Consider the following 115,343-nt stretch of genomic DNA (forward strand, 5'->3'; position numbering starts at 1 on the left):
CCGGGCGGATTGATCCGCCCGGGCCCCGCCCTTTTCGCGCTCAGAAAGCGGATTGAGCGCGGGAGCGCTTATATGCTATAATTATTATGCATCCGTTCCGGCATTCCTGCCCGGAGGAAGCAGAAAATTTGAGAAAACAGGAGGAAAGAGGATGTACGAATGCCCGAACTGCGGGGGGGATCTCCGCTTTGATATCGCATCTCAGAAGTTGAAATGCAATCATTGTGAGAGCTCCTTTGACCCTTATGAACAGGAAAAGCAGGCGGATGCCGTGGAGAGCACCGACGATGAGTACCAGGTCACGGTCTTTACCTGTCCCGAATGTGGTGCGGAGATCGAGAGCACGAATCTGAGTGCCGCGGGCTTTTGCAGCTATTGCGGCGGGGCAGTCGTGTTTTCGAGCCGGGTACAGAAGGAAAAGCGCCCGGCAAAGATCATTCCCTTCCGTGTCACGAAGGAGGACTGTAGAAAATCCTATCTCAGCATGATAAAGAGAACGCCCTATACGCCGAAGGAGCTGAAGGACCCGAAGTATCTGGAGCGCTTCGTGGGCTTCTACCTTCCCTACTGGAGCTTCCGCTCAAAGACCGAGCGAGAGGTGCATGTGGATGGGGTGAAAAGGACGAGGCGGGGCGATTATATCTATGTGGACCACTACCATCTGAGCGGTAAGCTTGACGCGAGCTACGACGGCGTCTCCTACGATGCCTCCAGTAGCTTCGACGATGGAATCAGCCAGAGGATTGCCCCCTTTTCCACGAAGAATATGGTGGACTTCGCGCCCTCCTTCCTCCTCGGCTTCTACGCGGACACGGCGGATGTCCCGGTGGAAATCTATCAAAACGAAGCCTATACTACCATCGCGAAGGACATTGTGAGACGACTTCTCAGCAGTCAGGGCTTTCAGAAGGGCGGCATCAAGGTCGAATCCTCCGCGACCGCTCAGATTCGAAACGAGATCGCCGGGGATATTTCATCGGAGCGCATGATGTTTCCGATCTGGTTTCTGACCTATCGGAAGGGGGATCGGATCGCCTATTCCGTTGTGAACGGATCGACAGGGACGATCTACTCGGATCTTCCGATCGACAGCGGGAGATTCTTCCGGGCCTCGCTGCTCTTTGCCATTCCGATCTTTCTGCTTCTGAACCTTATCCTCTCCCTTTCCGCGCAGAAGATCCTGATCTTCTCCATGCTGCTTGCGGTCTTTACGATTTTCCTCTATGCCATGGAGATTCGCGCGATTCACAGAAAGGAGAAGAGAAAGGACGACACGGGATATCAGTGGAAGCAGAAGGATGAGGCAAAGAGTGCTGCGGCAGAGGCAGAAGACATGCAGGGGAAAAATATGACAGAGGAGTATCAAAGGCGAAGTCAAGCGAAAAATACGGAGAGAGTGCCCGCAAAAAACACACACTTCACGGAGATGCTGGGCGCTGTCTTTGCCGTGCTGCTCTCCGCCTTGATTCTGTTCTGGAACCCGGTGGAGGACCTCTTCTTTTACCTCGGATCGGTTGTCTCCCTTCTCTCGATCGGAATCACGATCCTGGGAGTGATTAAAAAGTATAATAACTTCGCCACCCGTCCGGTGCCGGATTTCTTTACAAAGAAGGGGGAATAGAATGATGAAAAGACTAAGAAGACGGGCGCTTACGGCCGCCCTTTTCACTATCCTCCTCTCCGTCCAGCTTTTTCTCATCACGGCCTTTTCGGCGGAAAAGCTCTATACGAATCCGGACACCGGCTACTCCGTCTACCTGGAGGACGGAGAAGACCTTCTGACGAGCGAGGAGGAGAAAAAGCTCTCGGAGGAAATGAAGCGAATCACCGCCTACGGAAATGTCGGCTTCGTATCGGGCTATGCCGACGGCTCGGACAGTGCCGCCGAATATGCGAGAAAGAGCTATCAGGCGCTCTTTGGGCGTACGGATGCGTTTCTCTTCCTGATTGATATGAAGAACCGGGAGCTTCGGATCCAAAGCGGCGGATCCGTCTACCGCGTGATTACAGAGGACAATGCCAACACCATCACAGACAATGTCTTTCGGATGGCAAGCCGTGAAAACTACTACGGCGCGGCGCGGGAGACTTATCTCGAGGCCTACCGGCTTCTCTCCGGGCAGCTCATCGCGCGGCCGATGAAATGGATCTGCAACGCGCTTTTTGCGATCCTCGCGGCACTCCTTCTGAACTATGCCTTTGCGTTCAGCTCCCGGATCAGGATGAAAGCCAGTACGGCGGAGATCCTCGGCGCCATGGCGGTCAGCTTCCTGATCTCCGACCGGGTCGCGGACGCCTATAAGCATGAGAAGATCTATGATCCGCCCTCCAAGAGCTCCGGAAGAAGCTCCGGGGGAGGCGGCTTCTCCGGCGGAGGCTCTTCCGGCGGAGGATTTTCGTCCGGAGGCGGAGGACACAGGTTCTAAAGGCATAAGCTTTCTGCCGCTTTTCCGCTGGGCACGGGGCTCTTTCGCTCTGACCGCCGCGCCCTGCGGCGCTGCTCCTTTGCCCCGTCATTTATTCCTTTGACGGGGACTGAATAGGCTCGGACTAATAATGCAGGACATTTCCCGCGGCCTTGATTCGTTCGATCACGGGCTTCGCCTCCTCGGAGCAAAAGTAGGAATAGCCCGATTCCGGAAGCAACCTTTTCAAGGTCTCAAAATCGTCCTTCTGGATCGCGAGGCGGACCGTGGAGGCGGAAATCGGCTTTCCGTTTTCTTCCAGGCGGGGAATGATGCGGCAGCGGATCCCTTCTTTTGGAAGACGCGATGCCATGAGCTCATTGTAGAGCCTTGTGACCCTGGAATTGGGCTCCTCTCCGACGAAGCGGGCTCCGATATCCAGAGCATGTGCGATCTGGCTGAAGACCTGGAGGTCCAGCGCCGCCTGGGATTCAATCGCCGCGGTATCATCCTTTAAAAAATAGGCCGGAAAGGTGGCGGAGCTTATGATATAGGAGCCGCTGTCGTGGACGATGAGATTGGGGATCCCCCTTGTGCCTTCCAGGATCAGTCTTTTTCGGACGGAAAAGGGGATGAGACTTTTTTCCTCTGAAAGGATGAAAAGGTGGAGGAGGCGGGAGAACTCCGCTGCCCTTTGGATGAGGTAGAGATGTCCCCTCGTAAAGGGATTTGCATTCATCACTACGGCGCTGCAGTTCTCTTCCTGTTCTCCCTCCTTTTTCGGAGAGGAAGCCCCGGGGGGATTGAGCTTCTCCCTTGCTTCCTGCGATTCGCTCTCTCTCTTTAAGCGTTCCAGATAGCCGGAAAAGCCATCCCTCTGGTTTTCCATAAAGACGAGCGTCCCTTCCACACGGGCAATCTCTCTGAAGCCGAGGCTTTCGAAGAATTTCGCGGTACTGCACTTGGTATAGAGAAAGATATGAGAGATATTTTGGCTGAATTCGTGCTCCACGAGGTGGCTCACGATCTCATTTAAAAGCCCTTCCCCCTGATGCGCGCTGTCTACCGCGAGGCAGCGGAGCGTGTTTCCGAAGCAGCTTCCGGTCGCGATGACTTTGTAATTTTCATCCAGCATCGCCGCGGTATAGTCCAGATTTCGGTCCCGCTCGATCCCCTCCCTCTTAAGAAGAGAGTCGACCTCGGAAAGAGTCCGGCTGTCTCCGGGATAAAGCTCTGTGATCCTGTAGTCCGACATCTGATCTTCCTCCTTTTTCCTGATCCCTCCGGCTCCTTAACCGTCTATCGGGATTTTACCCGGCTTTTTCGGAAAAGGCAAAGGATTGCCGCGAAAAGATCTGTGGGGATTTAAGGAAAGGAAACGCTGTGCCGATGAATTGGCACAGCGTTTCCTTTCCTAAGACTCTGATGGAACCTAATCCTTTACAACGGCTGTCCTCAATATCTTCACGTCGCTTAAGAGGGTGTTCTCCACGGGGCAGGTCGACTGGACGAAATCCGCGAAGCGCTCACAGCTCTCCTGCGACTCCTCCGTCTTAAAATGCATGGTGAAGCGGATCTCCTGCAGCCCCTTTTTCACATCGGCGCGCCCCAGAAAGCCGTCCGGATCCAGATCTCCCTCCAGCTCCACATGGAATTCCTCATACTTGAAATTCTGCGCCTTCGCGAATGCCGCGACGACGATGGACTGACAGGAACCGAGCGCACAGAGAAGAGCTTCGATCGGATTCATCCCGCTGTCCGTGCCCCCCAGGGCCCTCGGCTCATCCATGATGAGCTTGAAGCCTCTCGATTCGGATTCGACCTGCAGACCTGTCTCGGTTTTCCTTGATCTGGCTTTGAAAATTGTCAGCATTTCAGACCTCCTTTGGTATGCTTTCCCATAGATATCGATAAAATTATAGCATATTTCCCGGGAATTAGATATATGATTTTGTGAAAATATAATATAAAACACTCCGTCGGGCGGGTGAAGCGGCCAAGGTGCGGGAACGGAATTGACGAGGCGGCTCTCCCCGATTACAATGGGCTCAGAGCCGCAGTGCGTTTGCGGCGGAAAAGCGGGGAATCCGCCTTTTGCGTCCGGCGGGTTTAAGGCTTATGGTGGAGAGTTTCGCTTTGCGGTTTGCATGCGGGAAAGGCAGGATGGTATGGGAAAGAAATGGCTCAGAACCGGCGCTTCGCTAGTCGCTTTTGGCGCCGCCGCGGCAGCGGCGCTGCACTGCGGGAAAAGGGCGTTTCGAAGTCTGAAGGGGAGTCCGGACGAGTCTGACTTCAGGAATACGGAGCGGGGAAAGAACGCGAAGAATTTGAAGGGGATCTACTATGCGAAGGGGAACTACGAGGCCTTTGCCCGCCCGGAGAAGCCGGAGGGAGTGGAGCAAAAGTCCGCCTATCTCGTCGGCTCCGGTCTTGCCTCTCTCGCTGCGGCCTGCTTTCTTATCCGGGACGGGCAGATGAAGGGAGAGAGGATTCACATCCTCGAGACCATGGATCTCGCGGGCGGTGCCTGCGACGGGATCAACGATCCGACAAGAGGCTATGTCATGAGGGGCGGGCGGGAAATGGAGGACCATTTCGAGTGCCTCTGGGATCTCTTCCGAAGCATCCCCTCCCTGGAGACGGAGGGAATCTCCGTGCTCGACGAATACTATTGGCTCAATAAGCACGACCCGAACTATTCCCTCTGCCGGGCGACCGAGCGCCGCGGAGAGGATGCGCACACCGACGGGAGATTCGGTCTGAGTCAAAAGGGCTCCATGGAGATCCTGAAGCTCTTCTTCACAAGGGATGAGGACCTCTATGATAAGGCGATCGAGGATGTCTTTGATGACGAGGTTTTCCGCTCGAACTTCTGGCTCTATTGGCGGACGATGTTTGCCTTTGAGAACTGGCACAGTGCTCTGGAGATGAAGCTCTATCTGCAGCGCTTTATCCATCACATCGGAGGCCTTCCGGATTTCTCCGCTCTGAAATTCACAAAATATAATCAATATGAATCTCTCATCCTGCCCATGCAGCGATACTTAGAGAAGGCGGGCGTTCACTTTCAGTTTAATACCAGGGTCAGAAATGTCCGCTTCCGCTTCGAGGGAGGAAGAAAAATCGCGGAGTCAATCGAATATAGGGGAGTGGAGGGAGAGAAGACGATCCCGCTCACAGAGAATGACCTTGTCTTTGTGACGAATGGAAGCTGCACCGAGGGAACGATCTACGGGGATCAGACCCATGCGCCCACGGGGGATGCGGAGATCCGGGAGAGCGGATGCTGGAGCCTTTGGAAAAACATCGCCTCTCAGCATCCCGCCTTCGGGAGACCGGAGAAGTTCTGCGGGGATACGAGCCGTTCGAGCTGGGAATCCGCGACGCTCACGACGAAAAATCCGCGCATCATCGAGCGGATCAAGGAGATTTGTCGGAGAGATCCCCTGAGCGGCCGGGTCGTCACAGGAGGCATCGTAAGCTGCCGGGATTCCGCCTGGCTCATGAGCTGGACCATCAATCGGCAGGGGCAGTTCAAGGAGCAGCCAAAGGATGAGGTCTGCGTCTGGATCTACGGCCTTTTTATCGACAGGGACGGGGACTATGTGAAAAAGCCCATGAAGGAGTGCACGGGAGAGGAGATCTGTGCCGAGTGGCTCTACCATATCGGAATTCCGGCTGCGGAGATCGAGGAGCTCGCGCAAAAGGAGGCCGGCACGGTTCCGACGCTCATGCCCTTTATCACGGCCTTCTTCATGCCAAGACGGAAGGGAGACCGCCCCGATGTGATTCCCGACGGCTCCGTGAATTTCGCCTTTCTCGGACAGTTCGCGGAGACGCCGAGGGACACGATCTTTACGACGGAGTATTCCGTTCGGACGGCGATGGAGGCGGTCTATGGCCTCCTCGGAGTGGACCGCGCCGTCCCGGAGGTCTGGGGCAGCGTCTACGATATCCGGGAGCTTCTGGATGCGAGCGTGAAGCTCATGGATGGGAAGTCCCCTCTGGAGCTGGATCTGGGACCGCTGAATCCTCTGAAACGCCCCCTTCTTCGAAAGCTCCAAAGGACAATTCTCTATAAGCTTCTGAAGGATCACAAGGTCATAAAGGACGGGATGATCTGAGGGAAGACCTGCCTTCGAAAATCCTAAATGATACAGTAAAATTCCGGTGTAAAGGCCTGTCCCCGCGCTGCGTGTCATAAGAGCGGGGACAGGATTTTCCGGCGAATCCTTATAGGCGCAAAGCTTATTTTGTTTTCATTTTATCTTATCGATGGGGGAGGTCTAAAATGCTGAAAAGAAAGAGACTTACAGCCGGGATGCTGGCGCTATGGATGCTGACCTTCGGGCTTTTGTCAGGATGCGCTAAGGAAGAGAAGAAAGAGAGCGCGGCAGCTGGAAGCGAAGCCTCCGCTGTAGCGGAAGCGGGTACGGAAGAGGGAAAGGAGAAGGAGGAAAAGGCGGAGGCCTCCGATACGATCGTATACGGGATTTCCACCTCTCCCTCGGGGATTTTCAATCCCCTTCTCACAGACAGTATCTATGATGATGCGGTCTGCCAGATGGTCTACAGCTCTCTTCTTAAATTGAACAAGGAGCAGGAAACAGAGCCTTATCTTGCGGAGAAATATGAGTTTTCCGAAGACGACAGGACGCTCAGCTTTACGCTCCGCGACGGGCTTCACTGGTCGGACGGGGAGCCGCTCACCGTAGAGGATGTGGTATTTACCTTTACGAGCCTTGCGGACAAGGACTACGCTGGGGAATACGGAAGCTACATATCAAAGGTAGAGGGGGCAGAGGATTATAAGAACGGGAAGGCGGACAGCATCTCGGGGATCAAGGCAGCGGACGATCGCACGGTGAGCATAAGCTTTGAGGCCCCTTATGGGCCGGCCCTCACGAATCTCGGCTGCATCGGAATCATCCCAAAGCATATCTGGTCCAAGCTTTCGCTGGCGAAGTGGAAGGAAGCAAAGGATGTCCTGCAAAATCCCGTGGGGAACGGCCCTTATCGCCTAAGCTCCTTTTCCGAGGGGCAAGAGGTGAGATTTGAGAAGAACAAGGACTTCTTCCTGGGAGAGCCGAAGACGGATAAAATCATCTTCAAGGTGCTGAGCGAGGACACGGTGACAGCGGAGCTTCGGAACAGGGACGTGGACCTGGCCATGGTCAATAATCTGAAGAATGCCGATGTGGAGGAGCTCACGCAGCAGGGCTTTCGCATCTACCGGCATCCCAATAATCTCTTTCAGTATATGGGGCTCAATGACAGGAAGCCGGTATTTCAGGACAAGAGGCTGAGAGAGGCGCTCATAACGGCGATCGACAGGAAGGATATGGTGGAGCAGCTCCTGGAGGGAAACGGACAGGTGACGAATACACCGATGCTCTCCAGCTCCTGGGCTTATCCGAAGGATGTCTCGCTGAAGGACTATCCCTATGATCCCGAGCGGGCGAAGCAGCTGCTCTCCGAGGCGGGCTATAGCATGAAGGATGGTGTGATGAGCGACGCCTCGGGAAATCAGCTTCGCTTCACACTGGATGTGCCCTTGGGGAATACGATCCGGGAGCAGGCCGCGCAGATCATCCAGGAGAATCTGAAGGCGGTCGGGATTGTGGTAGAGCTCAATAAGATGGAGTTTCCCGCATTGATGGACAAGGTGGTCGGGAATCACGACTTTGACCTCTACATGATGGGCAATAATCTCGCATCGGATCCGGATCTCACGGCGTACTGGGGGAAGGCGGCCATCAGCGATGTAAAGGGAGAGATGGGCTGGAATATCTCTGGCTTTTCCACCCCGGAGCTGGAAAAGATTCTTGCGGACGGAGCGGGCAGTACGGACAGCGCGGCCAGGAAGGAGGCCTACAAGCAGTTTGCCGTGTATATGAATGAGGAGCTTCCCTGGATCTATCTCTTTGAGCAGGATATCATGATTGCGGCCGACCAAAATCTGGAGGGCTTTGATCCCTCCGTCTTCCGAGATTTTTCGGATGCGCAGAACTGGGTTCTGTATCGTTCGAACGGCGCATGAAACGCTATCTCTTAAAAAGGCTCACAGCCTCTCTGCTGCTTCTCTTTCTGCTCTCCATTGTGATCTTTGCCCTGGTAAACGGGCAGCCGGGGAATCCGTATTCGGATATGATGAGTCCGAATACTTCTCCGGAGCTCGTGGAGAGCAGGCTGAGACAGCTCGGATACTATGATCCGCTCATCCTTCGATATCTTAAGTGGCTTGGGAGAGCGCTCAGGCTGGATCTCGGCTATTCCATAAAATATTCGCTCCCGGTGAAATCGGTGATTCTGAGGAGGGCGGGGAATACGCTCATTCTCATGCTTCCCTCCCTCCTCATCAGCAGCTTTCTGGGCGTGGGACTTGGCTTTCTCGCGGCTCTTTGGAGGGATTCCGCGCTGGATCATCTGATCACAGTTCTCTCCTTTGTCGGGGTCTCCGTCCCGGTCTTCTTCATCTCCCTGCTTTTGATCCGGAGATTTTCCTATGAGCTTTCGCTTTTCCCGTCCTCCGGAATGTACGATGTGAGACATTCCTACCGGGGGATAAGGAGAGGCCTGGACCTTCTCCGCCATCTGGTCCTTCCTGTCACGGCGCTCAGCATCCTGCAAAGCACGGTTTTCGTCCGCTACACACGCTCCGCCATGATAGAAATCGCGGATCAGGAATATATAAGGGCGGCCATGGCGAAGGGCATGAGCTTTGGGAGAGCGCTCTTTTACCACGGCCTTAGGAATGCCATGCTTCCGATCGCGACAGTGTTCTGCATGCAGCTTCCCGCTCTCTTTTCCGGAGCGCTGATGACGGAAACCGTATTCTCCTGGCCGGGGATCGGGAGCCTCGCCTATGACGCGGCTCAGAACAGGGATTACCCGCTGATCATGGGGATTTTGACGATCTCAGCCATTCTCATCCTGCTCTCCAACCTGCTCGCGGATATTCTCTATCTTCGAATCGACAGGAGAGTGGAGTTTAAGGAATGATATGAGAGAGGAAGAAGGAGGTGAGCGCCGTGAGGCAGAAGAGGAGAAGAGGATATATCTATCTTTTTACGGGGGGCTTTGTCCTCTTGCTTTTCCTTCTTTTGGCGGGCTTTGCGCCCTTCCTTTATGCATATTCCTATTCCGCTGTCGACCTTTTCCATATGAACGCCGCTCCGGACGCGTCCCACATCCTCGGTACGGACGCGCTCGGGAGGGATGTATTTGCGAGGCTTCTTTATGGAGCCAGAGTCTCCCTTTTGATTGGCATTACTACGACGCTGATCCAGCTTTTCCTCGGGACGGCCGCCGGCGTCATGGCGGGCTACCGGGGAGGGGCGGCGGATTTTCTTATTATGCGGCTTGTCGATATGCTGATGTGCTTTCCCTTTATGATCGTCGCGATGGCGATCGCCTCCTTGCTGGGGCCTTCCCTTCGGAATCTGATTTTTATTATCGCGGTCCTGTCCTGGGCGGAGATCGCGCGCATCGTGAGAGCGCAGATTCTCTCCCTGAAAAAGCAGAATTTCATCCTGGCCGCAAGGATGATGGGCTTTTCGGACGGCTTCATCATCTTTCACCATATCCTGCCGAATCTCCTCCCCTCCATCGCCGCCGCCTCGACGATGTCCATGGCCAATGCGATCCTGATGGAGGCGGCTCTTAGCTTTCTCGGCCTGGGAGTGCGGGATCCTCTGCCAAGCTGGGGCAATATCCTCGCAAACGCCCAGAATATGAGGGCACTGCAAAGCTACGGCTGGACATGGCTTCCGGCGGGGATCAGCATCATCACAGCCGTCCTCGCCGTTAATTCTATCGGGGAGGGGATCCGCATCCTATCCGGACCGCTGCGGGAAAAAGAGGACTGTCTTGTGGAGAGCTCCGTCGGTTTTTCCCTGGAGGCAGGGCGCATTCTTGTGATCGCGGGGGAGTCGGGGGGAGGAAAAACGATCACCCTGCGCTCACTTCTCGGTCTGAATCCGGAAAATATCTCGGTGCGGGGAAGGATCCGCTTTCGCGGGGAGAATCTTCTGTCGAGAAGCGCGGCCGCGGTCCGGATGGAGCGCGGAAAGAGGATCGCGATGATTTTTCAGGAGCCGATGAGGTCACTGGACCCGCTTATGGAGCTTGGGAAACAAGTGGATGAGGCGCTGAAAATGCACACGGGACTCTCCTCCTTAAAAAGACGCAGGCGAATCACGGAGCTCTTTCGGGAGGTCAGGCTGGAGAATCCGGAGGAGCTTGTCCATAGGCTTCCGCATGAGCTCAGCGGGGGGATGCGGCAGAGAGTGCAGATTGCGATGGCGATCGCGGCGGATCCCGAAATACTGCTTGCGGATGAGCCGACGGCCTCCGTGGATGAGGCCCTGAAGGAGGAGATTCTCTCTCTTCTTAAGAGGGTCTGCAAGGAGAGAGGGGCGGCTCTTGTCCTGGTCACGCATGATCTTAGGAAAATGGAGAGCTACGCGGATACGGTGGCCGTCATGTATGCGGGGGAGATGCTGGAATCTGCCCCCTCGAAGATCTTTTTCAAAGGACCGCGCCATCCGTACTCGGCCGCGCTTTTGGAGGCGGTCCCGGACAGAAGGACCTTCTCCGGGAGATTTCGGGAGATTCCCGGCAGCATGCCTCCTCCGGGAAGGAGGACGGAGCTTTGCGTCTTTCGCGATCGCTGCAGGAGCTATACGGCGCTCTGCGACCGCTATTTTGAGAGTAGGTATAAGGGGGCGGAGAGAGCGGGGGAATGCTATTGCCTTTGCCGTCTTTCGGAAGAGAGAGGGGGCCTCTCAGAGTGCGGGGGTGCATGAGAAAAAGCATACTTGAAGTCAGAGCTCTCTCAAAATCCTATGAGCTTCCCGGGGAAGCGCTTTGGAGACGGAAAAGGAATCCGGTGCTGAGGGATTTCTCCATGAAGCTTTCAGAGGGGGAGATCCTGGGGATCGCGGGACCCTCCGGGGCGGGAAAGTCCACCCTGCTCAGAGCCCTGGTTCACATGGAGGAGGCGGATTCCGGGAGCATTGTCTTGGATTCCGAGCTGATCTTTGAGAAAAGGCCGGGGCAAAGGCCCTCCGTCAACCGATACAGCGAGGAGCGCGTAAAGAGGAAGATGCAGATGATTTTGCAGGATCCGTCCAGTGCGCTCGACCCGAGGAGAAGGGCGGGGAGCTCTCTCATAGAGGCGGCCATGCTCTGTGAGCGGAGCCTTAAGCGAAGAGAGGCGGAGGAGAGGGCCGCGGAGCTGCTGGAGCTCTGCGGCCTCGGGAAAGAGTATCTGGATCGCTATCCGCGGGAGCTAAGCGGAGGACAGAGCCAGAGACTGTGCATTGCAAGAGCGCTGCTCCTCCGCCCCCGACTGCTCCTCTGCGATGAAATTAGCTCCGCGCTGGACCTTTCGGTGCAGGCAAAGATCTTAAACCTCCTGCTGGATCTCCGGGAAAGATTTTCCCTAAGCTATATATTTGTCTCCCATGATCGGGAGCTCTTGGACTGCTTTTGCGACAGAGAGCTTCTTTTTCCGTAGATATACCCGGCTATAGCAGACGGCGAAGCTATTTGACCTTGCCGCGAATCCGATCTTTTTATTGACGGGGAGGGGGAGGGCGGGTACAATAAAACTGCGTCTGATTTATCGAGTTAAAGCATAAAATCGACAGAGACGGGCGCGAATCAAGGAAGGGGGAATAGAATAATGAGTGAAGACAGCGGCAAATTTAAGCCATTTGTCCCGGCAGATTCGACTCTGCCGGAGATGACGGCGACCTCCATCATCCTGGGCATTTTGATGTCCATCATTTTCGGTGGGGCGAATGCGTACCTGGGGCTCAGGGTCGGGCTCACGGTATCCGCCTCGATCCCGGCGGCCGTGATTTCCATGGGTGTGATCCGAGTGATCATGAGGAAGGACTCCATCCTCGAGAACAATATGGTGCAGACCATCGGTTCTGCCGGTGAGTCCGTGGCGGCGGGAGCGATTTTCACACTGCCCGCCCTTTTTCTCTGGGCGGGAGAGGGGAAGACGGATACGCCTTCTCTTCTCATGATCGCTCTGGTCGCGCTCTTTGGCGGTCTCCTGGGCGTGATGTTTATGATTCCGCTCCGCACGGCTCTGATCGTGCAGGAGCACGGAAAGCTCCCCTATCCGGAGGGCTCCGCCTGTGCGGAGGTGCTGGAAGCCGGGGAGTCCGGCGGGGCGAAGGCGGCGACCGTCTTCTCCGGCCTTGGAGTTTCCGCGCTCTATAAGTTCATCGCGGACGGCCTGAAGCTTTTCCCGAGTGAGGTCCACTATGAGCTCAATGCTTACAAGGGCGCGGGAATCGGGGCGGATGTGCTCCCGGCGCTCCTCGGCGTGGGATATATCTGCGGTCCGCAGGTCTCCTCCTATATGTTTGCGGGAGGAATTCTGGGCTGGCTCGTCATCATGCCCCTCATCCACACCTTTGGCGGGGATATGACGATCTTCCCCGGGGCGAAGCCGATCTCGGAGATGGAATCCTTCGGGATCTGGAGCTCCTATGTGAAGTATATCGGCGCCGGCGCAGTGGCGACAGGCGGAATTCTGAGTCTCATAAAGTCCATGCCGCTCATCATCCGGACCTTCCGCGATGCTGTGCGCGGGATCGGCGCGAAGACCGGGGAAGCGAATCGGCAGAACCGGGATCTTCCGATGCAGTTCGTGCTCGCGATGATCGTGATCTCGGCTGTCGCCATGTGGCTTCTTCCGATGATCCCCGTAAATTTCGCGGGAGCGCTTCTGATCGTGATCTTCGGATTTTTCTTCGCGACGGTTTCCTCTCGTATGGTCGGTGTCATCGGAAGCTCCAACAACCCGGTCTCCGGCATGACCATCGCCACGCTCCTTGCGACGACGGCTGTCCTGAAGGCGACGGGAAATGTGGGCATGCCGGGCATGATCGCCGCGATCACAATCGGCTCTGTGATCTGTGTCGCGACGGCGATCGCGGGGGATACCTCGCAGGATCTGAAGACCGGTTTCCTGGTGGGAGCCTCTCCCTACCGTCAGCAGGCGGGAGAGATCATCGGCGTCGCCGTCTCCGCCATGGCGGTCGGCGGTGTGCTCTATCTTCTGAATGCCGCCTGGGGCTATGGGACGGATCAGCTCCCCGCTCCGCAGGCGACACTCATGAAGATGGTCATAGAGGGCGTCATGAACGGGAATCTTCCCTGGGCTCTCGTCTTTGCCGGAGTCTTTATCGCGCTCGTGGTGGAGCTCTTCTCGATCCCTGTGCTCCCCTTTGCGGTCGGACTTTATCTCCCGATTCACCTGAGCTGCCCGATCATGATCGGCGGACTGGTGCGCCGCTGGATCGATAAGAAGAAGGGCCTCAACGAGACAGAGCGGAAGGAAAAGGTGGAGAATGGAATCCTCTACGCCTCCGGAATGATTGCCGGAGAGGGTGTCGTGGGAATCATTCTCGCGGTCCTCGCGGTTTTGAAGCTGGATCCGGATATCTCGAAGCTCCTGAGCCTTGGAAATATCGGAGGAATCCTCTTCTTCGTGCTTCTCATCGCCACGCTGGTCTACTTCATGAATAGAAAAACTGCGGAAAAGAAGCAGGCGGCGTGAGAGAATTGATGCGAAGAGGAAGAGAAAACTACCTGGACTATGTTCCGCGCCGGAATCGGAATTTCCCGTGGAAGGAGCTTGAGAACGGGCTTGTCGTCGTGCGGATGGAAAACCGCGGCCCCATGAACCGGATCGCTCAGAAATTTTTCGGACGGCCGCCCTTCAGCGAGATTGAGCTCGATGAATTCGGAAGCTTTGTCTGGAAGAGGATCGACGGGAAGAGGACGGTTTTGGAGATCGGCGAAGCGCTGCGGGAGAATTTCGGGGAGAAGGCGGAGCCGCTCTATGAGAGGCTCTCCGCCTTCGTGAAGACGCTTCACCGGCAGCGCTTTGTGGTCTATGCGAACAAAATAAAATGAATGAGGCACGGAAAGTGCTCTCAGAGCGGGGCCTTATCCTAAGTGAAGGAGGGGGGCTTGGCGCAGAGGAAAGCAGGGCTTACCACGCCCTGCTTTCCTTCGGAAAATATCGGAAAAGAAGGGGAGAAATTACATCATGCAGATCAATCTACAGAACCTCAATATGACTTTGGTAGTCACCGTGATCGCGGCGGTCTTTCTTTTATTCCAGTTTCTTTATATCGGCTGGGCGAGGAAGAGCGGGACAGCGATACGGATCCGGCCGTTTCAGATCCTGATCTGGATCATCATCCTGATCGGGGGAATCTATTCCCTGATTACAGGCACACATTTTGTGGGCTGAGCCTGCCCTTTCTTCTGAGCTTTTGGAATCCTTCAAAGTGAAGAAGAGAGCGGAACCAGGGCAGTGAAGAGGCAGTGACAAAGCGGCTTAGTCCGCAAAGGGCCTTGCAATACAGGCCCTTTTGTATTAGAATATCACAGTATTTGCGGGCTGAAACGGGGGAAGAACTCCTTTTGCCCGAGGAGGATAGGAGAGGCTTTACAAAAGTATGCTTGTAATTAGGAGGGGTTATGGTTTCAGCAGGTGATTTCAGAAACGGCGTGACTCTGGAAATCGACGGGCAGGTCGTCCAGATCATAGAATTTCAGCATGTTAAGCCGGGCAAGGGAGCTGCGTTTGTCAGAACAAAGCTGAAGAATGTCATCAACGGCGGTGTCACGGAGCGGACCTTCCGCCCCACGGAGAAGTTCCCGCCGGCGCACATTGACCGTGTGGACATGCAGTACCTCTACGACGATGGAAGCATGTACAACTTCATGAACAATGAGACCTATGAGCAGATCGCGCTCTCCCATGAGCAGATCGCGGATTCGATGAAGTTCGTAAAGGAGAATGAGACCTGCAAGGTGGTTTCCTATCAGGGCAAGGTCTTCTCGGTAGAGCCCCCCCTCAAGGTCACGCTTGAAGTCACGCACACGGAACCGGGACTGAAGGGCAATACGACGACAGGAGCCACGAAGCCGGCCACGGTGGAGACCGGAGCAGAGGTCCAGGTCCCGCTCTTTGTCAATATCGGAGATAAGATCATCATTTCCACCCAGACGGGGGAATATGAGTCCAGAGGCTGAGGCGGATAGGGCCGCTGAGAGAAGGGTTTCCCGAAAGGGAAGCCCTTTTGCTTGAGAGGGCCTTTTTCCCCGTCCTCTGCCTGATAATAGGACCTTCTCCTTCGGGCGGGGCGGGAGACAGTGCATTGTTTTTAGAGCGGGAGGAAAATGTGAAAGGAATTCTTGATAAAACAGAGGAAGCGGTGAAGGCCGCTTTTTCCCTCTGCGGCTATGATCCGGAGCTTGGCAGAGTGACGGTCTCCAACCGCCCGGATCTTTGTGAGTATCAGAGCAACGGGGCGATGGCCGGGGCGAAACGCTATCACAAAAATCCGATGGAGATCGCGGAGGAGCTTGCCGAAAGGCTGCGGGAGCAGGGAGGTACTGAGGGCCCGATCTTTCGCAGGGTGGAGACGGTCAGACCGGGCTTTCTCAATCTGGATCTGGGAGAGGCCTTTCTCTCGGGATATCTCAATGAGATGAATGGCAAAGAGAAGCTCGGACTCGATCCCAAAGAGGGGAAGAGGATCATCGTCGACTACGGCGGCGCGAATGTCGCAAAGCCCCTCCATGTGGGACATCTCCGCTCCGCCGTGATCGGGGAAGCGCTGAAGAGACTCGCCCTTCGGATGGGAAATCACGCGATCGGCGATGTGCATCTCGGGGACTGGGGCCTTCAGATGGGACTGATCATCGCGGAGCTTTCGGACCGGGGGCTTTCCTGTGAGAATCTCACACTCTCTGAGCTGGAGGAAATCTATCCCGCGGCCTCGAAGAAGGCGAAGGAGAAGGATGCAAACGGGGAGCTTTTAAACCCTGACTTTGCGAAAAGAGCGCATGAAGCGACGAAAGAGCTGCAAAGCGGGGACAAGGCCTGCCGGAGGATCTGGGAAAAGATCATGGAGCTCTCGAAGGCCGATCTCAAAAAGAACTATGATGCGCTGGATGTCCATTTTGAACTCTGGAAGGGGGAGTCCGATGCGGATCCCTACATCCCGGGGCTCATCGAGGAGCTTGTGAGGAAGGGACTCGCCTATGAATCCCAGGGGGCGCTTGTTGTGGATATCGCGGAGCCCGGGGACAAGAAGGAGCTCCCGCCCTGTATGATCCGAAAGTCCGACGGGGCCTCTCTATATGCGACCTCGGATCTCGGGACGATTCTGGACAGAGAGAAGAATTTCCATCCGGACCGCTATATCTATATCGCGGACAGCCGGCAGAGCCTGCATTATACCCAGTTTTTCCGCGTCGCGAAGAAGGCCGGCTTTGTCCCGCCGGACACAGAACTCGACTACATCGGCTTTGGCACGATGAACGGAAAGGACGGGCGGCCCTTTAAGACAAGAGAGGGGGGCGTCCTCCGGCTGGAGCTTCTGATCCGGGATACGAGGGAGAGCGTTCTCGCGAGAATCCGGGCGTCCCGGGGCGAGGAAATGAGCGGGCGTGAGGCGGAGGAGACAGCCGATGTGGTCGCGCTTGCCGCTCTGAAATACGGGGACCTTCAGAATCAGGCGACGAGGGACTACGTCTTCGACCTGGAAAAGTTCACGGCCTTTGAGGGAAATACCGGCCCGTACATCCTCTATACCATCGTCCGCATCGCCTCTATCCTCAGGAAATATGCGGAGGCAAAGGGAATGGAATTTCACGGGACGGAGGACTGGATCAGGGAACACGGATCCGAATTTGAAATCCGCATCATGGAGGAAAAAAGCGGCTATGAGCTGCAGCTTAGCCTCGCGAGATTTCAGGATGAAATGAAGGCCGCCTGGAAAGAACTCGCTCCCCACAAAATATGCAGCTATATCTACAAGCTCTCAAATGACTTTAACTCCTTCTACCATGAGGTGAAGATCCTCGCGGAACCCGACGAAGAGAAGAAAAAAAGCCGCCTCGCCACCCTCATCCTGAGCTGGAAAATACTGAACGACTGCATCCACACGCTCGGCTTCTCCGCGCCGGAGAGGATGTAAACCGTGCGGCGTCACTCTCCGCATAGTGCTCTGAGCTTTTGCCTGTCCAAAGCAGGACGCTCTCGCTCCGACTGCCGCAGCCAGCGGCGCATAAGCGATTTTGAGAAACCAAATCGCCAAGCGCCGGGGCGTCAGACGGCCTGCTTTTAGACGGACAAAAGCTCAGAGGCCGTATTGTTGTGAACACTTCATCTATTGAACAGCGAATGTCTTTTAGCGCTGTGAGATTATAGAATGCTATCAGGCAGATTCGGAGCGTGCATGCCCCCATTTGCGGCATGGGATTTACATTAGGGAAGATGCTGGACGCCGCGTTTAAGCGAGCGGATATTTTTCCTCAGAGGTCACAGTACAGCCGAGCCGCCCCTGCCGACCGGTCGATCCATAAACAGGCCGTCTGTCGCCCCGGCGACTCGGCTTCGCCCGGGTGGCTTCAGCCGACCTCCCTGCGGGAGGCACTTCTCTACGAGAAGTGGTCAAGAACGCTCCGAGTCTGCCTGATGGCAGACTTCTACGCTTACGCGCCGCTGGTTGCGGCAGTCGGAGCGGGAGTGTCCTGTGTTGGAACGGCCGGTCGGCAGAAGAGGCGGCGAAAAGAATAAGGAACTTCAAGTCTGACGAGGGACTGAGGCTGATACATAAGATACATAAGAGCAGAGGATGAGAGGAGGAAATATGAAGTATTTTATCGCGAGTGATATCCACGGCTCGGCCTACTGGTGCAGGCAGATGCTGCAAAAGTTCGAGGAGAGCGGAGCAAAGCGGCTGATCCTCCTCGGGGATCTTCTCTATCACGGGCCGAGGAATGATCTCCCCCGGGATTATGCTCCGAAGGAGGTCATCGCCATGCTGAACCCTCTCAGGGACCGAATCTATGCGGTCCGCGGAAACTGCGAGGCGGAGGTCGATCAGATGGTGCTGGACTTCCCGGTCATGGCGGATTACGCGCTTCTTGCACTGAACGGCCTCCATATCTTTGCGACGCACGGACATATTTTCAATGAGGAAAAGCTTCCGCCTCTTATGGATGGTGACTGTCTCCTCCACGGGCACAGCCATCTTCTGAAGGCGGAGAAGCTGTGCGAAAACGGGATCTCCTTTTATCATCTGAATCCCGGCTCCACTTCTCTTCCGAAGGGAGGAAACCCGAACAGCTATGCGATACTGAACGAAAGACGTTTTACCGTCTATGATTTCTCGGGAAAGGAGCTGGCATCCATCGAGATTTCCTGAGGGCCTTCTGGCTTTTGAGAAATGGCGCCGGGATTTCGGAAAGGATGGGAAATTTACCGAAATAGATGGGAAAGATCCGTACTTTGCGGCCGGTATTCAGCGCCTTTTTGCTGCTTTTTCGGAAAGCGATACAAACTCTGAAAAAGAGACGAAAATATGCTGTATATCATGAGGAAAACTGGATTTATTTTCCGAGAGCGGAGCTGTTTATGCTCCGCTTTCTCTCTTTTTTAGGGGGAGAGACTCGCGGAAAAGATTGAAAATTCTGTGAAGCTGTACTATTATGAGGGCGTCATTTTCAGGGATGCAATGCATTCCCCGGGAGGGCGCTGATTCTGCCTTCGTCTTCCCGGAGTTTTCGGAGAATGCGTGCGGATTTTCGGATGGATCCCGCTGCATGGTAAGGAAAGGGTTCAGGCCGCCCAAAAGGATTCCGCATGGTTTCGCCGCTGCTTCCCTGAATGGAGAGGATAGGGAAAGGGAGGGGAATTTATGGCAACCTTTATGATCGGCCTTGTCATTCTGGTCGTCGGTGGTCTGATCTACGGTCGCTTTTGCGAGCGCGTATTCGGACCGGATGACCGCGAGACTCCGGCCTATGCAAAGCAGGACGGCGTGGACTTCGTTCCGATGCCAACCTGGAAGAATGCGCTTATCAACCTTTTGAATATCGCGGGAACCGGGCCCATTCTGGGACCGATTCAGGGCATCCTTTTCGGCCCGATCGCGCTTCTCACGATCCCCATCGGGAATGTGATCGGCGGTGCGGTGCACGATTATTTCGCCGGGATGATCTGCACGAGGGACGGCGGAGCACAGATGCCGGAGATGGTGAAGAAGTATACGAACGGCACGGTTTTCTGGATCTATGATGCCTTTGTCTGCCTCCTTCTCCTCCTGGTCGGCACGGTCTTCATCTACACGCCGGGAGATATCACGGCGACGCAGGTCTTCGGCTTTGACGGGAAGGCGAGCAGCGCCTCCACCTGGATCATCTACTCACTGATTTTTGTCTATTATCTCATTGCGACGGTATTTCCGATCGACAAGATCATCGGCCGCGTCTACCCGATCTTCGGCGCAATTCTCGTTTTCTCCGCCGTGGGAGTATTCGCCGCCATGGCGATCTTCCATTATCCTCTGGTAAATGTCTGGGAGCCGTGGAACACCAGCGCGTTTCAGTACGGAGATTATTTCAAAACACAGCACTTCGTTCCCATTTTCTTTGTGACCGTGGCCTGCGGAATTCTCTCCGGCTTCCACTCCACACAGACGGCCCTCATCGCGAGGACAATCAAGAGCGAGCACGACGGGCGCATGACCTTCTATAATATGATGATCGTCGAGGGCTTCATCGCGATGGTCTGGGCCGCCGGTACGATGGTGCTCATCCAGCTCGGCGTGGACAAGGGCGGCATCGTGATGCAGATGGGAAAAAACGGGGCCTTCGCCTACTTTCAGCAGGTGAACGGCGCTCTGAAACAGATTTCCGCGACCAGCGTCGTCGGCGTGGTATGTATGCGGACTCTCGGTCCGATCGGAGGTGCCATCGCCCTCATCGGAGTCATCGTACTCCCGATCACATCCGGTGACACCGCGCTTCGTGCGCTCCGTTTGACCATAGCGGATACCTTCCACATCAAGCAGGACAACAGTGCCCGCCGTCTGGGACTCGCGGCTCCGATCTTCGGACTGGTATTTCTGATCCTGATCTGGTCCAAGGTGGATAGCAACGGCTTCCAGCTGCTCTGGAGATATTTTGCCTGGTCGAATCAGACGATGGCGCTCTTTGCTCTGGCGGCGGCCACGATCTATCTCCTCATAAATGGAAAGGGGAAGTTCGCCTGGATGACGCTGATCCCGGGCATGTTCTATACCGTCGTCTGCGGAAGCTATATCCTAAACGCAAAGATCGGTTTTCATCTCCCCTGGAACGCGGCCTATGTCGGCGGCATTATACTTGCCTTTCTCTATGCCGGGGCGGTGCTCCTGAGGGGAAGGAAAAAGACTTCCTGAGGACAGGGGAGGAAATGAAGTGTTTTTCGGAATCGAGAGCTTCCGAAGGGAAAGCCGCGCGCCTGGCTCATGCTTTGCGCGCGGTTTTTTGATGGACAGGAGTCTTTCATGAAAAAAAATATTTTGGACTTTCTCCGGGAGGAGGGGGTCTCCGAGAAAATCATATCGGAGATCGAGAGCTTCCGGAGCTTTTATAAGCTCGCGGATGAGGAGCGGGACAGGATTCCGGTCCCCCCGTATTTTTACTATGGAAGAGAGATCTGGGAGCAGGCGGCCACCGCGCTCCTGGGCGGCGAAAATCTCCTTCTGGACGGTCCCAAGGCGACGGGGAAGAATGTACTTGCGGAGGGCCTTTCCGCGGCCTTTGGGAGGCCGGAGTGGGATATCTCTCTCTATATCAACACAGACGCCTCCTCGCTGATCGGCTCCGATACCTTTTATGACGGGGCGGTACACCTGAGAAAGGGGCCGGTCCTCCGCTGCGCGGAGCTCGGGGGCTTCGGCATTCTGGATGAGATCAATATGGCGAAGAATGAGTCTCTCGCCGTCCTCCACGCGGTCCTGGACTTTCGGAGGCTCATTGATCTCCCGGGCTACAGCCGGGTCCCGCTCCATGAGGCATGCCGTTTCATCGGGACCATGAACTATGGCTATGCCGGGACGCGGGAGGTGAATGAGGCGCTTGCCTCCCGCTTCATGGTGATCCACATGCCGGTGATCTCGAAGGAGAGCCTGAAAAGACTCCTGCTCTCGCAGTATCCGGAGCTCAAGGAGGACTACGCTTCGCAGCTTGCGGAGCTCTTTGACGAGATCCGAAAAAAGTGCGAGGGAGGGGAGATCTCCGCGAGGGCGCTGGATCTCCGCGGTCTCCTCGCGGGAGTCGGCATGATGCGCCGCGGTCTGTCCCCCTCTCAGGCGCTCCGGCTCGGCATGATCAACAAATGCTTTGACGACTATGAGAGGCAGCTCTGCGAGGATCTCGTCACCGTTCGCTTCCCGGAGGGGCTCAGTGGAGAGCAGGTCTTTCGATGATTCTGACAGAATTTGAAAAGAGGAGGGCCGCCAATCTGATCTGGAATGCCGCCGGTGATTACACGATCTCCCCGGGCTTTCGCATTTACGATGAGGGCGGGAGGGCGGATCTCTACTGGAACAGCATGATCGGGGCCTCCTACCGACATTATGACTGGAAAAAGCTGAAGGAGTTCTACAACAGCTTCCACGAGACGGTGGATCAGGAGCTCTATGAAAACTTTTTCTGGATCGCCTTGGAAAATGCGTGCTATGGGAAGGAAAAGTCTCTCCGACCGGCATTCCCGGAGCTTCGCAGGGATTATGCCGAGCGGAAGCTGAAGAATTTCATGCCCGGGATCGCGGAGAGCCGGGACGGCTGGATCACGGAGGGACATTTTCGCAGGGTACTCGGAGAGGACAGCGGCCTTCCGGACCTCGTGGACCGAAAGCTTCTCTCTGAGATTGAGCTCGGTCCGGAGCTCGACACGGAGCAGTGGATCGCGGCCCTGTCGAAGACTCTGCAAAAATATTTCACCTATCTTCCCGGAAAGCCCGCCGCGGAGCAAAAGCATCGGAGAAAGCTTTTGATCCCGCAGCTTTTCTCTCTTCTTAGGAGGAAGGGAAGGAGGGAGAGGGGGACGGAGCTTTCACCGGTTCATCAGCTCGCGATCGGCTTTTCCGAAGAGCTTATGGGGAGAGGGGGAGAGGACGGGAGTCCCTTCCGGACGCATGCGGAGAGGTACGCCGCCGTGACGGAGGCCGGTCTTCGGAATTACATCATCTCCTACTTCGGACTGCCTCTCTACGATGAGGCCCGTTCGAGAGAGCTCACAGAGCGCTATTGCCGGGGGAGTCACAGCGGCTGCAGGCTTCACTTCACAAGGGGAAGGATGCAGGGAGAGGAAAAGGGCTTTGTCGGGAGGATGCATCGGGAGATGCGTGCCCAGAGAGAGAGGAATCTCCAGGCCTTCCACAGGGAGGAGGCGAGAAACCGGGCGGCTGTATCGGAGCTCGTGAGGCGGATCCGGAATGCACTTCTCCGGCAGATGGAGGCAGAAACACTGCGCTCCGGCTCGGGAGAGCTCTGCGCTTCCCGAATCTTCCGGGCGCTCTATTGCGGGGACAGCCGTATTTTTGACCGGACGGTCCCCGGTGCGGACGGGAGCCTTTCGGTCGACCTTCTCCTGGATGCCTCGGCCTCCCAGCAAAGGCGGATGGAGGTCGTATCGGCGCAGGGCTATATCATCGCGGAGAGCCTGAGCCGTTGCAGGGTTCCGGTCCGGGTCTGGAGCTATTCCTCCATGGGCGGTTATACGATCCTCACCCTCTTTAGGGATTATAGGGAGAGAGAGCGAAATGAAGAAATCTTTCGCTACTTTACGACAGGGGCGAACCGCGATGGTCTCGCGCTCCGCGCTGTCGCGGGGCAGATGGAGGAGAGCGAGGCGGAGCATCGCATCCTCATCCTCCTTACGGATGAAAAGCCGAATGATATGGTGAAGCTGAAAAGCTGCGGGGAGGAGCAGGCCTATGCGGGTCCTGCCGCTGTCTCGGACTGCGCGGAGGAGGTTCACAAACTCCGCATGCGGGGCATACATGTCCTCTGCGTCTATACCGGATTGGAGGAGGATCTTCCGGATGTCCGGAGAGTCTTCCAGCAAAGCTTCGTCCGGATCCGCAGCCTGGACCGCTTTGCCTCCGCGGTCGGGGGACTTTTGCAGGGGGAGATCCGAAGGCTTTAGCATTCCCGCTCTTCCCCTCTCCTGTTCATCAAAAGGACACAAAAGACTGTTAAAATAACGAAAATGCCGGAGCTGTCTCTTTCGGACCGGACTTTGGCATGGAAAAGATCAGATGAAAAACAGAGCATACAGGGGGAGTAAATATGAAGGATAAGAGATATCATACCGGGGGTGTGGAATACTCTCCCGGAGAGGAGAAGGGGATCCTCCTTTCCTCGGGGGATTCGGGGAGAAACAGCGGGGAGGGGAACGGCTTTCCGGATTTTAATAATTTTTTTCAGCAGTTTAGCGGAGGAGAAAATCAGAATAAAAAGGGGGGGAATTCCTATCCGCCGAGGAATCGGCGCCCTCTCGTATTTTACTATTTTATCGCACTGATTATCATTCTCCTTTTGAATACCTTTGTCTTTCCGAGCCTTTTTTCGAGGGCGGTGAAGGCCACGAGCTATACGGAATTTGTGAATGCGGTGGAGAACAAGGCGGTGACGAAGGTCGATATGCAGAGTGACACCATCGTCTATGAGGCAAAGATCGACGGAAAGACGGTGATCTGCAGCACAGGGAGGCTGAGGAACGAGTTCATGGAGGCCAATGTGCTGAAGGAGCTGCAGGATCAGGGAATAAAATATGATGAGCAGATCCCTGTGAAGACAAGTCCCATCCTCTCCTTCCTCTTCAGCTGGATCTTCCCGATCCTGATCTTCTGGGCGCTTGGGAACTGGCTGTCCCGCCGGATGGCATCCTCCATGGGTGCGATGGGAGGCGGCTTCGGACTCGGCGGCTTCGGAAAGTCCAATGCGCGGGAGTACGAGGCAAAGGAGGGGGAGAGCGTCACCTTCAAAGACGTGGCCGGAGAGGATGAGGCGAAGGAGCTTCTCACGGAGATGGTGGATTATCTGAACCATCCGGATAAGTACTCCAAGATCGGCGCCAGAATCCCGAAGGGCGCGCTCCTCGTGGGCCCTCCCGGAACCGGAAAGACGCTTCTTGCGAAGGCCGTCGCGGGGGAAGCGGGAGTGCCCTTCTTCTCGATCTCCGGCTCGGAGTTTGTGGAGATGTTTGTCGGCATGGGTGCCGCGAAGGTGCGGGATCTCTTTGAGCAGGCGAAGAAGAAGTCCCCCTGCATCATCTTCATCGACGAGATCGATGCCATCGGAAAGAAGCGGGGCGCCGGAGGACTCGGCGGAAACGATGAGAGGGAGCAGACGCTGAATCAGCTTCTGACGGAGATGGACGGCTTCGACAGCTCAAAGGCGATCATCATCCTTGCCGCGACGAACCAGCCGGATCAGCTCGATCCCGCGCTTCTCCGCCCGGGCCGCTTCGACCGGAGAGTTCCGGTGGAGCTGCCGGATTTCAAGGGGCGGGTGGATATCCTGAAGGTTCACGCGAAAAAGATCAAGATGGCGGACAATGTGAACCTGGAGGCGATCGCGAAGGCGGCCCCCGGTGCCTCCGGGGCGGAGCTTGCCAATATCATCAACGAGGCCGCGCTCCGGGCGGTCAGGGCCGGGAGGGAGAGAGTCATTCAGTCGGATCTCGAGGAATCCATCGAGGTCGTGATCGCCGGCTATCAGAAGAAGAACCAGGTCATGACGGACAAGGAGAAGCTCATTGTCTCCTACCATGAGGTCGGACATGCACTTGTTGCGGCGCTTCAGAAGAATTCCGCTCCGGTTCATAAGATCACCATTATACCCAGGACCTCCGGCGCACTCGGCTATACCATGCAGGTCGATGACGAGGGGAATCATTATCTCTACTCGAAGGAGGAGCTTGAGAACAAGATCGCGACTCTGACCGGCGGAAGATGTGCGGAGGAGCTCATCTTCAACACCTGCACGACCGGAGCCTCGAATGATATCGAGCAGGCCACGAAATATGCCCGCGCCATGATCACCCGCTACGGCATGGCGGAGGATATCGGCATGGTCGCCATGGAGCAGATCCATAATCAGTACCTCGGCGGGGATGCCAGCCTGACCTGCTCTCCGGAGACCCAGACGAAGATCGACGAGATGACCGTCGCCCTCGTAAAGAGGGAGCACGACAAGGCCTACGGACTCTTAAAGGACAATATTGCGAAGCTCCATGAGATCACCAAATTCCTCTATGAGAGAGAGACGATCTCCGGCGAGGAATTCATGGAGATTCTGAACAGAAAAGAGATTGACCCCAGCGTCATGAGCTCCGCGCCCGCAGAGGGCGGGGGCGGGAACTGAATATGTGACAAATTTTTATCAGAGTCTTCCCGAAAGGGAGGGCTCTTTTTTTCTTAATTTCAACAAAAACAGCTTTGCATAGGGTATAATGTCCGGGCAAGAGGCTTTATTCCCAAAATTTTTGACACTGGGATCAGGATAGGCATGCAGCGCAGCGGGCTTCCTCATGCGGGAACGGAAAGCAGGGGCAGCATGGGGGAGACGGGAAGCATGCGGAATCACTTTCTGCGGACGGTTCATTCTGTACGGAATTTCTCAGAACAAGGAGGAAGACATGGCAAGAGACCTGGATTATCTTAAGCTGCTTTCGGTGCAGTTCCCCACGGCGACGGCGGCAGCGGCGGAGATCATCAACTTAAGGGCGATCTGCGGGCTGCCCAAGGGCACGGAATACTTTTTCTCGGATCTTCACGGGGAGAGCGAGGCCTTCATCTATCTCATGAGGAGCTCCTCCGGCGTGGTGAGGGCAAAGATCGATGAGACCTTCGGCAATCTCCTCTCGGAGGAGGAGCAGCTGAGACTTGCGAATCTGATCTACTATCCGCGGGAGATCCTGGGGAATCCCCATTGCCGGGAGAAGGAAAACCCGGAGTGGCAGAAGATCACGATCAACCGGCTGGTCGCGATCTGCAAGGTCATAAGCTCCAAGTACACGCGATCCAAGATCCGGAAGAAGATGCCGAAGGACTATGCCTACGCGATCGATGAGCTTCTCCACTATGACGATGAGGATAAGAAGCTCTATCATCAGGAGATCCTCCGCTCCATCATCGATATCCGTATGGGGGAGGACTTCATCATCGCGCTCTCTGAGCTGATCCAGAACATGACGATCGACAGTCTGCATATCATCGGAGACGTCTTCGACCGGGGCCCCCACGCGGAGCTCATCATGGAGGAGCTCATCAACTTCCACGATGTCGATATCCAGTGGGGAAATCACGATGCGGACTGGATGGGGGCGGCCTGCGGAAATCCCGCCTGCATCGCGAATGTCCTTCGGATCGCCACCTCCTATAATTCCTTTGATGTGCTGGAGGACGGATACGGAATCAATATCCGTCCTCTTTCGATGTACGCGCAGGAGGTCTACGGCGACGACCCCTGCCTCTGCTTCCGCACGCATCTTCTCGATGAGAATATCTCCGACTCCGTGAATCCGGATCTCGCCGCGAGGATGTGCAAGGCGATCAGTATTATCATGCTGAAGGAGGAGGGGAAGCTGATCCGGCGCCATCCGGAGTACCATCTGGACCACAGGCTTCTCTTGGATAAGATCGACTTTGAGAGGGGGACGGTGGAGATCGAGGGGGAGGAATACGTGCTCCGGGACCGAAATTTCCCCTCTATCGATCCGAAGGACCCGTATCGGCTCACGGAGAAGGAGGAGGAGCTCATGGAGACCCTCATCTACAGCTTTACGCACTCGCGTCTCCTGAAAAAGCATATTCATTTCTTCTTTACGAACGGATCGATGTATAAGGTCGTGAACAACAATATCCTCTACCACGGCTGCATCCCCATGGAGGAGGACGGGGAGTTCATGGCCTTTGAGACGGAGAGGGGAGCTCTCTCCGGGAAGGCGCTCATGGATTATTTCAATGAAAAGGCGATCGAGGCCTATTTCATGGACGGAGAGATCGATCCGAACGGGAAGCTTTACGCGACAGACTTTTTCTGGTATATGTGGTGCGGTCCCAAGTCTCCTCTCTTCGGAAAGGAGAAGATCACGACCTTTGAGCACTGCTTCATCGAGGACCCGAAGACCCATAAGGAGCCCTTCAATCCCTACTACAGCTTCTCGAAGGAGGAGAAGTGCGCGGACAAGATCTTCGCGGAGTTCGGGGTGAAGCCGGAGCTTGGCCATATCGTGAACGGACATGTGCCGGTGAAGACCGGAAAGGGGGAGAGTCCCATCCGGGCGAATGGAAAGCTTTTTGTGATTGACGGAGGCATCTCAAAGGCGTATCATTCCAAGACGGGGATTGCGGGCTATACGCTGATCTATAACTCCCGGCATCTTGCGCTGGCGGAGCACAAGGATTTCAAAAAGGGAGAGGAAAATACGCCGGAGATCCAGATCGTGGAGCAGATGAAGAGCCGGATCCGAGTAGGAGAGACCGACAACGGAAAACAGCTCCTGCAGCAGGTTTCCGATCTGGAGGAGCTGCTCCAGGCTTATCGGGACGGAGATATCCGGGAGAAGGCATAGGACTTGGGCTGCGCCCTCGGGTGCAGAAGGGGGAAGATGGAAGAGAAGAAGCAGGTCACAAGGGATATGACAAGCGGGAATCCGAGAGAGCTGATCCTCGGCTTTGCGCTTCCCATGCTGCTCGGGACTTTGTTCCAGCAGTTTTACAGTATGGTGGACACCATCATCGTGGGGAGGATGCTCGGAAGGGATGCGCTCGCCGGCGTGGGTTCCACGGGTGCGATCAATTTCATGATCAACGGCTTTGTGATCGGGGTCTGCTCCGGCTTCGCGATCCCGGTGGCGCAGCGCTTCGGCGCGCAGGATTACCATGGCCTTCGCCGCTATAACGGAAATATCATCTGGCTCAGCCTGATTTTTTCCGCTGTGATGACGCTTTGGATTGCTCTTTTAACCCGCCCGATTCTGGGCTGGATGAATACGCCGAAGGATATCTTTCTGTACGCCTATCGCTACATTTTCATTATCTTTCTCGGCATCCCGACGACCTTTCTCTACAATATCACAGCCTCTGTGATCCGTTCCCTGGGAGATTCCAAGACGCCGGTCTACTTCCTGATCTTCGCGGCGCTTCTCAATATCGTCCTGGATTATGTCTCAATCGCCTTTCTCGGCTTTGGTGTGGACGGACCGGCCTATGCGACGGTCCTCTCCCAGGGGCTTTCCGGGCTGCTCTGTCTCCTCTATATGATTCGTCACTTCCCGATCCTCCGATTCGAGGAGGGGGAGCTCAGGATCAGCAGAAAGCGCTGCGGGACGCTGCTTCGGATGGGGATCCCGATGGGACTTCAGTACTCGATCACCGCGATCGGTTCCGTCGTCCTCCAGACGGCGGTGAACGGCCTCGGGGCCGTCGCGGTGGCATCCATCACCGCAGGGCAGAGGATCAGTAATTTCTTCTGCTGCGTCTTCGACACCCTGGGGGCGACGATGGCGACCTATTCCGGTCAGAATGTGGGAGCCCTCAAGTTCGACCGGATCCGGGAGGGGGTGCTGGAGGCCACGAAGCTCGGCTCGATCTATGCGATCTTGATCTGCCTCCTTTCGATCTTCTTCGGAGGACAGCTCCCGAAGATCTTTCTGGATGCGGGGGAGAGAGAGGTCATCGCGAACGCGCATTTTTATCTCGTCGCGAATACGGTATTCTATATCCCGCTGGTCCTTGTCAATGTCTTTCGCTTCTCCCTCCAGGGGATGGGCTTTTCCGGACTCGCGGTCCTCGCCGGTGTCGCCGAGATGGCGGCTCGATCTCTGGTCGCCTTCCTCTTTGTCCCCTTCTTCGGCTATGCGGCGGTATGCTTCGCCTCTCCTCTCGCTTGGATCTGTGCGGATGCCTTTCTGGTTCCCACCTTTTTTAAAAGCCTCCGGAGTTTAAAGATCAGAAGCGGCATGGCCTAGGGATATATATTAAAAAACAGGAAAAGCGGCGTAAAAGCCGCTTTTTTCATGCACATTTTCCTAAATCACCCGGAATCCGGTTTACAAGGAGCTTTCTCTTATATATAATATGGTTTATAGGACTCTGGAAGGGGAGGAAAACAGAGAATTTTTCACAGAAACGGACCCGGATTCACGGCACGTTTTAGTTCTTCTTTTTTAATTTGCTCCTGCGCCCGGGAGCTTTCGCTTGAGATCACCGCATCGCGGGGGTCTTTTGGCAGTTAAGAATTTCTACAGGAGGAAAAGAGTATGGACAATCTGTTTTTGACACCGAAGGAGATCGCGGAGAAAACCGTCGCGGCGGGAAAGATGAAGACCAGCCTTTCCACTGTCAAGATGCTGATTCTGGGAATCCTCTCCGGGATCTTCATCGCGCTTGGCGCAGAGGGCTCGAACCTTGCGGCCTGCCATCTCCTGGCCTCCCCGGACAGCTTCTTCCTCGGGAAGACGATCGCAGGAGCGGTCTTTGGAGCGGGGCTTATGATGGTCGTATTGGCAGGAGCGGAGCTTTTTACCGGGAACAGCCTGATCTTCATGGGCGTGCTGGACGGTGAGGTGAAGGCGAGTGCCATGCTGAAGAACTGGCTCTTTGTCTACATCGGAAACTTTATAGGAGGCATCTTCACAGCGCTCATCGTGGTGAACAGCGGGCAGCTCAAGGCCGGGGGAGCGGAGCTTGGCGGCATGACCATAAAGATCGCCGCGGGCAAGGTGGGGGGGTCCTTCTTCTGCTTCCTGCTCCTCGGAGTTCTCTGCAATTTTCTGGTCTGCCTCGCCGTCTGGATGGCGACTGCCGCAAAGGACATCGGGGGAAAGCTCTGGGCGATCTTTTTTCCGATCATGCTTTTTGTGATCTCGGGCTTTGAGCACAGCGTCACAAATATGTATTATATTCCGGCCGGGATCTTCGCAAAGGCGGTCCCCGCCTATCTGAAGGCTGCCATGGATCTCGGACTCACGGAGGAGCAGATCAGCTCCCTCAACTGGGTGACGCTTTTCACGGGGAATCTGATCCCGGTCACGATCGGGAATGTGCTCGGAGGGACGCTTCTCGTGGCACTGCCGCTCTGGATCGTCTACAGGAGGAAGGAGGCGAAATAGGCTTCGGCTGCCTCTGAGGCATGCCGAAGGGCCCTCGATTCCGAATACTGAATTCTAAGGTTCTAAAGCCCGCCGGGGCCCGGAAGGAGCAGGAAAAGCGCTCTCCGGGGCCCGGCGGGCTTTAGAATTCCGTTGACAGCGTTAAAAAACTATGATAATTTTCTTTTATATACTTTTATAGAGCAATGCGGCATAAATTTAATGCGTAAAAGTAAAGAGGAGGATTCGGATGCTTCGCTACATCGTAAAAAGAATCGGGATGATGATCGTCGCCATGTTTTTTGTGATTCTTCTCACCTTCCTCGTGATGCATGCGATACCCGGAGGACCGTTTACGGGAGATAAGCGCGTCTCCCCGGAGATCGAGGCGGCGATGAACAAAAAGTACCATCTGAGCGATCCCCTTCCGAAGCAGTTTTTTGATTATCTGGGCGGCGTACTGCGGGGAGACTTCGGTCCCTCCTTCAAGTATCCGGGACGCTCGGTCAATGATTTCATCGCCGAGGGCTTTCCGGTCTCGGGAAGGCTCGGACTCGCGACGCTCTTCTTCGTCCTTCTCGCCTCCGTCCCCATGGGCATCCTTGCCGCCGTAAAAAGCGGGCACTGGCAGGATATGCTTCTGATGGGACTCGCCACGATCGGCGTGACAATCCCCTCCTTTGTGATCGCATCTCTCCTCATCTACTGCTTTTCCTTCCGCCTTAAGCTCCTCCCGACCTACGGTCTTGCGAGTCTGTCCGGCTATATCCTCCCCGTCATTGCGCTCGGGGGATATTCCGTGAGCTATATGGCGCGCCTCATGCGCTCCAGCCTTCTTGAAGTTATGGGCCAGGATTACATCCGGACGGCCCGCGCCAAGGGACTTACGGAGGGGGCTGTGGTATTTCGGCACGCGCTTCGAAATGCCCTGATCCCGCTCGTTACCGTGCTCGGACCGACCATCGCGAATCTTCTGACCGGTTCCTTCGTGGTGGAGAAGATCTTCGCGATTCCGGGGCTCGGAGTACACTTTGTGAACAGCGTCTCGCAGCGGGACTATACGACAATCATGGGAGTGACCATATTCTACGCAAGCTTTCTGATGGGGATGACGCTCCTTGTGGATCTTTTCTACTGTCTTATCGATCCCCGCATTCGCTATGATTAGGAGGGACAGAGGATGAAGAGGAACTGGGAAGCTTTGCAGCAGACGAACGAAGAGCGGGAGAGGATATGGCGGAAGACCCGGAGCTTTGCGGGAGATGTCTGGTCCCGCTTTCGAAAAAAACCGACGGCGATCGCGGGCTTTTTGATCATCGTTCTTCTCGTCCTTTTCTCCGTCCTCGGGCCTTTTTTTACGGGGAAAAGCTATTCCGAGCAGGACCTCAATGCGGCAAATATCGCCCCGAGGATAAAGGTCTTTGAGACTCCGGACGGAAACGGCTGGCTTTATATCACGCAGAGCATGAAGCTTTTGAGAGTCTCCGCAGAAGGGGACTTCGGAGAGCAGCTGAACAAGCTCCGGGAGGACAGTGAGAGGCAGATGCTGATCTTTGACTACGAGGGCTCGGAGCTCGGACTCTACTATGGGAAGAAGCCCTATCTCGTCGTGAATCCCGATACCCTGGTGATCGCGAAAAGCCGAAGGATCCGAAACCGGGATTATCTTCTCGGCACGGATTCTCTGGGGCGGGATATTCTGACGCGCCTTATGTACGGAAGCAGGGTATCCCTCGTCGTGGCCTTCGTCGCGGTGATCGTGAACCTTCTGATCGGGATCCTCTACGGCGGTGTCTCCGGCTATCTCGGGGGAAATGTCGATGAGTTCATGATGCGGATCGTGGATATCATTTCGACCATCCCGCTGACTCTCTATGTCATCCTGATCATGGTGCTTCTCGGCTCGGGCCTTAGCAGCATCATCGTAGCCCTGGGCTCTGTCTACTGGGTGGGCATGGCGCGCGTGGTGCGGGGACAGGTCTTAAGCCTAAAGCAGCAGGAATTTGTGCTGGCGGCGCGGACGATCGGATCCTCGACGAGCACGATACTTTTCCGGCACCTCATCCCCAATGCCATGGGAGCGATCCTGGTCACTGCGACCATGCTGATCCCCTCGGCCATCTTTATGGAGGCCTTCCTGGGCTTTCTGGGGATCGGCCTTAAGCCGCCCCTCGCAAGTCTTGGCACGATGTGCAATGATGCGACGGAAAATCTGAGATCCTGCCCCTATCAGCTCTTTATCCCGGCCTTTGTCATCGTTCTCATCATGTTTGCCTTTAATTTCGTCGGGGACGGCTTGAGAGATGCGCTGGATCCGAAGCTCAGAAAGTGAGGGAGGGGAGCTTATGCTGAAGATAAAGGATCTGAAGACCTCCTTCTTCACAAGTCAGGGAGAAGTGAAGGCCGTGCGGGGCGTGAGCTTTTCGGTCAGAGAAGGGGAGATCGTCGGCCTGGTAGGGGAGTCCGGGAGCGGGAAAAGCGTGAGCTGTATGTCGATCCTCAGGCTGCTGCCGGAAAATGCGAAGATTACGGGGGGAGAGATCTCCTTCGAGGGGAGGGATCTGACGAAGCTCTCCGGGAGGGAGCTCCGCAGGATCCGCGGAGGGAAGATCGCGATGATATTCCAGGATCCCATGTCATCCCTGAATCCTTTGATCCGGGTCGGAACACAGGTCGAGGAGATGATACGGGTGCATCAGCCGGAAAAGAGCAGGGAGGAGAGGCGGAGGGAGACTCTGGAGCTCTTTCGGAGGGTGCGGATACCGGAGGCGGAAAAGCGATGCCGCTCCTTTCCGCATGAGTTTTCCGGCGGCATGAGGCAGCGTATTATGATCGCGATGGCGCTCGCAAACCGCCCCGCTCTCCTGATCGCGGATGAGCCGACCACAGCCCTGGATGTCACCATCCAGGATCAGATCCTGAAGGAACTCAGGGCTCTCAGGAAGGAGTACCGGACCGGAATCATTTTCATCACGCATGATCTCAGTGTCGTCGCGGAGCTCTGCGACCGCGTGGAGGTGCTCTACGGCGGGCTCATCATGGAGGAGGCACCGATCGACGCGGTCTTTTCATCGCCGCATCACCCTTATACCATGGGGCTTTTAAACTCTATTCCGCAGCTTGGGCAGGATCGGGGCAGGAGATTGGTCCCGATTCCCGGCTCTCCCCCGGACATGACGAATCCTCCGAAGGGCTGTCCCTTCGCGCCGCGCTGCCCCTATGCGAGGGCGCTGTGTGCGGAGGAGCTGCCGGACTTTTATGAGGTCGGAAGCGGGCATCGCTCCCGCTGCTGGCTTTTGGATGAGGAGGCGCCGGGAGAGAATAATCCGTTTTCGAATCAGTCGGATCGGAGCCTTCGATCTTCGGATCAGGCGATGTAAGGAGTGTGCAGATGGAAGAGGGGAAGAAAGCGGGCGCGCTCCTCGATGTGCGCGGTCTGAGGAAGTATTTTGAGCTGGGAGGGGGGCAGAGGGTTCACGCGGTGGAAAGGGTGAGCTTTTCTCTGGAGAGTGGAAGGACGCTGGGGATTGTCGGGGAGTCCGGCTGTGGAAAATCCACTCTCGCCCGCACTATCATAAGGATCTATGAGCCGACGGAGGGGCAGATCTATTTTCAGGGGCAGGAGATCACAAGGCTGAGTCAGAGAAGTCTGCAGCCTCTCCGGAAGGATGTGCAGATGATCTTTCAGGACCCCTATGCCTCCCTGAACGCGAGGATGACGGTCCGGGATATCATCGCGGAACCGCTCTTTGCCCACAAAATGGTGAAGAGCAGGGAGGAGGCCGCCGGGCTTGTCTATCCGATGCTGGAAAAGGTCGGACTCAGCAGGGAACATCTGAACCGCTATGCCCATGAGTTTTCCGGGGGGCAGAGGCAGCGCATCGGCATCGCGCGGGCCCTCATCCTAAAGCCTGCCCTTGTGATCTGCGATGAGCCGATCTCCGCTTTGGATGTCTCGATTCAGGCCCAGATCGTCAATCTCCTGAAGGACTTTCAGGAGGAGAGCGGCTGTGCCTACCTTTTCATCGCCCATGATCTCTCCATGGTGCGCTATGTCTCGGATGAGGTCGGCGTCATGTACCTGGGGCAGCTTGTGGAGATCGGGGAGGCGGAGGAAATCTACGAGAGGCCGCTCCATCCTTATACGAAGGGGCTTCTCGAGAGCATACCGATCGCGGATCCGAAGAGGGCCAGGGAGAAGGAAAAGAGCAGCATAGAGGGGGATATCCCGAGTCCGATTCATCCCCCCTCCGGCTGCCGCTTCCACACCCGCTGCCCCTTCCGAAGGGCAGTCTGCGAGGAGGAGCAGCCGCCCCTTAAGAAGCTTGGGAATGCACATTTTTGCGCCTGCCATCTATACGACTGAGGGCCCGTGCCCGCTGCTTTATGTCGTATCTCCCCGAAAAAGGAGGACAGTATGAAAAAAAATCGGAAACTGCTTCTTGTGCTTACAGCTCTTGCGGCTCTCTTCCTCTCCGCCTGCGGCGGCGGAGGAGGGACAGACGCAAGCTCCCGGGAGGAGAAGCTGGATCTCTCGGGAAGCAGTGCGGCCGGAGAGAAAACGGAGTCCGAAGAGAAAAGCGGAAAGCAGGAGCTCACCTACGTTCTCAGTAATCTTCCGGATTCCATTGACCCCAGCTATACCAATAACAGCTTCGCGATGTATGTGATCCGGAATTGTTTTGAGGGACTTGTGACCTATAATCAAAAGGGGGAGATCGAGGCCGGAGATGCGGAGAGCTGGGAATCCAATGATGACATGACGGTCTATACCTTCCATCTCAGAAAGGACCTCAAGTGGAGCGACGGGACAGCGCTCACCGCGAAGGACTATGTCTACGCCGCGCGGCATGTCTGCACGCCGGAGACGACAGCGCAGTATGCGAACCTTTTCACGGATTACATCGTCGGGGCAAAGGAGTTCTACGACAAAGGGGATGATTCCGACTTCGGCGTGAGAGCGATAGACGATCAAACGCTTGAGTATCGTCTGAAGGGACCCTGCTCCTTCTTCCTGGATCTGGTATCCATGTGGTGCTATTCCCCGCTCAAGGAGGAGACGCTCACAAAGAATGGAGACCGCTGGACGCAGTCGGCGGAAAGCTATATCTGCAACGGTCCCTTCCGTCTCTCCGAGGTGAACAACGGAGAATCCTATGTGCTCGTTCGGAATGAAAATTACTGGGACGCCGAACACACGACACTGGAAAAGCTCACCTTCCGCTTCGTCCTGGATTCCTCTACGGCGCTGACCGCCTATGAGAACGGAGAGGTCGACGGGATTCGCTCCATCCCCTCCGGCGACATCCAGCGCCTCAAGGCGGAAAACGCGGGCATCATCATGGAGCCGAGCTACGGCAGTGTGTTCTATGACATCAACTGCCAGAAGGAGCCCTACAACAATCCGCTGGTCAGAAAGGCCATCTGCCTCGCCGTGGACCGGGAGGAGCTGATCAGCAATGTGGTTCAGATCGATGCGACGCCCGCCTACAGCATGCTGCCGCCCGGCTACAGCGTGGACGGGAAGGATATCACGGAGGGGAGAGAGGACTTCTCCCTGAAGCCGAAGGCGGATCCGGAGCTTGCGAGAGAGGCCTTGAAGGAAGCGGGCTATGAGGATCCGAAGAGCTTTCCGACGCTGCAGCTTTCCTACTATTCGGACGATACGGCAAAGAAGATCGCCGAGGCGATCGCGGAGATGCTGAAAAAGAATCTGGGGATCTCCGTCGATGTGACAAGCGCCGACTGGGCGGTATACTATGACGGCGTGCGGCAGGGAAACTATGATGTCTGTGCGATGGGCTGGTCCGCGGATTATCTGAATCCGATGAGCTTCCTTCCCCTAGTGTATACGGATGATGTCTCAAACAATGTCCGTTTCAGCGACCCTGCCTACGATAAAATCGTAGATGAAGCGCGCGTCGAGCCGGATCAGAAGAAATTTGCGGAGCTGGTAAAGGAGGCGGATAAGCTGCAGGCAGCGCAGTATCCGGTGCTTCCCCTTTACTATAAGATGAATAACTTCCTGATGCATGACAATGTATCCGGCTATTATATGATCCCGGATGGAAGCCTCTTCTTCCGCTATACAAAGCTTCGGAAATAAGAAGAGCGCGGGCGCGGCTTTGGGACCTGAGCCCGGGATATATTGACGAATAAAAAGTACACAGACGCGGTTTCGGGGGAGGGGCGAAGGCTCCTCCCCTGAAACTGCGCCGGGAAATTGACAGGGGAAGCCATATTTTGCTATGCTTTGGCGGGAGATAAAGAGCTGCAGAGGACGAAGAGCGCTCTATGGCAAACAGGGAATGATTCTTCTGAGGAGGAAAGGAGAAATGGAATGACAGGTCACAAAAATGAGCGCTGGCTTCCCTATGGGGAGACAGAATCAGAATCCGGCGGAGAGGGAATCGAGCGCAGAGTTCTCGCCTACTCCGATGATCTCATGCTGGTGGAGAATCGCTTCCAAAAGGGCGCAGTGGGGAAGCTCCACCATCATCCGCATACGCAGATCAGCTATATTAAGAGCGGAAGCTTTGAATTTACGATCGGTGGAGAGAAGCGGATCGTCCGGGAGGGGGACACGCTTTTAAAGACAGGGGGCGTCGAGCACGGCTGTGTATGTCTGGAAGAGGGCATAGTGCTGGATGCCTTTTCGCCGTATCGAAGGGATTTCGTTTCGGACTGAGCCCTTTGCTTTTTAAAGTCCGGAATGGGAAAGAAAGACAGCAGTCCGATGGGAAAGGAGCATTTCTATGAAGTATGATTTCATCTCAATCATGGATCGGCACGGGAGGGATGCTATCGCGGTGGATGGGCTTACTGCGGGGATCCCCTTTGCGCCGGATCCACCGAAGGAGGGCTTTGATCTGATCCCGATGTGGGTCGCGGATATGAATTTTCCGGTGGTCCCGACGGTGCAGGAGGAGATCATCAAAAGGACAGAACACCCGGCCTTCGGATATTTTCGCCCGACGGAGGCGTACTATAACGCCATTATCCGCTGGCAGAGGGAGAGAAACGGCATAGAGGGTCTGGAGGCAAAGCATATCGGCTACGAGAACGGAGTCCTCGGGGGTGTCGTGAGCGCAGTCAATGTCCTTTGCTCGAAGGGGGACAAGGTTCTTCTCCACTCCCCGACCTATATCGGCTTCACCTCCTCTTTGGAGAACAACGGCTACCGCATCATCCACAGCCCGCTTGTCCGGGATGAGCGCGGGATTTTCCGCATGGATTTCGAGGATATGGAGAAAAAGATCGTGGAGGAGGGGATCCATGCGGCGGTCTTCTGCTCTCCCCATAATCCCTGCGGCAGAGTCTGGGAGAGATGGGAGCTGGAGAAGGCCATGGAGATCTATAAAAGGCATGAAGTCTATGTCGTATCCGACGAAATATGGTCGGATATCATCCTCTACGGACACCGCCACATCCCGACACAGAGCGTGAGTGAGGATGCGAGACAGAGGACGGTCGCTCTCTATGCGCCCTCGAAGACCTTCAACCTCGCGGGCCTGATCGGAAGCTACCATATCATCTACAGCGACTGGATCCGGGACCGCGTACAGAAGGAATCCTCGCTTTCCCATTATAACGACATGAACGTTCTCTCCATGCACGCTCTGATCGGAGCCTACCGGGCCGAGGGAGCCGAGTGGCTTTCTGAGCTCCGGGAGGTGATCGAGGGAAATGTGGACTACGCCTGTGACTATATCAAAGAGCATTTTCGCGGAGTCTGTGTCCAGAAGCCCGAGGGGACCTATATGCTCTTCCTGGACTGCGCGGAGTGGATGAAGGAACGCGGGATCAGTCTTCAGGAGCTCTTAAAGAAGGGGTGGGATGTCGGAGTCGCCTGGCAGGATGGAAGCAGATTTCACGGAAAAACACATATCCGCATGAATCTGGCTCTCCCCCTGAGCCGCGTAAAGGAGGCCTTCCGCCGCCTGGAGCAATATGTCTTTACAAAATAGAGTCCGCGGGAGCTTTTGCCGGGATGATTGCGCGGGATCACCGATATACAGGGAGCTTTTTTTGTGCTATGATAGCGAAGAAAAATAATTTCCCAAAATTCGGGATAATAAGAAGGAGATTTTATGGAGAAGCAGATTGAGGAGCAGGCAGTCAATGCGATCCGTGTGCTGTCTGCGGATGCGATTCAGAAGGCGAAGTCCGGACATCCGGGGCTTCCCCTGGGAGCTGCGCCGATGGCTTATGAGCTCTGGGCCCATCATCTTAAGATAAATCCGGAAAATCCGGAATGGGAGGACCGGGACCGCTTCATCCTCTCCGCAGGACATGGCTCCATGCTGCTCTACGCGCTTCTCCACCTCTATGGCTTCGGCCTTACGAAGGAAGATCTCATGGATTTCCGTCAGCTTTCTTCGAAGACGCCGGGGCATCCGGAGTACAGACATACGGCCGGAGTCGAGGCCACGACAGGACCGCTCGGCGCGGGGCTCGCCATGGCAGTCGGCATGGCCGCGGCGGAGAAGCATCTCGCGGCGATTTTCAACAGGCCCGGCTTTGAGATCGTAAACCACAGATGCTATGCGCTCTGCGGCGATGGCTGCATGATGGAGGGGATCTCCTCGGAGGCGCTTTCCCTTGCGGGAAGCTGGAAGCTCGATAAATTGACGATTCTCTATGATTCGAATGGGATATCCATCGAAGGATCTACGGATCTTGCCTTCACGGAGGATGTGGAGAAGAGGGTGCAGGCCTTCGGCTTTAAGACCTTGATCGTCCCGGACGGAAACGATCTCGCTGCGATCTCCAGGGCATTGGAGACTGCGGAGGCGGATGATTCCGCGCCCTATTTTATCATCGTGAAAACGGAGATCGGCTACGGCTGTCCCGGAAAGCAGGGGAGCGAGAAGGCACACGGGGAACCCCTTGGAGAGGAAAACATCGTTAAGATGAAGGAGTTTCTCCGCTGGCCCTCTCAGGAGCCCTTTTACGTGCCGGCAGAGGTCTATACGCATTACAGAGAGCTCGCGGAATCGAAGAGGGATGCAGAGAGAAGCTGGCAGAGGAAGATGGAGGACTACCGCGGGCGCTTTCCGGAGCTCTATGCGCTCTGGAAGCGCTATTACGGAAGAGAGGACGAGGCCGCGCTGCTCTATGATAAGGACTTCTTCCGGGCGGCAGAGAAGGAGGAGGCGACGAGGGCCTCTTCCGGGGCGGTGCTCCAGATCCTGAAGGAGAGGATTCCGAATCTCTTCGGAGGCTCCGCGGATCTTTCGCCCTCTACAAAGACCGAGCTGAAGGGAGAGCCCTATTTTTCCGCAGAAAATCCCTCGGGGCGAAACCTTCATTTCGGCGTCCGGGAGCTTGCGATGGCGGGGATCGCAAACGGAATACTGCTCCATGGCGGTCTCAGAAGCTATGTGGGGACCTTCTTCGTATTCAGCGATTATCTAAAGCCGATGGCGAGGCTCTCTGCGCTTATGAGAATCCCGCAGATTTTCGTTCTGACGCACGATTCGATCGGGGTCGGAGAGGACGGGCCGACCCATGAACCGGTGGAGCAGCTCGCGATGCTTCGCGCCATGCCGAATTTCCGGGTATTTCGCCCCTGCGACCGCCTGGAGACGGAGGCCGCCTGGTATGCGGCTCTGAATTCCACGGAGACTCCGACCGCGCTGGTTCTCTCCCGGCAGAATCTTCCGCAGCTCTGCCCGGACGGGAGAAAGGCCCTGAAGGGAGCCTATATCCTGAGGGAGCCGGAGAAGGAGCCGGAGTATATCCTGATCGCGACGGGCTCCGAGCTCTCCCTCGCCCTGGAGGCAGAGGAGCTCTTAAGAAAAGAGGGCTATGCGGTGAGAGTCGTCTCCATGCCCTCCATGGATCTTTTTGAGGAGCAGAGCGAAGAGTACAGGGAGTCGGTCCTGCCAAAGCGGATCCGAAAGCGGCTCTCCATCGAGGCGCTCTCTACCTTTGGCTGGGAGCGGTATACTGGGCTCGACGGGAAGGCCATCGGCATGGAGAGCTTTGGTGCCTCCGCGCCGGCAAAGCTTCTCCTCCGGCATTTCGGCTTTACCGCGGAGAGGATCGCGGAAGAGGTGAAAAAGCTGTAAATTCCCGCTCTTTGGCGCTTTTTCCGCCAGAGGACGCTCCCGTCCCGGCTTTCTTTTTGGCCGGCGCGGGGCGAAGGATGAGGCAATGGGCGGCCCGTGCGCGGCAGATTTAGAAAAAGAGCGGCACGGATCATCTTTTAAAGGAAGGAAATCGAAGATGAAGTTCTTTATTGATACGGCGAATGTGGACGAGATCCGGGAGTGCTGGGAGATGGGGATCATCGCCGGCGTGACGACAAATCCCTCATTGATCGCGAAGGAGGGTCGGGATTACAGAAAGACTCTGAAGGAGATCGCGGGGATTGTCGACGGGCCGATCTCCGGTGAGGTCAGAGCGAGCAGTGTAAAAGCCGAGGATATGATCTCGGAGGGCCGGGAGATCGCAGGGCTCCATGAGAATATGGTTGTGAAGATTCCGATGACTGCGGAGGGACTGAAGGCGGTGAAGCAGCTTTCCTCCGAGGGAATCCGGACCAATGTGACACTGATCTTCAGCGCGGCGCAGGCCCTCCTTGCGGCGAGAGCCGGCGCAAGCTATGTCTCTCCCTTCCTCGGAAGGCTCGACGATATTGCAACGGACGGCATCCTTTTGGTGGAGGATATCATGGCGATTTTTGAAGGATACCCGGAGATCCGGACGGAGGTGATCTGCGCCTCTGTGCGCCATCCGATGCATGTCGTAGAGTGCGCGAAGACCGGCGCCGATATCGCGACCGTTCCCTATAAGGTCCTCGTCCAGATGATGAAGCACCCGCTCACGGAGATCGGCATCGAAAAATTCCGAAAGGACTATGAGGCGGTCTTTGGAAAATAGGGGAGCTCTCTCGGAATGCGGAGTCCTCCGCTGCCTGCTGCGCCGCGCTTTCTGCGGGGAGGCCGGGAAGCGGAGGGCTCCGTTTTTTTGTGAGCAGGGGAGAAGCCCGCGGGCTTTTTCATGCATGGGATCTCGCAGACTCTCACAGGCGGGAGAAAGCATTCGAGATCAGTCTGCTCATCGGCCGAGCTTTCATGGCTTCGGCTTTTCCGGGCAGCTTCCCTCAAGGGAAAGGAGAGAAGGTTCTCTTTGTGAAATATAGGTCTCCAGGGTATTCCTGTCCGCAAGCGATGGGACGCAGCCGGATCTACTTGTGCTGATGCCCGCCGCGAAGCCCGCGATGCGGATGGAGCGGTCCAGGTCATAGCCGTACAGCAGGTAGGAAGCCAGAGCGGAGATGAACGCGTCCCCGGCCCCGGTGCTGTCTACCGATGGGATATCGATCGCGGGATAGGATTTCTCGCAGTCTTTTGTTTTTAAAAAACAGCCCCTGCTTCCGAGGGTCACGATGACAATGGGAATATTTTTATCCAAAAAATATTGGGCTTTTTCCTGCATGCTGCCAAAGCCGGGACAGATCTCATTTAATTCATTCAGATTGGGAATCAGGATATCGATATATCGAAGGAGCTCTGCCGGGAGTTCTCCGCAGGAGGAGGGCTTTAGTATGGTTTTTCCGCCGTATTTTTGGCTCAGGCGGCAGGCCTCCAGAACGGCATCCATGGGGATCTCCGTGCAGACCAGGGAGAAGGAGCTCCGCCGAAACAGCTCCTCCTTCTCCCGGACGAGAGCAGCACTCAGGGAGCTGTTTGCCCCGGAAAGGATGGAGATCAGAGATTCGCCTCTGGGATCTACAATGATATGCGCCCTTCCCGTCTGCTTTTCGGGACATCGGGAAACACCGCGGAGCTGGACATGATATTTCCTCAGGGTATCGTAGATCAGATGCGATTCTCTGTCTCTTCCTACGTTTCCGATGAGGGAGACCCGGTGCCCAAGCTTTGCGGCCCCGATCGCCTCGTTGGTGCCCTTCCCTCCGGGATAGATATTCTGAGAGCTGCTGGAGACGGTCTTTCCGGACACAGGGAGTGTGGAGACATTCAGATAATTATCGATATTGATGCTTCCTACGATGCATATTTCACACTCTCTCTTCGCCGCGGAAACAGGCCTTCTGCTTTGACGGCTCTTCACGAAGGACGGGGAAAAGCTGTGGAGGATCTTGTCCCCGTCTTCCAGCTGCCGCAGTGCCTCTCTAAGGATAAAACGCCCGAATTCCTCCGCCGGGAGTTCATAAAAATTGATATCGGGGAAGAGGGAGGGGAGCTCGGAGCCATGGTTCAGAGTACAGATCGAGAGCTCGGAGGGGATCTGATAATGCAAAGCGGCTGCTCTTTGGTAGATCCGGATGGCGGTGCCGGAGTCCGGGCAGAGTACGGCGCTCACAGATTTTTCGATCAGCTCATCCAGAAGCTCCGGGCGATTTTTATCATAGATCAGGTCCTTGGGAATCGGCAGCCGGTGATCGAATAAATATTCCCGGTAGCCCTCTATGAAGCCGGGATAATTTTTTTCCGGATCCAGGACGCAGGCTGTTTTCTCGAAATGATTCCGATGATAGCTCTCGGTAAGACCATAGGAGATATGAGACAGGTCCATGTGAAAGGAGCGCTCATCATCCGAAAAAAAGGGAACGGAGGGGAGCTGCAGGGCGCTGAGCTTTTTCTGAAAGGAATCCTCGGCCCTTTCTCCCGCCTTCGCGGACCGCTCCCACAGAATCAGATCGATCCTGGATTTCTCCAATTCCGAAAAGAGCGATTCGATTTCGGGATCACTTTTCGGTATCATGGAGAGGGATACGGTGTATCCCTTGCTCTGTGCTTCTGAAAGAAGGCCCTTCATGACCGAGCCAAAGAGCAGTGAATTTTCCCGGATCAGGAGCTTTGCATGGAAATACTTGAGATGCTGGGAGATGAATGCCGCATAGGGAGAGTAGTTGCATGAGCGGGCAATCTGAAGGACCCGTTCTCTGGTTTTCTGACTGATGCTGCTGTCCTTTTGGTTCATGACCTTGGAGACTGTGGATACAGATACTCCTGCCAGCTTCGCGATATCCTTTATCGTCATAAATTCCTCCAAAGTCCCTGATCTTCGGCAGATATCATGGGAAAGAAAAGAGAGAGGGGAAGCCATGCTCCCCTCTCCTTTAAGGTTTCGCTGCTTTTATCTGCCGTATTGCATACAGCACTACTCTGATATGGACCTCTTTTTCTTTGTCGATGAGAAGCGTGACATAGTCGCCGTTCCGCTCAGAAACGATTCCGACGATTCCTCCTATTGTGATCACCTCATCCCCTTCCTTGAGAGAAGCGAGCATGCGCTTTTGCGCGGAATGCCTCTTTTTGTTTGGGATGTATACAAAAATATATATTGCGAGCAGAAGAAGGAGAGCATAAGACAGAAAAAGACTTAGCTGCGGAATCTGCGGAATCATAAGAGCCTGCCTTTCTGCTTGCTGTACTGCCGCTATTCTATGTGAAAGTATTTCTCGACGATTTTCACAAAGAGAGCGGATCCGATCCAGAGGACATCCTCGTCGACGTTGAACCTGGGGTTATGATGGGAGACATCGCTTCCTTTTTCTTTATTGGAGGAGCTTAGGAAGATAAAGGCTCCGGGAGCCTTTTCCAGATAATAGGCGAAGTCTTCTCCCCCCATGTTCGGTGCATCCACATGATCTATCGTCTTCTCCGCTCCGACGACTTCCCGTGCGCAGTCGGCGACCAGCTTTGCCATGGCGGGATCGTTGACCACAGGGGGTGCTCCCCAGATCATCTGCACTTCTGCGCTTCCGCGGAAGAGCGCCGCGGTCTGGGAAGAGATCTCCTGAATCCTTTTTGCGAGGAAATCGCGGGTTTCCTTGTCCAGGGACCGGATCGTGCCCTCCAGAAGAAATTCCGTTGGTATGACATTATAGGTCTTTCCGGCCTCCACATGTCCGACGGTCAGGACCGCAGGCTTTACCGCGGGGATTTCTCTCGCGAGGACCTCCTGCAGGGAGAGGATGAGATGCGCTCCTATATTGATGGGATCGACTCCCTTTTCCGGGGTCGATCCGTGGCAGCCGGAGCCATGGATCCGCACTATAAACTTGTCAAAGGAGGCCATGCAGCAGCCGGGCGTACATATCACCGTCCCGGCGGGGATTTCCTTCGAAAGGATGGTCCCGATATGGGTCCCAAAGACGGCACTCACGCCGTCCATACAGCCATGATCGACCATTCTCCTGGCCCCCTGAGCGCCCTCCTCATCCGTCTGAAACAAAAGGCGGATACTGCCGGGGATCCGATCCCTGTTTTTGAAAAGGAGCTCCGCGGCTCCCAGCAGCATCGCCATATGGGTATCATGGCCGCAGGCATGCATGCAGCCCTTATGCCTGGAGATGTAATCCACCTCATTTTCTTCCGTGATCGGAAGAGCATCCATATCCGCGCGGAGAGCGAGGACAGGACCATCCTTAAACCCCGGTATCGTCGCGATCAGACCGCTGTCAAAGCTGTTTTCCTCAAAGGGAATCCCGATCTCCTGAAGCCGCTCTTCCAGATAAGCGCGGGTCTTCGGGAGATCTCCGCCAAGCTCCGGAATCTGGTGGAGATCCCGCCGCATGCGAAGCAGCTTGTTCTGCAGTTCTTTACACTTTTCCCACATGATAAATCCTCCTTATCGGCATGGCGTTATGAGCTTATCCACTTGTTTTTATAAAAGATTCTCGCGATCAGGAGAGTGCCAAAGACGGAAAATGCGATGACAAAAGCAGGCGGAAGGGATGTGAAGCGTTTCAGAAGGACCGGGATCAGCAGAGCAAAGACGGCAAGCTTTGGATACTTTATGGCGAAGTTTCCGAAGGTTGCCCCAAAGATTGCGGAGCTCGCATATTTGGTGAGCCCGTCTACGACGATCGCCGGGAGCACGGATAAGACGGCGGAGCCGATCAGTACCGCCGAGCTGGTGGCGATCAGATTGGTGATGATGGAGCCGCAGATAGCCATGGTGGAAACGAGCTCCGCCTGCAGAGTCCCCGGCTTGGATCCCGTTGTGTCCAGGGCCAAGGCGGCACAGGGGACACGCATATTCCCGATGTTTCCCGATAAAAAGCTCAGATAGGTTCCGGTCATCCCAAGTGCGGCGTAGTAGGATATCGGCTCCACGAAATAAAAGGCGCCGAAGGATGCGGCCACCATTCCCCATGCGGTCAGGACGGTCTGCAGCGGAGGCCAGCAATTATGGCTGTTGCACAGCCAGATTACGGGGATAAAGGCAGTCAAGGCAGCCATGATATTTGTGGGACTGCCTATGCGAATGGAAGAGCTTTTCCATTCCTTCATCAGTTCCTCTTCCTTCACAGTCTTCTCCTTTCTCCGAAAAGCGCGGAAAATTTCCATGACAGCTGCTGCATTTGAAACTGCGGGATTTCGGAACTCCGCTTATCCCTCAGGGCTCCGCCAATATCGCGGCGGTGATTCCGATGAGCATCGCGATTCCTAGGGAATACTCCATCAGCTTCGGGAACTTTTTGCATACGGTTTTTACGAGGAGAATCATGGCGAGAGCACCGACGATAACCGCGGTTCTGTTTCCCCAGCCCTTAAGGATATCGCCGGAATTCAGATAGCCGAAGATTCCCAGAGAGCAGGCCCCGCTCAAAATGACAAGCCACTTTGCGTCCCCTCCGGAGACCTTGTTTCGCAGGAATTCAAGGGAAGGGGTCGCAATGCCCGTGAAAAGAAGCCAGCCCGCTCCGTTGAGGGCCATGGTGAACCAGGAAACCGCGAGTGCCGTGAGAGTATACTTGTCGGAACCGAGCTCCGCGCCATAAGCCTCCGCTCCGATCCTTGCGGCGGAGAGCTCCGTCGGGGCAGCGCCGATAATAGAAAGTCTGAGCCAGGCCATGGGACCTCCGATGGAAGCCATCAGCCCTACCATGACGATAAAGACTCCGAGAGCAGGCCCTATGGCCGAAATCATGCCGATTCGAAAGGCCTGTCTCGAGAGGGAAGGGTCCAGCTGCGATTTTTTCGATATGGAAAGACATTTCCTGACATAAAGCGTGGTCTGAAGTACGGAAATCAGAACCGTGGCGGCACATAAAACCCATATGATCGGCAGATTGGAGACCGATTGGACTTCACTTACATCTTTCATGCTATGCCTCCCGAAGAATAGTTCCAAAGATCTGAATCATTTTACCGAAATATCCCCGCCGGGATGCCGCTCGCAGAAATACGGCGGCCCTTCCGGCGTCTGACGGAGACTAATATAATTAACATAGCATTAGCGACTAAAACAAACAAGCATAAACTTGCAAGAATGAATTATAAGATAGTTGTGAGCTTATAATAAAACACATATTCATAATTATGCTCATAAGTATAGGGGGATATATCGCACTTACAGGGTATTATTCACAAAATCCGCTCTTGACAGAGGAGGACTTATCGTCTATCTTAGAGATTAAGAAAATGATATAGGAAACCATTTTCCTATGTGCGAAATGAAAAAGAAAAGGAGGAAAAATGAAGAAAGCGATCGGTATCTTGCTTGCTATGACCGTCATCCTGACGCTCGGAGCCTGCGGCCCTTCGGCCAATGAGGCGGCATCTCAAAAGGCGGAGGAAAAGGGGAGCTCTGCAAAAAGTGCGGAGCCGGAAGGGGACGAAAAAAAGGAAAAGCTCAGGGTCTGCATTGTCTATACAGGGAATCTGGGAGATAAATCCTACAATGATTCCTGCAATGCCGGAGCGCAGAAGGCCGTTTCGGATTTCGGCATTGAATTAAAGTCTCTGGAGGGGACTACCGCGCAGGAATGGGAGGCGAATCTGCTTTCCGCTTGTGAAGGGGGCTATGATCTGGTGATCGGAAGCTCCTCCAATATGGCGGATTATATTGCAAAGCATGCTCCCGATTATCCGAAGATCAAATTCGCGATCATCGATACAAAGGTGGATCTCCCCAATGTGGAATCCATCAGCTTCGCGCAGAATCAGGGATCCTTTCTGGCGGGGGCGGCTGCGGCGATGTTCACCCAGAAGACAGAGATTAAGGGAGTGAACCCGGAGCATATCATAGGCTGGGTAGGAGGGATGGATATCCCTGTCCTGCATGATTTTTATGTCGGCTATGAACAGGGTGCAAAGTATATTGACCCCGATATCTCCATCCTTCAGTCCTTTGCGGGCTCCTGGTCGGACCCTCTGAAGGGAAAGGAGCTGACGCTGGCCCAATATGAGCAGGGGGCTGACATTGTCATGAATGTCGCGTCAGGAACGGGAACCGGAGTCCTGGAAGCGGCGAAGGAGGCCGGGGAATATGCCATCGGCGTAGATCTGAATCAGGACGCGGATCAGCCGGGCTCTGTATTGACCTCTATGGTAAAGAGGGTGGACAATGCCTGCTATCTTATCATTCAGGCGGCCGCAGACGGAAGCTTCCGCGGAGGGACGACACAGTATCTGACGCTTTCGGAGGGAGGAGTCAGTCTGACGGATTTTTCCGTGATGAAGAAAGCGCTTGGGGAGAAATTCCCCCAGGATATCGTGGACAAGTGTGAAGAGCTGGAGAAGAAGATTGCCTCTGGGGAAATAGAGGTTAAAAATTACGAGGGCTTCGGGCCGGAAGCCTGAAGTAAAGAAGAGAGGATGTGAAGCCCGGAAAGAGGACTTCACATTCTTTCGATCCAAAATTGAGTTTTGGGAGGCGATGGTGAAGGAAGAATATGTCGTTGAGATGCTTTCGGTGTCCAAATCATTCGCTGAGGTCTGCGCGGTCAAGGAGGGAAACTTCAATCTGAAAAAGGGAGAGATCCATTCTTTAATCGGGGAAAATGGCGCCGGAAAATCTACCATGATGAAGCTCCTCTATGGGATGTATCCGATTGACAAAGGGGAAATCTTCATCAAGGGAAAAAGGATGCTGAGATTAAATCCCGGCATCGCGATCGAGCATGGGATCGGCATGGTGCACCAGGAATTCATGCTGGTCAATGAGCTTAGCGTTCTGGAAAACATTATTCTTGGCTTTGAGCCCCAAAAAGGTCTGAGGATCGACTTCGCAAAGGCAGAGAAGGAGATCCGGAAGTACATTGAGCTCTACCATCTGGAGCTTCCGCTGGACAAAAAGGTGGGACAGATTTCCGTAGGAGAGGCACAGCGCGTTGAGATCATAAAGACTCTGATGAGGGGAGCGGAGATTATCATATTGGATGAGCCAACGGCGGTCCTCACGCCGCAGGAGACGCGGAAGCTTTTCGAGATTATGAGAAATCTCAAAAAAGAGGGGAAGTCTCTGGTCTTTATCTCCCATAAGCTGAATGAGGTCATGGATATTTCCGACAGAATCTCTGTCATGCGGCAGGGGGTATTCCGCGGAAGCATGAATAAGGAGGAGACCTCCCCGCTGGAACTCACAAAGCATATGATCGGGAGAGAGGTCTTTTTGAGCGGAGGAGGGAAAAGAGGCGTGCCCGGAGAGGTGGTGCTGGAGCTTTGCGATGTCTGGGTTCCCAGCGCAAAGGAGAGCTCGAAGATTCGCGGAATGTCATTTTCTCTCCGGGAGGGAGAGATCCTCGGCCTCGCGGGGATCGACGGAAACGGACAGTCGGAGCTGATTGAGGCAATTACGGGCTTAAGGAGGGTTGAGAGGGGAAGGATCCTTTTAGACGGCATTGATATCGCGAATCAGACGCCGAAGAGGATCAGAAAGCTGGGGCTTTCCCATATTCCGGAGGACAGGAATGTCAGAGGATTAAACCGCAGCATGAACGTCCTGGAAAATCTGCTTTCCGTAGAAATCGATCAGGCGCCGTATTCGAAGGGGCCTTATCTGAACCAAAGAGCGATGGAACGCCATGGGGAAGAGCTGATCAGAAGCTTTGACATCCGCCCGAACAGCTGCAAGGGGCCAAGCGCAGCGCTTTCCGGCGGGAATGCGCAGAAGCTGGTGGTCGCGAGAGAGCTGTCCTTGAAAAAGAAGGTTTTGATAGCGGCACAGCCCACAAGAGGAGTGGATATCGGGGCGATAGAATCCATAAGGGCCGCTTTAGAGAAAGCCAGAAGAGAGGGGAGCGGGATCCTGCTGGTATCGGCGGAGCTGGAGGAAATTCTCTCTCTTTCCGACCGTATTATCGTGATCCATGAGGGCAGAATCACCGGGGAAATGCCGGTATCGGATGCGAATGAAAATAATCTGGGGCTCCTTATGATGGGAGGCGGGAAAGAGGAAAGAAAATATGAACGCATATAAGGCTGTATTCAGGATTTTGCTCATTCTCGCGATGGCCCTGGGAATCGGCGCATTATTCATCCTTCTTATCGGAGAAAATCCGATTCTGGCCTATGCCGCTTTGCTGAGAGGCGCCTTCGGGACGAGGCTGGGGCTGGGTACTGTGATAGCGGGCTTTACACCGCTTCTTCTGACCTCTACGGCCTTTGCGCTTGCGGCGAAGGCGGGGGCGTTCAATGTCGGAGTGGAGGGAGAGGTAATTCTCGGGGGAATTACCGCGGCGTATATCGGAATAAACTGGGGCTTTCTCCCGGTGTCTCTTCTCTATGCCGCATGCTTTTTGGGCGCTGTTCTGGTATCGGGACTATGGGCGCTGATTCCGGCGGTATTAAAGGTGTACTACAATGTATCGGAGGTCTGTGTGACGATTTTGATGAATACAGTGGCAGTCTATATCGCTTCGTATCTCGTGAGCGGACCGATGAGCGCGGGATCCGCGATTCCTCAGTCAGCGCCTGTACTGGTGACCCTGCCCAAAATCATAAAGCCGTCTTCAGCCAATGCGGGAATCTTCATCGCGGTTTTTCTGGTCATTCTGATTATCCTTATGCTCTGTAAAAGCAAATGGGGGTATAAAATCAAAATGGTGGGGACAAATCCAATGAATGCGGATTACACAGGGACCTCCTCCAAACGCGTATTCATATCCTGCATGCTTCTCTCGGGGATGCTCGGCGGGATCGCGGGCTGCATCGAGGTCCTGGGGGTACATGGCTATTATCTGGATAATTTCGCAAAGGACCTGGGGATCAACGGCATGCTCGCCGCCTTAATTGTGAAATCCAATGTTTTCTTCACGCCGTTTATCGCCTTTTTTCTCTCCGTTTTAAAAGCCGGGGCCATGGCGATGCAGCAGGCCACGAATGTTCCGAAATCCATAGTGGATACGGTATCTGCGGTATTCATCATTGTCGCCACAATGGATTTTGTCCTGGAACGGCGCAAAGGAAAAAAGAGGGAGGCGCTCAGTCTTCCTTCCGGGGCGGAGGAAGAGGGAGGAAGCTAATGGGAAATTCAGGAAAAATATTTAATCTTTCGCTGATCTATGCTACATTCCGGGCCTCCGCGCCGATTATCTACGCGGCCTTATGTGCGGCAATCACGCAGCAGGCCAATATCCTGAATATCGGCACAGAGGGGATCATGCTCGTCGGCGCGTTTACGGCAGTGACAGTCAGCTTTTTCACGGGGACATGGATTCTTGGGGTATTCGCGGCAATGCTGAGCGGGGCTCTGATCTCGCTGGTCATGGCTGTAGGACATATCAAGTATCACTCGGAGATCTGCGCAATCGGGATGGGGGTGAATCTTTTTGCCATTGCAATCAGTAAATTTCTGCTGCAGGCAATTTTCAAGACGAGCGGAAGCTTTTCCGATCCGGGTCTTTCCGTCATTCCGAGGCTGCATTTTTCCTTTCTCGAGCATGTGCCGATCCTGGGGGACTTATGGAATGACTGCTGCCTCACGGAATGGCTGGTGCTTTTTCTCGTGCTTTTCCTGGAATTTCTGTTTTATAAGACGGTTTGGGGACTGCGCCTCCGGGCCGTCGGGAAATTTCCGGATGCCGCCCGGACCGCCGGCATTCCCGTCGATACGGTCCGCTACCAGGCGATGCTGATTTCCGGCCTTATCGGAGGACTGGCGGGAGCACATCTTTCCCTTGGCTACAGTTCGCAGTTTGTCGAAAATATGACGAATAATCGAGGATTCATGGGAGTTGCCGCGATGTATTTCGGCGGGGCGAATCCGATTCTGACCTCTGTAGGCTGTCTCTTATTCGGCTTTTCGGATTCTGTCGGAGCCAGACTGCAGGCCTATGGCTTTCCCGCGCAGTTTGTGCTGATGATGCCGTATCTGGTCACGATACTCATTTTGTCGCTTTCCCTTATCGTAAAGGGAAAAACGATAAGGAGAAGAGAATCCGCCCTGCTCCCTGCCATGAGAGCAGATGCCGGGAAGGCATAGGATCGTCATTAGAGCCCGGGCGGAAGAGAGAGGTATGAATTTTCGGCAAAGACTCCGGCTTTGCGGCCGGGGATCAGCCGGAGAATATTTTACGCAGTGCAGAAAACAAGCGAAAAGATCGGAGAGATTTATGAGGAGGAGAAAAATCATTCTGGACTGTGATCCGGGACATGATGATGCGGTGGCCATTATGCTGGCCGGCAGAGCGCCGGAGCTGGAGATTTTGGGGATTACGGTGGTTTCTGGGAATCAGACGATAGAAAAAACTTCCCAAAATGCCCTCAATGTCCTTCAGTATCTGGAGCTGGATATCCCGGTTTATGCAGGATGCGGCCAGCCGATGGTCAGGAAAAGGATTCACGCGGCCGACATTCATGGAAGCAGCGGCCTGGATGGACCTGTGTTTCCGGAGCTTAAAAGGACTGTGGAAGAGGAGCATGCAGTTACGTTCATCATTCGTTCGCTTTTATCCTCTGAGGAAGCCGTAACCATGGTGACGACCGGCCCCATGACAAACCTTGCCATGGCGATGCGGATGAATCCCGGAATTCTCGATAAAATCGAGAGGATCGTCCTGATGGGAGGCTCCTATGGAAACGGCAATATCACTCCGGCGGCCGAGTTCAATATTGCGGCGGATGCGGAAGCAGCATACGTCTGCTTCAACTCCGGGCGGCCGATCACAATGGCGGGACTGGATGTGACGAGGAAGGCCTTATGCTTCCCGGAGATTGTGGAGCGCATGGGAAGGATCGACAATAAGGCCTCGAAGCTCTTTGTGGACTTGATGGGACACTTTTGCAGGACGCAGAAGGAGGTTTTCGGCTGGGAGGGGGGTCCGCTCCACGATCCGGTGCCTGTCGCCTATCTGATCGATCCGGATATCCTGAAAACCAAGGCGATGAATGTCGAGATTGATATCCGCAGCGAGCAGTCCTATGGGCGAACCAATTGCGATTACTTTGGCTATTTGCAAAGGGAGGCCACAGCGGATGTGGCAGTGGACATTCAGGTGGAGCGCTTCTGGGACTGCATTGAGTCCGGGCTGAGAAGATACGGATAAGGCGGGATGCGGATCCCCCTGCACTAAGGGTGGAAAGTGCCTGCATTCCCGCATGGAATACGTTTTGCGGGAGAAAGGATGGGAATGCTTGATTTAAGAGAGACTCTGGAGAAAAACAAGGAGTATTATATCAAGAGACTCGCGGAGCTTGTGGAGATCGATACCCATGTGCTGGGACATGGGATTGACGGAGGACTGGAGAAGGAGGGGCAGGATTATCTTGCCCGGCTTCTCCGGGAGATGGGAGCGCGGCTGAGACTGGATCCCCTGAAGGAAGCGGATATCAAACGCTGCCATGAGCTCTGGCATGAGGGAAATCTCGGACATAAGCTGGAGAAGCGCTATAATCTGTACGCGGGCTTTGGGACAGAGGGCAGGGGGAGAAGTCTCATCCTGAACGGACATATGGACGTGATGCCCGCGGATAATGAAAAGGAGTGGAAAAGCCCGCCGTTTGAGCCGAGAATCGAAGGCGGAAGGATGTACGGGCGCGGAACCGCAGATATGAAAGCGGGTCTTATGGCCTCAGTGATGGCGGTCCAGCTGCTGAAGGACGCGGAAAGAGAAATCCCGGGGGAGCTTATTATCGCGTCCGTATGTGATGAGGAAGGGGGAGGAAACGGCTCCATTCAGGCTCTTATGTCCGGACTGAGAGCGGATGGAGTGGTGGTCTGTGAGGGAACAGGAGATGAACTGATTCTCGCTCATATGGGCTTTGTGTTCTTCCGGGTAGAGGTGGAGGGAAAATCCTGTCATTCCGGAGAGAAGAAAGCCGGAGTCAGTGCCATTGAAAAGGCGATAAAAATCATCGAGGCCATGCACGAGATGGAGCATGAGTGGCTCTTGAAATATCGGCATCCGCTGCTGCCCTCTCCGAGTCTGAATGTCGGGGTGATCCGGGGAGGCAGCGCGGGATCCACCGTGCCTTCCGAATGCTGCTTTGAACTCTGCGTGCACTATATCCCGGGACAGATGAATTATCAGGGGCTCGTCGGGGAGATCGAGGATTTGATCTCGAGAGTCTCCCGCTCGGACCTTTGGCTGGAAAAGCATCCTCCGAAGCTGACGGTCTATCAGGCCGGCGGCGGATTTGAGATGGGAGAGGGACAGAGCCTGGTGGAAAGCTTCCAGAGGGCATACAGTCTGGTTCGGAAAAAACCGGTGCAGATCGCAGGCTCACCGGCGGGCTGCGATTCCAGGCTTTGGAGAAATATAGGAGGCTGCCAGACGATACAGTTTGGGCCCGGGAATCTTGCGCAGTGTCACAGTACGGATGAGTGGGTGGAAATCGATTCCTATCTGGAAGCGATCCTGATCTATGCAGAATTGATTCTGGATTTCTGCGCTGCCTGAAAAGAAAGGAGAGATTATGGCAAAGAGGATACTGCTGGCGGGAGAGTCATGGATGAGCTATACGACACATGTAAAGGGCTTTGATGCTTTCTACAGCTCGGTTTATGAGACAGGAGAGCGATATATCAAGGCAGCCTTCGAGAAAGCGGGATATGAATTTGTCTTTATGCCAAATCACCTGGCCATGGAGGAATTCCCGTACAGCCTGGAGGAATTAAGAAATTTCGATCTGATTGTTCTCTCCGATATCGGAGCCAATACGCTTTTGCTTCCGACGGCGACCTTTTCCAGGAGTGAGCTTCGGCCCAATCGCTGCGATCTTCTCAGAGATTATGTTCTTGATGGGGGAGCGCTTCTGATGGTGGGCGGATATCTCAGCTTTTCCGGCATTGACGCCAAGGGAAAGTGGGGGAGTACGGCGGTGCAGGAGGTCCTCCCGGTGGAGCTTCTGAAAACAGATGATCGGGAGGAGCACTGCGAAGGGGTGCGCCCGGAGACGCTTATGCCGGAGCATGAGATTCTGGACGGGATCAGGGGAGAATGGCCTCGGATTTTGGGGTATAATAAAACAGTAGAAAAATCCGGGACAGAGGTATTGGCTTCGGTCTGCGGGGATCCTTTTCTTGCGGTCGGGAGCTATGGAAAGGGGAGAAGCGCGGTATTGACCACAGACTGTGCGCCGCACTGGGCTCCGCCGGAGTTTTGTGAATGGGAGGGTTATGAGAGGCTGTTTGCGAATCTTGCGGCGTGGCTGATAAAATAGCGGAAACGCCGAATATGAAATTTCGAAGGACAGAAGATGAGAATATTGAATTTTGGTTCGATCAATCTGGATTATGTGTATTCTGTGGAGCATTTTGTTCAACCCGGAGAAACCATATTGGCAGATGAGCTGCAGATTTTCCCCGGAGGGAAGGGACTGAATCAATCCATTGCATTGGCGAGATCCGGGATCCCGGTTTTCCACGCGGGGATGATCGGAGAGGGAGATGATTTTCTGATTGAGCTCATGAAAAAGGCCGGAGTGAATACCCGCTATATCAGGAGCTCAAGGGAGAGCCGAACCGGGAATGCGGTCATTCAGAGAGATCAGAGCGGCAATAATTGCATCATTCTGCACGGCGGAGCGAATCAAAGGATTTCCAGAGAATACATCGATGAGGTTCTCTCGGATTTTTCGGAAAAGGACTTCCTTTTGCTCCAAAATGAAATCAGCAACATGGCTTACCTTATGGAAAAGGCACATGAAAGAGGAATGAGAATCATCCTGAATCCTTCTCCCATGAATGAGGCTCTGCGCTCCTGCCCCCTACGCTATGTGAATTATTTTATTCTGAATGAAATTGAAATCGCGCAGCTTCTGGGAGGAGATGAGAAGAGGGAGGAGGAGCAGATCCATGAGATGCTGAAGAGATTTCCCAGCTCGAAGATCGTTCTTACCCTGGGGAAAAGGGGATCTCTATATGCGGAGGAGGGCATGGACTATCGGCAGGATATCTATCCGGCTAAGGTTATGGATACCACTGCGGCAGGAGACAGTTTTACGGGATACTTTGTGTCGGGAATATGGAAAGGGTATTCCGCGAAAGAGAGCATGGATCTTGCATCGAAGGCGGCGTCACTGGCCGTGGCCTCGGCGGGGGCGGAGCCTTCAATACCGAAGATAGAGGAGCTTGAGGCGGCCTTCCCCTCTTCCTGATCTCGCATAAAATACTGATAGAAAATACCGACAGATAGAAGAAAACGATAGAAAAATTTATTTATAGAATCGGGGAATTGGACGGATGGGAGAGCGCTGTGCTATCTTATTAGATAGTACAGCGTGATTTGGGAGGAGGAAATTTGTGAAAAAGAGAAGCTTGCTTCGGGCTCTGGGACTTGTTCTCTTTGCAGGGATCCTCGTCTCGTGCTCCCCGGCGGGATCAGGAAAAGAGGCGAATGGAAGCGGAGGGGGAGGTCCGGAAAAGCTTATCACGGTAGCCGCAAACGGCTCCTTCTATCCGATCGTTTACACGGATGATAAGGGGGAGCTGACCGGATTTGAGCATGACATCATAGAGGAAATCGGGAAGCGCTCGGGCTATGGGATCAGGTTCGAGATTGTCGGAGACTATGCCGTGATGTTTGAGGGGCTGGATTCCGGAAAATACGATACGATCGCCGGGCAGGTTTCCGTGACGGAGAAGCGAAAGGAAAAGTATCAGTTCAGCGACATCTATGGCTATAATGCGATCAAGCTTGCGGTCCGCGGGGACGACAGCGCGCAGTCCATCGACGATATGCAGGGGCGAAAGGTCTGTATAGAATATGGAACGGTTCTTGAGGATGCGCTGAATAAGATCAATGAAAGCTTTCCGGAGGACAAGAAGATAAAGCTCGTCACCACGGAGGGGAACCTCTATGATGAGCTGGCCGTGGGACATTATGACGCTTTTCCGATCACGGTCCTGTCCTTTGACCAGATCAATAAAAAGGGAGATTATCACTTTAAGCTGATCGGGGATCCGATCCTGATTGATAAGAATGCCTTTCCCTTTGCGAAGGATGCGGATCCGGAGATGCTCCGCGCCGTGAATGCCGCGATAGAAGAGATGCAAAAAGACGGCACGATGTCAAAGCTTTCGATGCAGTATTTCGGAAGGGATATTTCGAAGGAAGAAATCCGCGAATAAAAGCTGCGAATAAAATCGGCAAACAGGAACTCATCGGATAGGAAATCGAAAAAGAGGAGAAAGGAAGGAGGCGGTTCCGATGAGCGGCCTCCTTTTCATAAGAGGATGAGGGATGAGCTTTGACCTTGACTTTTTTATCTCGATATTTCCAAGACTTTTTTTAAAGATTCCTTATACGCTCTGTCTGGGCACGCTGGCTTTTATGATAGCGCTGGTACTGGGGCTCCTTCTGGAAATCTGTTATACCTCGAGATCCCGGATCTTGAGCAGACTGGCCGCGCTCTATATCTCTTATTTTCGCTCGACTCCTTACATCACACAGCTCTTTATCTTTTATTTCGGCCTGCCTCAGGTCTTTCCGCCGATGAGGAAACTGCTGGGAGACAGCGTCCTTGTCATCACGATTTCCATGAACTCCGCGGCCTTTATCGCGGAAATCATACGGGGCGGGCTTTTATCGGTGGATCAGGGACAGAGGGATGCCGCTTATTCTATCGGCCTCAGTCCGTTTCTTTCCTACTGGGAGGTGATCCTCCCCCAGGCCTTTGTCGCGGCATTTCCCGCACTGGGGAATTCCTTTATCGCCATGATCAAAAATACCGCGATAGGATTTATGATCGGCGTCGTGGACATCCTGGCAGAGGCAAAGATCCTCGCTGCCTCATCTCTCAATTTTTTCGAAGCGTATCTCTCGGTCGGAGTCGTATACTGGGGGATGCTGATTTTAATCCATAAAATCCTGCGGCGGATGGAGACGAGAATATGCCGCTTTCTGTAGAGGAGGGAGATGTGAAGGAAGGGGATGTGAATCGGCTGTCGAAGGTCCTGGGGCTCAGAAGATGTATCATCGGGCTTCGCTTTTTGTATTTTAAAAGGGATTATATGGAAGAGAATATCCCGGAATATGGCAGGAAAACGAGCTATTGCATGATGGTGAAGCATGCGATGGAGCGGCAGCATTTCAAGGCATGCAGGGAGCATTTCGGATGCAGATGCGCGATGGAGGCACTGGGCCTTTCGGAAGAGATGGACTGCGTCGAATCCGGCCAGAGGTACTATAGCCTTAGGCTCTATGAGAGCAGGGCCGTCGCAAAGGAGGTGACAAGGAGCATCTCGAGAATCCGGCAGAAAATATACGGGATTTCGCTCGGCCCTTTGGAGGAGATGGAGGATGCGGATCTCGTTCTCATGCTGCTCGATCCCTATCAGCTGATGCGCATTGTCCAGGGATACGCCTATAAATGGGGAGCTCCAAAGAAGCTTTCTATGGCGGGGAATCAGGGCTTCTGCGCGGATCTGACTGCGGCTCCATTCGAGAATAATGACATGAATTTCTCCGTCCTCTGCGCGGGGAGCAGGAAGATGTGCTCCTGGGAGGACTATGAAATGGGGGTGGGACTTCCGATACAGAAATTCACGCCGCTGACAGAGGGCGTCATCCAAACCATGAATTACATCGACTATCCCGATCGCAAGGCAGAGATCAGGGAGAGGCTCTCCTCTTTGGACGAGCTGGGAGAGCTGCCGGACGACAGACTGCATTATGGCAGGCTCGGAAGAGAGTATACAAGGCCGGAGCTCTATGAGAAAATAAGGGGGAGGGACGGAAATCCCGAGTGCGCGCCGCTCTAAAAGAAGGGTGTTTCTGCCGGGCGTTTTTCCTACTTGATTCCCTGCACCTTTCGATATTCCCTTGGACCTATCCCATAGGCATTTCTGAACAGCTTCGCGAAGTGGCCGGAATTGCGATATCCAAGCTTTAGGGCAACCACAGAAATCCCGTAATCGGAGTTTTTCAACATCAGCAAGGCCTGATTCAGCCGCATTTCCTTCAGATATTCGTATGGGGTAGTGCCGTAATACTTCCGAAACGCGAGCCGATACCGGGCAGTGCTCATGCCTGCTGTCTGTGCGAGCTTCTCCCCGGACGGATAGGCCGCAAGATCCTTTTTCATGCAGGCAACCGTTCTTTTCAGCCCGCGTATGTCCTTATGGTCCAGTTTGACAGAGATGGATTCTTCCTTCTTTTCCATGCCCCTTATGATGAGGGAAAGCAATTCCAGAACCTTGCTTTCCAGATAAAGATGCAGGGTTGCCCCCTCCGCCTTACAATCCCTGATCTGCTGGAATACAAAGTTAAGCTCCGGCAGATTTGGATTTTTCAGCAGATATTCCTGCGCCGGCTTTGATTGTTCATAGTCCTTTCCATAATGCTCTCGAAAATAAGTATCAAAATATTTTCGGGTCAGAATAACCTTTGTAAAGCGAACTGCTTTTCCCTTCTCACAATAAACATAGGTGGTTTTCCGGCTGTTTATATAGCAGTAAATTCCTCGTTCTACGGGCTGTATTTTTCTTCCTCCGATTTTAAAGCTGCTGCTCTCTGTTTCAAACTGGCTGATTTCCATATATTCTTCCGAAATGACCGAAACTTTTTCAAAGTTCTCCTTTGGCGTGTAGTCGGCAATCAGGACCACAAGAAGACCGGTGCCAAAGCGGATCAGCTGAAAGGAACCGCTTCCATAATCAGAGAGCATGCGGTAGTGGAAGCTTCCGTCCCCCGATAATTCCGGAACTTTGACAAAATGCATATTTTCCGGGAGCTGCAGCAGATAGTCAGCGATTGAAAGAGCCATTTTCAAATCCTTTTTGTATTCTGGGAAAAGGTCACAATACAATTTTTTTCTGTCACGATTCTATAAAAAGATCAGTTTTACAAGCCGTAAAAGCGCTGTCAGATCGCCGTTTTTGCGCATTTTTAAAATGGAGTCAGCGATGGAGCTCTTCTATTGATTCTTTTATTCTACTCTGTATGATGAATTGAGTAAAGTCCGGCATTTTTCGACTCAGAAAATGAGAGAGGAGCTTCATTTCTATGGAAGGAAAACGAAGAGGATTAAGCTTTATTTTTGCTCTTGCGGGAGGGGAAGGAGGAAAACTGGGCGCGGGAATGCTTCTGGCTGTTCTCTGCTCCGTTTTGTCCCTTGTTCCCTATCTGATAGTGTACCGGATACTGCTTCTGATTATTCAGAGTAAGCTGACATACGAAAGAATGACAGTCTGGGCCTGCATTGGCATCACGACGGCGATTCTGCAGGCAGTTCTTATGTCCCTTGCGGGTATTTGTTCCCACGCAGCGGCGTTCAATATCATGCATAATATCAGGGTGAAGGTTCTGAAACACATGTCCGGCTTCAGGCTGGGGTTTTTCCAGGAACATGCGCCCAGACAGATCAAGACGACGCTGTTTGATGATGTGGAAAGGCTTGAGCAGTTTCTGGCGCACAGTACCTTGGAGCTGGCGCAGGCGATTGTTGTGCCGCTGATGATGTTTCTCTTCATGCTGCGGCTGCATTGGGGGATGGCGCTTGTCATGCTGATTCCCATGATTCTTGGGATTGCCGTCCCCATGCTTTTGATGGGATCTTACCCGAATATGTCGGAAGAGCTCGCAGAAGATACGGAGAAGCTCAATGCTTCTGCCAATGAATTTATCACGGCAATGCCGGTCATCAAGATGTATCATCTGACAGCAGAGAAATTCGAACAGTACCGGAATGCTCTTAGTCTTTATACAAGCTGCTGGAAAAAGATGTGCGTATCTTCCTGCACTCCCCTTTCGATCACGCTGGTGCTGCTGGATTCCGCGATTCTTTTCACTCTTCCTTTCGGCGGCTGGCTTTACCTGAAAGGTTCCTTGCCGGCGGCTTCTTACTTAACTGTTCATTCTCCTCACCATGTGCTTTTTTGCTTCATTCCTGAATCTGCTCACGATTGCGATGCAGTCCATGGAGTTGGGCAGCGGCCTTGAAAATATCATGGAAATCATGGATATGGAAGAAATGAAAGGCGGCGGCAAGGTCCTGGAAAAAGATGGCTGCTACGGTATTGATTTTGAAAATGTGAGTTTTCGCTATAAGGAGGACGGAAATGATGCGCTTCGTTCGGTAAGCTTCCGCCTGGCTCCGGGGACAATCAATGCGTTTGTCGGCCCTTCCGGCGCCGGAAAAACAACCGCTGTTCAGCTTCTCGGCCGGTATTGGGATCTGAACAGCGGCACGATTAAAATCGGCGGCACAGCGATTAGCGAACTCAAAACGGAAAATCTGATGGACCTGAGCGCCTTCGTATTCCAGGATATCTTTTTACTGGAGGATACGCTGCTTGAAAATATTCGCATGGGAAGCGGCGCTTCTGAGGAAAAGGTGCGCGAGGCGGCAAAGGCAGCGCAGATTGATGAGTTCATCATGAGCCTTCCCAAAGCATATCAGACACGCATTGGAGCGGAAGGAGTGAGGCTCTCCGGCGGTCAGCAGCAGCGAATTTCGATTGCGAGGGCGATTCTGAAGGATGCCCCGATTGTCATCTTTGACGAGGCGACTTCCTATGCTGATATTGAGAACGAACATAAGATTCAGATTGCTCTGCAAAATCTTCTGAAAGGAAAAACCACGATCATGATTGCTCACAGGCTCTATACCATTCGGAATGCGGACAAAATCATTGTCTTTCAGGACGGGAGCGTTACAGAGCAGGGAACGCATGAGGAGCTGGTGAAGAAAGACGGCGTATACAGCAGGATGTGGGATGCCTGTACGAAGTCCGCGTTCGGGAAGGAGGAGATCTGAATGCTGCATACCATCAGGAAATTACTCGGTGATAAGAGCAGAAAGCTGATATTTCCGCTCGTTTTGATGTCTTTAGATGCCTGCGGAAGCATGGTTTTATATATCATGCTCTATATGACGGTGCGTCATCTTTTGAATAACACACTCAGTGCCCCCTTGATCCGGTCTTATACCGGAATCTGCCTCGTCAGTGTGATCGCCCGTCTGCTGATCTATCGGAGGGCCTATTATCTGTGCTTTGCAAGAGGGGCGGAAATGTGCGGGGATATGCGGCTTGATCTGGCCAATCACTATCGTTCCCTAGGCCTTGGATATTTCGATCAGAACAGCAGCGGCCGTCTGCTAAGTACCCTGATAAAGGATTTAAGCGATTTTGAAATGCTCATCACCCATACGCTTCCTTCCATCGTCAGGACCGTTCTGATGGCGGCGCTGGTTCTGATCGGCACCTTTTTCATCCATTGGGAACCGGCTCTTGCAGAGTGTCTGCTGCTTCTTGCCGTGCTTTTGATTCTTTCCCGGAGCAGGGGTCTCGTTGAAAAATACGGGGGGAAGAAAAGGCAGCTCAGTGCGAAAATGATTTCCATTGTTTTGGAATATATCAGGGGGATGAAGATTTTCAAATCTCACAATATGACAGGCTCCCGCTTTTCCAGGATGATGGATACGCTGGATGCGGTTCGAAAAGCCAGCGTTAAAGCAGAGGTAAAGATGGCCGTGCCCGCGAGTATGTATTCCATTGCGACGAACTTCCTGCTTCCGATAGTGCTTTTCATCGGAACCTGTCTCTTCCTCAGAGGGACGATCGCCCCTGATCAGCTTGCGGCCTTTATGCTGATGAGTCTCGCCCTGTCCGCCCTGCTGATCAGCTTTGAACACTCCTATCATCTTCTGAAGGATCTGAATCTGGCCGCCTGCAATCTGGAAAAGGCGTGCGAGACGAAGCCGCTTCCTTACAAGGAGAAAGATGGGAAGCTGACGCACTTTGATATCTCCTTTGAGAATGTTGATTTTTCTTACAATCAGAAGGCCGATGTTCTGCATGAGCTCAGCTTTCATGCGAGAGAAAGCAGTGTCACAGCCCTGATCGGACCCTCCGGCTCCGGTAAATCCACGGCGCTGAGCCTGATCGCCCGTTTCCGGGATGTGTCAAAGGGCAGAATCTGTATCGGCGGCAGGGACATAAAGGAATTGAATCCGGACGGGCTTTTGCACTATATCAGTGAGGTATTTCAGGAAAATACGCTCCTGTCAGATAGTATTTACAACAATATCAGGGTGGGACGGGAAGATGCTTCGGAGGAAGAAATTATAGCGGCGGCGAAGGCAGCGCATTGTCATGAATTTATCGAGAAACTGCCAAAAGCCTATCAGACCCGCCTTTCCGAGGGCGGAAATACACTTTCCGGCGGGGAGAAACAGAGAATCGCCATTGCCAGGGCGATTCTGAAGGATGCTCCGATCCTGCTTTTGGACGAATCGACCGCTTCTCTCGATGCCGATAACGAGCAAAAAATCCATCAGGCGCTGGACCGTCTGATGGAAGGGAAAACGGTGTTTGTGATCGCCCATCGCCTGCAAACGATTCAGAACGCAGATCAGATTATCCTTTTGAAGCAGGGGCGTGTCGAGGAAATGGGAAGCCATGAGGAATTGCTGGAAAAGAAAGGACATTATTATGAAATGATTCGGGAACTGGAGAAAGCAAAGAAATGGGTTGTGAAAGGAGAGTTCTGATCGGATAGATCTGATGTTCAAAGTGGCTGCTGTGTGTAGCTGCTTCGAGGGCAATAAAAGGGTCCCCCACTGCAAAGAGAGAATGGTCTGTCCGCTCTGTATACTTGGAAAAAGCTTGTAAAACGGATAAATTCAGGGGATTTATCCGGAAGAATCGGATGATATGAGAGCCGAATCCGGTTGAGAAAAGAGAACCTGCCTGCTATAATTACATGGTGTTTCGGGCTCTTTTTTCATGGTGGAAAGGAGTCAGGCACAATGGGGAGCAGAATTCTTCGAACGGATTTATGATCCTATATCCGGGAAATCGGCGTAAAATCGGCGCAGATGTCCTGAGAAAAAAAGAGAAAACCCTTGAGAATAAAGGAGATGTGAGATCATATGAAATTAGGAATCGTTGGTCTTCCAAATGTCGGGAAATCGACTCTCTTTAATGCTATTACGCGGGCGGGGGCAGAGGCCGCAAACTATCCCTTTTGCACGATAGACCCCAATGTGGGGGTTGTCGCTGTGCCGGACGAACGGCTCCAGCTGCTCTCGGAGCTCTATCATTCCGAGAAGACGACGCCGGCAGTGATAGAATTTGTGGATATTGCCGGGCTGGTGAAGGGGGCCTCCAAGGGGGAGGGACTCGGGAATCAGTTTCTCTCCAATATCCGGGAGACCGACGCGATCGTCCATGTCGTCCGCTGCTTTGAGGATCCCAATGTGATCCATGTCGACGGCTCTGTGGATCCGCTTCGGGACATCGAGACGATCAATCTGGAGCTCATCTTTTCCGATCTGGATCTTTTGGAGAGGAGAATGCAGAAGCTGAAGAAGCTTTCCCAGAACGATAAGGAGGCGAAGGCAGAGCTTATGCTTTTGTCCGAGCTTTATCAATATCTGGAGAGTGGAAAGCTCGCGATCGGCTTTGACGCGGGAGACGAGGATAAGAATGCCTTTGTGGACAGCCTGGATCTCCTCACCAGAAAGCCGGTGATCTACGCCTGCAATGTCTCGGAGGACAGTCTCTCCGATGACGGGGCGGAGAATCCCCATGTACAAAAGGTCCGGGGCTATGCGAAGGAGACTGGCTCCGGGGTCTTTGTCATCAGTGCTCAGATCGAGCAGGAGATCTCGGAGCTTCCGGAGGAGGAGAGGGCGGAGTATCTGGAATCCCTGGGGCTTTCGGAGTCCGGGCTGGATAAGATCGTAAGAGCGTCCTATTCTCTTCTTGGCTTAATGTCCTTCCTCACGGCCGGAGAAAAGGAAAGCCGGGCCTGGACGATTAAAAAGGGGACAAAGGCGCCGCAGGCTGCAGGTAAGATTCATTCTGATTTTGAGCGGGGCTTTATCAAGGCGGAGGTCGTAAATTACAAGGATCTTCTGGAGCTTAAATCGCTTTCTGCGGCCCGGGAAAAGGGGCTTGTCCGCATGGAGGGGAAGGATTATGTCATGCAGGATGGAGATGTCGTACTTTTCCGATTTAATGTTTAGAAAAGAGCTGTCTCTCTTCGTTTTTTGAGCGCCGGGAGAGCTTCCTCTTTTTTCAGAAGGGGCTGGGACGCCGCGGGGTCCCGCCTCTTTTTTTGGTGGGAACTTATGCACTTATACAGCAAAACGTAAGAAACGCCATAGATTTTGTCGCTTTCTCTTGCCTTGACAATTCAGTATGAGACAGGCATTATTATAATGAAGTGGGGGAAAGTGGCGGAAAGTGGTGACAGCTGGATGTTTACCGGAGAGTATCATCATAATCTGGATGGAAAGGGGAGGATGATAGTCCCTGTTCGTTTCCGGGAGAATCTGAACAGGGAGTTTGTCCTCACCCGCTCTCTGGACGGCTGCCTTTCCATGTATGCTCCGGCGGAGTGGAAGCTGCTCGAGGAGAAGCTCGCCGCACTCCCCATGACCAATGAGAAGGCCCGGAGGCTGAAGCGTTTTTTGCTGGGGAGCGCGGTCAGCTGTGAGCTGGACGGACAGGGCCGGATTCTGATCCCGCAGGTTCTAAGGGAGAAGGCGGGGCTTCGAAAGGATGTCTGCCTGATCGGCGTGGGGGACCACGCGGAGCTTTGGGACAACGAGAGGTGGATCAGCGAGAACGATTTTTCGGACAGTGCGGAGCTCGCGGAGGATATGGAGGGACTCGGAATTTGACATTCCATCATTACAGTGTGCTTCTGCGGGAGACGATAGAGGGACTCGCAATCCGCGCGGACGGGGTCTATGTGGACGGCACGCTCGGGGGCGGAGGACACGCGCTTTCCATCTGCGAGCGGCTTTCCGAGAGAGGGAGGCTCATCGGCATCGACCAGGACGGGGCAGCGATAGAGGCGGCCTCGGAGCGCCTGAAGGACTACCGGGACCGAGCTGTCATCGTGAGAGGTAATTATGAGGATATCGCCGAAATTCTGATGCGGCTTCAGATCGAGCAAGTCGACGGCATCTGCCTTGACCTCGGGGTATCCAGCTATCAGCTGGATGAGGGGGAGAGAGGATTTTCCTACAGGACGGATGCAGCGCTTGACATGAGGATGGATCAAAGAGGAGAGAGGACTGCGGCGGATATCGTCAACTCCTACAGTGAGGAGGCTCTCTTTCGGATCATCCGGGACTACGGAGAGGACCGCTTTGCCAGAAATATCGCAAAGCACATCGTGCAGTACAGGGAGAAGAAGCGGATTGAAACGACATTGGAGCTCTCCGGCATCATCTCGGGGGCGATCCCTGCCCGTGTCCGCGCGCTCTCCGGACATCCCGCAAAGCGAAGCTTTCAGGCGATCCGGATTGAACTGAACCGGGAGCTGGAGGTTTTGGAGAATACTCTGGACCGGATGATAGACCTCCTTTCAGAGGGTGGGAGGCTCTGTGTGATCAGCTTCCATTCGCTGGAGGATCGGATTGTAAAAAGCAAATTCCGGACGGCCGAGAATCCCTGTATCTGCCCGCCGGATTTTCCGGTGTGCAGCTGCGGGAGAAAATCCAGGGGGATCGTTCTCACGAAGAAGCCGATCCTTCCGTCGGAGGAGGAGCTTCTTGAGAATCGGAGATCTCAGAGCGCGAAGCTTCGGATCTTTGAGAAGAGGACGGAGGGAAATTGATTTTTACGGCGGGATTGGATCGGCCGTTTTTCGGATCCGAATCCGATCTGTTTTGAGAGGAGGGGAGGTTTATGGCACGGCGCGCTATGGATAGAATGCGATGGACTGTCGGCGCTGCCGGGGCTTCGATGGGTCGAAAAGGGGAGAGAGTGAGGAGAGCCGGCGGGAGGCAGGAGCTGTCCCGGAGAGTCGGAAGGAGTCGGAGCGAAGGCATTCTCGCGGGAAAAACGGCGCTTCAAAGAGAGAGGAGACTCGGGGCTTCGTCCTCTAAGGCGAAGAGAGCCAAAGCGGAAGCGTCTTCTGCCGGGAGGAGCCTAATAGTGATAAAGCAGCATCGAAAGGGGGAGACAGAGGGAGTGAAGCGGGACAGCCCGCGTTTTTTGACTCCGGGAGCCGCGGAGCTTCGAAAGATGCAGCTTCGCTGTGAGACGGAGCGGAGCAGCCGTCTCCGGAAAAAGAGCGGAGCGTGGAGCTTTTACTTTCAGTTCATGCTCTTTCTCTCCTTTCTTCTCGCTGTCGGGATCTGCCTGAATTATGTGCAGCTTCATACCGAGATCAATACGAGGGAGCAGCGCATCGAGCGCCTGAGGGACAAGCTTGAGAAAAGGCGTTCGGAAAACGATGCCATGCAAAATTATATTTCCAATGCGGTCAGTCCCGATGAGATCTATCAGGTTGCGACAAAGGAGCTCGGGATGATCTATGCCGGGGAGGAGCAGATCATCCACTATAAGAGGGCAGAAAACGGTTATGTGAGGCAGTATGAAGAAATCCCGAAGCACTGAGGAGAACAGCGGGCAGGAGCCAAAGCTTCTGCCGCTCTATATGCAGCAGAAGCTCTTTTTGATATTGCTTTTCTTCCTGCTTCTCTTTCTGTACCTCACCTTTTCGATCTATCAGACGATTCGCGGAAACGGGCAGGACTATCAGAGGATGATCCGCTCGCAGAGGCAGGCGCATTACCGCTCGGAGAGCATCCCCTTCCGGAGGGGAGATATCACGGATCGAAACGGAACGGTGCTGGCGACGAGCCAGGCGGTCTATACCATGATTTTGGATCCGAAGGAGATTCTGGATCCGGAGCAGCCCTATCACAGCGCGACGGTTGCGGCGGTCTCGAAGATCCTGGGGGAGGAGACAGAGCAGGTGGAGAAGTTCCTCTCTGAGAGATCCGGAAAGAGGTATGCGAGATATCAAAGGCAGCTCAGCTTTGAGGACAAGGAGCGCTTCGATCAGTTCAAGGAGGCGGAGAACCAAAGACTGAAGAAGCTCTGGGCGAAGCAGAGAAGGGAGCAAAAGAAGAGCAAAAAGGAGGGAGAGGAGGAAAAATTGCAGCAGATCGGGGGCGTCAGCTTTGAGCTCAGCTATAAGAGGAATTATCCCTATGGCTCTCTCGCCTGCACCGTGCTCGGCTTTTCCTCCGGAGACGGGACTTCGGGGAGCGGAGGCATCGAGCAGTATTATAATGACAAGCTGACAGGGGTCAACGGCAGGAAATACGGCTTTCTCGACTTTGACACAAAGCTGCAGAGTGTTTTAAAGGATGCGACGGACGGAAACAATATCGTCAGTACCATCAATTATAATATACAGAGCGCGGCGGAAAAGTATCTGCAGGAGTGGCAGGTCGATGATGTCGGTTCCAAGATGGCAGCGGCGATCGTCATGGACCCGAACAATGGGGAGGTGCTCGCGATGGCGAGCACGAACCGCTATGATCTGAATAATCCCAGGAATCTGGACCCGACTGTCTATACCGATCAGAAGCTCAGGGAAATCGGCCGGAAAAAGCTGGTCGAGGGCTTTCGGAAAAACTATCCGGATCAGGGCAGTGTGACGGACGCGCAGGTTTTAAGCCAATATACCGAGGATGAGCTGAAGACGGCGGGACAGAAGGCGGTCTGGGATCAGCTTTGGAGAAACCCCGTGGTCACGGACAGCTATGAGCCCGGCTCCACGGTGAAGCCCTTTACCCTTGCGGGAGCGCTCGATGAGGGAGCAATCACGCCGAACACCGTCTATGAGTGCAAGGGCTTTATCCAGCTGAGCGACGGCACACACAGCTGGAAGATCCAGTGCCACAACCGGGATGGCCACGGACAGCTGAATGCGGAACAGGCGCTGATGGAGTCCTGCAATATTTACATGCTGGATGCTGCCTTTGCGGAGGGAAAGGAGAAATTTGCGAAATATCAGCACCTCTTCGGCTTCGGAGAGAAAACCGGCATTGACCTCCCCGCGGAGGTGGACACCTCGGGCCTTGTCTACAGCGCCGATGCGCTCGGAAAGACCACTCTCGCGACAAACTCCTTCGGGCAGAATTTCAATGTATCCATGATTCAGATGGCCGCGGCCTACTGCAGTATCCTAAACGGCGGAAGCTACTATAAGCCCCATATCGTAAAGCAGATCCGAAACTCCAATGGAACTGTGCTTCAGGATGTAAAGCCGGAGCTTCTCCGGGTCACAAGCTCCGTAAAGAGCTGCGACTTTCTCCGCCAGGCGCTCTATCAGACGGTGGAGCACGGGACCGGACAGCCGGCAAAGATCCAGGGCTACAAGGTCGGGGGGAAGACCGGGACTGCGCAGAAGCTTCCCCGCTCCGAGAAAAACTATCTGGTCTCCTTCTGCGGCTTTGCCCCCGTTGATGATCCGCAGATCCTCGTCTATGTCATCGTGGACACGCCGAACAAGGAGGGAGAGGATCAGGCCAGCGCCTCCTTTGCGACGAAGATCGAGCAAAAAATCATGAATGATTCCCTGCAGTATCTCGATATCCCGCCGGAGGGGAAGACCGATCCGAAGAACTCTTTGAATGAGAGTCTCTCCGCTCAGCCGGAGGGGATCAACCGGAAAGGGCTGGGAGCGGGAGAAGAGAGCGGGAGCGCCGCGGAGAGCAGCAGCGAGGAGGAAAGCAAAAAGGAAGGTCCCGGGGACGAGAGTCTCTCGGGAGAGGGGGGAGCGGATGTCCCGGCCGAGCTCCCGAGTTCCTCGGAGAATGCGGGAAGCAGCCGCGCGGAGACGGGATCCGGCCGGAGCCGGGAGGAGAGCTCCTCCGGGACGAAGGCAGCGGAGAGCGCGGCATCGGCCCGATGAAGACGCAGAAACGGATCAGAAGCAGAAGATAGATCAGATTCGAAAGAAAAACACAGATCAGCCGCCTTGCAGCGGAGCAATCCATGGAGAGAAGCATGTACCTCGATTTTACCTTATCCACAGTCCTGTCCTTTGTCCTCGCCGTTTTGCTCGCGATTCCCCTGATACCGGAGCTTCATAAGCTCAAGTTCGGGCAGGAGGTGAGGGAGGACGGGCCGGAGACACATCTTAAGAAAAAGGGAACTCCCACTATGGGCGGGATCATTTTCCTCCTTTCGCTTCTCGTGCCTTCTGTCTTCTATGCGCTTCGCTTTCCGAAGATCCGGCCGGCGCTTTTCCTCACGCTCGGCTTTGCGGCAGTCGGCTTCCTGGATGATTCCATCAAGGTCTTAAAGCATCATTCAGAGGGCTTGAATCCGAAGCAGAAGTTTTTCCTGCAGCTTCTGATCACGCTTCTTTTTTCCCTCTGGATCTGCCTTTTGCCGGGGTATGAGAGCGCCCTTCGCATCCCCTTTACCCGCTCTATGCTGAAGCTCGGCCCCTTTTATATCCCGGCGCTTCTTTTCATCGTGACGGCTACGGACAACGGTGCGAACTTTACGGACGGCCTCGACGGGCTCTGCTCCTCTGTCACAGCGGTGATCTCGCTCTTTTTGGGGATTTATGCCATTTTTACCGGAGAGAGAGAGCTTGTCCCGCTGTGCGGTGCCATGCTCGGCGCTCTTCTCGGTTTTCTCTGCTTCAATGCTTATCCGGCCAGGGTATTTATGGGAGATACCGGCTCTCTCGCGCTCGGCGGTTTCGTCTCCGCACTTGCCATTGAGCTTGGGATTCCTCTTTATATCCCTCTTTTCGCTTTTATCTATCTTTTGGAGGTATTATCTGTCATCATTCAGGTTTCCTATTTTAAGCTAAGCCACGGCAGGCGGATTTTCCGCATGGCGCCGATCCATCACCATTTTGAACTTCTGGGGTGGTCGGAGACCCGCGTAGTGACAGTGTTTACCATTATCAGTCTGCTGCTCTCACTGCTTTCCTTTACTCTTTTGATCCTGTGATCATCGGAGAAGAGGAAATACAGAGGGGCGGAAGGATCAGGAAAAGAGGATAGAAGAGAGGAAGACCATGAACAGGGAGAAGGTGCTGGTGCTCGGTGCGGGGCGGAGCGGAATCGCCGCCGCAAAACAGATATTGGGGCTCGGAGGACAGGTCGTCCTCTTTGATTCCAATGAGAAGCTCAATGTGGCTGAGCTCCTCAAAAATTTTGAAAAAAAGGATAAGATCCGCATTCTGAAGGGAAAGCTTTCGCCGACGGATCTCGTCAATGTGGATCTTGCGGTCATCAGCCCGGGGATTCCGCTGGATCTCCCGCTGGTAAAAAGGATCCGCGGCGCGAAAATTCCGATCTGGGGAGAGCTTGAGCTCGCCTATCAGTCCAGCCGGGGGAAGCTCGCCGCGATCACCGGGACCAATGGGAAGACGACGACGGTCTCCCTCGTGGGAGAGATTCTTCGCTCCCATTTCAGTGATACCCATGTGGTGGGAAATATCGGAAATCCCTTTACCGCGGAAGCGCTGGAGACGGAGGACAGCTCCGCCACCGTGATCGAGGTCAGCTCCTTTCAGCTCGAGACCATCATGGATTTCCGGCCGGATGTCAGCGCGATTACGAATATCACGCCGGATCATCTGGACCGCCATAAGAGTATGAAAAATTATATCCGCATCAAGGAATCCATCGCGATGAACCAGACGGAAGAGGACTGCGTGGTTCTGAATTATGAGGATCCGGAGCTTCGGAGCTTCGGGAAAGGGAAGGAGCTTAAGCCGAAGGTGCTATGGTTCTCCAGTGAGCGGGAGCTCAAGGAGGGATTTTTCCTGAGGAAGGATGCGCTTTTCTTCCGGGAGGCGGGGAAGGAGGCGGAGGAGCTTCTCAAGGTGCGGGAGCTCAAGCTTCTCGGGAAGCATAATTATGAGAATGTCATGTGCGCCATGGCGGTTTCTTACAGGATGGGAGTTCCGATGAGAAAGATCATTTCGGTGTGCAAAAGTTTCCGGCCGGTCGAGCACAGGATCGAGTTCGTGCGGAAGAGGAGCGGCGTCAGCTATTATAATGATTCCAAGGGGACCAATGTGGATGCCGCGATTCAGGCGCTCCGAGCGATGCCGGGGCCGGTGATCCTGATCGGCGGCGGCTATGACAAGCATGTGGACTTTGACGACTGGGTGAAGGAATTCAAGGGCAGGGTGAAGTATCTTGTGCTGATCGGACAGACCAGGAGTCAGATCGCAAACTGTGCGAAGAAATACGGCTTTAAGAATATCATGTTCGCAGAGGATATGGACGAGGCGGTCAGGGACTGCGCGGCCTATGCGGACAGCGGGGACTTTGTGCTTCTGAGCCCCGCCTGCGCGAGCTGGGGAATGTTTAAGGACTATGAGGAAAGGGGACAGATCTTCAAGGACTGTGTGAAGAATCTGTAGCTTTGGGGAGATGGGATTGACGAGGACGAAGAAAATAGTGAGCTTTTACGATTACAGCCTGCTTTTTGCGGTGCTCTTTATCCTGGGCTTCGGCCTGCTCATCCTTTATTCCGCGTCCTCCGGAAGAGGAGACATGGAGGAGAGCGCCATGTCCTATCTGAGAAAACAGGGATTTTTTGCCATCGGCGGACTCGTCCTCATGCTTGGGATCTCCCATCTATTGGATTATCGTTTTCTCCGCGTTCTGGCTCTCCCCGGCTTTGCCGCGGCCTGCGGCCTGGTTCTTTTAACCGCAGCATATGGCGCGGCCTCTCACGGATCCACCCGCTGGTTCACGATTTTCGGGGTGCGCTTTCAGCCCTCTGAGCTTGTGAAGTTTACTCTCATTATCATGGAGGCGAGAGAATTCTCCCGTCTGGGAAGTCAGGTCAACAATAATAAGAAGAGTCTCCGCCAGCCGCTTTTGCTGGCCCTTTTTCCCGCGATTTTCATTGCGTTTTCCAATCTTTCCACGGGGATCATTATCCTTGGGATCTTTTCCCTGATGCTCTTTGTGGAAAGAAAAGAGTATAAGCCCTTCTTCTATCTCTTTCTGCTGCTCCTTCTTCTCTATCTCGCGGCCTATCCCTTTGCGGTGCTGATGGAGAAGTGCCATATCATGCATGGATATCAGCTGATGAGAATCTATGCCTGGAAGCGCCCCCTCGACCCGAGATATGTGAGTAAAACCTATCAGACCGTGCAGGGACTCTATGCGATCGGCTCCGGGGGGATCTTCGGGAGAGGGCTCGGGGAATCCCTTCAGAAGTTCATGATGCCGGAGGCGCAGAACGACATGATCTTCACGATACTCTGCGAGGAGCTCGGCCTTTTCGGCGCGGTTTCCCTGATCCTCATCTACCTTTTTATCCTCTACCGCCTCTATGACATCGCAAGGAATGCCCCGGATCTCTTCGGCTCCTTTCTCGTGATCGGCGTGATGTCGCACATCGGTCTGCAGGCGGTTCTCAACATCGCGGTGGCCTGCAATCAGATCCCCAATACAGGGGTCACGCTGCCCTTTGTGAGCTATGGGGGGACAGCACTCGTTTTGCTTCTTCTGGAGATAGGGATCTGTCTCTCGGTCTCGAAGCAGACGAAGCTGGAGCTTCGATGAACGGGCCCACGGGGAAAATCAGAAGGCCCCGCGGCTATAGCTCCGGGCGGAATCGGAGGGAGCGGCATGCTCCGGAGGAGAGGAAGGGCGGGGAGCTGCTGCGGGACGGGAGTGCCGGGCCTCCGGAGATCGCGCCCGTTTTTCCGCATCGGGAAAAGGCGGAGGGGAAGCGGGAAGGAGCGGAGGAAAAGAGGGCAGGCGGAGGCGGAATCCGGAGAGAGCTCCGAAGGGCCGCCGCGCTTTCCAATCTGGAAACGGAGGAGATGAGGAAGCGGAGGCTCCATGGGCAGAGCGGAAGGAAGATCGTGCCGCTTTATGGAAGAGGATTTACGTCCCCGGAGGAGGCTGCGGAGAAGGGAGCGTCCCTTTCGCTTCGCTCGGAGAGAAACCGCCAGTTCCTGGAGGGGGAAGCCAGGATGCGCCAGCTTGCGAGTGCGAGGAAGCAACGAAAGGAGGCGGAGAAGCCGGAGGAGAGCCATGCCGACGCAGCGCTTCAAAAGGCGGTAGAGGAGCTTCTCTCGAGGAGGAAGAAGGAGAGAGAGTCTTCCCTGTCCATGGCGGAAGAAGAAGCGGAAGAGAACACAATAGGAAGCGAAGAAGCAGCGGAGGAAGAGAGGAAAGCGATAGATCCCGGGGCGAAGGAGGACGCTTTTTCGGAGGAGAGGGAGAGGATAACCCGGGGGAGGAGCAGAAGGAGAAGGACGGAGGAGCCGACGGAAGCCGCCCCTTTGGAGAAGGCAGAGCGGAATAAGGACCGCGCATCGCGGTGGAGACTTCCCGTTTTGCTTCGCTTTTCCCCGGCCAGGGAGCTAAGCCCCCAGGAGAGAGAGGAGAGGAGGAAGCAGGGGATCCGGATTCGCCGGATGGAGATCCTGCTTTTGATCCTGGGCATCCTTTTGGTGCTTGTGACGGCGAGATTTCAGAGCATCGAAATCACGGGGAACCGGCGCTATTCCGAGGAGGAGATCCGGGCCATGCTCTTTCCGGGTAGCTGGGATACGGATTCTTTTTATCAGTTTCTGAAGGAGCACACGAGAGAGCACGCGGAGTATCCCTTCATCGAAAGCTATGAGCTTCACTGGAAGGGGCCTCTTAAGCTGAAGGTCAGAGTCCGGGAAAAGAATGTCGTCGCCTATGTGGGCTTTATGTCCAGCAGGTTTTACTTTGACCGGGATGGAATGGTAGTCGAATCCACGCAGGAGCCTCTTGAGGGCGTACCGAGGATAGAAGGCCTCGACTTCGGATCGATTTCCCTTCATAAAAGGATTTCCGTAAAAAATGACAGGGTCTTTCACGATATCATGAATCTGACCAATGCCCTGTCGGAATTACAGATTTCCTGCGAGAGCATCCGCTATGATGACTCCTTAAATGCGACCTTGAATCTCGGAGACATCAGGGTGAAGCTCGGGGCGGATCAGGACATGGAGGAGAAGATTTCCTGCCTCAGGGAGATCCTCCCGAAGCTCTCCGGAAGGAGGGGGGAGCTCGATCTCTCCACCTATCTGGACCGGGGAGGAAGGGACAGTTTTATCTTCACAGAGAGCAAGTAGAAAAGCCCCGATCAATCCCGGGGCTTGCTATTTATCGGAAATCTTAGTATATTATTCCGGAAAGGAACGTTTTATCAGCGAAGGAGGAAGATATGCTGGAGATTAAACTTCCTGAGTCAGAGGCAGCTGCGAAGATCATTGTCGTTGGTGTTGGTGGCGCAGGCAATAACGCAGTGAACCGAATGGTGGATGAGGGAATTGTGGGAGTGGACTTTATCGGGGTGAACACCGATAAGCAGGCCCTCCAGTTCAGCAAGGCTTCCACATCCATGACGATCGGCGAGAAGCTCACCAAGGGGCTTGGCTGCGGCGGAAAGCCGGAGATCGGCATGAAGGCCGCGGAGGAAAGTTCCGAGGATATCACCTCCGCCTTGCAGGGAGCGGATATGGTTTTCGTCACCTGCGGCATGGGGGGCGGCACAGGAACCGGAGCGGCCCCTATTATCGCAAAGATTGCGAAGGACATGGGAATTCTCACGGTCGGCGTCGTCACAAAGCCCTTCCGCTTTGAGGCAAAGCAGAGGATGAATAATGCCCTGAAGGGGATCGATGCGCTCAAGGAGGCCGTCGATACCCTGATTGTCATCCCGAACGACAGGCTTTTGGAGATTGTAGACAGAAGGACCACGATGCCGGATGCGTTGAAGAAGGCGGACGAGGTCCTGCAGCAGGCTGTACAGGGCATTACGGACCTCATCAATGTCCCGGGGCTCATCAATCTCGACTTTGCCGATGTCTCTTCTATTATGAAGGATAAGGGGATAGCGCACGTCGGAATCGGAAAGGCGAAGGGAGACGAGAAGGCGATCGAGGCGGTCAAGGCCGCGATCTCCTCCCCGCTTCTGGAGACGACGATCGAGGGCGCTTCGGATGTGATTATCAATATCTCCGGAGATATCAGTCTGGTGGAAGCGAACGAGGCTGCCTCTTATGTGGAGGAGCTCGCCGGGGAAAATGCGAATATCATCTTCGGTGCAATGTATGACGAGAGTGCGCAGGACGAAGCGACGATCACGGTGATCGCGACCGGGATCCAGGAGATGGAGCAGAAGACAAAATCCGCTGCCTCCGTGATGGGGAAGAAGGTGTTTAAACCGATTCCGCCGGTGCAGCAGCAGCCGGCCGCGGCTCCTTCTCCCGCCCCCATTCCTGCGGCTCCCTCTCCCGCCCCTGCTCCGGCTCCGGCCGCGCAGAGGCCGGCGGCCCAGGGCTCTCCGATCATCCCGAATCTTTTCGGACATGGAGGAGCCTTCCAGAGCCGTCCCACTGTTCCGATCAATCCCACATCGGCGCCGACTCTGAATGTGAACACGCGTATCGGGGTTCCTCCCTCTCAGTCCGCCCAGCAGACGACACAGATGCCAAAGGAACAGACCGGAGCGAGCAGACAGCAGTCCAACAAGGAGATGTCGATCAATATTCCGGAATTCCTGCGAAACAGAAACAGCAGGTAAAGCTGCCGGGAAGAAGGGACTATGTCAAAAAACGGCATAGTCCTTTCTTTGTACGGCATTGACAGCGGGAGGACTATGGGCAGTTTACGGGAAGAGATTGAAAAGAGAAGGACATTCGCGATTATTTCGCATCCGGATGCCGGGAAGACGACATTGACGGAGAAGTTCCTTCTCTATGGGGGAGCGATACAGCTCGCCGGAACCGTCAAGGGACGGAAGGCGACAAAGCACGCGGTTTCCGACTGGATGGAGATCGAAAAGGAGAGAGGGATCTCCGTGACCTCCTCCGCCCTCCAGTTCAATTATGACGGGAAATGCATCAATATCCTGGATACGCCGGGGCATCAGGACTTTTCGGAGGACACCTACCGGACCTTGATGGCGGCGGACAGCGCGGTGATGGTGATTGACGGAGCAAAGGGAGTGGAGCCGCAGACCATAAAGCTTTTTAAGGTCTGTGTCCTTCGGCATATCCCGATCTTTACCTTTATCAATAAGTTTGACCGGGAGGCGAGAGATCCCTACGAGCTCCTGGATGAGATCGAAAATGTACTCGGGATTCACACCTGCCCGATCAACTGGCCGATCGGCTGCGGACGCGCCTTCCGGGGGGTCTACGACAGGGAGAGGGACTGTGTGGATCTTTTTCACGCCAATGCGGGCGGTTCCAGGGAGGTGGAGACCAGGACGCTCTCCATGGAGGATCCGGAGCTCCCGGAGCTTCTTTCCGCGGAATATTATGAGAAGCTCCGGGAGGACAGGGAGCTTTTGGACGGAGCTTCCGATAATTTCAGCAGGGAGAGGATCGACCGCGGAGATCTGACGCCGGTATTTTTCGGCTCTGCGCTGACCAATTTCGGTGTGGAGACCTTTCTCTCCCATTTTCTCTCCATGACGGAGGCCCCGCTCCCCAGAAAATCCGATCAGGGGCTCATTGACCCGGTGAAGGAGAGCTTCTCTGCCTTTGTCTTTAAGATCCAGGCCAATATGGACCCGAGGCACAGGGACAGAGTGGCCTTCCTCAGGATCTGCTCCGGAGAGTTCGACGCGGGGATGGAGGTGAACCATGTACAGAGCGGGAGAAGGGTGAAGCTCTCCCAGCCGACACAGCTGATGGCGGATGAAAGAAAGATCGTGGACAAGGCCTATGCCGGAGACATCATCGGGATCTTCGATCCCGGTATCTTTTCCATCGGGGATACGCTGGAGATCTCGGGCAAAAAATTCCGCTTCGAGGGAATTCCAACCTTCGCGCCGGAGCATTTTGCGAGAGTCCGGCAGATCGATACCATGAAGCGGAAGCAGTTTTTGAAGGGGATCTCCCAGATCGCGCAGGAAGGGGCGATACAGATCTTTCAGGAATACAATACCGGCATGGAGGAGATCATCGTCGGTGTCGTCGGCGTCCTGCAATTTGAAGTATTGACTTATCGCCTAAAAAATGAGTACAATGTGGATGTGCGTCTGGAAACATTGCCCTATGAATATATCCGCTGGATCGAGAATCGGACGGAGCTCGATATCGAGCATATCGAGGGAACCTCGGATATGAAGCTGGTGAAGGATCTGAGGGACAGACCGCTCCTCCTCTTCGTCCATGAATGGTCCATCGGAATGGTGCTCGACCGGAACAAGACGCTGAAGCTTTCGGAATTTTCGAGGAACTGAGAGGGACCCGGAGGGGATCCGGGAAGGAAGGAGAGAGTATGGATGCCAAGGTAAAGGAATGGATTCGTTCCCACAAAGATGAGCTTTTGAAGGATGTGAAGGAGCTCTGCGCCATCCCATCCGTGAAGGGGGCCTATGAGGAGGGGAAGCCCTATGGTCCGGGTCCCTTTGAGTCCCTTAATTTCACGCTGAATCTCTGTGAGAAGTACGGCTTTCCCGCACAGAATCTCGAAAATTATGTGGGCTTTGCGGACTTTGATCCCTCTCTGCCCCCGAGCCTCGATATCCTCGCTCACACCGATGTCGTGCCGGCGGGAGAGGGCTGGACGGTCACGGAGCCCTTCCGCGTCATCGAGAAGGACGGGAGACTCTACGGCAGGGGCACAAGCGATGACAAGGGGCCGCTGTTGGCGGCGCTCTACGCGATGCGGGCGATCAAGGAGTGCGGCATTCCGCTGAAGAAGGGCGTCCGGATGATCGTCGGCGCGGACGAGGAGTGCGGCTCCTCCGATATCGAGAAATATTACGAGAAGTATCCGGAGGGAGAGATGACCTTCTCACCGGATGCGGAATTTCCTCTGATCAACATCGAAAAGGGGCAGTTTAGGGCCATGCTCTCGAAGGATTTCAAGGAGGACAGTGCGCTCCCGCGCCTTCTGTCCTTGGAGGCGGGCATCGCGGTAAATGCGGTCCCGCAGAAGGCGGTGCTTCGCTTTGAGGGACTGGAGCTGGAGAAGGCGGAGAGCGCGATGCGCGAGATCGAGAAGGAATGCGGTGTAAAGTGTGAGATCAGCGGGCCCGCGGAGATCACCGTCATCGGAAGCTCCGCCCATGCGGCGAAGCCGGAGAGCGGGAGAAATGCCGGGCTTTCGGCACTTCTTCTCGTGGAGAAACTCCCCCTGCATCCTTCCGAGCTCCTCGCTGCCCTGAAGAAGGTCTCGAAGCTCTTCCCCTACGGCGTGACCGACGGCTCCGGTCTCGGCATCCGCCTCAGGGATCCGGAATCCGGGGATCTGAGCTGCACTCTCGATATCTTCCACGTGGATCCGAAGCATATCGAGTTTATCTATGACTGCAGGACTCCGGTCACGGCGAACGAGGAGAACTGCTATGCCAGGGCGAAGGCCTCCGTCGAGGCGGAGGGACTGGATTATGAGGCGAAGAGCATCGTGCCGCCGCATAAGGTGGCGGCGGACTCCGACTTCGTGCAGAAGCTCCTCCGGGCCTATGAGGATGTCACCGGTCTCAAGGGAGAGTGCCTTGCGATCGGGGGAGGGACCTATGTCCATCATCTGAAGAACGGTGTTGCCTTCGGAGCGGTGCTGCCGGATGTGGATACGAGAATGCACGGCGCGGACGAGTTCATGGATGTCGAGAACCTTTTGCTCGCGTCGGAGGTCTATGCGGAATCCATCCTTCTGCTCTGCCGCTGATGGGCATCCTGTTTTTATCTGCATGAAATAGGAATGCTATAATTTGAGACTATAACCAAACATCGAAAAACACTATCCTGGGAGGGCTTGACGGAAAAGTCCTCCCATTTTAAACTGATACAGGTCTTTCCGGAGGGGCAGGGAGAGGCAGAGAAAGTCGCCCGGCTATGGCCGCGGAGAAGAGTGGCAGAGGGGAGAAAATCGGTGGAGGAAGGCTATATTATCCGACTCATCAATATGGGAAAAACCTTCCGGACGGATTCCGGAGAGCTTGTCGCACTGGATGATATCAATCTCGATATCCGGGAGGGCGCGGTGCAGGGCATCATCGGCCTCTCGGGGGCCGGGAAGTCGACTCTCGTCCGCTGCATCAACTATCTCGAGATTCCGACCAGCGGAAAGGTCCTCTTTGAGGGCAGGAGCCTGGGAGAGATGAGCCGGAAGGAGGTCCGGGAGGCGCGGAGAAGGATGGGGATGATCTTTCAGCAGTTCAATCTTCTCGAACAGAGAAACCTCCTTCGGAATGTCACCTTCCCCCTGGAGATCGCCGGTGTCCCGAAGAGGGAGGCGAAGGAGAGGGCGGAGGAGCTCCTGCAGCTCGTCGGACTTTCCGAGCGTTCGGGAAACTATCCCTCCCAGCTCTCCGGAGGACAGAAGCAGAGAGTGGCGATTGCGAGGGCCCTCGCAACCCGCCCGAAGGTCCTTCTCTGTGACGAGGCGACCTCGGCCCTCGATCCGAAGACGACGGAGCAGATCTTAAGCCTCCTCCGGAGGATCAATGAGGAGCTCAAGGTGACGATCATTGTCATCACACATCAGATGTCCGTGATTGAGGCAATTTGCGACGAGGTGGCGATCATCGACCACAGCCATATCGCGGAGTCCGGTCCCGTCTCTGAGATCTTCCATGCGCCGCGGACGGAGATCGGCCGGAGGCTGATCCTCGGAGAGGGAAACAGGAATCTGGACTTTGCGAACGGCAGGAAGCTCCGCATCGTCTTCGACGGACGAAAGGCCAGGGAACCGGTGATCTCGGATCTCGTGCTGAGCTGCAAGATCCCGGTGAATATCCTCTTTGCGAACACAAGGCAGGTGGAGGATGAGGCAGTCGGACAGATGATTGTGGAGCTCCCGGATTCCGGGGAGGAGGCGGAGAAGGTCTGCGCCTATCTCCGATCCAAGGGAATTCCGTTTGAGGAGGTGAAGTAAATGCAGCTTTCGCAGTTTGTGGGGATGTATCTTGCGGAAAGCTGGGCAACGCTCTATATGGTCCTGATCTCCAGCACGATTTCCTATGCGATCGGGATTCCGCTCGGCGTGATCCTCGTCGCGACAGAGCAGGGGGGCATCGCGCCCTGCCGGATCGTGCATGGGATTCTCGGCTTTATCACCAATATCTTCCGCACGATTCCGTTTCTGATCCTGCTGGTCATGGTGCTTCCGCTGACGAAGCTCCTGGTGGGCACGACGCTCGGCCCGAGGGCGATCATCCCCCCCCTCATCATCGCTTCCGCCCCTTATATCGCGAGAATGGTAGAGTCCTCCCTGAAGGAGGTCGATGCCGGCGTGATCGAGGCCGCGAAGTCGATGGGAGCCAGCAACTGGCAGATCATCCGCATGGTCCTGCTCCCGGAGGCGAGACCGAGTCTCTATGTCGGCGCGGCGATCTGCATCACTACGATCCTCAGCTATTCCGCGATGGCGGGCTTTGTCGGCGGAGGAGGACTCGGGGCGATCGCCCTGAACTATGGATATTACCGCTATCAGACGGATGTCATGCTGATTGCGGTGGCAGTGCTCATCCTCATCGTGCAGCTCATCCAGGAATTTTGGATGCGGCTTGCGAAGGAGACCGATAAAAGAGTGAGCTGAGTTTAAAAACGGGAAGCTGCAGAGCGCGGCCGGCATCGCAGTCTTACATTGCGGGGGATCCGGCAGTCTTGATTTAAGGGGAAGTTTGCTTTACGGAAAAGGATAGAGAGATAGAGAGAAAGAGGGAGGAAGGTAAAATGAAAAAGAAGAGAATTGCATTATTTGCTGCGGCAGTGCTTGCTGCGTCTTTACTGGCAGGCTGCGCTGCTTCGGGAAGCGACAGCGCAAAGGAGGGGAGCACGAAGGCCGCGGAGGCGGAGAGCGGAAGCGAGAAGGCGGAGAAGGAGAGCGGGGAAAGCAAAGAGGCGGGCTCTTCGAAGGATAATGCCGGCGGAAAGGAGAGCAAGGCGGAGGGGGAGGAAGTGACGATCAAGATCGCCGCGTCCCCCAGCCCCCACGCGAAGATTCTCGAGGCCGCGAAGCCGGAGCTTGAGAAAAGGGGAATCAAGCTGGAGATCAAGGAATACAATGATTATGTACAGCCGAACCTTTTGACGGATCAAGGGGAGGTGGATGCGAACTACTTCCAGCACGAGCCCTATCTGGATGACTTCAATAAGGAGAAGGGGACTCATGTCGTCTCCGTCGGAAAGATCCACTATGAGCCCTTTGGAATCTATGCCGGAAAATCCAAGGACCTGAAGAACATCGCGGAGGGAGCGGAAATCGCGGTTCCGAACGATACGACAAACGAGGCCAGGGCCCTCCTCCTTCTCCAGGACAATGGCATCATCCGTTTAAAGGAGGGAGTGGGACTGACGGCGACGAAGCAGGATATCGTCGATAATCCGCACAATGTGAAAATCCTGGAGGTAGAGGCCGCCCAGATTCCGAGATCCATCGATTCCGTGGACTTCGCCGCGATGAACGGAAATTACGCGATCGAAGCAAAGTTCAAGCCATCGGATGCGCTCGCACAGGAGGCCTCCGACTCCGAGGCCGCTAAGACCTATGGAAATATCATCGCAGTCGCTGAGAAAAACAAGGATGCCGCATGGGCGAAGACTCTCGTTGAGGTTCTGAAATCCAAGGAAATCAAGGATTATATCAATCAAAACTTCGAGGGCGGAGTTGTGCCGCTGGACTAAGCTGCGAAAATTTAAAAACGGAATCCCAAATCGAAAAAGGCTGAGCCGAAGGGGAAGCGGGAGAGCCTGTAAAAGGAAGCTGCAGGAGAACGGGAGGATCGGGGACCGGCCCGGAGACAGAGAGTAGAGAAGACAGATTTTTTAAGGCCGCCTCTGTGCGGCCTTTTCTCTTCTTTTTAATGCTGCTGGGGATATCAACCCCTTTGCTGCTTCGCGGGGAATCCGCTCCCCTTTCGAAAGGCCCGGGCTTTCCCTCGGGATTTTTCGTCCCGGTCCCGGGATCTGGAGGAGAAGGGAGGGACGCTGTCCCGGGAGAACTCTGATCTTCGGAAAGAAAGACGATATTCGGGAAGAAGGAGTCTGTATTGACGAAGGGAGAGCAGGGGTATATAGTTGAGGGGAGTTAGTTATGATTAACTAAAAGGAGCGCTGAGCTCTGCCGCTCTGCGGCTCCTTCGGAATGAGGAGGTGATAGTATGAATACGGAACAGCTCGAGAGGATGCAGAAGGGCAGGGGCTTTATCGCCGCTCTCGATCAGAGCGGAGGCTCTACCCCGAAGGCACTGAAGGCCTATGGAATCGATGAGACAGAGTACCATGGGGATAAGGAGATGTTTGATCTGGTCCATGAGATGCGGACGCGGATCATCAAAAATCCTGCATTTTCCGCGGATCGGATTCTGGCGGCGATCCTTTTCGAGAATACGATGGATCGAAAGATCGACGGGGAATACACAGCGGATTATCTCTGGGAGAAAAAGCATATTGTTCCATTCCTGAAGATCGACAGGGGACTGGAGGAGGAGAAGAGGCATGTGCGGTTGATGAAGCCGATTCCCGCCTTGGATGAAACGCTGGAGCATGCCGCAGGGGAGCGGCATATCTTCGGCACCAAGGAGCGCTCTGTCATCCTCGATTATGATGAGCAGGGGATCCGGGATATCGTAGAGCAGCAGTTTGAGCTCGGGCTTCGCGTCTTTTCCCATGGCCTTGTCCCGATCCTGGAGCCGGAGGTGGATATTCACAGTCCGAAAAAGGCGGAGTCGGAGAGATTTTTAAAGGAATGCATCCGGGAGAGACTCAAGAAGCTGGAACCCTCTGTCAAGCTCATGCTTAAGCTGACAATCCCCACGGAGAATAATCTCTATGAGGAGCTGATGGCGGATCCCCATGTGGTCCGCATCGTCGCGCTGTCCGGAGGCTATTCAAGGGAGAAGGCCGATGAACTCCTCGCAGGGAACCGCGGTCTGATTGCGAGCTTCTCCAGGGCGCTCTCCGAGGGCCTTAGGAAGCAGCAGACGGAGGAGGAATTCAGCGCCTCCCTTCGGACTGCAGTCGATGCGATCTATGAGGCCTCCATCCGCTGAAAGGGAAGAATGTCGGGAAGGAGCGCCGCCCTTTGCAGGGCTTGGGAAGGGAGAGAGTATATGGATAAAAAGGTAAAGGAACTGATCAACACGCAGATCAATAAGGAGTTCTACTCCGCCTATCTGTATCTGGATTTTTCCGGCTACTACAATGATCTGGGGCTCGACGGCTTCGCGAACTGGTACGAGGTCCAGGCGCAGGAGGAGAGGGATCACGCCATGCTGATGCGCCAATACCTCTATAATAACGGAGAGCATGTCACGCTTCTTCCGATCGAAAAGCCGGACAAGGAATATAAGACGGCGGAGGATCCGCTTCGCTTCGCTCTGGAGCATGAGAAGTATGTGACCGGGCTGATCAATGCGATCTATGCGGCAGCCGATGCGGTGCACGACTACAGGACGATGCAGTGCTTCGACTGGTTTGTGAAGGAGCAGGGGGAGGAGGAGAAAAACGCCGAGGATCTCATCAAAAAGTATGAGCTCTACGGCGCTGATCCGAAGGGCCTCTATGCTCTGAATCAGGAGCTTCTGGGAAGGGCCTACGCGGCTCCGACGCTCGTGCTCTAGGATATGCGGCGGGGCTCTCAAGGGGACGGCCTTTTTCCATTTTGAGAGCCCCGTTTCCTTTATTTCAGGGCATCGTTATAGTGGGCGCGTTCTCCGCCGATGAATTTCGGACGGACTCTCGCCGCGCTGACGTGGGCTTTCCCGAGCTCTCGATATGCCAGACGGACGGGGACGGCGACTCGCTTAAGGTGCATGCCGATCAGGGTATCCCCGATATCGAGACCGGCATCCGCCCGGATCTCTTCCACGGCAACGGGATTTTGGAAGCTCTGCCATGCCGCAGTGGCGAAGGAACCTCCGGCCTTTGGCTGAGGGACGACATTCACGATGTCCAGCTGCGGGACGGCCTCCTCCTCTGTGATGATCGCGCGGTTTAAGTGCTCGCAGCACTGCGCGGCGAGGTAGATTCCCTTTTCCCGGCAGAGACGGTAGATGCCGGAGAAGACCGCTTCTGCGATCTCCGGCCTCGAGTTTGTGCCGATCCGTTCTCCGCAGATCTCGGAGCTGGAGCAGCCTACGACGAGAATCTGTCCCTTTTTCAGCCGGGCCTTCTCAAAAAGCTCAGAGCTCAGCTGATATGCTCTCTCTCTCAGGTTTTCCTCCATAGTGCCTCCTTTCCCCTGTGCGGGTATTCCGATATTCTGCAACCGACGCGGATATGTGCTAATAGAGATATAGCATAGTTTTTACGGAAATGCACCCTTTCTTGCCGCTTCTTCTTGACTTCGGCGGGGAATTTGCTATAATGAAAGCCAGTTTATACCCGAAGGGAGGTTTGGGGCTTTTCATGTCTAGTGTAATCGTAAAGGAAAATGAGTCTCTGGACAGCGCTTTACGCAGATTTAAGAGAAACTGCGCGAAGGCCGGAATCCAGCAGGAAATCCGGAAGAGAGAGCATTACGAGAAGCCGTCTGTCAGACGAAAGAAGAAGTCTGAAGCGGCGAGAAAGCGTAAGTTCAACTGAGAATTCGCTGCGAAGTGACGAAGCCGGCACAGCGGCTAATACAGAAGTCAGCACCTTGAGAGAGGGGCCCCGATTCAGAGATGAATTGGGGCCTTTCTTCTCGGAAGAAAATAGTATAGAATAATTAGAATGTCAGTGGAAGGATCCATGCCGGACTTGGCGGCGCTGTAACAGACAGATATAACGGAGGGGTATGGCGACAACGGAAATCATCCTGGAAATCCCGATAGAGCATGAGCGGAATGTGCTCGGTCAGCTGGACAGCCATTTGAAGAAGATCGAGAGGGCCTTTCATATCACGCTTGTGGATCGGGGAGGCGCTCTTAAGATCATCGGAGAGCAGGTTGAGGCGGAACGCGCTAAAAAGGTCTTTGAGAGTCTGATGCGGCTCTCGGAGCGGGGGAATCAGATTACAGAGCAAAATGTAGACTATGCGATCGCTCTCACGGTCTCTGAGAAATCCAGCGACAGTCTCGTGGAGATCGACAAGGATATCCTCGCGAGGACCGCGCTTGGGAAGCCGGTGAAGCCGAAGACACTGGGACAGAAGGACTATGTCGATCGGATCCGGGATAATATGCTTACCTTCGGCATCGGCCCCGCCGGGACCGGAAAGACCTATCTTGCGATGGCAATGGCGATCACCGCCTTTCGAAGACAGGAGGTCTCCCGCATTATCCTCACAAGGCCCGCCATTGAGGCGGGGGAGAAGCTTGGCTTCCTGCCCGGGGATCTTCAGTCCAAGGTAGATCCCTATCTGAGACCGCTCTACGATGCGCTCTACCAGATCATGGGGGCGGAGCAGTATCTTTCCAATGTGGAGAGAGGTCTGATTGAGGTTGCGCCGCTCGCCTATATGCGCGGCCGCACTCTGGACAACGCCTATATCATTTTGGATGAGGCGCAGAACACGACCCCCGCGCAGATGAAGATGTTTCTTACGAGGATCGGCTTCGGCTCCAAGGTGATCGTGACGGGAGATCTGACGCAGAAGGATCTGGAGGAGGGGAAGAGATCCGGGCTGGAGGATGCGATGCGGGTCCTCCGGGATGTGGAGGGAATCGCCTTCGCGGAGCTCACGAGTGCCGACGTCGTCCGCCACCCCCTGGTGCAGAGGATCGTAAACGCCTATGAGCAGGATGAAAAGAAGCGCATGGGAAAAGAGAAGACGCGCGGCGGCAGGGGAGGAAGCCAGGAGAGAAGGACGGACGGGGGACGGAGAACGCGGAAGGCATGACGATCAATCTTGATTTTGAGACAGAGAAGAGACTGGAGCTTCCCCTGGAGGAGATCATCACGGAAATCTGCGGGGCAGTGATCGCCTATGAGCACTGTCCGTTTTCCTGTGAAATCAGTGTGCTCTTCACAGACAATGAGGGGATCCGCATAATCAACCGGGACAGCCGGGGGATCGATGCTCCGACGGATGTGCTCTCCTTTCCGATGGCGGAATATGAGAGTCCGGGGGATTTTTCCCTCTTCCGGGAGGGGGATCCGGAGCTCTTCAACCCGGATACGGGGGATTTCTTTCTGGGGGATATCGTTCTGAATCTGGACCGGATCGAGTCTCAGGCGAGGGAATACGGACACAGCGAGCGGAGGGAGCTGGCCTTTCTGACCGCGCATTCCATGCTGCATCTTTTTGGCTATGACCATATGGCGGAGGGGGAGCGGAGCGAGATGGAGAGGCGGCAGCGAGAGATTCTGGAAGGAAAGGGCTATTGCCGATGAGCACAAAGCTACGGAAGGGAAGGAGAGGGAATTTCGTCGTCCAGGGCTCTCTCCTCGCCGCGGCCGGGATTCTGGTCCGCATCATCGGTATGGTCTACCGGGTTCCGCTCGCCGCCATCATCGGGGAAGAGGGAAATGGATACTATACCAGTGCCTTCGGCATCTATTCGCTGCTTCTGATTCTCTCCAGCTATTCCATGCCGACCGCGATTTCCCGCATTGTGTCCGGAAATCTCGCGAAGAAGCGCTATCGGAATACGGAGAGGGTGCTCCGGGCGGCCTTTCTCTACGCGAGCGGAATCGGCTTTATCATGTTTTCGCTGCTTTGGTTCGGGGCAGAGCCGATTGCCGTTTTATTGAAAAAGCCGGACTGCTCCTTTTCTCTCCGGGCGCTGGCCCCGACGGTATGGGTCATGGCCTATCTTGGGATACTGCGGGGCTATTTTCAGGGGACGGGAAATATGGTTCCGACAGCGGTCTCCCAGATTCTGGAGCAGGTTCTAAATGCGATTGTCTCCGTTCTCGCCGCGGGGCTGCTTTTCGGCGTGGGGGAGAGAGCCAGCCTCATCTACGGGAAGGAGGAGTATCCTTACGCCTACGGTGCCGCCGGAGGCTGTATCGGCACCGGCGCCGGCGCCTTCGCCGCCCTGATTTTCTTTGTGCTGCTCTATCTCTCCCAGCGCTATCTCATGCGATGCCGGGTGGTCCGGGACAAGGGGAGGCGGGACAGCTACCGGAGAATCATAGTCATTCTTGCGGGGACGATGCTCCCGATTCTGCTCTCCAGCACCGTGTACAATATTTCCTCCGTCCTCGATGACTATCTTTTCGGAAACATCATGACGAAGATCGGGAGAGCGGAGCATATCATCCGGGAATGGGGAATTTTCGGGGAGTATCATATTCTCTTTAATATCCCGGTCGCACTGGCGAATGCGCTTTCCTCCTCTCTGATTCCCAGTCTGACCAGGGCCGTAGAGGAGCACGAGAGGAAGGATATCGTATCCCGCGTGCGCTACAGCATTCGTTTTACCATGCTGATCGCCATTCCGGCGGCGGTGGGCCTCTCTGTTCTCGCAGAGCCGATCTGCCGCATGCTTTTCCCCGGAAAGAATGTACAGCTTCTCATCAATCTGACGAGAATCGGATCTCTTGCGGTGGTATTCTACTCTCTCTCAACGATCAGCAATGCGATCCTCCAGGGACTCGGGCATCTGAACATTCCGCTTCGAAATGCGGTGTATGCGCTCATACTTCATCTTATCGCCCTGGTTCTCCTCCTTTTTATGGGATTTGGGATCTATGGAGTCGTGCTCTCGAATATCTTTTTCGCTTTTGTCATGTGCATTCTGAATCAGCGCGCAATTCAGAGACATGTCCGTTACCGGCAGTACCTTCGAAAGACCTATCTCTATCCGATCATCGCAAGCGCTTTCATGGGGGGCGCGGCCTATGGGAGCTATCGCGCGGCCGCCCTCATGCTGCCAGCCTCAATCCGCTTTGGCCGGGTCGGTTCTATGCTGGAGCTTCTGCCCTCGCTTTTTCTCGCCGTACTGGTGTATTTTTTCTTTCTGCTTCGGATGCGCGCCTTTACGAAGGAGGATCTCGACAATATGCCGATGGGGAGAAAGCTGAGAAGGTTTCTGCGCTAGGCTCCGCCCTTTTCATCGGAGGGAGAAGGCGGCTTTCTTTGCCCTGCCGCGTTCTTTCGGAGCTTTTCCTTTGGAGCCGGGGGAGGATTTTATGAGGAGAGTGATTGTCGCCGGGGGAGGCGCGGCCGGGATGGCCGCCGCCATAGCGAGTGCGCGCTGCGGGGCGGGTGTGCTTCTTTTGGAAAGAAACCAAAGGCTCGGAAAGAAGCTCTCTCAGACCGGAAACGGGCGCTGCAATTTTACCAACCGGGACTTTTCCTTTCGAGAGGGAATCTACCGCTCGGAGACAGCGGATTTTCCGGAGCGGGCCCTTCAGGGCTTCGGTCCGGAGGAGATGCTCTCTTTTATGAAAAGCGTGGGGATTTTCCCGAGGTTTCGCGGAAATTACGTCTATCCGGCCTCGGATCAAGCCTCATCGGTCTCGGAGCTCATGGAGGAGGAGCTCCGGCAGCTCGGCGTCAAAATATTGACGGGGCACAGGATAGAAAAGATCCAAAGGGACGAGGGAGGATCCTTTCTGCTTTTATCCTCCTCCGGGGAGGGAGAAAGAGAGGAGCAGCGCTGCGATGCGCTGATCCTCGCCCTTGGCTCAGCGGCGGCTCCGAGGACCGGCTCCGAGGGGGACGGATATCCGATCGCGGAGAGCTTTGGGCACAGCATCGTGCCGCCGGTTCCCGCCCTCTGTGCGCTTCGCTGCGAGGGAAGCTTTTACCGGGAACTCTCCGGTGTCCGCTGCGATGCCTCCCTTCGTCTCCTCATCTCCGGGAGGGAAAAGGGAAGGGAGAGAGGGGAGCTTCAGCTCACGGATTACGGGATCTCCGGCATCCCGGTCTTTCAGCTGAGCCGCTATGCATCCTATGGCATTTTGAGAGGAGAGGAGGTTTTTGCGGAGCTCGACTTCCTCCCCGCTGTCTCCGAAAACGCCCTCCTTTCGGAGCTCTTCCGGCTGAGACAGAGCTTCCCCGAAAGGAGCGCGTACAGTCTTCTCCTTGGGCTTATGAACGGAAAGCTCGCCGGGACGCTCCTCTTGGTCTCGGGAATCGGGAGGGGAAGAAGAGCCCGTGAGTTAAGCGGGAGGGAGCTTCATGCGCTTTCCTCCCGGATCAAGAGCTTCCGGAGCAGAGTCCTCTCTGCAAATCCATTTTCTCAGGCGCAGTGCGCGGCGGGAGGGGTAAGCTGCCGGGAGATCGAGCCTGAGAGCATGGAGAGCAGGATCTGCCCGGGGCTGTATTTTGCGGGAGAGCTTTTGGATGTGGACGGGATCTGCGGAGGCTATAATCTGCATTTTGCCTTTGCAAGCGGTCTTAAGGCGGGGAGAGCTGCGGCGGGGAAGCCCGCTTTACGGAGGGGGAAGGTCTCCCCGCGGGCGGGGAAGCCCGTTTTACGGGAGGGGAAGATTTCTCCCTGGGCGAGGAAGTCCTCCTCGCGGGGAAGGAAGAGAGAGAAGGGGAGGAGATATGATACGGATCAGTGAGCTCAGACTTCCGGTCCTCGCGGGAGAGGGGGAAATCCGAAGGAAGGCGGCCTCCCTCCTCCGCGTCCGGGAGGATAAGATCAGAGATTTCACGATTTTACGGCGTTCCATCGACGCGAGAAAGAGGGGGAAGGAGATCCGTTTCTCCTACACCGTTCTTCTTTCCCTAAAGGATGGAGGGGAGGAGAGGCTTTTAAAGCGGCTCGGAAATCCCAGGCTCTCGCTCTCGGAGCAGAAGAGCTACCGGATTCCGGCTCTTCCGGAGAGGATTTCCGGGAAGAGCCGGGAGGAGTATTTTTCAGAATATGGGAATCGGCCCCGAATCGTCGGATTCGGTCCGGCGGGGATGTTTGCGGGGCTCCTTCTTGCGAGGATGGGGGCTTGTCCTCTGATCTATGAGAGGGGAGGGCCCGTTGAAGAGAGGGAGAAGGCCGTGCTTTCGCTCTGGAAGGACGGGAGAGCGGATCTCTCCTCCAATCCCCAGTTCGGGGAGGGCGGGGCGGGGACATTTTCCGACGGAAAGCTGAATACGCTCGTGAAGGATCCGGACGGCCGCTCCCGCTTTGTGCTCTCCGAGTTCGTCCGCGCGGGTGCTCCGGAGGAGATTCTGATCGACGGAAAGCCTCACATTGGAACGGATCTCCTCCTTGCTATCGTGCGAAACATCCGGGAGGAGATCCTCTCTCTCGGAGGAGAGATCCGCTTCCACAGCCAATATCATTTCAGAGGGGAGGAGAGCTCTCCTTTGATTCTTGCGATCGGGCACAGCGCGAGGGACAGCTACAGGGAGCTTTTGGAGCTCGGCCTTTCGATGCGGCCGAAGGACTTCGCGATGGGCTTTCGCATTCAGCATCCCCAGGCCCTCATTGACCGCGCGCTCTACGGGGAGATCTCGGAGGAGATGCGGAAAGCTCTTGGGCCGGGCGCGTATAAACTGAGTTTTACGAATTCGTCCGGCCGCGCGCTCTACAGCTTTTGCATGTGTCCCGGAGGCTATGTCATCAATGCTTCCTCGGAGGAGGGGGGGCTTTGCGTGAACGGGATGAGCTGTCACAGCCGGGACAGCGGAACTGCGAACTCCGCGATCGTTATGGCGATTCGGAAGGAGGACTACGGGGACGGAAGGGATCCCATGTCCGGGATCTTACTCCAAAGGGAGCTGGAGGAGAGATGCTTTCGTCTATGCGGGGGAAGGATCCCGATGCAGCGCTACGGGGCCTTCCGGGATGCGGTATCGGAAGGGGAAAGAGAGAGAGATTTCCTTCCTGAAGGACTGGGGGATGGGGAGGGGGATCCGATGTCTCCGGCCTTCCGCGGCCTCTTTTCGGAGGCGGATCTCAGCACGATTTTCCGTTTCGGGGAGGATTCCCCGTATCGGAGCCTCAACTGCTTTAATACGCTTTTTATCGAGGGAATGGAGAGCTTTTCCCGCCGCATCCCCGGCTTCAACCGGGAGGATGCGGTCCTCTGCGCGCTGGAGAGCAGGACCTCCTCCCCGATCCGCATCCCCCGGGATGAAGACTTTCACTCTAATCTCCGCTTCCTCTATCCCTGCGGGGAGGGGGCCGGATATGCCGGAGGGATCATGAGTGCCGCGATGGACGGCATGAAGACAGCGGAGGCACTTTCTGCGGATTACTGCGCGGGGAGGATTCCCTGGAAAAGCTATCGTGAAATCCTATAAGAGAAGAATTTCATAAAAAGCCTTGATTTGTTTTTTGAGGGAGGGACAGATAGAATAGAGGAGGTTCCAGATGCTCGGTGAGAAGATGGGGAGTGGGAATGACTTCTATTCAAAGAAAAACCCAAAGAGAAACGGAGGATTCTGTACAGAGCGCGATCACACGGGAGGCGCTCCTTGAGATGGAGCAAAAGCCGAGAACCGGCATGCAGAAAACCTTCGATCTGCTCAAGGCCCTTTCTCCGATTCTTGCGGCTGTACTCGCGTTACTGGAATATCTGTATCTGCCGAATCACCCGGGCAATGAGGCGAGCTATACCTATGTATTTTTTCTGGGGATTTTGCTTTTCGGAAATCTCGTTTTTCTTCTCTTCTCCCTCCGCTCCAGGCTCTCCTATTATCGTTATCTCTACCACGCGCCCTTCCGCGCGCTGGTATTCTTTCTTCTCCTTTTCTACGATGTTCTGACTTTAAAGAGCGGGATTTTGCTTATGCCGTATTTTCCCTGGGCGGACCGCATCTTAAATGCCATGATTTCCGATCGGGGCTATCTCCTTCAGTGCACGCTGAGCTCTCTCTACCTCCTTTTCTGCGGCTATTTCTCGGGGCTTCTGGCCGGCCTCGTCAGCGGAATCGCCTGCGGATATAATCAGAGGATCAACTACTGGATCGAGCCCTTTATGAAGCTCCTCGGGGCGATCCCGAGCACCACATGGATCCCGATCGTCCTGGTGCTTTCGGCCTCTCTTTTCCGCGGCAGTGTCTTCATCATTGCGCTCGGCGTGTGGTTTTCCATCACACTCTCTACGATCACCGGTATCCGAAATATTGATAAATCCTATTATGAGGCGGCGCGAACCCTCGGGGCCTCCGGAGTGCAGCTGATAAGGAATGTCGCGATCCCATCGGCGGTCCCCAGCATATTCCAGGGAATGATACAGGCGATGAGCTCCGCCTGCACGGCTCTTCTTGTCGCGGAGATGATCGGTGTGGAGTCGGGTCTTGGCTGGTATATCACCTGGCAGAAAAGCTGGGCGGAATACGGCAAGATGTACGGGGCGATCATCCTGATCTGTCTGATCTTTGTCGGCGTCAACTTTATTCTGGGCTGCATCAGGAGCCGTGTGCTCCGCTGGCAGGAAGGAATGGTGAAGGCATGAGTCTTTTGCTGGAGGGGGTTTCCAAGAGCTTTGCGGGGAGCGGGGATGATGTCACAAATGCCCTCGATAAGATCGATCTTTGTGCGGAGGCGGGGGAGTTTCTGTGCATCGTAGGGCCGAGCGGCTGCGGAAAGTCCACGATCCTCCGCCTGATTGCTGGCCTGATCGAGCCTACAACGGGGACGCTCAGTCTGAACGGGAAGCCAATCCGCGGGACGGATCCGATGCGGGGGATGGCCTTTCAGAAGCCGACGCTCTTTCCCTGGATGACGGTGGAGAAGAATATCGCCTTTGGCCCGAGGATGCAGAAGAAGCGAAAGCCGGAGATGGTGGAGAAAATGCTCCGGATCACAAAGCTTGAGGCCTTCCGGAACGCGTATCCCCACCAGCTTTCAGGCGGTATGGCACAGCGGGCAGCGCTCGCGAGGACCATGGTCAACGAGCCGGAGATCTTCCTTCTCGATGAGCCGCTCGGCGCTCTGGATGCCTTTACAAGGATGAAGATGCAGGACGAGCTCCTCGAGATGTGGCGGGAGAAGAAAAATATGATGATGATGGTGACACATGATGTGGATGAGGCCATCTACATGGGAAGCCGCGTGATCGTGATGGCGCCGAGCCCCGGGAGAATCCTGAAGGATATCCCGATCGCTCTCCCCTATCCCAGAGACCGGCTGGCAGATACCTTTCTCCGGTATCGGGATGAGATCATGCGGCTTCTCGGAATCGGCAGCGAGAAAATATCGTGAGGGCGGATGAGCGGAAAGAGGAACTTTTGGTATGCGGCAGGGATGAAGTCCGGACGCCGCGCAGGAATCAGGGTTCAGGGAGGATTCAGATGAAAAAGAATTTTTTTGTCGTGCTGGCACTGGCGCTTTCTGCGTCGATGCTTTTAGCGGGATGCAGCACCCAGGTGGGAAAGACGACCGGATCGGAGAGCGGAGAAGGGACAAAGAAGGAGACGGAAGCGAAGAAGGAGGAAGACGGAAAGAGCTCCTCCGAAGCCGCAGAGGAGAAGGGGAGCCAAGCATCGGCGCTCTCTTCCGCAGAGATTGAGCATCATCCGCTTGAGCTCACAGCGGAGGAGGAAGAGGCTTGGAAGAAGGAGCCGGCCTACGGGAAGACGATCCGGATCGGCTATAACGGAGGCCTCTGCCTCGGCGCCTTCGGCATCGCACAGGAGGAGGGCTTCTATGAGGCGGAGGGGCTGAAGACGGAGATCACGAAGATGACGGTACAGTCGGATGCGATTGGGACCGGAAAGGTCGATGTCACGGGAGATCACATCGCCGCCCTCCTCGTCCCCGCGACAAAGGGCGTGAATATGGTCTTTACGAGGGGCTGCCACAGCGGCTGCAAATCCCTCTATGTACTGGGAAGCTCCGAGATTCAGTCTACAGCGGATCTGAAGGGAAAGACGATCGCGATCGCGGACGGGATCGGGGGCTCCGATCACAATATCAGTCTTCGCTTTCTGAGTAAGGACCATATTGATCCCTCCGAGGTGCAGTTCAAGGTCGTCTCTTATGACGCGGTTATCCTCGCTCTGCAAAACGGCGAGGTACAGGGGGCTACATTGAGCGATCAGTTTGCCCGGAAGTTTGTGGATGACGGAACGCTTCGCATGATCCGCTCCCTGACGACAGATGAGGACTTTAAGACGGAGCCCTGCTGCATCCATGCGGTAAACGGAGATTTCCTGAGGGAGAATCCGATCACGGTAAAGAAGCTGACCCATGCGCACGAGGAGGCGAGCAAGTGGATTCAGTCGCATAAGGAAGAGTTTGTGGATATCATGCTGAAGATGAACTGGGCCTCCGGGGAGCGGGACAAGGTCCTGGATTTTGCGGACAGCCTGGACTTCGATATCCCGGATGAGAACACGGAGAAGACGCTGGAAAGCATCATAGACGACTATAAGGGCTTCGGTCTGGTGGATAAGGACAGCGATACCAAGTCGGTCCTGAATAAGATTTGGGACCCGGTGCTGGAGCAGTCCTGATAAGAGCCCGGGACTATACGTTATAGGAGAAAAGGCTTCGAAGCCGCAGCATTGCCCGGACGGAAGAAGAAAAGAGAAAAAGAGAAAAAGGGAAAAGGAACAAAGGAGAGAAGAGCCGAGGTTTCCAAATAGGGAGGCCAAGGCTCTTTATGATTTCTGGAAAATGTGCTAGAGTCAGCTGTGCGGCGTTTCAAATACCAAATCACTGAATGCCGGATAGGATATGCGGGCAAAGTGACGGGGCTGTTCATGGACCGGCCAGGCAGGGCATGCCGCATTGAAGATGCGGTAGAGAAGAAGCGGGGCAAGATGAGATGACAGATCAAAAGAGAGGAATCCTTTTTATTGTGCTGGCTGCGGCGGGCTTTTCTCTGATGGCCGTTTTCGTGCGGCTTTCGGGGAAGCTTCCCGTGATGGAAAAGGCCTTTTTCCGAAATATCGTTGCGGCTTTGGCTGCGTGGATCATTTTAAGGCGCTCCGGGGAGCGCTTTCATCTGGAAAAGAGAGAATGGCTTCCGCTTTTCCTCCGTTCCCTCTTTGGGACGATCGGGCTCATCGCAAATTTCTGGGCGATTGACCGGCTGGGGATCGCGGATGCTGCGATGCTCAATAAGATGTCCCCCTTTTTTGCGATATTGATGTCTCTTTTTATCCTAAAGGAGACGCCGGGCAGGAGGGATATCCTCTGCCTCATCACAGCGCTTTTCGGGGCGGCGCTCGTGATTAAGCCGGGAGTCGGACTCGCGCAGCTTCCCGCCCTCGTCGGCCTCCTCGGGGGCCTTTTCGCGGGAACGGCCTATACCTATGTGAGAAAGCTCGGAAAAAACGGAGTGAAGGGACCGATCATCGTCTTGGCCTTCTCTGTGTTCTCCTGTGCGGCCTGTCTTCCTTTTTTAATCATGGATTTTCATCCGATGACGCTAAGACAGCTGCTCTTTTTGCTCCTCGCAGGGGCGGCGGCGACGCTGGGACAGCTCGGAATCACGGCGGCTTACCGCTTCGCCCCGGCAAAGGAGATCTCTGTCTTTGATTATTCGCAGGTGGTTTTCGCCGCGATATTCGGCTTTTTCCTCTTCGGGGAGCTGCCGGATGCCGTGAGCTTTCTCGGCTATTTCCTCATCATTGGAACCGCTCTGTATCGCTGGAGGGCAGCAAGGTCTGTATGAAGCGGAAGGAGCGGATGAGAGAGATAGAGAAAAGAATATCATCAAAGCTTTTTTAAAACAGCGGCCTGCCGTTTCCCGGGATCATCTCGGGATTCACATTAAAAAGAGAAGCAGGCGGGAGATTTACCCAGCCTGCTTCTCTTTTTCCGTGCGCCCAGCGGCGCATGTTTCTGAATGTTATCTTCCCGGTCCGGGCTCTGCTAAGCGGTGAGAAGACAGGGCCGAAGGAAAGACCGGACTATAGCTTGAGGAGAAGATCCTGATTCTCCAAAAGGACAGCTGCGGCCCGGCAGGCCTCGCAAATACAGATTTTCTCGCCCTTTGCCTTTGCCTCTTCCGCCTGCTTCCGGACTGCCTCCGCCGTATCTTTTCCGAAGGCTTTCTCTCCGTCCGGAGAGGACGCAAAGGCGATCAGACCATCGATGCTTGTGACATCCTCCTTCAGCTCCTTGATGAGGGCTTCTGCGGCTTTTTTCTCCTCTGCCGTGCCGATAGAGGCGAGGTAATCCTCTCCGGCCTTTTTGGCCTCAGGACAGACAGAACCCGCTGCGATGAGCTTTTTTACCTCTTCCAGGATTGCTTTTTTGTCCATATGCACTCTCCCTTCTGTCAATGAAAGATTTCCTGCACTGAAATTATTATATCCCTTTTTCCTGAATCCGCAATCCCGGACGGAGAGGCGCGGGAAAATTTCTGTTTTGCAGCTGTTTCTGATCTTACATAAGCGGGAAGCATCCCTCTTTTTCTTCTTGAATTATATCAGTTTCCCTGAGAAAAGGGTTTAAACAAGATCAAACGCTATGATGACCCGCCAGTTAATACCGCATTTCAAGAACATGGATATCTTCCGTGAAGATTTTTGAAGAAAATCAGAAAATACACTTCTAATTGCATAGAAAATGAAATTAAATGTTGTTTTTTAAAAGAATGTAAGTATAATGGTAAATATTAGGAGGCTGACGAAATGTTGGTACAGTTTAATTTTAAAAACTATAAGTCCTTCCGGGATGCTTCATCCCTGGACATGACAGCAACAAAAATCACGGAGCATCCATCGCATGTCGTGACGGCGGGAGGAGATAAGCTCCTTTCTGTCGCTGCGATTTATGGCGCAAATGCCAGCGGAAAGTCCAATATTTATGAAGCCTTCGCTTTTATGAAGGACTACGTTATCAATTCCTTCGGTTACGGCCGAGAGGGTGAGATTGACATTGCGGATAGAAATAAAACGGTTCCGTTTCTCTTTGACACAGACAGCAGGAATGCGGAAAGCGAATTTGAAGTTTTTTTCATGGATCCCACTGATGAGAAGGAGAGGACATATCAGTACGGCTTCTGTCTTTTGGGAACAGAAGTTATTGAGGAGTGGCTTTACAGTAAGGCAAAGTCATCCCGCAATGACTACAGGACCATCTTTTACCGGAAAAGAGGAGAGGATTTTATCTCCGATGGAATCCCTAAAAAGGCAGCTGAAAACTTGCTCATCTCGCTGGAGCCGGAGACACTGGCTGTTTCTCTTGGCGCAAAGCTGAAGATCAGCAAGCTCCAACTTGTCCGTGACTGGTTTATGAAACACGAGGTGATGGATTTCGGGAGCCCTGCTGAGAATTTCTTTCGCTCGGCACTGTTACCCAAGGGATTTGTAAGAGACAAGTCTGTTCAGGATAATGTGGCATGCTACCTGTCCGCCTTTGATGAATCTATCATCGGATTTGAAATAGAGGAAGTTCGGACGTTGGAAGAAAAGGTAGAAAAGGTCTACAGGATCAATGCCCTTCACAGGCTCGCAGGTAGTGACAAAGTGCAGAGTATTCCCCTGCAGAACGAATCGAGCGGAACACTCAAAATGTTTGCGTTATATCCGGCATTAAAATCCGTGTTTGAGCATGGCAGTCTGTTGGTTGTTGACGAGCTTAATGCAAGGCTTCATCCACTGCTTATAAGGAATATCATCCTTTCATTTTTGTCGCCGGATATTAACCCGAACCATGCACAGCTGCTCATGACGACACATGATATTTGGCAGTTCAGTAACGAATTCTTAAGGCGAGATGAGCTCTGGATGACCGACAAGACAAAAGAAGGTGTATCTACCCTTTATTCCGTGGCCGACTTCAAAGATGAGGATGGAAATAAGGCGAGGAGAAATGAAGCCCTCGCGAAAAGGTATCTGCTTGGAAACTATGGCGGTATCCCTGCCCTGAAACCGTTTAACATGCTGGGGAAGGGAGGCGCTGATGGCAAAAAAGAATGAGTTTTCCAAAGGCAGGGCAGGAAAAAAACATGACAGGAGTATGCGCTTTGCTTCAAGGACGCCTCTTCTCGCTTACTACCTGATTGTGACGGACACAAAGAAAACGGAGAAAAACTACTTTGATGGGCTGAAAGATAGTATTCCTGCCGAGATCAGAGACAGAATTGTCATCCATGTGGAAAAAGCAAAGACAACGTATAGCCTCATAGAAAAAACGCAGGAACTGTTAAGCAGCAGTGTCCAGCAAAGAATTCCGTGGATTGTTTTTGACAGGGATGAAGTTAAAAATTTTGATGAAATAATAGAAAGAGCTATCTGCAATGAAATCAATGTCGGATGGTCGAATCCGTGCTTTGAGATCTGGATGTTTGCGTATTTCGGAACGATGCCGAATATCATTGATTCTATTAGCTGCTGCAGGCGGTTTGAAGAACGGTTTGAGAAAGTCACAGGCCAGAAATACCAAAAGAGTGATAAGGATATTTTCAGAAAACTGGATCAGCATGGCAGTTTTAAAAAGGCATATCTTTTGGCGGAAAAGAATCTTAAGAAGGCAAAGGATCTACATGAAAAACCTTCTGAGTCAATTCCGGCATGCACGGTTCATCATCTCGTTAAAGAGATTAAGGATAGGGCTGCAGGCAATGAAAATCAGGTTAAAGAATAGTCCTGCGCGGTAAAATGAGATGCGGACTGCGGCATTGCCCCGTCCATTCTGAGTGGAAAGGAAATTTTGGTATGAAGTATGATTTTGGGATAAAGGGAAATTCCGATAAAATGTCTATGGAGAGAGGAGAACGCGAGGATGGGTGAGTACAGGATAGAGCATGATACGATGGGAGAGCTCAGGGTCCCGGCGGAGCGTCTCTGGGGGGCGCAGACAGAGCGCTCCCTCGAAAATTTTCGGATCGGGACAGAGGAAATTCCGCGGGAGCTGATCCGGGCGCTCGCGCTTTTAAAGTATGCGGCGGCAGAGGCGAATGAGAAGCTCGGAATGCTGGATCAGCCGAGAGCAAAATGCATTCGGGATGCGTGCAGGGACATTATCGACGGGAAGTACCCGAAGGAGTTTCCGCTTAAGGTCTGGCAGACGGGCTCCGGGACGCAGAGCAATATGAATATGAACGAGGTGATTTCGCATATTGCCATGAGGGCGGATCCGGGGATAAAGATGCATCCGAACGACCATGTCAACCGATCCCAGTCCTCCAATGATATCTTTCCGAGCGCCATGCATGTAGCGGCGCTTTTGGGGATCCGGGAGAGCCTTTTGCCCGCGGCGGATGGTCTGATCGAAAGCATGAAGCGGCTGGAGGAGGAAAATCGCGAGCTCATAAAGATCGGCCGCACGCATTTACAGGACGCTGTGCCGCTTCGCTTCCGTCAGGAGATCTCCGGCTGGAGAGGGATGCTGGAGGAGTCCCGGGAGCAGATCCTGGAGTCCTCGGAGCGACTTCGGAGGCTTGCCGTCGGTGGTACCGCAGTGGGAACCGGGCTGAACTGCCCGGAGGGCTTTGACAGGCTCTGCTGTGAGAGCCTTTCCGGACTCACGGGGGAAAGCTTCTCGCCGGAGCCGAACAAGTTTCATGCTCTTAGCGCAAAGGACAGCTATTCGTATCTCAGCGGCGCCCTGAGGACGCTGGCGGCGAATCTCATGAAGATCGCGAATGATGTGCGCTGGCTCTCCAGCGGGCCGCGCTGCGGACTTTGCGAGATCAGCATCCCGGAAAATGAGCCGGGGAGCTCCATCATGCCGGGGAAGGTCAATCCGACGCAGTGCGAGGCCATCACGATGATCGCGATTCAGGTGATGGGAAACGATGTGACGATCGGCATGGGAGCGAGCCAGGGAAACTTTGAGCTCAATGTCTTTATGCCGGTCCTGGCCTATAATATGATGCAGTCGATCCGTCTCCTAAGCGATGGGATGCGCTCCTTTGACAGGCACTGCGTGAGCGGCATCCGGGCAAAAAGAGAGAATATGGAAGAAAAGCTGCAGCGTTCTCTCATGCTCGTCACCTGCCTAAGCCCCCGGATCGGCTATGATAATGCCGCAAAATGTGCGCACAAGGCCCTGGAGGAGGGGACTAGTCTGAAGGAGGCGGTCACGGCGCTGGGCTTTCTCGACGCTTCGGAATATGAGGAGGCGGTCCGCCCGGAGAGGATGCTGTGAGATTTTGAGGGAGCGAAAGACGTCGGAGAGAATGCGGGCTTTGCGCTCCTTGACAAGCCTTCCGTATCCTGTGTAGAATAAAAAAGCGGGGTCATCCCGATTGCGCGCCGATTCGGCGCAGTTTTCAGAGAAAGAGGACGGCTATGAAGCATATCATCACCTTGAACACAAGAGACATGGAGAAGAGCATGGAGAACGGAGGCTGCGGCGAGTGCCAGACCTCCTGCCAGTCCGCCTGCAAGACAAGCTGCGGCATCGCGAACCAGCAGTGCGAGAAGGAAGGAAAGTAAGCTCCAATCGGCGCTTCGTTTTTGTCTCTCGGCCGGGGCGGGAATGTCCCGGCTTTCTCATGCCGAAGTTTCGCGCTGCCATCCCATGCGGCTGCGGAGTCCGGCATTTCGGGTCTTTCTGCGGGGCGGCTTTCGCCCGAAGGAGACCGACAGGACAGAGCATGATTCATCAATATAAAATGAATGGCTATAATATCGTGATCGATGTCTTCAGCGGAAGTGTCCATCTCGTGGACTCTCTCGCCTACGACGCGATCCGTCTTCTGGATCTCGGGAAAAGCGAGGAGGAGGCCCGGGAGGAGCTTTTGAAGGAGAAGCCGGAATACAGTGAGGAGGAGCTTCGAGACTGCTTCTCCGATATCCGGGAGCTCATCTCCGAGAGGAAGCTTTTCTCCAGGGATATCTATGAAAATATCGCGGGGAGGCTGAAGCAAAGCTCCAATGTCATAAAGGCGCTCTGCCTTCTCGTCTCGCACCGCTGCAATCTGAACTGCTCCTATTGCTTCGCCTCTCAGGGAAGCTTTTGCGGGAAGCAGGGACTTATGAGCTTTGAGATCGGGAAGAGGGCGCTCGACTTTCTGATTGAGAATTCCGGGAGCCGGAGAAATCTGGAGGTGGACTTCTTCGGAGGAGAGCCGCTGGTAAACTTCGAGGTCTGCCGGAAGCTCGTCTCCTATGCCAGGTCCATCGAAAAGGAGCACGGGAAGAATTTCCGCTTTACTCTGACGACAAACGGAGTCTCCGTGACGGACGAGGTGATCGAGTGGGCGAACCGGGAGTGCTACAATGTGGTCCTGAGTCTGGACGGAAGGCGGGAGGTCAACGACCGCTTCCGCGTGGACAGCGGGGGAAGGGGGAGCTACGAGAGAATCGTGCCGAACTTCCGGAAATTCGTGAAGGCCAGAGGAGACAGGGGCTACTATATGCGGGGGACCTTTACGCATTATAATACGGATTTCACGGAGGACATCTTCCATATGGCGGACGCGCTCGGCTTTACGGAGCTTTCCATGGAGCCGGTTGTGACTTCTCCGGAGGATCCCTGTCATCTGACGGAGGAGGATCTCCCGAAGCTCTATGAGCAATACGAGCTTTTGGCAAAGGATATGATCCGCCGAAGGCGGGAGGGAAAGCCCATCACCTTCTATCACTACATGCTGGATCTTGACCGTGGCCCCTGTATCTACAAGCGGATCTCCGGCTGCGGAAGCGGCACGGAATATATGGCGGTCACGGCCTGGGGGGAGCTCTATCCCTGCCATCAGTTTGTCTCCGATCCGGAATACCGGCTGGGCGATATATGGAAAGGAGTCACGGAGGAAAAGATCCGGGATGAGTTTCGCTCCTGCAATATTTACGCCCGGCCCGACTGCAGAAAATGCTGGGCACAGCTCTACTGTGCCGGGGGCTGTGCCGCCAACGCGCTCCATGCCGTCGGCGATATCCACGGCTGCTATGAATACGGCTGCAGGCTCTTCCGAAAGCGGATCGAGTGCGCGCTTATGATGAAAGCGGCGGAAGCGCAGCAGCCCTGTCCTGTCTCCTGAGAGGGAATGACAGCGTAAATGAGCCCGGATTCCGTGGGAATCCGGGCTCATGATCTTACTCATCGTATTTGTCTTAGTCTTCCGTAATCCTGTGAGACGGCATATAGTTTTTAATAGTAATAATCAGGTATAATCGCTCTGAATACCAGTGCGCTGCAGGAGAAGACGAGGAGGAAGATCACCAGGAAAATCAGCATAAGGCAGAGGAGAGATCTCGAATAGTTTCTCAGATTGATGTTCGTCGTTCCTCCGAAGCTGAAGATCAGGACAAGGATGAGCCCGACAAGCGGAATTGAAAAGAGGAGGGCGTAGCCGACATAGCCCCACATAGTGATCGGTCTATACTCCGGCGGGATTGCCGGTTCTCCATAGTTTTGCAGCGGAGCATTCTGCTGCTGCGACTGGTAATATTGATTAAAGCTTGCCCCGGAAGCACTGTCTTGCTGCCTGGGAAGCTCCGTTCCGCAGTGATCGCAAAAGCGCTGACCGTCCGGGTTCTCATTTCCGCAATTCGGGCATTTCATAATGGGCTCCTTCCTTTTTCCTGCCAGTGGGACGGAATGCAGCTCTGAGAAGAGCTGCGCAGACTGTGCTGCCGGTAATTTTCAGCATAAATGTCCGCTCTTTTCCTCATTTTATCATAGATGAGGCGGGCTGAACAGATCCATTCCCCTTATGAGGACAGTCTTTTTCGACTTTTTCCGGCAGATGCGAGGGCGGGATTTTTTGCGGCTTTGCTATAAAAAAACGCTATATCTTTATGAATATCTATAAAAACATAGGACTTGACCGAAGCGAAGTCTATGTCTAGTATCCAAGGTGAATGCGCCAGTGGGAGCTCTGCGGCGCCTTTTTGCTTTGTCCTTTGGGACGGTCGAGGAAAATGGCGGCAAGGGGAAATACCGCAATAGTCTCCGTTTGTCGGAAGAAAAGAGGAAAAGAAAAGAGGAAAAAATGAAGAAAAAAATCAGCTTATTACTTGCCGTTCTCATGCTGCTTTTTTCCGTCGCAGCCTGCGGCTCCGCTCCTTCTTCTAAGGATCAAAGCGCGTCCGGAACAGCGGTGGAGAGCAAAGCCTCGTCGGATGCGTCCGGCTTTAAGGCACAGATTCTGTTCTGCGGCTCTACCTCGCTCTATCCGATCCTGTCTTCCCTGGCTTCGTCTTTTACGGAAAAATACGAGAGCTGGGATAAGGTGGACCCCTCCTTTCCGAAGGAGAATATCTCCATCTATGTTGCGCCGGGCGGCTCAGGGGTCGGCGTGCAGGCGGCTATCGATAAGACCGCGGATTTCGGGATGCTCGCCCGCGACATCAAGGACTCCGAGGTAGAGAAGCTCGGGGCGGACTATCAGAGCTGGGTTGTGGCAAGGGATGCGCTGACGGTCTCCGTCAATGCGAAGAATCCCGCTGCGGAGAAGCTGGATAATCTGGATACGGAGATGATACAAAAGATTTTCGACGGGGAGATCGGCACATGGAAGCAGGTAGACGACAGCCTCCCGGATGAGCCGATCAATGTATACATCCGCGATCTCTCGGGCGGCGCCTATGAGGTATTTCAGAAGGCGATCATGGGGGATAAGGAGATCACTCCCTCCGCGACGCAGTCCGCTTCCATGACGGAGCTTGCGACCAATGTTTCGAATGATCCCTGGGGGATAGGCTACGTTGGCTACGGCGCATTCAATAAGGCGAACAAGGAGACCGTTTCGCTCAAGGCCTTTAAGGTGGATGGGATCGAGGCGACAAAGGAGAATATTCTGAGCGGAAGCTACAAGATCCAAAGACCGGTCATGTTTGTGACGGGAGAGAAGCCCGCAAAGAATGAGGAGGCTTTCATAGACTATATCTTTTCGCAGACGGGCTATGATGTCATAGAGGCGAACGGATATATTCCGGCCTTTACGGTATAAGCGCCCGGAAGAGGGAAGCATCTCCCAAAGAAGCCGGCTGAATTCAGGCGGGTGCAGGAGACTGCTGTTCCGGATGGAGGGGAGGCGGAAATGAGAAAAATGGAAAACAGGCTTTTTATCGGCTGCCTCCTCCTTCTCCTCTTCCTGACCGTGTTTTTGCTTCTCTTTGTGATGTATTTTATCGGAAGAGAGGCTCTTCCGACCTTTCGTGAGCTTTCGCTTTTTTCATTTCTTTTCGGAGAGAGGTGGATGCCCGTTGATCTTGGGGGCGAAAAGGCGTTCGGAATCTTTAACTTTATCGCGGCGACGGCTGCGGTCTCCTTTCTTGCATTGATTTTCGCAGCGCTTCTCTCCATCGGCGCCGCGCTCTGTCTCTCCTGCTTTTTGAGGGAGGAGCTGAGAGGCTTCCTCTGCTCTGTGATCGATATTCTGGCCGGAATTCCCTCGGTCATCTATGGCTTTATCGGAATCGAGCTGGTGACACCTCTTTTTATCCGGGCCGGAGTACATACCGGAAGCTGCGTGCTCGCGGCCTCGCTGGTCCTCTCCGTCATGCTGCTTCCGTTTATGATCGCTTCGCTCAGCGAATCCTTCCGGAAGCTGAAGGAACGGTATTATCCGGGGGCGGAGGCCATGGGGATCAGCCTGAGCTATACCGTTCGCAGCCTGATTTTGCCGCGGGCCGCGGGCAGCATCCTCATCGCCCTGATCCTTGCACTCGGGAGAGCGATGGGGGAGACGATGGCGGTTATGATGCTCGTCGGGAATGCCAATCTCTTCCCGAGGATCCTGGGAAAGGCTGAGACCATCGCCTCGCTGATCGCTTTGGAGATGGGGAGCGCGGAGGCGGGAAGCACGCATTACCATGCGCTCTTTGCGGCGGGCTTTGTGCTTCTCCTCTTTCTGTTTTTGATCAATTTCACAATCGGGCTGATCCGGAGCAGGCTTCCGGATATCGAAGAGGAGAGATATCTTTGAGTCGGAAGAAAAGGGAGAGAGGGCATATCCGGGGGATAAGATCCTCCTTTACTGCGGAAGACGGAAAGCGGGGCCTTTCTCCTTTAAGGAGGGAATATTTTTTCGGCCTTTTGCTTCGCCTCTGGGCGGCGCTTTCTCTGGGCGCTTCGGTCTTTTCGGTCCTTTTTTTGATCCTTTATATTCTCGGCCGCGGAAGCTCCGTGATCTCCCCCGGCTTTTTGACCAGGGCTCCGGCGGGCCTGGTCCTCGGGGAGGAGGGCGGTATCGCCCCCGCCATTACGGGAAGCCTGCTTTTTTCAGGGACCGCGGTGCTTCTCGCCGGGATTCCCGCGATCGCAGCAGCGCTTTATCTGGTCTTTTTTTGCAGGAGCAGATGGATGCGGGCCTCGATTCGGCTGGTGATCCAATGCATATCCGGGATTCCGTCCATTGTGCTCGGACTTTTCGCCTACAGCTTTTTGGTCCGTTCCCTGGGACTTGGGAGATGCGTTCTGTCCGGCGGAGCGGCGCTTTCGATCATGATCCTCCCCTTTATTGAGATGCGGGCGGAGAAGGCGTTTTTGGAGCTTCCGCAGGAGCTGCTGGACGCCTCCATGGCCATGGGCTGTTCTCCGGCCTGGACGGTAAAGAAAATGGTGCTTCCCTATTGTCTTGGAGAGCTGATTTCCGCCCTGCTTCTCGGCGGATGCTTCGCGATGGGAGCGACCGCTCCGATTCTTTTTACCGGCGCTGTCGCATTCGCCGCCCATCCGAAAAGTTTCCTGGAGCCGGCGATGGCTCTCCCCCTGCACCTTTACCTCCTGATCGCACAGGGTGCGGGCTCTTTGAGGACGGCCTACGGGACGGCATTTGTCATGATCGCTGTTCTGCTTTTGTGCAGGCTCGCCGCCGCTTCTTACGCCCGATACCGGGAAAGGCGGTGGAGAGGATGAGGGAAGGCATCGGGGATGGAGGAAAGATGGGGGATCTTAAAAGAAAAGGGGAGGACAGCGGAGAGGAGAACACAGCCGCGATGGAGCTCAGGGAGCTGAGCCTTTCCTACGGCAGGAAAACCGTGCTTGACAGGATCTCCTTTTCGGCTCCGAAACATAAGATCACCGCGATACTGGGGGCGTCCGGCTGCGGGAAGACGACTCTCCTGAAATGCTTAAACGGCATGATACGGAATCTGAGGGAGGCCAGGCTGAGCGGGGAGATCCTCTTAAACGGGGAGTCCGTTTCGGCTCTTCGGACGGAGGAGCTTTGCAGAAGGGTCGGGCTGGTCTTCCAGACGCCGACGCCCTTTCCCATGTCCATCCGGAAAAATATGTGCTATGGTCTTCGCTACTACGGGAAGAGGGATCGCTCGGAGCTTAAGCGGATCACGGAGGAGAAGCTTAGGATGGCGGGGCTTTGGGAGGAGGTGAAGGGGGAGCTCGATCACAGCGCTCTGAAGCTTTCCGGAGGGCAGCAGCAGAGGCTTTGCATCGCGCGCGCTCTTACGGTGGAGCCGGAGGTTCTTCTTTTGGATGAGCCCTGCTCCTCGCTGGACATCGTCTCTATGGGGCAGATCGAGGAAATGCTGAAAAGGTGCCGGGAGAGGTACAGCATTATACTTGTGACACACAATATCTCCCAGGCGAAGCGCATTGCGGATGAGGTCGTATTTTTGCATCAGGGGCGGCTTTTAGAAAGAGGGGAGAGGGAGAGCTTTTTTGCGGGAGCAAAGAGGGAGGAGACGAGGGCCTTCCTTCAGGGCATATAGAGGCATACAGGATGGATAGGAATGGATAGGACAGGGGGCGAAAATGATAGAGATCGAGATTCCCGGAAGAGAGAAGCTGGTACTTAAGACCCTGCTTTTAGATTATAACGGAACCATCGCAGCGGACGGCATCCTGCTCCCCGCGCTCTCGGAGCGGATTAAGGAGCTTCGGAGGAGACTTTCCGTGAAGCTTTTGACGGCGGATACCTATGGAAGCGTGCGGAGCCAGTGCGAAGCGCTCGGGATCGAAATCTCGACCTTTCCGAGGGAGGGGGCGGCGGGCTGCAAGGCCGAGATCGCGAGCTCCTGCGGCGGGGGAGTCGTCAGTCTCGGAAATGGATTCAACGATATCCCGATGTTCGACGCCTCCCTTCTCTCCATCGCGGTGCTGGATCGCGAGGGACTCTGCGCCTCCCTCCTCTCCCACGCGGATGTGCTGGTGCTCTCCGCCGCAGACGGTCTGGATCTTCTCCTAAAGCCGGACCGCCTGAGGGCGACACTTCGAAGCTGAGGAGACTTTTTCAGGCTCCTATTTCGGTCTCCTGCCTTTTCACAGGGAAGAAAATACTGTTTTATCGAAGAAAACGAAAATTTGCTCTTACAATTTTACAAAATTGCTATTCATATTTTACGGAAAATGTTCTAAAATATGAATTTGTGTCGAGGATTGAAGCGCTTGAGAAACGGATAAGAGATGCAGAAGAAAAAGACGGATAAGGAAGCGGAAGAAAAGAGACAACTGGGGAAGACCGAGCTTCTTGAAATCGTGAGCGAGCTGATTCAGGAGGGAAAGGAAAATAAGGACTCCATCGATGAGACTGAGCTTGCCGATGCATTTCGAGGCTATGATATCCCGGAGGAGCAGTTTGAGCATATTCGAAAATATATCGAAGAGAGCGGCGTCGAAATCAACCCGGTGCTGAGCGACAGCATGCTCTCCCAGATCGAATCCGGGGAGGAAGACGGGGAAATGGAGGCGCTTTCCAGCGAGGAGGAATTTCCGGATGAGGAAGAGGAGCGCCTGGATCTGGAGTCTCTGAGCCTCTTAACCGGCATCGAGACGGATGATCCGGTGCGCTTTTATCTGAAGGAGATCGGCACGATTCCGCTCCTAAGCCCGGAGGAGGAGAAGGAGCTCGCCAGGCGGAGCAAGGAGGGGGATCCTCTCGCAAGGCAGAGGCTTGTGGAGGCGAATCTCCGACTGGTGGTGTCCATCGCGAAGCGCTATACCGGGAGAGGGATGAGCATACTGGACCTCATCCAGGAGGGAAATCTCGGACTGATGAAGGGTGTGGAGAAGTTTGAGCCGGACAAGGGCTTTAAGCTCTCCACCTATGCGACCTGGTGGATCCGCCAGGGCATCACAAGGGCACTCGCGGATCAGTCCCGAACGATCCGCGTCCCGGTTCATATGGTGGAGAGCATCAACAAGGTGACGAGGACGCAGAGGAGACTCACTCTGGAGCTCGGCTACGAGCCCTCCCTGAAGGAGCTCGCTGCGTCTCTTAATATGCCGGAAGAGAAGCTGAAGGAGATTTTGGATGTCTCGAAGCAGCCGACCTCTCTGGAGACTCCGGTCGGAGACGAGGAGGACTCCAATCTCTCCGATTTTGTCGCGGATGAAAAGATGATTTCTCCGGAGCAAAACGCCGCAAACGTCATGCTCCGGGAGGAGATCGACAAGCTTTTGGAGAATCTGAAGGACCGGGAGAGGGATGTCCTGATCCACCGCTTCGGGCTCCACGGGGAGGAGTCCCACACGCTGGAGGAGGTCGGGCAGATGTTCGGAGTCACGAGAGAGAGGGTCCGGCAGATCGAGGCGAAGGCACTGAAAAAGATCAGTCTCCCGAAGTATAAAAATGCCCTTGCGGGCTTTCTGGAGGACAGCTAGGGCGGGAGAAGCGCCCTATTTTGACACAGAGACAGCATTTTGCTATAATAAATCCTCATGCCGCGGGGGCCGCGGTGTGGGGATTTCCTGCGTCCGGACAAGGAATACGGCGGAGGAGAGAGCGGGATGAAAGGACAGGATGGAGAATAATCTGGATTACGGCGGCTCGGAATGGGTGCCGGAGGCTCCTTCCGGGGAGCCGGAGCGGCAGTACTATTTCATGGACAGAGTGAGAGAGCTCGTGGAGCGGAAGAAAAGGGAGGGCTACGGGGCGAGCTGTCTCGTCAATGTGATCGGCTGCCAGATGTCCGCGAAGGACGCGGAGAAGCTGAGAGGTATCCTGAAGGGCTGCGGCTACCGGGAGGCGGAGAGTGAGGATGACGCGGACGTCATCCTTTTTACGACCTGCACCGTCCGCGAGAACGCGAATCAGAAGCTCTACGGCAGGATCGGCCGTCTGAAGCATCAATGCGAGAGACGGAAAGGAATGATCCTCGGCATCACCGGCTGTATGATGCAGGAGAAGGACGAGGTCGAGACGATCCGGAAGCGCTATCCCTATGTAAAGCTCATCTTCGGAACGCATAATGTCTATAAGCTTGCGGAGCTTCTTTACCGGACGCTCCGAAGGGATGAGCGGACGGTGGAGATCATCGACGACACGAGTCTCATCGTGGAAAATCTCCCCTCTCTTCGGAAGACGGGCTTTCGGGCCTCCGTGAACATCAGCTATGGCTGCAATAATTTCTGCACCTATTGCATCGTCCCCTATGTCCGGGGGAGGGAGAAGTCCAGGAGCTCGGAGGAGATTCTGAGAGAGTGCCGAGATCTGGTCAGGGACGGAGTGAAGGAGATCATGCTCCTCGGACAGAATGTAAATTCCTATGGACTGGACAGAGAGGAGCTCCGTTTTCCGGAGCTCCTTCGGAGGGTATCGGAGATTCCGGGGCTTCGAAGGATTCGTTTTATGACGCCGAATCCAAAGGATTTTTCGGAGGAGCTCATCGATCTCATCGGGGAGAGGGAAAATATCTGCAGGCATATTCATCTTCCGCTGCAGTCCGGTTCCACGGAGGTCCTTCGGAGGATGAACCGGCATTATACGAAGGAATCCTATCTCGCCCTCGTCCGAAGGATCCGGAAGAAACTGCCGGATGTGAGCCTCACGACCGATATCATCGTGGGATTTCCGGGGGAGAGCGAGAGAGACTTTCAGGATACGATGGATGTCGTCCGGCGTGTGGGATTTGATTCCGCCTTTACCTTCGTCTATTCCAAAAGATCCGGGACGCCCGCCGCGAAATGGGAGGGGGTTTCGGAGGAGCTTGTGAAGGACCGCTTTCACCGCCTCCTCGATGCCGTGCGGGAGAGCTCTTCGGAGAATGAGGGGCGGGATATCGGAAAGGTCATGGAGGTCCTGGTGGAGGAAAGGGACAGGGAGAAGCCGGGCTTTCTCACGGGCCGCCTCTCCAACAATATCCTCGTCCATTTCCGGGGAGGAGAGCGGCTCATCGGGGAGCTTGTGTCCGTAGAGCTTTTGGAGAGCAGGGGCTTTTATTATATGGGAAGGCTGCTTTGAGGGCTGCGGGAAAGAGGGGAGATGCATGGCGGAGAAAAAGTTCTCACCGATGATGCAGCAGTATCTGGATAGTAAAAAGGAGTATCCGGACGCGCTTTTATTCTACCGGATCGGCGACTTCTATGAGATGTTCTTCGAGGATGCGAAGAAGGCCTCCGAGGCGCTGGACCTCGTTCTGACCGGGAAGGACTGCGGAGGCGGAGAGAGGGCGCCGATGTGCGGCATCCCCTACCACGCGGCAGACAGCTATATCGCAAGGCTTGTCTCCCGCGGCTACAAGGTCGCGATCGCGGAGCAGATGGAGGATCCGAAACTGGCGAAGGGCCTTGTAAAGAGGGAGGTGATCCGGGTCGTCACCCCGGGGACCCTCACAAGCGAAAGCGTGCTCGATGAGCGGAAGAACAATTTTCTGATGAGCATCTTCTACGACGGGGCGCGCTTCGGCGTTTCGACGGCAGACATCTCGACCGGGGAGTTTCTGTGCACGGACTGCGGAGAGCGGGGAGAGCTTCTGGATGAGATCTCCCGTTTCTCCCCCCGGGAGATTGTGTGCAATCACAGCTTCATGATCTCCGGGATGGAGATCGAGGAGCTCAGGGAGCGCTTCTCTCTCCTTGTGACGGAGCTTTCGGACAGTGTCTATCAGGAGGAAAATGCGGACCGCCTTCTGGAGAGGCATTTTCATGCGACACTGTCCGGGATCGGCCTCTCCGACAGGGAGCTGGAGAAGCTTTCCGCGGCGGGGGCTCTCTCCTATATCTATGAGACCCAGAAGGGCTCTGTCTCCCATATCGCAAATATACGCCGCTATCAGAGCTCACAGTTCATGATATTGGACAGCGCTTCGCAGCGGAATCTCGAGCTCACGGAGACGCTTCGGGAGAAAAAGAAGCGGGGCTCTCTGCTCTGGGTTCTCGACAGGACGAGGACCGCGATGGGGGCCCGTCTCCTCCGGCGCTTTCTGGAGCAGCCGCTCATAGACGGGGGGGAAATCCGAAGGAGACAGGACGCGGTGGAGGAGCTCTGCTCGCATTATATCGAGAGAGAGGAGCTTTCGGAGTATCTCAACACGATCTATGATCTCGAGAGACTTCTCGGGAGAATCAGCTATCAGTCCGCAAACCCGAGGGATCTCCTTGCCTTTAAGCAGTCTCTTCGCCTGCTGCCGGATATCCGGCAGCAGATCTCCGGCTTTCACTCCGAGCTGATTCGGGAGATCTATGAGGAGATGGATGAGCTTTCGGATCTTTATAAGCTCATAGACGAGGCTCTCGTGGAGGATCCGCCTCTCTCCGCAAGGGACGGCGGACTGATCCGGGAGGGCTATCATGAGGAGGCCGACCACTACCGGCTTGCCCGGAAAAAGGGGAAGGAGTGGCTTGCGGAGCTGGAGAGTTACGAGAGAGAGAAGACGGGGATTAAGAGCCTTCGGATCCGCTACAACAGAATCTTCGGCTATTGCATCGAGGTGAGCAACAGCTTTAAAAATCTGGTTCCGGATTACTTTATCCGAAAGCAGACCTTGACCGGGGCGGAGAGATACACCACGGATCGGCTGGAGGAGCTCCAGAATGAGATCCTCGGGGCGGAGGAGAAGCTGAATGCGCTGGAGTACGGGATCTTCTGCCAGCTTCGGGACAGGATCGCGGAAAATATTCCAAGGGTGCAGAAAAGCTCCCGGGAGATCGCGCTTTTGGACTGCATGCTCTCCCTCTCCAGGGTTGCGGCGGAGAGAGGCTATGTCCGGCCGAATATCAACAGCGAGGGGAGAATCCGGATCCGCGAGGGGAGGCATCCAGTGGTGGAGCGGCTTCTTCGCGAGGGGATGTTTGTCAGCAACGATACCCTTTTGGACAAGGGAGAGGAGCGGATTTCCATTATCACGGGGCCGAATATGGCGGGAAAGTCCACCTATATGCGGCAGGTTGCCCTCATTGTCCTCATGGCTTCCATCGGCTCCTTTGTCCCGGCGGAGGAGGCGGATATTGCGGTCTGCGACAGGATCTTCACGAGGGTCGGTGCTTCCGATGATCTCGCCTCCGGCCAGTCCACCTTCATGGTAGAGATGAATGAGGTCGCGAATATCCTGAGGAACGCGAGCGCGGATTCCCTTCTCATCCTGGATGAGATCGGGCGCGGGACCTCGACCTTTGACGGGCTTTCGATCGCCTGGGCCGTGGTCGAATACCTGAGCCAGGTGGTGAAGGCAAAGACACTCTTTGCGACGCATTATCATGAGCTTACGGAGCTGGAGGGGAGACTTCCCGGCGTGAACAATTACTGCGTCGCGGTCTCAAAGCACGACGAGGATATCATCTTTCTCCGAAAGATCATCCCGGGCGGCGCGGACCAAAGCTACGGCATCGATGTGGCAGGGCTTGCGGGTGTGCCTTCCCCGGTGATCGAGCGGGCAAAGGAGATCTCCCGGGAGCTCTCCGATGCGGACATACTCCGAAGGACACATGAGCTCCCGGAGCCCTCTCTCTCCTCCAAAGAAAAGGGCGGAGAGGGAGAGAAGGAGGAGAGAGAGAAGGAGAGAGAAAAGGAAAGCCCGGGAGAGGCAGAGCCTCGGACCTTCCCCGGAAAAGAGGAGAGAGGGGAGGAAGACGGGGCAGGGGCAAAAGAAGCGCTTCGCTGCCTCGCCTCCCTCGACTTAAACCGCATGACGCCGCTCGATGCGATCAATACGCTCTACGAGCTCAGGGAGAAGCTCTCCCCGGAGCGCTGAGCAGGATGGATGGAAAAATGGAGGGAAGAGGCTGTCCAACGCCGGATCGGAGGCAGACTCAGGGAGAAGCTTCCGGAGGACCCGGAGATGGGAGAGAAGGTGAAGATCAGGATTCTTAGCGAGGAGACGATCAATCAGATCGCAGCGGGGGAAGTGATCGAGCGCCCCTCCAGCATCGCGAAGGAGCTTCTGGAAAATGCGGTGGACGCAGGGGCGTCCGCGATCTCTGTGGAGATCAGGGACGGGGGAATTTCCCTTCTCCGGGTCACGGACAACGGCTCCGGGATCGCGAAGGGGGAGGTGCGGACCGCCTTTCTCCGGCATGCGACCAGCAAGATCCGGGATGCGTCGGACCTTGGCCGGATCCGGACGCTCGGCTTTCGGGGAGAGGCACTTGCCTCCATCGCCGCGGTCTCAAAGACAGAGCTTATCACGAAGACTCCGGACTCGCTTCTCGCCTCCCGCTACGAGATCGAGGGGGGTGTCGAGCGTTCGCTCTCAGAGATCGGGGCGATGGACGGAACAACGGTCCTGGTCCGGGAGCTTTTCTACAATGTGCCCGCGAGACGGAAGTTCCTGAAATCCCGGAAGACAGAGGGGGCGAGGGTGCAGGAGATCGTCGAAAGGGAGGCCATCGCCCACCCGGACATCGCGTTTCGCTATCTCCAGGACGGAAAGCAGCGCTTTGTGAGCTTCGGGAAGGGAGCCCCTTTAGATGCACTCTATGCGGTCTACGGGAGAGAACTGAGGGGGCAGCTGATTCCGCTCTCCGGCTCTTATCTTCCGTCGAAGGAGACGGGGAGACCCGCGCTCCGTATCAGCGGCTTCGTCGGGAAGCCGAGCACAAACCGCTCGAATCGAAGCTGTGAGCTTTTCTTCGTAAACTGCCGCCATGTCCGAAGCCCTCTCCTAACAAGGGCGCTGGAGGATGGCTGCCGCGCCTTCCTCATGCAGCATAAATTTCCCTTTGCGGTCGTGATGCTCGAGCTGGACCCCGCGATCGTGGATGTCAATGTGCACCCGCAGAAGCTGGAGGTCCGCTTCTCCGATGGGGAGGGGATCTATGCTGCGGTATTTGACGCGATCGAGAGGGCGCTCCATGAGACGGAGATGATCGCGGATGCTGAGCCCCCAAAGAGGGAGGAATCGGAGGAGAGGGAGACAAGCTTTGCGCCGGAGCCCTTTGAGAGAAGGAGGATGGAAATGACGCCCTCCTTTTCGCAGGGGGAGCGCGGGGAGGAGAGCTCCTCCGCGCCCTTTAAGGAGAGGGAAGGCTACCGAAGGGCAGAGGATTTCGTCCCGGGAAATATCCGGGAGAATCCCAGCTTTTCGGAGCAAAGAGAGAAAAGAGAAGAGGAGGAAGGCGAGGGGGAAAGAGAGAGGGAGGATGCGGAAGAGAGATCCCGCTCGGAGGCTCTGTCCGGGAAGCAGGAGAGCCTCTTTTCGGAGCGCTTCCTTTCAGAGAGAGCAAGGACAGAGCAGCGCATCATAGGGCAGCTCTTCGATACCTATTGGCTCATCGAATACGGGGATAAGCTCTTCCTCATTGATCAGCACGCTGCGCACGAGAAGGTGAATTTTGAGCGCCTGATGAAGCGCTTTCGGGAGAAGAAAGCGCTCTCACAGTATCTCTCCCCTCCGATCGTCCTGACGCTTTCCTCCCGGGAGGAGCTGATCCTTCAGAGATATCTGAGCTATTTCCGTGAGCTTGGCTATGAGATCAGCGAACTTGGGGGCAGGGATTATTCCGTCTCCGCGGTTCCGGCGGATCTTCCCCGGATCGGGAAAAAGGAGCTCCTTTTGGAGCTTTTGGACGAGCTTTGCGAGGAGAGCGGAAGACATACCGCGGAATCCATCTATGACAGAATCGCCTCCATGTCCTGTAAGGCGGCCGTGAAGGGGAATATGCGTTTAAGCTTCCGGGAGATGGACGCGCTTCTCTCCGAGCTTATGAGCCTGGAAAATCCCTACGCCTGTCCCCACGGAAGACCGACGATCGTCTCCATCAGCAAAACGGAGATCGAAAGAAAATTCAAGAGAATTCTATAGGGAAAAGTCGAAAGGAAATTCGAGAGAATCCCAGGGAGAGGTCCGAAAAGGCAGCGTCTGATCGGGGATTTCAGGAGGAAAATCTATGTCTTGGAAGGAGGCAAAGCGCCCTCTCATCATCATCTCCGGGCCGACCGCGGTGGGAAAGACCGCGGTCTCCGTGGAGCTTTCCCGGAGGCTTTCCGGGGAGTGCGTCTCCGCGGACTCCGTGCAGCTCTACCGGGGGCTCGACATCGGCTCCGCAAAGGCAGGGGAAGAGGAGCGGGGAGGAGTGCCGCATCATCTGATCGATGTACTCGATCCCTCAGAGCGCTGCGATGCCCCCCGCTTTCAGGAGATGGCGGAGGAAGCGATCGACGGGATTTATCACCGGGGACATCTCCCGATCCTTGTCGGCGGCGCCGGATTCTACATCCAGGCTCTGCTCTACGGGATCGACTTTCGGGAGGAAAGAGAATCGGAGAAGGAGAGGATCCGGGAGCGCCTCGAAAGAGAATCGGAGGGCGAGGA

The 115,343-nt window shown here is 54.8% G+C and carries 96 protein-coding genes (1 of these 96 running past the window's edge); 85 read left to right on the top strand and 11 right to left on the bottom strand.

The features are described from left to right. Positions 1-151 precede the first annotated feature (151 nt). Together HMPREF1986_RS07335 and HMPREF1986_RS07340 are read left to right on the top strand one after the other, a co-directional pair. On the top strand, positions 152-1,621 hold the full coding sequence (locus HMPREF1986_RS07335) for a zinc ribbon domain-containing protein (protein ID WP_021774188.1): 1,470 nt from the start codon (positions 152-154) through the stop codon (positions 1,619-1,621). A gap of 1 nt (position 1,622) precedes the next feature. Beyond that, positions 1,623-2,426, top strand: coding sequence for a TPM domain-containing protein (locus tag HMPREF1986_RS07340; protein ID WP_021774189.1), 804 nt, complete (start codon positions 1,623-1,625; stop codon positions 2,424-2,426). A gap of 124 nt (positions 2,427-2,550) precedes the next feature. Here HMPREF1986_RS07340 and citC read toward each other — a convergent pair whose 3' ends face one another. Next, positions 2,551-3,660 (bottom strand): [citrate (pro-3S)-lyase] ligase, encoded by a 1,110-nt coding sequence (gene citC, locus HMPREF1986_RS07345; protein ID WP_021774190.1) that lies wholly within the window; start codon positions 3,658-3,660, stop codon positions 2,551-2,553. Positions 3,661-3,837: 177 nt separating this feature from the next. Then, on the bottom strand, positions 3,838-4,278 hold the full coding sequence (locus HMPREF1986_RS07350; RefSeq protein ID WP_009214965.1) for an OsmC family protein: 441 nt from the start codon (positions 4,276-4,278) through the stop codon (positions 3,838-3,840). 295 nt (positions 4,279-4,573) lie between these two features. Here HMPREF1986_RS07350 and HMPREF1986_RS07355 point away from each other — a divergent pair, with 295 nt between their 5' ends. The 27 genes from HMPREF1986_RS07355 to fsa all read left to right on the top strand — a co-directional run bounded on the left by HMPREF1986_RS07355 (position 4,574) and on the right by fsa (position 41,277). Beyond that, positions 4,574-6,529 (top strand): oleate hydratase, encoded by a 1,956-nt coding sequence (locus HMPREF1986_RS07355; protein WP_036599794.1) that lies wholly within the window; start codon positions 4,574-4,576, stop codon positions 6,527-6,529. A 167-nt stretch (positions 6,530-6,696) separates the two neighbouring features. Next, positions 6,697-8,445, top strand: coding sequence for an ABC transporter substrate-binding protein (locus HMPREF1986_RS07360; protein WP_021774192.1), 1,749 nt, complete (start codon positions 6,697-6,699; stop codon positions 8,443-8,445). Then, positions 8,442-9,407 carry an ABC transporter permease gene (locus HMPREF1986_RS07365; protein WP_021774193.1) on the top strand — a complete coding sequence of 322 codons (966 nt, stop codon included), beginning with the start codon at positions 8,442-8,444 and terminating at the stop codon, positions 9,405-9,407. Before HMPREF1986_RS07360 ends, HMPREF1986_RS07365 begins: the two co-directional genes overlap by 4 nt. 29 nt (positions 9,408-9,436) lie before the next feature. Continuing rightward, the gene (locus HMPREF1986_RS12895; protein WP_155978789.1) at positions 9,437-11,212 is read left to right on the top strand and encodes a dipeptide/oligopeptide/nickel ABC transporter permease/ATP-binding protein; all 1,776 of its coding nucleotides are present in this window, start codon (positions 9,437-9,439) and stop codon (positions 11,210-11,212) included. Further along, entirely contained in the window at positions 11,209-11,925 is a 717-nt protein-coding gene (locus tag HMPREF1986_RS07380; protein ID WP_021774195.1) for an ABC transporter ATP-binding protein, read from the top strand. The genes HMPREF1986_RS12895 and HMPREF1986_RS07380 overlap by 4 nt, the downstream gene beginning before the upstream one ends. Before the next feature lie 168 nt (positions 11,926-12,093). Further along, positions 12,094-13,989, top strand: a complete 1,896-nt coding sequence (locus HMPREF1986_RS07385; protein WP_021774196.1) for an OPT family oligopeptide transporter — start codon at positions 12,094-12,096, stop codon at positions 13,987-13,989. Further along, complete coding sequence (locus tag HMPREF1986_RS07390; RefSeq protein WP_330365135.1) at positions 13,986-14,348, top strand: PqqD family protein; 363 nt, start codon at positions 13,986-13,988, stop codon at positions 14,346-14,348. Before HMPREF1986_RS07385 ends, HMPREF1986_RS07390 begins: the two co-directional genes overlap by 4 nt. 136 nt (positions 14,349-14,484) lie before the next feature. After that, the gene (locus tag HMPREF1986_RS07395; RefSeq protein ID WP_021774199.1) at positions 14,485-14,691 is read left to right on the top strand and encodes a hypothetical protein; all 207 of its coding nucleotides are present in this window, start codon (positions 14,485-14,487) and stop codon (positions 14,689-14,691) included. 230 nt (positions 14,692-14,921) lie between these two features. Beyond that, on the top strand, positions 14,922-15,479 hold the full coding sequence (efp, locus tag HMPREF1986_RS07400; protein ID WP_009214958.1) for an elongation factor P: 558 nt from the start codon (positions 14,922-14,924) through the stop codon (positions 15,477-15,479). Positions 15,480-15,628: 149 nt separating this feature from the next. Continuing rightward, positions 15,629-17,431, top strand: a complete 1,803-nt coding sequence (gene argS / locus HMPREF1986_RS07405) for an arginine--tRNA ligase (protein ID WP_036599883.1) — start codon at positions 15,629-15,631, stop codon at positions 17,429-17,431. 675 nt (positions 17,432-18,106) lie between these two features. Next, positions 18,107-18,664 (top strand): phosphodiesterase, encoded by a 558-nt coding sequence (yfcE, locus tag HMPREF1986_RS07415; RefSeq protein ID WP_021774202.1) that lies wholly within the window; start codon positions 18,107-18,109, stop codon positions 18,662-18,664. 492 nt (positions 18,665-19,156) lie between these two features. Further along, positions 19,157-20,680, top strand: coding sequence for a carbon starvation CstA family protein (locus HMPREF1986_RS07425; RefSeq protein WP_009214952.1), 1,524 nt, complete (start codon positions 19,157-19,159; stop codon positions 20,678-20,680). A 108-nt stretch (positions 20,681-20,788) separates the two neighbouring features. Further along, positions 20,789-21,712: an AAA family ATPase gene (locus tag HMPREF1986_RS07430; protein WP_036599885.1), complete on the top strand. Its 924-nt coding sequence runs from the start codon at positions 20,789-20,791 to the stop codon at positions 21,710-21,712. Next, the gene (locus HMPREF1986_RS07435; RefSeq protein WP_021774205.1) at positions 21,709-23,436 is read left to right on the top strand and encodes a hypothetical protein; all 1,728 of its coding nucleotides are present in this window, start codon (positions 21,709-21,711) and stop codon (positions 23,434-23,436) included. Before HMPREF1986_RS07430 ends, HMPREF1986_RS07435 begins: the two co-directional genes overlap by 4 nt. 143 nt (positions 23,437-23,579) lie before the next feature. Beyond that, positions 23,580-25,658 (top strand): ATP-dependent zinc metalloprotease FtsH, encoded by a 2,079-nt coding sequence (gene ftsH / locus HMPREF1986_RS07440; protein ID WP_021774206.1) that lies wholly within the window; start codon positions 23,580-23,582, stop codon positions 25,656-25,658. 274 nt (positions 25,659-25,932) lie between these two features. Beyond that, complete coding sequence (locus HMPREF1986_RS07445; RefSeq protein ID WP_036599799.1) at positions 25,933-27,870, top strand: fructose-bisphosphatase class III; 1,938 nt, start codon at positions 25,933-25,935, stop codon at positions 27,868-27,870. 36 nt (positions 27,871-27,906) lie between these two features. After that, positions 27,907-29,268: an MATE family efflux transporter gene (locus tag HMPREF1986_RS07450; protein ID WP_021774208.1), complete on the top strand. Its 1,362-nt coding sequence runs from the start codon at positions 27,907-27,909 to the stop codon at positions 29,266-29,268. A 291-nt stretch (positions 29,269-29,559) separates the two neighbouring features. Next, positions 29,560-30,411: a formate/nitrite transporter family protein gene (locus HMPREF1986_RS07455; RefSeq protein ID WP_021774209.1), complete on the top strand. Its 852-nt coding sequence runs from the start codon at positions 29,560-29,562 to the stop codon at positions 30,409-30,411. A gap of 229 nt (positions 30,412-30,640) precedes the next feature. Then, positions 30,641-31,558, top strand: coding sequence for an ABC transporter permease (locus HMPREF1986_RS07460; protein WP_009214942.1), 918 nt, complete (start codon positions 30,641-30,643; stop codon positions 31,556-31,558). Positions 31,559-31,570: 12 nt separating this feature from the next. Next, the gene (locus HMPREF1986_RS07465) at positions 31,571-32,722 is read left to right on the top strand and encodes an ABC transporter permease (RefSeq protein ID WP_021774210.1); all 1,152 of its coding nucleotides are present in this window, start codon (positions 31,571-31,573) and stop codon (positions 32,720-32,722) included. Between the two features lie 13 nt (positions 32,723-32,735). Beyond that, a complete protein-coding gene (locus HMPREF1986_RS07470; protein ID WP_021774211.1) occupies positions 32,736-33,770 on the top strand; it encodes an ABC transporter ATP-binding protein in 1,035 nt (344 codons plus the stop codon). Positions 33,771-33,781: 11 nt separating this feature from the next. Next, the gene (locus HMPREF1986_RS07475) at positions 33,782-34,756 is read left to right on the top strand and encodes an ABC transporter ATP-binding protein (RefSeq protein ID WP_021774212.1); all 975 of its coding nucleotides are present in this window, start codon (positions 33,782-33,784) and stop codon (positions 34,754-34,756) included. Between the two features lie 51 nt (positions 34,757-34,807). Next, entirely contained in the window at positions 34,808-36,496 is a 1,689-nt protein-coding gene (locus HMPREF1986_RS07480; protein WP_021774213.1) for a peptide ABC transporter substrate-binding protein, read from the top strand. A 234-nt stretch (positions 36,497-36,730) separates the two neighbouring features. Continuing rightward, complete coding sequence (locus tag HMPREF1986_RS07485) at positions 36,731-37,078, top strand: cupin domain-containing protein (protein ID WP_036599802.1); 348 nt, start codon at positions 36,731-36,733, stop codon at positions 37,076-37,078. Between the two features lie 67 nt (positions 37,079-37,145). Further along, on the top strand, positions 37,146-38,357 hold the full coding sequence (locus HMPREF1986_RS07490; protein WP_021774215.1) for a MalY/PatB family protein: 1,212 nt from the start codon (positions 37,146-37,148) through the stop codon (positions 38,355-38,357). Positions 38,358-38,480: 123 nt separating this feature from the next. Further along, entirely contained in the window at positions 38,481-40,463 is a 1,983-nt protein-coding gene (gene tkt, locus HMPREF1986_RS07495) for a transketolase (protein WP_021774216.1), read from the top strand. A gap of 157 nt (positions 40,464-40,620) precedes the next feature. Continuing rightward, positions 40,621-41,277, top strand: coding sequence for a fructose-6-phosphate aldolase (gene fsa / locus HMPREF1986_RS07500; protein WP_036599803.1), 657 nt, complete (start codon positions 40,621-40,623; stop codon positions 41,275-41,277). Between the two features lie 192 nt (positions 41,278-41,469). Here the strand turns inward: fsa and HMPREF1986_RS07510 are convergent, their stop codons facing one another. From HMPREF1986_RS07510 to HMPREF1986_RS07530, 5 genes are all read right to left on the bottom strand, one after another. Then, on the bottom strand, positions 41,470-43,404 hold the full coding sequence (locus tag HMPREF1986_RS07510; protein WP_021774219.1) for a PfkB family carbohydrate kinase: 1,935 nt from the start codon (positions 43,402-43,404) through the stop codon (positions 41,470-41,472). A 79-nt stretch (positions 43,405-43,483) separates the two neighbouring features. Next, positions 43,484-43,771, bottom strand: coding sequence for a preprotein translocase subunit YajC (yajC, locus tag HMPREF1986_RS13765; RefSeq protein WP_021774220.1), 288 nt, complete (start codon positions 43,769-43,771; stop codon positions 43,484-43,486). A gap of 32 nt (positions 43,772-43,803) precedes the next feature. Further along, positions 43,804-44,985 (bottom strand): M20 metallopeptidase family protein, encoded by a 1,182-nt coding sequence (locus tag HMPREF1986_RS07520; protein ID WP_021774221.1) that lies wholly within the window; start codon positions 44,983-44,985, stop codon positions 43,804-43,806. 26 nt (positions 44,986-45,011) lie between these two features. Then, on the bottom strand, positions 45,012-45,719 hold the full coding sequence (locus HMPREF1986_RS07525) for a hypothetical protein (protein WP_021774222.1): 708 nt from the start codon (positions 45,717-45,719) through the stop codon (positions 45,012-45,014). Between the two features lie 49 nt (positions 45,720-45,768). Next, positions 45,769-46,479: a DUF5058 family protein gene (locus HMPREF1986_RS07530; protein ID WP_021774223.1), complete on the bottom strand. Its 711-nt coding sequence runs from the start codon at positions 46,477-46,479 to the stop codon at positions 45,769-45,771. Between the two features lie 371 nt (positions 46,480-46,850). Between HMPREF1986_RS07530 and HMPREF1986_RS07535 the strand changes: the two genes are divergently transcribed. From HMPREF1986_RS07535 to HMPREF1986_RS07585, 11 genes are all read left to right on the top strand, one after another. Beyond that, entirely contained in the window at positions 46,851-47,957 is a 1,107-nt protein-coding gene (locus HMPREF1986_RS07535) for a BMP family lipoprotein (protein WP_021774225.1), read from the top strand. 76 nt (positions 47,958-48,033) lie between these two features. Further along, positions 48,034-49,575: an ABC transporter ATP-binding protein gene (locus HMPREF1986_RS07540; RefSeq protein ID WP_021774226.1), complete on the top strand. Its 1,542-nt coding sequence runs from the start codon at positions 48,034-48,036 to the stop codon at positions 49,573-49,575. Continuing rightward, positions 49,562-50,620: an ABC transporter permease gene (locus tag HMPREF1986_RS07545; RefSeq protein WP_021774227.1), complete on the top strand. Its 1,059-nt coding sequence runs from the start codon at positions 49,562-49,564 to the stop codon at positions 50,618-50,620. The genes HMPREF1986_RS07540 and HMPREF1986_RS07545 overlap by 14 nt, the downstream gene beginning before the upstream one ends. Then, complete coding sequence (locus HMPREF1986_RS07550; protein WP_021774228.1) at positions 50,620-51,579, top strand: ABC transporter permease; 960 nt, start codon at positions 50,620-50,622, stop codon at positions 51,577-51,579. The genes HMPREF1986_RS07545 and HMPREF1986_RS07550 overlap by 1 nt, the downstream gene beginning before the upstream one ends. A 130-nt stretch (positions 51,580-51,709) precedes the next feature. After that, positions 51,710-52,642: a nucleoside hydrolase gene (locus HMPREF1986_RS07555; RefSeq protein WP_036599893.1), complete on the top strand. Its 933-nt coding sequence runs from the start codon at positions 51,710-51,712 to the stop codon at positions 52,640-52,642. A gap of 78 nt (positions 52,643-52,720) precedes the next feature. After that, positions 52,721-53,995, top strand: coding sequence for a M20 family metallopeptidase (locus tag HMPREF1986_RS07560; protein ID WP_021774230.1), 1,275 nt, complete (start codon positions 52,721-52,723; stop codon positions 53,993-53,995). A 16-nt stretch (positions 53,996-54,011) separates the two neighbouring features. Then, positions 54,012-54,758 (top strand): glutamine amidotransferase, encoded by a 747-nt coding sequence (locus HMPREF1986_RS07565; protein WP_021774231.1) that lies wholly within the window; start codon positions 54,012-54,014, stop codon positions 54,756-54,758. Positions 54,759-54,794: 36 nt separating this feature from the next. Then, positions 54,795-55,694, top strand: coding sequence for a ribokinase (locus tag HMPREF1986_RS07570; RefSeq protein ID WP_021774232.1), 900 nt, complete (start codon positions 54,795-54,797; stop codon positions 55,692-55,694). 145 nt (positions 55,695-55,839) lie between these two features. Then, positions 55,840-56,667 carry a transporter substrate-binding domain-containing protein gene (locus tag HMPREF1986_RS07575; RefSeq protein ID WP_021774233.1) on the top strand — a complete coding sequence of 276 codons (828 nt, stop codon included), beginning with the start codon at positions 55,840-55,842 and terminating at the stop codon, positions 56,665-56,667. 112 nt (positions 56,668-56,779) lie between these two features. After that, positions 56,780-57,445 carry an amino acid ABC transporter permease gene (locus HMPREF1986_RS07580; RefSeq protein ID WP_021774234.1) on the top strand — a complete coding sequence of 222 codons (666 nt, stop codon included), beginning with the start codon at positions 56,780-56,782 and terminating at the stop codon, positions 57,443-57,445. Further along, positions 57,430-58,299 (top strand): DUF169 domain-containing protein, encoded by an 870-nt coding sequence (locus HMPREF1986_RS07585; protein ID WP_021774235.1) that lies wholly within the window; start codon positions 57,430-57,432, stop codon positions 58,297-58,299. The genes HMPREF1986_RS07580 and HMPREF1986_RS07585 overlap by 16 nt, the downstream gene beginning before the upstream one ends. Before the next feature lie 29 nt (positions 58,300-58,328). On the opposite strand, the gene HMPREF1986_RS07590 is transcribed toward HMPREF1986_RS07585, so the two are convergent. Further along, the gene (locus tag HMPREF1986_RS07590) at positions 58,329-59,303 is read right to left on the bottom strand and encodes a helix-turn-helix transcriptional regulator (protein WP_021774236.1); all 975 of its coding nucleotides are present in this window, start codon (positions 59,301-59,303) and stop codon (positions 58,329-58,331) included. A gap of 239 nt (positions 59,304-59,542) precedes the next feature. On the opposite strand from HMPREF1986_RS07590, the gene HMPREF1986_RS13555 reads away from it, so the two are divergent. The 20 genes from HMPREF1986_RS13555 to HMPREF1986_RS07685 all read left to right on the top strand — a co-directional run bounded on the left by HMPREF1986_RS13555 (position 59,543) and on the right by HMPREF1986_RS07685 (position 83,856). Then, complete coding sequence (locus HMPREF1986_RS13555; protein WP_021774238.1) at positions 59,543-60,478, top strand: ABC transporter transmembrane domain-containing protein; 936 nt, start codon at positions 59,543-59,545, stop codon at positions 60,476-60,478. Between the two features lie 22 nt (positions 60,479-60,500). Next, positions 60,501-61,295, top strand: coding sequence for an ABC transporter ATP-binding protein (locus HMPREF1986_RS13560; RefSeq protein WP_242837366.1), 795 nt, complete (start codon positions 60,501-60,503; stop codon positions 61,293-61,295). Further along, complete coding sequence (locus HMPREF1986_RS07600; protein ID WP_021774240.1) at positions 61,296-63,032, top strand: ABC transporter ATP-binding protein; 1,737 nt, start codon at positions 61,296-61,298, stop codon at positions 63,030-63,032. 381 nt (positions 63,033-63,413) lie between these two features. Continuing rightward, the gene (gene ychF / locus HMPREF1986_RS07605; RefSeq protein WP_021774241.1) at positions 63,414-64,511 is read left to right on the top strand and encodes a redox-regulated ATPase YchF; all 1,098 of its coding nucleotides are present in this window, start codon (positions 63,414-63,416) and stop codon (positions 64,509-64,511) included. A 234-nt stretch (positions 64,512-64,745) separates the two neighbouring features. Then, complete coding sequence (gene mraZ / locus HMPREF1986_RS07610; protein ID WP_036599811.1) at positions 64,746-65,171, top strand: division/cell wall cluster transcriptional repressor MraZ; 426 nt, start codon at positions 64,746-64,748, stop codon at positions 65,169-65,171. Continuing rightward, positions 65,168-66,115 carry a 16S rRNA (cytosine(1402)-N(4))-methyltransferase RsmH gene (rsmH, locus tag HMPREF1986_RS07615; protein ID WP_036599814.1) on the top strand — a complete coding sequence of 316 codons (948 nt, stop codon included), beginning with the start codon at positions 65,168-65,170 and terminating at the stop codon, positions 66,113-66,115. The genes mraZ and rsmH overlap by 4 nt, the downstream gene beginning before the upstream one ends. A 320-nt stretch (positions 66,116-66,435) precedes the next feature. Continuing rightward, complete coding sequence (locus HMPREF1986_RS07620) at positions 66,436-66,900, top strand: hypothetical protein (protein WP_051273899.1); 465 nt, start codon at positions 66,436-66,438, stop codon at positions 66,898-66,900. Continuing rightward, positions 66,878-69,211: a peptidoglycan D,D-transpeptidase FtsI family protein gene (locus tag HMPREF1986_RS07625; RefSeq protein ID WP_021774246.1), complete on the top strand. Its 2,334-nt coding sequence runs from the start codon at positions 66,878-66,880 to the stop codon at positions 69,209-69,211. Before HMPREF1986_RS07620 ends, HMPREF1986_RS07625 begins: the two co-directional genes overlap by 23 nt. Positions 69,212-69,294: 83 nt before the next feature. Further along, positions 69,295-70,269 carry a phospho-N-acetylmuramoyl-pentapeptide-transferase gene (gene mraY, locus HMPREF1986_RS07630; RefSeq protein WP_021774247.1) on the top strand — a complete coding sequence of 325 codons (975 nt, stop codon included), beginning with the start codon at positions 69,295-69,297 and terminating at the stop codon, positions 70,267-70,269. A gap of 67 nt (positions 70,270-70,336) precedes the next feature. Beyond that, entirely contained in the window at positions 70,337-71,695 is a 1,359-nt protein-coding gene (murD, locus tag HMPREF1986_RS07635; protein WP_021774248.1) for a UDP-N-acetylmuramoyl-L-alanine--D-glutamate ligase, read from the top strand. 10 nt (positions 71,696-71,705) lie between these two features. Beyond that, positions 71,706-72,851, top strand: a complete 1,146-nt coding sequence (locus tag HMPREF1986_RS07640; protein WP_021774249.1) for an FtsW/RodA/SpoVE family cell cycle protein — start codon at positions 71,706-71,708, stop codon at positions 72,849-72,851. Further along, positions 72,848-74,404, top strand: a complete 1,557-nt coding sequence (locus HMPREF1986_RS12615; protein WP_021774250.1) for a cell division protein FtsQ/DivIB — start codon at positions 72,848-72,850, stop codon at positions 74,402-74,404. The genes HMPREF1986_RS07640 and HMPREF1986_RS12615 overlap by 4 nt, the downstream gene beginning before the upstream one ends. Positions 74,405-74,496: 92 nt before the next feature. Further along, positions 74,497-75,858 carry a cell division protein FtsZ gene (ftsZ, locus tag HMPREF1986_RS07650; protein ID WP_021774251.1) on the top strand — a complete coding sequence of 454 codons (1,362 nt, stop codon included), beginning with the start codon at positions 74,497-74,499 and terminating at the stop codon, positions 75,856-75,858. A 75-nt stretch (positions 75,859-75,933) separates the two neighbouring features. Beyond that, a complete protein-coding gene (locus HMPREF1986_RS07655; protein WP_036599819.1) occupies positions 75,934-77,526 on the top strand; it encodes a peptide chain release factor 3 in 1,593 nt (530 codons plus the stop codon). Positions 77,527-77,564: 38 nt separating this feature from the next. Continuing rightward, entirely contained in the window at positions 77,565-78,959 is a 1,395-nt protein-coding gene (locus HMPREF1986_RS07660; RefSeq protein ID WP_021774253.1) for a Sapep family Mn(2+)-dependent dipeptidase, read from the top strand. A gap of 237 nt (positions 78,960-79,196) precedes the next feature. Then, positions 79,197-80,168: a methionine ABC transporter ATP-binding protein gene (locus HMPREF1986_RS07665; protein WP_051273910.1), complete on the top strand. Its 972-nt coding sequence runs from the start codon at positions 79,197-79,199 to the stop codon at positions 80,166-80,168. Then, a complete protein-coding gene (locus HMPREF1986_RS07670; protein ID WP_009214903.1) occupies positions 80,169-80,831 on the top strand; it encodes a methionine ABC transporter permease in 663 nt (220 codons plus the stop codon). Between the two features lie 137 nt (positions 80,832-80,968). Beyond that, positions 80,969-81,919: a MetQ/NlpA family ABC transporter substrate-binding protein gene (locus HMPREF1986_RS07675; protein WP_021774255.1), complete on the top strand. Its 951-nt coding sequence runs from the start codon at positions 80,969-80,971 to the stop codon at positions 81,917-81,919. 476 nt (positions 81,920-82,395) lie between these two features. Continuing rightward, positions 82,396-83,286 (top strand): fructose bisphosphate aldolase, encoded by an 891-nt coding sequence (locus HMPREF1986_RS07680; RefSeq protein ID WP_021774258.1) that lies wholly within the window; start codon positions 82,396-82,398, stop codon positions 83,284-83,286. Positions 83,287-83,346: 60 nt separating this feature from the next. Further along, a complete protein-coding gene (locus tag HMPREF1986_RS07685; protein WP_036599911.1) occupies positions 83,347-83,856 on the top strand; it encodes a ferritin in 510 nt (169 codons plus the stop codon). Between the two features lie 59 nt (positions 83,857-83,915). Here the strand turns inward: HMPREF1986_RS07685 and HMPREF1986_RS07690 are convergent, their stop codons facing one another. After that, the gene (locus tag HMPREF1986_RS07690) at positions 83,916-84,461 is read right to left on the bottom strand and encodes a TIGR01440 family protein (RefSeq protein ID WP_021774260.1); all 546 of its coding nucleotides are present in this window, start codon (positions 84,459-84,461) and stop codon (positions 83,916-83,918) included. Positions 84,462-84,643: 182 nt separating this feature from the next. On the opposite strand from HMPREF1986_RS07690, the gene rpsU reads away from it, so the two are divergent. The 10 genes from rpsU to HMPREF1986_RS07740 all read left to right on the top strand — a co-directional run bounded on the left by rpsU (position 84,644) and on the right by HMPREF1986_RS07740 (position 95,686). Continuing rightward, positions 84,644-84,820, top strand: a complete 177-nt coding sequence (gene rpsU, locus HMPREF1986_RS07695) for a 30S ribosomal protein S21 (protein ID WP_009429204.1) — start codon at positions 84,644-84,646, stop codon at positions 84,818-84,820. 193 nt (positions 84,821-85,013) lie between these two features. After that, the gene (locus HMPREF1986_RS07700) at positions 85,014-86,057 is read left to right on the top strand and encodes a PhoH family protein (RefSeq protein WP_021774262.1); all 1,044 of its coding nucleotides are present in this window, start codon (positions 85,014-85,016) and stop codon (positions 86,055-86,057) included. Beyond that, on the top strand, positions 86,054-86,551 hold the full coding sequence (gene ybeY, locus HMPREF1986_RS07705) for an rRNA maturation RNase YbeY (RefSeq protein WP_021774263.1): 498 nt from the start codon (positions 86,054-86,056) through the stop codon (positions 86,549-86,551). Before HMPREF1986_RS07700 ends, ybeY begins: the two co-directional genes overlap by 4 nt. Beyond that, on the top strand, positions 86,548-88,203 hold the full coding sequence (locus HMPREF1986_RS07710) for a putative polysaccharide biosynthesis protein (RefSeq protein WP_021774264.1): 1,656 nt from the start codon (positions 86,548-86,550) through the stop codon (positions 88,201-88,203). Before ybeY ends, HMPREF1986_RS07710 begins: the two co-directional genes overlap by 4 nt. A gap of 91 nt (positions 88,204-88,294) precedes the next feature. Further along, on the top strand, positions 88,295-89,677 hold the full coding sequence (locus HMPREF1986_RS07715; protein ID WP_051273900.1) for an aminoacetone oxidase family FAD-binding enzyme: 1,383 nt from the start codon (positions 88,295-88,297) through the stop codon (positions 89,675-89,677). Further along, positions 89,661-91,361, top strand: coding sequence for an NAD(P)/FAD-dependent oxidoreductase (locus tag HMPREF1986_RS07720; protein ID WP_021774266.1), 1,701 nt, complete (start codon positions 89,661-89,663; stop codon positions 91,359-91,361). The genes HMPREF1986_RS07715 and HMPREF1986_RS07720 overlap by 17 nt, the downstream gene beginning before the upstream one ends. Positions 91,362-91,459: 98 nt before the next feature. Next, positions 91,460-92,518 (top strand): ABC transporter permease, encoded by a 1,059-nt coding sequence (locus HMPREF1986_RS07725; protein WP_021774267.1) that lies wholly within the window; start codon positions 91,460-91,462, stop codon positions 92,516-92,518. After that, positions 92,515-93,267 carry an ABC transporter ATP-binding protein gene (locus tag HMPREF1986_RS07730; protein WP_021774268.1) on the top strand — a complete coding sequence of 251 codons (753 nt, stop codon included), beginning with the start codon at positions 92,515-92,517 and terminating at the stop codon, positions 93,265-93,267. The genes HMPREF1986_RS07725 and HMPREF1986_RS07730 overlap by 4 nt, the downstream gene beginning before the upstream one ends. Before the next feature lie 89 nt (positions 93,268-93,356). Further along, entirely contained in the window at positions 93,357-94,520 is a 1,164-nt protein-coding gene (locus HMPREF1986_RS07735) for an ABC transporter substrate-binding protein (protein ID WP_036599916.1), read from the top strand. A 314-nt stretch (positions 94,521-94,834) separates the two neighbouring features. Next, the gene (locus HMPREF1986_RS07740) at positions 94,835-95,686 is read left to right on the top strand and encodes a DMT family transporter (protein WP_021774270.1); all 852 of its coding nucleotides are present in this window, start codon (positions 94,835-94,837) and stop codon (positions 95,684-95,686) included. Between the two features lie 238 nt (positions 95,687-95,924). Here HMPREF1986_RS07740 and HMPREF1986_RS07745 read toward each other — a convergent pair whose 3' ends face one another. Beyond that, positions 95,925-96,278, bottom strand: a complete 354-nt coding sequence (locus HMPREF1986_RS07745; protein ID WP_021774271.1) for a hypothetical protein — start codon at positions 96,276-96,278, stop codon at positions 95,925-95,927. 372 nt (positions 96,279-96,650) lie between these two features. Between HMPREF1986_RS07745 and HMPREF1986_RS07750 the strand changes: the two genes are divergently transcribed. From HMPREF1986_RS07750 to scfB, 5 genes are all read left to right on the top strand, one after another. Continuing rightward, positions 96,651-97,940 (top strand): AAA family ATPase, encoded by a 1,290-nt coding sequence (locus HMPREF1986_RS07750; RefSeq protein ID WP_021774273.1) that lies wholly within the window; start codon positions 96,651-96,653, stop codon positions 97,938-97,940. Beyond that, positions 97,924-98,607: an RloB family protein gene (locus HMPREF1986_RS07755; protein ID WP_021774274.1), complete on the top strand. Its 684-nt coding sequence runs from the start codon at positions 97,924-97,926 to the stop codon at positions 98,605-98,607. The genes HMPREF1986_RS07750 and HMPREF1986_RS07755 overlap by 17 nt, the downstream gene beginning before the upstream one ends. Positions 98,608-98,745: 138 nt before the next feature. Next, positions 98,746-100,113 carry a class II fumarate hydratase gene (gene fumC, locus HMPREF1986_RS07760; protein ID WP_021774276.1) on the top strand — a complete coding sequence of 456 codons (1,368 nt, stop codon included), beginning with the start codon at positions 98,746-98,748 and terminating at the stop codon, positions 100,111-100,113. 143 nt (positions 100,114-100,256) lie between these two features. Beyond that, complete coding sequence (gene scfA / locus HMPREF1986_RS07765; protein WP_021774277.1) at positions 100,257-100,403, top strand: six-cysteine ranthipeptide SCIFF; 147 nt, start codon at positions 100,257-100,259, stop codon at positions 100,401-100,403. Between the two features lie 161 nt (positions 100,404-100,564). After that, complete coding sequence (gene scfB, locus HMPREF1986_RS07770) at positions 100,565-101,950, top strand: thioether cross-link-forming SCIFF peptide maturase (RefSeq protein WP_021774279.1); 1,386 nt, start codon at positions 100,565-100,567, stop codon at positions 101,948-101,950. A gap of 110 nt (positions 101,951-102,060) precedes the next feature. On the opposite strand, the gene HMPREF1986_RS12620 is transcribed toward scfB, so the two are convergent. After that, entirely contained in the window at positions 102,061-102,474 is a 414-nt protein-coding gene (locus tag HMPREF1986_RS12620) for a zinc ribbon domain-containing protein (protein ID WP_021774280.1), read from the bottom strand. Positions 102,475-102,904: 430 nt separating this feature from the next. On the opposite strand from HMPREF1986_RS12620, the gene HMPREF1986_RS07780 reads away from it, so the two are divergent. The 10 genes from HMPREF1986_RS07780 to miaA all read left to right on the top strand — a co-directional run. Continuing rightward, positions 102,905-103,864 (top strand): phosphate ABC transporter substrate-binding protein, encoded by a 960-nt coding sequence (locus tag HMPREF1986_RS07780; protein ID WP_036599920.1) that lies wholly within the window; start codon positions 102,905-102,907, stop codon positions 103,862-103,864. A 90-nt stretch (positions 103,865-103,954) separates the two neighbouring features. After that, positions 103,955-104,842, top strand: a complete 888-nt coding sequence (gene pstC, locus HMPREF1986_RS07785; RefSeq protein WP_036599825.1) for a phosphate ABC transporter permease subunit PstC — start codon at positions 103,955-103,957, stop codon at positions 104,840-104,842. Then, a complete protein-coding gene (locus tag HMPREF1986_RS07790) occupies positions 104,839-105,774 on the top strand; it encodes a PstA family ABC transporter permease (protein WP_021774283.1) in 936 nt (311 codons plus the stop codon). Before pstC ends, HMPREF1986_RS07790 begins: the two co-directional genes overlap by 4 nt. Positions 105,775-105,800: 26 nt before the next feature. After that, entirely contained in the window at positions 105,801-106,586 is a 786-nt protein-coding gene (locus HMPREF1986_RS07795) for a phosphate ABC transporter ATP-binding protein (RefSeq protein ID WP_081688468.1), read from the top strand. Between the two features lie 43 nt (positions 106,587-106,629). Next, positions 106,630-107,097: an HAD family hydrolase gene (locus tag HMPREF1986_RS07800; RefSeq protein ID WP_021774285.1), complete on the top strand. Its 468-nt coding sequence runs from the start codon at positions 106,630-106,632 to the stop codon at positions 107,095-107,097. Positions 107,098-107,325: 228 nt separating this feature from the next. Beyond that, a complete protein-coding gene (locus tag HMPREF1986_RS07805) occupies positions 107,326-108,477 on the top strand; it encodes a sigma-70 family RNA polymerase sigma factor (RefSeq protein ID WP_051273912.1) in 1,152 nt (383 codons plus the stop codon). A 139-nt stretch (positions 108,478-108,616) separates the two neighbouring features. Continuing rightward, the gene (gene miaB / locus HMPREF1986_RS07810) at positions 108,617-110,056 is read left to right on the top strand and encodes a tRNA (N6-isopentenyl adenosine(37)-C2)-methylthiotransferase MiaB (protein ID WP_021774288.1); all 1,440 of its coding nucleotides are present in this window, start codon (positions 108,617-108,619) and stop codon (positions 110,054-110,056) included. A 25-nt stretch (positions 110,057-110,081) separates the two neighbouring features. Then, entirely contained in the window at positions 110,082-112,784 is a 2,703-nt protein-coding gene (mutS, locus tag HMPREF1986_RS07815; RefSeq protein WP_021774289.1) for a DNA mismatch repair protein MutS, read from the top strand. Between the two features lie 9 nt (positions 112,785-112,793). After that, positions 112,794-114,833 (top strand): DNA mismatch repair endonuclease MutL, encoded by a 2,040-nt coding sequence (gene mutL / locus HMPREF1986_RS07820; protein WP_021774290.1) that lies wholly within the window; start codon positions 112,794-112,796, stop codon positions 114,831-114,833. A gap of 85 nt (positions 114,834-114,918) precedes the next feature. Beyond that, positions 114,919-115,343, top strand: partial view of a tRNA (adenosine(37)-N6)-dimethylallyltransferase MiaA gene (gene miaA / locus HMPREF1986_RS07825; protein WP_021774291.1) — the 5' end (the start) only. Its footprint extends 541 nt past the window's final position; only the first 425 of its 966 coding nucleotides appear in the window; it begins with the start codon at positions 114,919-114,921; the stop codon falls past the right edge of the window.

This window comes from Oribacterium sp. oral taxon 078 str. F0263 (genome assembly GCF_000469565.1).
Classification (GTDB): Bacteria; Bacillota; Clostridia; order Lachnospirales; family Lachnospiraceae; genus Oribacterium.

What these genes read in the sequence shown, in the direction of transcription:
- HMPREF1986_RS07485 (WP_036599802.1), top strand. Translation starts at nt 36,731, where the DNA reads ATGACAGGTCACAAAAATGAGCGCTGGCTTCCCTATGGGGAGACAGAA.
- citC (WP_021774190.1), bottom strand. Translation starts at nt 3,660, where the DNA reads ATGTCGGACTACAGGATCACAGAGCTTTATCCCGGAGACAGCCGGACT.
- HMPREF1986_RS07385 (WP_021774196.1), top strand. Translation starts at nt 12,094, where the DNA reads ATGAGTGAAGACAGCGGCAAATTTAAGCCATTTGTCCCGGCAGATTCG.
- HMPREF1986_RS07600 (WP_021774240.1), top strand. Translation starts at nt 61,296, where the DNA reads ATGCTGCATACCATCAGGAAATTACTCGGTGATAAGAGCAGAAAGCTG.
- ybeY (WP_021774263.1), top strand. Translation starts at nt 86,054, where the DNA reads ATGACGATCAATCTTGATTTTGAGACAGAGAAGAGACTGGAGCTTCCC.
- ftsH (WP_021774206.1), top strand. Translation starts at nt 23,580, where the DNA reads ATGAAGGATAAGAGATATCATACCGGGGGTGTGGAATACTCTCCCGGA.
- HMPREF1986_RS07755 (WP_021774274.1), top strand. Translation starts at nt 97,924, where the DNA reads ATGGCAAAAAAGAATGAGTTTTCCAAAGGCAGGGCAGGAAAAAAACAT.
- HMPREF1986_RS13560 (WP_242837366.1), top strand. Translation starts at nt 60,501, where the DNA reads ATGGAAGAAATGAAAGGCGGCGGCAAGGTCCTGGAAAAAGATGGCTGC.
- mutL (WP_021774290.1), top strand. Translation starts at nt 112,794, where the DNA reads ATGGAAAAATGGAGGGAAGAGGCTGTCCAACGCCGGATCGGAGGCAGA.
- HMPREF1986_RS07470 (WP_021774211.1), top strand. Translation starts at nt 32,736, where the DNA reads ATGCTGAAGATAAAGGATCTGAAGACCTCCTTCTTCACAAGTCAGGGA.
- HMPREF1986_RS12615 (WP_021774250.1), top strand. Translation starts at nt 72,848, where the DNA reads ATGAACGGGCCCACGGGGAAAATCAGAAGGCCCCGCGGCTATAGCTCC.
- HMPREF1986_RS07690 (WP_021774260.1), bottom strand. Translation starts at nt 84,461, where the DNA reads ATGGAGGAAAACCTGAGAGAGAGAGCATATCAGCTGAGCTCTGAGCTT.
- HMPREF1986_RS07660 (WP_021774253.1), top strand. Translation starts at nt 77,565, where the DNA reads ATGGATGCCAAGGTAAAGGAATGGATTCGTTCCCACAAAGATGAGCTT.
- HMPREF1986_RS07460 (WP_009214942.1), top strand. Translation starts at nt 30,641, where the DNA reads ATGCTTCGCTACATCGTAAAAAGAATCGGGATGATGATCGTCGCCATG.
- HMPREF1986_RS07560 (WP_021774230.1), top strand. Translation starts at nt 52,721, where the DNA reads ATGGGAATGCTTGATTTAAGAGAGACTCTGGAGAAAAACAAGGAGTAT.
- HMPREF1986_RS07740 (WP_021774270.1), top strand. Translation starts at nt 94,835, where the DNA reads ATGACAGATCAAAAGAGAGGAATCCTTTTTATTGTGCTGGCTGCGGCG.
- ftsZ (WP_021774251.1), top strand. Translation starts at nt 74,497, where the DNA reads ATGCTGGAGATTAAACTTCCTGAGTCAGAGGCAGCTGCGAAGATCATT.
- HMPREF1986_RS07350 (WP_009214965.1), bottom strand. Translation starts at nt 4,278, where the DNA reads ATGCTGACAATTTTCAAAGCCAGATCAAGGAAAACCGAGACAGGTCTG.
- HMPREF1986_RS07590 (WP_021774236.1), bottom strand. Translation starts at nt 59,303, where the DNA reads ATGGCTCTTTCAATCGCTGACTATCTGCTGCAGCTCCCGGAAAATATG.
- miaB (WP_021774288.1), top strand. Translation starts at nt 108,617, where the DNA reads ATGGAGAATAATCTGGATTACGGCGGCTCGGAATGGGTGCCGGAGGCT.
- HMPREF1986_RS07430 (WP_036599885.1), top strand. Translation starts at nt 20,789, where the DNA reads ATGAAAAAAAATATTTTGGACTTTCTCCGGGAGGAGGGGGTCTCCGAG.
- HMPREF1986_RS07700 (WP_021774262.1), top strand. Translation starts at nt 85,014, where the DNA reads ATGGCGACAACGGAAATCATCCTGGAAATCCCGATAGAGCATGAGCGG.
- HMPREF1986_RS07445 (WP_036599799.1), top strand. Translation starts at nt 25,933, where the DNA reads ATGGCAAGAGACCTGGATTATCTTAAGCTGCTTTCGGTGCAGTTCCCC.
- HMPREF1986_RS07535 (WP_021774225.1), top strand. Translation starts at nt 46,851, where the DNA reads ATGAAGAAAGCGATCGGTATCTTGCTTGCTATGACCGTCATCCTGACG.
- HMPREF1986_RS07680 (WP_021774258.1), top strand. Translation starts at nt 82,396, where the DNA reads ATGAATACGGAACAGCTCGAGAGGATGCAGAAGGGCAGGGGCTTTATC.
- fsa (WP_036599803.1), top strand. Translation starts at nt 40,621, where the DNA reads ATGAAGTTCTTTATTGATACGGCGAATGTGGACGAGATCCGGGAGTGC.
- HMPREF1986_RS07510 (WP_021774219.1), bottom strand. Translation starts at nt 43,404, where the DNA reads ATGACGATAAAGGATATCGCGAAGCTGGCAGGAGTATCTGTATCCACA.
- HMPREF1986_RS07520 (WP_021774221.1), bottom strand. Translation starts at nt 44,985, where the DNA reads ATGTGGGAAAAGTGTAAAGAACTGCAGAACAAGCTGCTTCGCATGCGG.
- HMPREF1986_RS07480 (WP_021774213.1), top strand. Translation starts at nt 34,808, where the DNA reads ATGAAAAAAAATCGGAAACTGCTTCTTGTGCTTACAGCTCTTGCGGCT.
- murD (WP_021774248.1), top strand. Translation starts at nt 70,337, where the DNA reads ATGAACAGGGAGAAGGTGCTGGTGCTCGGTGCGGGGCGGAGCGGAATC.
- yajC (WP_021774220.1), bottom strand. Translation starts at nt 43,771, where the DNA reads ATGATTCCGCAGATTCCGCAGCTAAGTCTTTTTCTGTCTTATGCTCTC.
- scfA (WP_021774277.1), top strand. Translation starts at nt 100,257, where the DNA reads ATGAAGCATATCATCACCTTGAACACAAGAGACATGGAGAAGAGCATG.
- HMPREF1986_RS07670 (WP_009214903.1), top strand. Translation starts at nt 80,169, where the DNA reads ATGCAGCTTTCGCAGTTTGTGGGGATGTATCTTGCGGAAAGCTGGGCA.
- mutS (WP_021774289.1), top strand. Translation starts at nt 110,082, where the DNA reads ATGGCGGAGAAAAAGTTCTCACCGATGATGCAGCAGTATCTGGATAGT.
- HMPREF1986_RS07475 (WP_021774212.1), top strand. Translation starts at nt 33,782, where the DNA reads ATGGAAGAGGGGAAGAAAGCGGGCGCGCTCCTCGATGTGCGCGGTCTG.
- HMPREF1986_RS07780 (WP_036599920.1), top strand. Translation starts at nt 102,905, where the DNA reads ATGAAGAAAAAAATCAGCTTATTACTTGCCGTTCTCATGCTGCTTTTT.
- HMPREF1986_RS07360 (WP_021774192.1), top strand. Translation starts at nt 6,697, where the DNA reads ATGCTGAAAAGAAAGAGACTTACAGCCGGGATGCTGGCGCTATGGATG.
- HMPREF1986_RS07715 (WP_051273900.1), top strand. Translation starts at nt 88,295, where the DNA reads ATGAGGAGAGTGATTGTCGCCGGGGGAGGCGCGGCCGGGATGGCCGCC.
- HMPREF1986_RS07665 (WP_051273910.1), top strand. Translation starts at nt 79,197, where the DNA reads ATGGGAAAAACCTTCCGGACGGATTCCGGAGAGCTTGTCGCACTGGAT.
- HMPREF1986_RS07655 (WP_036599819.1), top strand. Translation starts at nt 75,934, where the DNA reads ATGGGCAGTTTACGGGAAGAGATTGAAAAGAGAAGGACATTCGCGATT.
- HMPREF1986_RS07555 (WP_036599893.1), top strand. Translation starts at nt 51,710, where the DNA reads ATGAGGAGGAGAAAAATCATTCTGGACTGTGATCCGGGACATGATGAT.
- HMPREF1986_RS07750 (WP_021774273.1), top strand. Translation starts at nt 96,651, where the DNA reads ATGTTGGTACAGTTTAATTTTAAAAACTATAAGTCCTTCCGGGATGCT.
- yfcE (WP_021774202.1), top strand. Translation starts at nt 18,107, where the DNA reads ATGAAGTATTTTATCGCGAGTGATATCCACGGCTCGGCCTACTGGTGC.
- pstC (WP_036599825.1), top strand. Translation starts at nt 103,955, where the DNA reads ATGAGAAAAATGGAAAACAGGCTTTTTATCGGCTGCCTCCTCCTTCTC.
- mraY (WP_021774247.1), top strand. Translation starts at nt 69,295, where the DNA reads ATGGAGAGAAGCATGTACCTCGATTTTACCTTATCCACAGTCCTGTCC.
- HMPREF1986_RS07585 (WP_021774235.1), top strand. Translation starts at nt 57,430, where the DNA reads ATGCCGCTTTCTGTAGAGGAGGGAGATGTGAAGGAAGGGGATGTGAAT.
- HMPREF1986_RS07565 (WP_021774231.1), top strand. Translation starts at nt 54,012, where the DNA reads ATGGCAAAGAGGATACTGCTGGCGGGAGAGTCATGGATGAGCTATACG.
- HMPREF1986_RS07625 (WP_021774246.1), top strand. Translation starts at nt 66,878, where the DNA reads ATGAAGAAATCCCGAAGCACTGAGGAGAACAGCGGGCAGGAGCCAAAG.
- HMPREF1986_RS13555 (WP_021774238.1), top strand. Translation starts at nt 59,543, where the DNA reads ATGGAAGGAAAACGAAGAGGATTAAGCTTTATTTTTGCTCTTGCGGGA.
- HMPREF1986_RS07800 (WP_021774285.1), top strand. Translation starts at nt 106,630, where the DNA reads ATGATAGAGATCGAGATTCCCGGAAGAGAGAAGCTGGTACTTAAGACC.
- HMPREF1986_RS07720 (WP_021774266.1), top strand. Translation starts at nt 89,661, where the DNA reads ATGATACGGATCAGTGAGCTCAGACTTCCGGTCCTCGCGGGAGAGGGG.
- HMPREF1986_RS07570 (WP_021774232.1), top strand. Translation starts at nt 54,795, where the DNA reads ATGAGAATATTGAATTTTGGTTCGATCAATCTGGATTATGTGTATTCT.
- HMPREF1986_RS07545 (WP_021774227.1), top strand. Translation starts at nt 49,562, where the DNA reads ATGAACGCATATAAGGCTGTATTCAGGATTTTGCTCATTCTCGCGATG.
- HMPREF1986_RS07525 (WP_021774222.1), bottom strand. Translation starts at nt 45,719, where the DNA reads ATGGAAATTTTCCGCGCTTTTCGGAGAAAGGAGAAGACTGTGAAGGAA.
- tkt (WP_021774216.1), top strand. Translation starts at nt 38,481, where the DNA reads ATGGAGAAGCAGATTGAGGAGCAGGCAGTCAATGCGATCCGTGTGCTG.
- HMPREF1986_RS07540 (WP_021774226.1), top strand. Translation starts at nt 48,034, where the DNA reads ATGGTGAAGGAAGAATATGTCGTTGAGATGCTTTCGGTGTCCAAATCA.
- HMPREF1986_RS07530 (WP_021774223.1), bottom strand. Translation starts at nt 46,479, where the DNA reads ATGAAAGATGTAAGTGAAGTCCAATCGGTCTCCAATCTGCCGATCATA.
- fumC (WP_021774276.1), top strand. Translation starts at nt 98,746, where the DNA reads ATGGGTGAGTACAGGATAGAGCATGATACGATGGGAGAGCTCAGGGTC.
- HMPREF1986_RS07685 (WP_036599911.1), top strand. Translation starts at nt 83,347, where the DNA reads ATGGATAAAAAGGTAAAGGAACTGATCAACACGCAGATCAATAAGGAG.
- scfB (WP_021774279.1), top strand. Translation starts at nt 100,565, where the DNA reads ATGATTCATCAATATAAAATGAATGGCTATAATATCGTGATCGATGTC.
- HMPREF1986_RS07450 (WP_021774208.1), top strand. Translation starts at nt 27,907, where the DNA reads ATGGAAGAGAAGAAGCAGGTCACAAGGGATATGACAAGCGGGAATCCG.
- HMPREF1986_RS07340 (WP_021774189.1), top strand. Translation starts at nt 1,623, where the DNA reads ATGATGAAAAGACTAAGAAGACGGGCGCTTACGGCCGCCCTTTTCACT.
- HMPREF1986_RS07725 (WP_021774267.1), top strand. Translation starts at nt 91,460, where the DNA reads ATGACTTCTATTCAAAGAAAAACCCAAAGAGAAACGGAGGATTCTGTA.
- HMPREF1986_RS07735 (WP_036599916.1), top strand. Translation starts at nt 93,357, where the DNA reads ATGAAAAAGAATTTTTTTGTCGTGCTGGCACTGGCGCTTTCTGCGTCG.
- rpsU (WP_009429204.1), top strand. Translation starts at nt 84,644, where the DNA reads ATGTCTAGTGTAATCGTAAAGGAAAATGAGTCTCTGGACAGCGCTTTA.
- HMPREF1986_RS07380 (WP_021774195.1), top strand. Translation starts at nt 11,209, where the DNA reads ATGAGAAAAAGCATACTTGAAGTCAGAGCTCTCTCAAAATCCTATGAG.
- HMPREF1986_RS12620 (WP_021774280.1), bottom strand. Translation starts at nt 102,474, where the DNA reads ATGAAATGCCCGAATTGCGGAAATGAGAACCCGGACGGTCAGCGCTTT.
- HMPREF1986_RS07395 (WP_021774199.1), top strand. Translation starts at nt 14,485, where the DNA reads ATGCAGATCAATCTACAGAACCTCAATATGACTTTGGTAGTCACCGTG.
- HMPREF1986_RS07745 (WP_021774271.1), bottom strand. Translation starts at nt 96,278, where the DNA reads ATGGACAAAAAAGCAATCCTGGAAGAGGTAAAAAAGCTCATCGCAGCG.
- HMPREF1986_RS07455 (WP_021774209.1), top strand. Translation starts at nt 29,560, where the DNA reads ATGGACAATCTGTTTTTGACACCGAAGGAGATCGCGGAGAAAACCGTC.
- HMPREF1986_RS07435 (WP_021774205.1), top strand. Translation starts at nt 21,709, where the DNA reads ATGATTCTGACAGAATTTGAAAAGAGGAGGGCCGCCAATCTGATCTGG.
- HMPREF1986_RS07730 (WP_021774268.1), top strand. Translation starts at nt 92,515, where the DNA reads ATGAGTCTTTTGCTGGAGGGGGTTTCCAAGAGCTTTGCGGGGAGCGGG.
- HMPREF1986_RS07425 (WP_009214952.1), top strand. Translation starts at nt 19,157, where the DNA reads ATGGCAACCTTTATGATCGGCCTTGTCATTCTGGTCGTCGGTGGTCTG.
- HMPREF1986_RS07675 (WP_021774255.1), top strand. Translation starts at nt 80,969, where the DNA reads ATGAAAAAGAAGAGAATTGCATTATTTGCTGCGGCAGTGCTTGCTGCG.
- HMPREF1986_RS07490 (WP_021774215.1), top strand. Translation starts at nt 37,146, where the DNA reads ATGAAGTATGATTTCATCTCAATCATGGATCGGCACGGGAGGGATGCT.
- HMPREF1986_RS07355 (WP_036599794.1), top strand. Translation starts at nt 4,574, where the DNA reads ATGGGAAAGAAATGGCTCAGAACCGGCGCTTCGCTAGTCGCTTTTGGC.
- HMPREF1986_RS07710 (WP_021774264.1), top strand. Translation starts at nt 86,548, where the DNA reads ATGAGCACAAAGCTACGGAAGGGAAGGAGAGGGAATTTCGTCGTCCAG.
- HMPREF1986_RS07335 (WP_021774188.1), top strand. Translation starts at nt 152, where the DNA reads ATGTACGAATGCCCGAACTGCGGGGGGGATCTCCGCTTTGATATCGCA.
- ychF (WP_021774241.1), top strand. Translation starts at nt 63,414, where the DNA reads ATGAAATTAGGAATCGTTGGTCTTCCAAATGTCGGGAAATCGACTCTC.
- mraZ (WP_036599811.1), top strand. Translation starts at nt 64,746, where the DNA reads ATGTTTACCGGAGAGTATCATCATAATCTGGATGGAAAGGGGAGGATG.
- HMPREF1986_RS07580 (WP_021774234.1), top strand. Translation starts at nt 56,780, where the DNA reads ATGAGCTTTGACCTTGACTTTTTTATCTCGATATTTCCAAGACTTTTT.
- HMPREF1986_RS07795 (WP_081688468.1), top strand. Translation starts at nt 105,801, where the DNA reads ATGGGGGATCTTAAAAGAAAAGGGGAGGACAGCGGAGAGGAGAACACA.
- HMPREF1986_RS07640 (WP_021774249.1), top strand. Translation starts at nt 71,706, where the DNA reads ATGGGATTGACGAGGACGAAGAAAATAGTGAGCTTTTACGATTACAGC.
- HMPREF1986_RS07550 (WP_021774228.1), top strand. Translation starts at nt 50,620, where the DNA reads ATGGGAAATTCAGGAAAAATATTTAATCTTTCGCTGATCTATGCTACA.
- HMPREF1986_RS07365 (WP_021774193.1), top strand. Translation starts at nt 8,442, where the DNA reads ATGAAACGCTATCTCTTAAAAAGGCTCACAGCCTCTCTGCTGCTTCTC.
- HMPREF1986_RS07465 (WP_021774210.1), top strand. Translation starts at nt 31,571, where the DNA reads ATGAAGAGGAACTGGGAAGCTTTGCAGCAGACGAACGAAGAGCGGGAG.
- efp (WP_009214958.1), top strand. Translation starts at nt 14,922, where the DNA reads ATGGTTTCAGCAGGTGATTTCAGAAACGGCGTGACTCTGGAAATCGAC.